At 28.5% G+C, this 101819-nt stretch carries 94 protein-coding genes; 65 read left to right on the forward strand and 29 right to left on the reverse strand.

Annotated elements, in window-relative coordinates; translation table 11 throughout:
- The first annotated feature begins 372 nt into the window (after positions 1-372).
- Complete coding sequence (locus tag ABJG40_RS11760) at positions 373-5517, forward strand: T9SS type A sorting domain-containing protein (RefSeq protein ID WP_348024776.1); 5145 nt, start codon at positions 373-375, stop codon at positions 5515-5517.
- Between the two features lie 78 nt (positions 5518-5595).
- Here ABJG40_RS11760 and ABJG40_RS11765 read toward each other — a convergent pair whose 3' ends face one another.
- Positions 5596-7143 (reverse strand): bifunctional response regulator/alkaline phosphatase family protein, encoded by a 1548-nt coding sequence (locus tag ABJG40_RS11765; RefSeq protein ID WP_348024777.1) that lies wholly within the window; start codon positions 7141-7143, stop codon positions 5596-5598.
- Between the two features lie 224 nt (positions 7144-7367).
- Between ABJG40_RS11765 and ABJG40_RS11770 the strand changes: the two genes are divergently transcribed.
- The 9 genes from ABJG40_RS11770 (at position 7368) to fabG (ending at position 18355) form a co-directional block, all read left to right on the forward strand.
- Complete coding sequence (locus ABJG40_RS11770) at positions 7368-8591, forward strand: HD domain-containing protein (protein WP_348024778.1); 1224 nt, start codon at positions 7368-7370, stop codon at positions 8589-8591.
- Positions 8592-8639: 48 nt separating this feature from the next.
- Complete coding sequence (lpxD, locus tag ABJG40_RS11775) at positions 8640-9683, forward strand: UDP-3-O-(3-hydroxymyristoyl)glucosamine N-acyltransferase (protein WP_348024779.1); 1044 nt, start codon at positions 8640-8642, stop codon at positions 9681-9683.
- Positions 9676-11067, forward strand: a complete 1392-nt coding sequence (locus ABJG40_RS11780) for a bifunctional UDP-3-O-[3-hydroxymyristoyl] N-acetylglucosamine deacetylase/3-hydroxyacyl-ACP dehydratase (RefSeq protein ID WP_348024780.1) — start codon at positions 9676-9678, stop codon at positions 11065-11067. The genes lpxD and ABJG40_RS11780 overlap by 8 nt, the downstream gene beginning before the upstream one ends.
- A gap of 3 nt (positions 11068-11070) precedes the next feature.
- Entirely contained in the window at positions 11071-11856 is a 786-nt protein-coding gene (gene lpxA / locus ABJG40_RS11785; RefSeq protein ID WP_348024781.1) for an acyl-ACP--UDP-N-acetylglucosamine O-acyltransferase, read from the forward strand.
- Between the two features lie 89 nt (positions 11857-11945).
- Positions 11946-12512 (forward strand): elongation factor P, encoded by a 567-nt coding sequence (gene efp, locus ABJG40_RS11790; RefSeq protein WP_348024782.1) that lies wholly within the window; start codon positions 11946-11948, stop codon positions 12510-12512.
- A 71-nt stretch (positions 12513-12583) separates the two neighbouring features.
- Positions 12584-13510 carry a UDP-3-O-(3-hydroxymyristoyl)glucosamine N-acyltransferase gene (locus ABJG40_RS11795; protein WP_348024783.1) on the forward strand — a complete coding sequence of 309 codons (927 nt, stop codon included), beginning with the start codon at positions 12584-12586 and terminating at the stop codon, positions 13508-13510.
- A 63-nt stretch (positions 13511-13573) separates the two neighbouring features.
- On the forward strand, positions 13574-14446 hold the full coding sequence (gene sucD, locus ABJG40_RS11800) for a succinate--CoA ligase subunit alpha (RefSeq protein ID WP_348024784.1): 873 nt from the start codon (positions 13574-13576) through the stop codon (positions 14444-14446).
- A 104-nt stretch (positions 14447-14550) separates the two neighbouring features.
- Entirely contained in the window at positions 14551-17514 is a 2964-nt protein-coding gene (locus tag ABJG40_RS11805) for an insulinase family protein (RefSeq protein WP_348024785.1), read from the forward strand.
- A 97-nt stretch (positions 17515-17611) separates the two neighbouring features.
- Positions 17612-18355, forward strand: coding sequence for a 3-oxoacyl-[acyl-carrier-protein] reductase (gene fabG / locus ABJG40_RS11810; protein WP_348024786.1), 744 nt, complete (start codon positions 17612-17614; stop codon positions 18353-18355).
- An 80-nt stretch (positions 18356-18435) separates the two neighbouring features.
- Here fabG and ABJG40_RS11815 read toward each other — a convergent pair whose 3' ends face one another.
- The 5 genes from ABJG40_RS11815 to ABJG40_RS11835 all read right to left on the reverse strand — a co-directional run bounded on the left by ABJG40_RS11815 (position 18436) and on the right by ABJG40_RS11835 (position 22995).
- Positions 18436-19404, reverse strand: coding sequence for a TIM barrel protein (locus ABJG40_RS11815; RefSeq protein ID WP_348024787.1), 969 nt, complete (start codon positions 19402-19404; stop codon positions 18436-18438).
- Positions 19405-19495: 91 nt separating this feature from the next.
- Positions 19496-20398: an EamA family transporter gene (locus ABJG40_RS11820; RefSeq protein WP_348024788.1), complete on the reverse strand. Its 903-nt coding sequence runs from the start codon at positions 20396-20398 to the stop codon at positions 19496-19498.
- A gap of 181 nt (positions 20399-20579) precedes the next feature.
- Positions 20580-21437 (reverse strand): hypothetical protein, encoded by an 858-nt coding sequence (locus ABJG40_RS11825; RefSeq protein ID WP_348024789.1) that lies wholly within the window; start codon positions 21435-21437, stop codon positions 20580-20582.
- 193 nt (positions 21438-21630) lie between these two features.
- Entirely contained in the window at positions 21631-22365 is a 735-nt protein-coding gene (locus tag ABJG40_RS11830; protein ID WP_348024790.1) for an acyl-CoA desaturase, read from the reverse strand.
- A gap of 60 nt (positions 22366-22425) precedes the next feature.
- A complete protein-coding gene (locus ABJG40_RS11835) occupies positions 22426-22995 on the reverse strand; it encodes a Crp/Fnr family transcriptional regulator (RefSeq protein ID WP_348024791.1) in 570 nt (189 codons plus the stop codon).
- Positions 22996-23149: 154 nt separating this feature from the next.
- Between ABJG40_RS11835 and ABJG40_RS11840 the strand changes: the two genes are divergently transcribed.
- Together ABJG40_RS11840 and ABJG40_RS11845 are read left to right on the forward strand one after the other, a co-directional pair.
- Positions 23150-24475 carry a DEAD/DEAH box helicase gene (locus tag ABJG40_RS11840; RefSeq protein ID WP_348024792.1) on the forward strand — a complete coding sequence of 442 codons (1326 nt, stop codon included), beginning with the start codon at positions 23150-23152 and terminating at the stop codon, positions 24473-24475.
- Positions 24476-24507: 32 nt separating this feature from the next.
- Positions 24508-25821, forward strand: a complete 1314-nt coding sequence (locus ABJG40_RS11845; RefSeq protein WP_348024793.1) for a DEAD/DEAH box helicase — start codon at positions 24508-24510, stop codon at positions 25819-25821.
- 475 nt (positions 25822-26296) lie between these two features.
- Here ABJG40_RS11845 and ABJG40_RS11850 read toward each other — a convergent pair whose 3' ends face one another.
- Positions 26297-26617 (reverse strand): carboxymuconolactone decarboxylase family protein, encoded by a 321-nt coding sequence (locus tag ABJG40_RS11850; protein ID WP_348024794.1) that lies wholly within the window; start codon positions 26615-26617, stop codon positions 26297-26299.
- Between the two features lie 211 nt (positions 26618-26828).
- Complete coding sequence (locus ABJG40_RS11855; protein WP_348024795.1) at positions 26829-29009, reverse strand: hypothetical protein; 2181 nt, start codon at positions 29007-29009, stop codon at positions 26829-26831.
- A gap of 1029 nt (positions 29010-30038) precedes the next feature.
- Here ABJG40_RS11855 and ABJG40_RS11860 point away from each other — a divergent pair.
- The 10 genes from ABJG40_RS11860 (at position 30039) to ABJG40_RS11905 (ending at position 41722) form a co-directional block, all read left to right on the forward strand.
- On the forward strand, positions 30039-30422 hold the full coding sequence (locus ABJG40_RS11860) for an HU family DNA-binding protein (protein ID WP_348024796.1): 384 nt from the start codon (positions 30039-30041) through the stop codon (positions 30420-30422).
- Positions 30423-30946: 524 nt separating this feature from the next.
- Positions 30947-33964 carry a TaqI-like C-terminal specificity domain-containing protein gene (locus ABJG40_RS11865; RefSeq protein ID WP_348024797.1) on the forward strand — a complete coding sequence of 1006 codons (3018 nt, stop codon included), beginning with the start codon at positions 30947-30949 and terminating at the stop codon, positions 33962-33964.
- A gap of 378 nt (positions 33965-34342) precedes the next feature.
- Positions 34343-34645 carry a GIY-YIG nuclease family protein gene (locus ABJG40_RS11870; RefSeq protein WP_348024798.1) on the forward strand — a complete coding sequence of 101 codons (303 nt, stop codon included), beginning with the start codon at positions 34343-34345 and terminating at the stop codon, positions 34643-34645.
- 263 nt (positions 34646-34908) lie between these two features.
- Positions 34909-36240, forward strand: coding sequence for a TolC family protein (locus tag ABJG40_RS11875; protein WP_348024799.1), 1332 nt, complete (start codon positions 34909-34911; stop codon positions 36238-36240).
- An 11-nt stretch (positions 36241-36251) separates the two neighbouring features.
- On the forward strand, positions 36252-37454 hold the full coding sequence (locus ABJG40_RS11880) for an efflux RND transporter periplasmic adaptor subunit (RefSeq protein WP_348024800.1): 1203 nt from the start codon (positions 36252-36254) through the stop codon (positions 37452-37454).
- A gap of 6 nt (positions 37455-37460) precedes the next feature.
- Entirely contained in the window at positions 37461-38204 is a 744-nt protein-coding gene (locus ABJG40_RS11885) for an ABC transporter ATP-binding protein (RefSeq protein WP_348024801.1), read from the forward strand.
- Positions 38205-38206: 2 nt separating this feature from the next.
- Positions 38207-39427: an ABC transporter permease gene (locus ABJG40_RS11890; RefSeq protein WP_348024802.1), complete on the forward strand. Its 1221-nt coding sequence runs from the start codon at positions 38207-38209 to the stop codon at positions 39425-39427.
- 87 nt (positions 39428-39514) lie between these two features.
- On the forward strand, positions 39515-40555 hold the full coding sequence (locus tag ABJG40_RS11895; RefSeq protein WP_348024803.1) for a histidine kinase: 1041 nt from the start codon (positions 39515-39517) through the stop codon (positions 40553-40555).
- A 4-nt stretch (positions 40556-40559) separates the two neighbouring features.
- Complete coding sequence (locus ABJG40_RS11900; RefSeq protein ID WP_348024804.1) at positions 40560-41291, forward strand: LytTR family DNA-binding domain-containing protein; 732 nt, start codon at positions 40560-40562, stop codon at positions 41289-41291.
- 128 nt (positions 41292-41419) lie between these two features.
- Positions 41420-41722 (forward strand): hypothetical protein, encoded by a 303-nt coding sequence (locus ABJG40_RS11905; protein WP_348024805.1) that lies wholly within the window; start codon positions 41420-41422, stop codon positions 41720-41722.
- A 66-nt stretch (positions 41723-41788) separates the two neighbouring features.
- Here ABJG40_RS11905 and ABJG40_RS11910 read toward each other — a convergent pair whose 3' ends face one another.
- On the reverse strand, positions 41789-41953 hold the full coding sequence (locus ABJG40_RS11910; protein ID WP_348024806.1) for a DUF1328 family protein: 165 nt from the start codon (positions 41951-41953) through the stop codon (positions 41789-41791).
- A 408-nt stretch (positions 41954-42361) separates the two neighbouring features.
- Between ABJG40_RS11910 and ABJG40_RS11915 the strand changes: the two genes are divergently transcribed.
- The 3 genes from ABJG40_RS11915 to ABJG40_RS11925 are packed head-to-tail and all read left to right on the forward strand — an operon-like array spanning position 42362 to position 45207.
- Positions 42362-42991: an SOS response-associated peptidase family protein gene (locus ABJG40_RS11915; RefSeq protein WP_348024807.1), complete on the forward strand. Its 630-nt coding sequence runs from the start codon at positions 42362-42364 to the stop codon at positions 42989-42991.
- Position 42992: 1 nt separating this feature from the next.
- A complete protein-coding gene (gene cls / locus ABJG40_RS11920) occupies positions 42993-44417 on the forward strand; it encodes a cardiolipin synthase (protein ID WP_348024808.1) in 1425 nt (474 codons plus the stop codon).
- 13 nt (positions 44418-44430) lie between these two features.
- On the forward strand, positions 44431-45207 hold the full coding sequence (locus tag ABJG40_RS11925; RefSeq protein WP_348024809.1) for a patatin-like phospholipase family protein: 777 nt from the start codon (positions 44431-44433) through the stop codon (positions 45205-45207).
- Positions 45208-45217: 10 nt separating this feature from the next.
- On the opposite strand, the gene ABJG40_RS11930 is transcribed toward ABJG40_RS11925, so the two are convergent.
- A complete protein-coding gene (locus tag ABJG40_RS11930; protein ID WP_348024810.1) occupies positions 45218-46255 on the reverse strand; it encodes a helix-turn-helix transcriptional regulator in 1038 nt (345 codons plus the stop codon).
- Between the two features lie 120 nt (positions 46256-46375).
- On the opposite strand from ABJG40_RS11930, the gene ABJG40_RS11935 reads away from it, so the two are divergent.
- The 14 genes from ABJG40_RS11935 (at position 46376) to ABJG40_RS12000 (ending at position 59281) form a co-directional block, all read left to right on the forward strand.
- Complete coding sequence (locus ABJG40_RS11935; protein WP_348024811.1) at positions 46376-46849, forward strand: hypothetical protein; 474 nt, start codon at positions 46376-46378, stop codon at positions 46847-46849.
- Between the two features lie 17 nt (positions 46850-46866).
- Complete coding sequence (locus ABJG40_RS11940) at positions 46867-47064, forward strand: hypothetical protein (RefSeq protein ID WP_348024812.1); 198 nt, start codon at positions 46867-46869, stop codon at positions 47062-47064.
- Between the two features lie 48 nt (positions 47065-47112).
- Complete coding sequence (locus tag ABJG40_RS11945) at positions 47113-47700, forward strand: porin family protein (protein WP_348024813.1); 588 nt, start codon at positions 47113-47115, stop codon at positions 47698-47700.
- Positions 47701-47931: 231 nt separating this feature from the next.
- Positions 47932-50313: a TonB-dependent receptor gene (locus ABJG40_RS11950; RefSeq protein ID WP_348024814.1), complete on the forward strand. Its 2382-nt coding sequence runs from the start codon at positions 47932-47934 to the stop codon at positions 50311-50313.
- Between the two features lie 383 nt (positions 50314-50696).
- Positions 50697-50888 (forward strand): hypothetical protein, encoded by a 192-nt coding sequence (locus ABJG40_RS11955; RefSeq protein WP_348024815.1) that lies wholly within the window; start codon positions 50697-50699, stop codon positions 50886-50888.
- A 34-nt stretch (positions 50889-50922) separates the two neighbouring features.
- Entirely contained in the window at positions 50923-52590 is a 1668-nt protein-coding gene (locus ABJG40_RS11960) for an alkaline phosphatase PhoX (protein WP_348024816.1), read from the forward strand.
- A 4-nt stretch (positions 52591-52594) separates the two neighbouring features.
- Positions 52595-53551, forward strand: a complete 957-nt coding sequence (locus ABJG40_RS11965; RefSeq protein ID WP_348024817.1) for a prolyl oligopeptidase family serine peptidase — start codon at positions 52595-52597, stop codon at positions 53549-53551.
- Between the two features lie 16 nt (positions 53552-53567).
- Positions 53568-54470 carry a GTP-binding protein gene (locus tag ABJG40_RS11970; RefSeq protein WP_348024818.1) on the forward strand — a complete coding sequence of 301 codons (903 nt, stop codon included), beginning with the start codon at positions 53568-53570 and terminating at the stop codon, positions 54468-54470.
- A 20-nt stretch (positions 54471-54490) separates the two neighbouring features.
- On the forward strand, positions 54491-55690 hold the full coding sequence (locus tag ABJG40_RS11975; protein ID WP_348024819.1) for a GTP-binding protein: 1200 nt from the start codon (positions 54491-54493) through the stop codon (positions 55688-55690).
- Between the two features lie 31 nt (positions 55691-55721).
- Positions 55722-56351, forward strand: a complete 630-nt coding sequence (locus ABJG40_RS11980; RefSeq protein ID WP_348024820.1) for an ATP-binding cassette domain-containing protein — start codon at positions 55722-55724, stop codon at positions 56349-56351.
- Positions 56348-57565 carry an FtsX-like permease family protein gene (locus ABJG40_RS11985; protein WP_348024821.1) on the forward strand — a complete coding sequence of 406 codons (1218 nt, stop codon included), beginning with the start codon at positions 56348-56350 and terminating at the stop codon, positions 57563-57565. Before ABJG40_RS11980 ends, ABJG40_RS11985 begins: the two co-directional genes overlap by 4 nt.
- Complete coding sequence (locus ABJG40_RS11990) at positions 57555-57995, forward strand: hypothetical protein (RefSeq protein ID WP_348024822.1); 441 nt, start codon at positions 57555-57557, stop codon at positions 57993-57995. The genes ABJG40_RS11985 and ABJG40_RS11990 overlap by 11 nt, the downstream gene beginning before the upstream one ends.
- Positions 57996-58107: 112 nt before the next feature.
- Entirely contained in the window at positions 58108-59055 is a 948-nt protein-coding gene (locus tag ABJG40_RS11995; protein ID WP_348024823.1) for a DUF3360 family protein, read from the forward strand.
- A 22-nt stretch (positions 59056-59077) separates the two neighbouring features.
- Positions 59078-59281, forward strand: a complete 204-nt coding sequence (locus tag ABJG40_RS12000) for a DUF3360 family protein (RefSeq protein ID WP_348024868.1) — start codon at positions 59078-59080, stop codon at positions 59279-59281.
- A 96-nt stretch (positions 59282-59377) separates the two neighbouring features.
- Here the strand turns inward: ABJG40_RS12000 and ABJG40_RS12005 are convergent, their stop codons facing one another.
- Positions 59378-60880, reverse strand: a complete 1503-nt coding sequence (locus tag ABJG40_RS12005) for a hypothetical protein (protein WP_348024824.1) — start codon at positions 60878-60880, stop codon at positions 59378-59380.
- 188 nt (positions 60881-61068) lie between these two features.
- Between ABJG40_RS12005 and ABJG40_RS12010 the strand changes: the two genes are divergently transcribed.
- On the forward strand, positions 61069-61584 hold the full coding sequence (locus ABJG40_RS12010; RefSeq protein WP_348024825.1) for a LysM peptidoglycan-binding domain-containing protein: 516 nt from the start codon (positions 61069-61071) through the stop codon (positions 61582-61584).
- An 11-nt stretch (positions 61585-61595) separates the two neighbouring features.
- On the opposite strand, the gene ABJG40_RS12015 is transcribed toward ABJG40_RS12010, so the two are convergent.
- From ABJG40_RS12015 to ABJG40_RS12025, 3 genes are all read right to left on the reverse strand, one after another.
- Positions 61596-62237, reverse strand: coding sequence for a thiamine phosphate synthase (locus ABJG40_RS12015; protein ID WP_348024826.1), 642 nt, complete (start codon positions 62235-62237; stop codon positions 61596-61598).
- 47 nt (positions 62238-62284) lie between these two features.
- The gene (locus tag ABJG40_RS12020; RefSeq protein WP_348024827.1) at positions 62285-62899 is read right to left on the reverse strand and encodes a DEAD/DEAH box helicase; all 615 of its coding nucleotides are present in this window, start codon (positions 62897-62899) and stop codon (positions 62285-62287) included.
- 108 nt (positions 62900-63007) lie between these two features.
- The gene (locus ABJG40_RS12025; RefSeq protein ID WP_348024828.1) at positions 63008-63388 is read right to left on the reverse strand and encodes a transcriptional repressor; all 381 of its coding nucleotides are present in this window, start codon (positions 63386-63388) and stop codon (positions 63008-63010) included.
- An 89-nt stretch (positions 63389-63477) separates the two neighbouring features.
- On the opposite strand from ABJG40_RS12025, the gene ABJG40_RS12030 reads away from it, so the two are divergent.
- The 6 genes from ABJG40_RS12030 (at position 63478) to ABJG40_RS12055 (ending at position 68846) form a co-directional block, all read left to right on the forward strand.
- The gene (locus ABJG40_RS12030; RefSeq protein ID WP_348024829.1) at positions 63478-63885 is read left to right on the forward strand and encodes a MerC domain-containing protein; all 408 of its coding nucleotides are present in this window, start codon (positions 63478-63480) and stop codon (positions 63883-63885) included.
- Positions 63878-64537 carry a GTP cyclohydrolase I FolE gene (gene folE, locus ABJG40_RS12035; RefSeq protein ID WP_348024830.1) on the forward strand — a complete coding sequence of 220 codons (660 nt, stop codon included), beginning with the start codon at positions 63878-63880 and terminating at the stop codon, positions 64535-64537. Before ABJG40_RS12030 ends, folE begins: the two co-directional genes overlap by 8 nt.
- A 126-nt stretch (positions 64538-64663) precedes the next feature.
- Positions 64664-64921 (forward strand): hypothetical protein, encoded by a 258-nt coding sequence (locus ABJG40_RS12040; RefSeq protein WP_348024831.1) that lies wholly within the window; start codon positions 64664-64666, stop codon positions 64919-64921.
- Between the two features lie 190 nt (positions 64922-65111).
- Positions 65112-67481: a TonB-dependent receptor gene (locus ABJG40_RS12045; RefSeq protein ID WP_348024832.1), complete on the forward strand. Its 2370-nt coding sequence runs from the start codon at positions 65112-65114 to the stop codon at positions 67479-67481.
- A gap of 17 nt (positions 67482-67498) precedes the next feature.
- Positions 67499-68311 (forward strand): DUF4625 domain-containing protein, encoded by an 813-nt coding sequence (locus tag ABJG40_RS12050; RefSeq protein WP_348024833.1) that lies wholly within the window; start codon positions 67499-67501, stop codon positions 68309-68311.
- A gap of 55 nt (positions 68312-68366) precedes the next feature.
- The gene (locus ABJG40_RS12055) at positions 68367-68846 is read left to right on the forward strand and encodes a DUF4625 domain-containing protein (RefSeq protein WP_348024834.1); all 480 of its coding nucleotides are present in this window, start codon (positions 68367-68369) and stop codon (positions 68844-68846) included.
- Between the two features lie 378 nt (positions 68847-69224).
- Here the strand turns inward: ABJG40_RS12055 and ABJG40_RS12060 are convergent, their stop codons facing one another.
- Genes ABJG40_RS12060 through ABJG40_RS12070 form a run of 3 tightly spaced genes read right to left on the reverse strand, consistent with a single transcriptional unit; the run spans position 69225 to position 71110 of the window.
- Positions 69225-69857 (reverse strand): nitroreductase family protein, encoded by a 633-nt coding sequence (locus ABJG40_RS12060; protein ID WP_348024835.1) that lies wholly within the window; start codon positions 69855-69857, stop codon positions 69225-69227.
- Positions 69858-69868: 11 nt separating this feature from the next.
- Positions 69869-70528 carry an NAD(P)H-binding protein gene (locus ABJG40_RS12065; protein ID WP_348024836.1) on the reverse strand — a complete coding sequence of 220 codons (660 nt, stop codon included), beginning with the start codon at positions 70526-70528 and terminating at the stop codon, positions 69869-69871.
- A gap of 3 nt (positions 70529-70531) precedes the next feature.
- Positions 70532-71110: a TetR/AcrR family transcriptional regulator gene (locus ABJG40_RS12070; protein WP_348024837.1), complete on the reverse strand. Its 579-nt coding sequence runs from the start codon at positions 71108-71110 to the stop codon at positions 70532-70534.
- A gap of 195 nt (positions 71111-71305) precedes the next feature.
- Between ABJG40_RS12070 and ABJG40_RS12075 the strand changes: the two genes are divergently transcribed.
- On the forward strand, positions 71306-71533 hold the full coding sequence (locus ABJG40_RS12075) for a hypothetical protein (protein ID WP_348024838.1): 228 nt from the start codon (positions 71306-71308) through the stop codon (positions 71531-71533).
- A 401-nt stretch (positions 71534-71934) separates the two neighbouring features.
- On the opposite strand, the gene ABJG40_RS12080 is transcribed toward ABJG40_RS12075, so the two are convergent.
- Complete coding sequence (locus tag ABJG40_RS12080) at positions 71935-72498, reverse strand: acyl-CoA thioesterase (RefSeq protein ID WP_348024839.1); 564 nt, start codon at positions 72496-72498, stop codon at positions 71935-71937.
- A 421-nt stretch (positions 72499-72919) separates the two neighbouring features.
- Between ABJG40_RS12080 and ABJG40_RS12085 the strand changes: the two genes are divergently transcribed.
- Positions 72920-74095 carry a GlmU family protein gene (locus tag ABJG40_RS12085; protein ID WP_348024840.1) on the forward strand — a complete coding sequence of 392 codons (1176 nt, stop codon included), beginning with the start codon at positions 72920-72922 and terminating at the stop codon, positions 74093-74095.
- On the opposite strand, the gene priA is transcribed toward ABJG40_RS12085, so the two are convergent.
- A complete protein-coding gene (gene priA, locus ABJG40_RS12090; RefSeq protein WP_348024841.1) occupies positions 74092-76533 on the reverse strand; it encodes a primosomal protein N' in 2442 nt (813 codons plus the stop codon). The two genes, ABJG40_RS12085 and priA, sit on opposite strands and share 4 nt — an antisense overlap.
- A gap of 175 nt (positions 76534-76708) precedes the next feature.
- Between priA and ABJG40_RS12095 the strand changes: the two genes are divergently transcribed.
- Complete coding sequence (locus tag ABJG40_RS12095) at positions 76709-77008, forward strand: hypothetical protein (RefSeq protein ID WP_348024842.1); 300 nt, start codon at positions 76709-76711, stop codon at positions 77006-77008.
- Positions 77009-77037: 29 nt separating this feature from the next.
- Here the strand turns inward: ABJG40_RS12095 and ABJG40_RS12100 are convergent, their stop codons facing one another.
- Positions 77038-78147 (reverse strand): NAD(P)/FAD-dependent oxidoreductase, encoded by a 1110-nt coding sequence (locus ABJG40_RS12100; protein ID WP_348024843.1) that lies wholly within the window; start codon positions 78145-78147, stop codon positions 77038-77040.
- A 162-nt stretch (positions 78148-78309) separates the two neighbouring features.
- On the opposite strand from ABJG40_RS12100, the gene ABJG40_RS12105 reads away from it, so the two are divergent.
- Together ABJG40_RS12105 and ABJG40_RS12110 are read left to right on the forward strand one after the other, a co-directional pair.
- Positions 78310-79668 carry a hypothetical protein gene (locus ABJG40_RS12105; protein ID WP_348024844.1) on the forward strand — a complete coding sequence of 453 codons (1359 nt, stop codon included), beginning with the start codon at positions 78310-78312 and terminating at the stop codon, positions 79666-79668.
- A gap of 137 nt (positions 79669-79805) precedes the next feature.
- Complete coding sequence (locus ABJG40_RS12110; protein ID WP_348024845.1) at positions 79806-81056, forward strand: GNAT family N-acetyltransferase; 1251 nt, start codon at positions 79806-79808, stop codon at positions 81054-81056.
- A 156-nt stretch (positions 81057-81212) separates the two neighbouring features.
- Here ABJG40_RS12110 and ABJG40_RS12115 read toward each other — a convergent pair whose 3' ends face one another.
- Complete coding sequence (locus ABJG40_RS12115; RefSeq protein WP_348024846.1) at positions 81213-81590, reverse strand: transcriptional repressor; 378 nt, start codon at positions 81588-81590, stop codon at positions 81213-81215.
- A gap of 187 nt (positions 81591-81777) precedes the next feature.
- On the opposite strand from ABJG40_RS12115, the gene ABJG40_RS12120 reads away from it, so the two are divergent.
- From ABJG40_RS12120 to ABJG40_RS12130, 3 genes are read left to right on the forward strand one after another with little or no spacing between them, the layout of a single operon-like run.
- On the forward strand, positions 81778-82683 hold the full coding sequence (locus ABJG40_RS12120; protein WP_348024869.1) for an NAD(P)/FAD-dependent oxidoreductase: 906 nt from the start codon (positions 81778-81780) through the stop codon (positions 82681-82683).
- The gene (locus ABJG40_RS12125) at positions 82658-82930 is read left to right on the forward strand and encodes a hypothetical protein (RefSeq protein ID WP_348024847.1); all 273 of its coding nucleotides are present in this window, start codon (positions 82658-82660) and stop codon (positions 82928-82930) included. The genes ABJG40_RS12120 and ABJG40_RS12125 overlap by 26 nt, the downstream gene beginning before the upstream one ends.
- Position 82931: 1 nt before the next feature.
- Positions 82932-83534: a class I SAM-dependent methyltransferase gene (locus tag ABJG40_RS12130; RefSeq protein WP_348024848.1), complete on the forward strand. Its 603-nt coding sequence runs from the start codon at positions 82932-82934 to the stop codon at positions 83532-83534.
- Positions 83535-83833: 299 nt separating this feature from the next.
- On the opposite strand, the gene lon is transcribed toward ABJG40_RS12130, so the two are convergent.
- Entirely contained in the window at positions 83834-86287 is a 2454-nt protein-coding gene (gene lon / locus ABJG40_RS12135; RefSeq protein ID WP_348024849.1) for an endopeptidase La, read from the reverse strand.
- Positions 86288-86560: 273 nt separating this feature from the next.
- On the reverse strand, positions 86561-87214 hold the full coding sequence (locus ABJG40_RS12140) for a class I SAM-dependent methyltransferase (protein WP_348024850.1): 654 nt from the start codon (positions 87212-87214) through the stop codon (positions 86561-86563).
- Positions 87215-87404: 190 nt separating this feature from the next.
- On the opposite strand from ABJG40_RS12140, the gene ABJG40_RS12145 reads away from it, so the two are divergent.
- The 5 genes from ABJG40_RS12145 to ABJG40_RS12165 all read left to right on the forward strand — a co-directional run bounded on the left by ABJG40_RS12145 (position 87405) and on the right by ABJG40_RS12165 (position 91051).
- Positions 87405-88037, forward strand: coding sequence for a hypothetical protein (locus tag ABJG40_RS12145; protein ID WP_348024851.1), 633 nt, complete (start codon positions 87405-87407; stop codon positions 88035-88037).
- Positions 88038-88149: 112 nt separating this feature from the next.
- Complete coding sequence (locus ABJG40_RS12150) at positions 88150-88716, forward strand: RNA polymerase sigma factor (protein WP_348024852.1); 567 nt, start codon at positions 88150-88152, stop codon at positions 88714-88716.
- Entirely contained in the window at positions 88706-89230 is a 525-nt protein-coding gene (locus tag ABJG40_RS12155; protein WP_348024853.1) for a hypothetical protein, read from the forward strand. The genes ABJG40_RS12150 and ABJG40_RS12155 overlap by 11 nt, the downstream gene beginning before the upstream one ends.
- A complete protein-coding gene (locus ABJG40_RS12160) occupies positions 89214-90293 on the forward strand; it encodes a hypothetical protein (RefSeq protein WP_348024854.1) in 1080 nt (359 codons plus the stop codon). The genes ABJG40_RS12155 and ABJG40_RS12160 overlap by 17 nt, the downstream gene beginning before the upstream one ends.
- Before the next feature lie 26 nt (positions 90294-90319).
- Positions 90320-91051 carry a head GIN domain-containing protein gene (locus ABJG40_RS12165; RefSeq protein WP_348024855.1) on the forward strand — a complete coding sequence of 244 codons (732 nt, stop codon included), beginning with the start codon at positions 90320-90322 and terminating at the stop codon, positions 91049-91051.
- Position 91052: 1 nt separating this feature from the next.
- Here ABJG40_RS12165 and ABJG40_RS12170 read toward each other — a convergent pair whose 3' ends face one another.
- Complete coding sequence (locus ABJG40_RS12170) at positions 91053-91865, reverse strand: DUF1853 family protein (protein ID WP_348024856.1); 813 nt, start codon at positions 91863-91865, stop codon at positions 91053-91055.
- A gap of 80 nt (positions 91866-91945) precedes the next feature.
- Between ABJG40_RS12170 and ABJG40_RS12175 the strand changes: the two genes are divergently transcribed.
- From ABJG40_RS12175 to ABJG40_RS12195, 5 genes are read left to right on the forward strand one after another with little or no spacing between them, the layout of a single operon-like run.
- Entirely contained in the window at positions 91946-92617 is a 672-nt protein-coding gene (locus tag ABJG40_RS12175) for a DUF2461 domain-containing protein (RefSeq protein WP_348024857.1), read from the forward strand.
- Positions 92617-93012, forward strand: coding sequence for an acyl-CoA thioesterase (locus ABJG40_RS12180; RefSeq protein ID WP_348024858.1), 396 nt, complete (start codon positions 92617-92619; stop codon positions 93010-93012). Before ABJG40_RS12175 ends, ABJG40_RS12180 begins: the two co-directional genes overlap by 1 nt.
- A gap of 30 nt (positions 93013-93042) precedes the next feature.
- The gene (locus tag ABJG40_RS12185) at positions 93043-94164 is read left to right on the forward strand and encodes a DEAD/DEAH box helicase (RefSeq protein ID WP_348024859.1); all 1122 of its coding nucleotides are present in this window, start codon (positions 93043-93045) and stop codon (positions 94162-94164) included.
- A 27-nt stretch (positions 94165-94191) separates the two neighbouring features.
- Complete coding sequence (locus ABJG40_RS12190; RefSeq protein WP_348024860.1) at positions 94192-94815, forward strand: trimeric intracellular cation channel family protein; 624 nt, start codon at positions 94192-94194, stop codon at positions 94813-94815.
- Between the two features lie 4 nt (positions 94816-94819).
- Positions 94820-95284 carry a MaoC family dehydratase gene (locus tag ABJG40_RS12195; RefSeq protein ID WP_348024861.1) on the forward strand — a complete coding sequence of 155 codons (465 nt, stop codon included), beginning with the start codon at positions 94820-94822 and terminating at the stop codon, positions 95282-95284.
- Between the two features lie 25 nt (positions 95285-95309).
- Here ABJG40_RS12195 and ABJG40_RS12200 read toward each other — a convergent pair whose 3' ends face one another.
- The 5 genes from ABJG40_RS12200 to ABJG40_RS12220 form a co-directional block, all read right to left on the reverse strand.
- Positions 95310-95741, reverse strand: a complete 432-nt coding sequence (locus ABJG40_RS12200) for a hypothetical protein (protein WP_348024862.1) — start codon at positions 95739-95741, stop codon at positions 95310-95312.
- A gap of 114 nt (positions 95742-95855) precedes the next feature.
- Positions 95856-97256 (reverse strand): TolC family protein, encoded by a 1401-nt coding sequence (locus tag ABJG40_RS12205; RefSeq protein WP_348024863.1) that lies wholly within the window; start codon positions 97254-97256, stop codon positions 95856-95858.
- A gap of 29 nt (positions 97257-97285) precedes the next feature.
- Positions 97286-98638, reverse strand: coding sequence for a biotin/lipoyl-binding protein (locus tag ABJG40_RS12210; protein ID WP_348024864.1), 1353 nt, complete (start codon positions 98636-98638; stop codon positions 97286-97288).
- A gap of 5 nt (positions 98639-98643) precedes the next feature.
- Complete coding sequence (locus tag ABJG40_RS12215) at positions 98644-100308, reverse strand: ATP-binding cassette domain-containing protein (RefSeq protein ID WP_348024865.1); 1665 nt, start codon at positions 100306-100308, stop codon at positions 98644-98646.
- Positions 100309-100310: 2 nt separating this feature from the next.
- Positions 100311-100982 (reverse strand): TetR/AcrR family transcriptional regulator, encoded by a 672-nt coding sequence (locus ABJG40_RS12220; RefSeq protein ID WP_348024866.1) that lies wholly within the window; start codon positions 100980-100982, stop codon positions 100311-100313.
- Positions 100983-101227: 245 nt separating this feature from the next.
- Between ABJG40_RS12220 and ABJG40_RS12225 the strand changes: the two genes are divergently transcribed.
- The gene (locus ABJG40_RS12225) at positions 101228-101680 is read left to right on the forward strand and encodes a cold shock domain-containing protein (protein WP_348024867.1); all 453 of its coding nucleotides are present in this window, start codon (positions 101228-101230) and stop codon (positions 101678-101680) included.
- Positions 101681-101819: the final 139 nt, after the last annotated feature.

Raw genomic sequence — 101819 nt, forward strand, 5'->3', positions numbered from 1 at the left:
TTACCAACGCCCATTTGTCCGTAAAATAATAAGGTTTTATTTTTTACTGATGAAATAAGTTCTTTTGCAACTTCAGATAAACCTTCTAAAGAATAGTTTTTGTTCATAATTACAAAAATAGTGAAGTTTATAATTAAAAATATAGTTTTTATTACTAGTTTATTTTAAAAAAAATGTAAAAATTCTGCTTAATTTAGAATTAGTCTAGTTTTTACTTTTCTAATCATCCTAGTAACTACAAACACATTTTAACGTGTTTTTTTGACTTTATCTAAAAGTATTTTTGGTCTAGCTAATAACACCTATTTGTAGGTATAGTTTTATGCATTTTAATATTACATATTTGAAAATCCAAACCATAAAACAACTATTATGAAAACACGATTACTTTTACTAATGTCCATTTTTTACGGATTAAACTTTTTTGCACAAACAGTGTCTATTACAGATGAAAATTTTGAGCAAGCTTTAATAGATTTAGGCTGGGATTCAACTGGTAATCTTGATGGTTCTATATTAACTACAGATGCTGTTAAAATAGACAAATTAATAATTTACAATCCTACAAACGTTGTTCATGATGATATTCCTTTAAACCCTTTATTAACAAACGTAAAGGGGAAAATTAAAGATATTTCTGCAATTAAATATATGCCAAATTTAAATTATTTATATGCAGGATATAATGAAATTCAAGAAATTGATGTATCTCAAAACCCAATATTAGCATATTTAGATGTTAGAGTAAATGATTTAACAGAAATTGATGTTAGCACAAACTCTTACTTAACTGTATTAAATGTTTCATTTAATAAATTAAATAATTTAGATGTTACAAATAATTTTAGATTGGTAGGTTTGGCCATATATAGTAACTCTATAATAGATGTTGATGTAAGAAGTAATTACCAACTTTTACAATTATCTGTAGGTTTAAATCCTATGCCGTATATTAATATTTTAAATAACACTAAACTTATAGATCTTGATATTTCTTATACCCTAATAAAAGAAATGGATCTTTCTAAAAATTCACTTTTAAAAAGATTAAGGTGTATTCAAACAAATTTAGATGGATTAGATTTAAATTTAAACCCTTTATTAACTCGTTTAGATTTTTTAAATAACTCAAAAATTTCTGAATTAAATTTATTACAACAACAGTATTTAGATACATTGTACGTCTCAAATAATGCTAATTTGGCGGCTTTAAATTTAAAAAATGGGGCCAATACTAAAATAACTGCATTTAATAGTTTATTAAACCCTAAATTAAACTGTATAAATGTAGATGATGTAGATTATGCGTCCACAAATTGGACAGATATAGATGAAACAACAACTTTTGAAACTAATTGTTATAACAATACACCACCAATTGTAAGTAATCTAACCTTTATAAGTTCTGTTGAAACGATAAGTGGTGGGGGATGTGGTTCTGAAGATATCAGAAAAAATACTATTAATTATGATTATTCTGATGTTGATGATAACAAAGAAAAGGGTACAAAAATTACTTGGTTTGTTTCTGACAACAAAGAAGGAACAAATAAAACAGAAATTAGTTCAGCTAAAGATAAAACAAGCATTAATATTAGATATCCAGGTAGAGGAGATTACTATATTAGTTATGAAATAACACCAAGTGATGGTTTAGAATATGGTGAAAAAGTAATAAGTTCTGTATTTGGCCCATATAAAGATCAAATTACTGGTGGTAATTCAGAAGATTGTCCAGAATCCATTACAATGGTTACAATAAAAGATAATAATTTTGAACAAGCTTTGATAGATTTTGGGTATGACAAAAGTTTAAATGGTAAAGTTGTATTAGATAGTATTGTTAATGTTGTAGAATTAAACTTAAATAATAAAAATATATCAAACATATCAGGAATATCTGCATTTAAAAATTTAAAAATATTATCAGTCGATAATAATTCAATTGAAAATATAGATTTATCAGAGAATTCCAAAATAGAAACTTTAAGTATATCAAATAATAAAATAAATTTTTTAGATCTTTCAGAAAATAAAATTCTCAAACATTTTACAGCTATAGATGGTGTTCTTGAAGCACTAAAAATAGATAATGAAAATAATAAAAACTTTATTTTTTTTAATATTCAGAATAACCCTTCATTAAAATGTATACAAGTAGATGATGACGATTATTCTAAAACTAATTGGACTAATATAGATGATAACTCTCTCTTTAGTAACGAATGTAGTAGTACACCACCTACAGTGAGTAATTTAATACTTACGGGAGAACTTTTACAGTATAAAGAATTAACAGCTACTTATGATTATTTAGATGAAAATGATTTTTCAGAGCAAGAAACAGAAATTGAATGGTATATTTCTGACGATGAATTTGGTAGAAATATTACAAGAGTTAATTATCGTGATAACTCTTTTAATCATATTTTTACATATTTTGATATAGGAAAATATGTTAGTTTTAAAATTATTCCAAATAACGGATTTCTTTCTGGTTCTTCAGTAGAAAGCTCATTTTATGGACCAATTCAAAAAAGTACAACAATAAACAATATTCCACCAACTGCATCGAATTTACAAGTTTACGGAAAACTTTATGCAGGGCAAATAATTCATGCTTTATATGATTATAATGATAGTGATGATGATTCTGAAACCGAAACATTATATAGTTGGTATTTGTCTGATGATGAGTTTGGGACTAACAAAACGTTAATTGAAGGTGCTTATGATAGAGAATATACATTAACTTCAGATCATATTGATAAATACTTAAGTTTTAATGTAAAACCATATGACGGAAAAGATTATGGAAAGAGTGTAGAAAGTATTGTAAAAGGACCTATAAAATTAGCAAATAATCCACCCACAGTTAGTAATATTGTGATCTCTGGAGTATTTGAAATCGGTGATATTTTAACAGCTACTTATGAATATTTAGATGAAGAAAACGATATTGAAACAGGCTCTTATTATCAATGGTATATTTCTGATGATACAAGCGGATCTAATCAAGAAGAAATTTCTGGTGCAAACGATTTAACTTTTACATTAACGGAATCTCAAGAAAGTAAGTTTGTAAGTCTTAAAGTTACTCCTTATGATGGTATTGGTTTTGGTAAAACTTTAGAAAGTGAATTTCATGGGCCTGTAGGAAATGCTTTTCCAACTGCAATGAATCTAATCATAACAGGAACTTTAACAGAAGGAGAAAAACTAGTGGCTAGCTATGAATATTCAGATTATGATAATGACCTAGAAAATGGATCAAAGTTTAAATGGTATATATCAGATGACAATTTAGGTACAAATAAAATAGAAATTTCAGGAGAAATTACAAATACTTATATTATAATTCAAGAAGATATTGGTAAGTACATTAGTTTTGAGGTTACTCCAAAAGACGGAGTAGATTTTGGAGTAAGTGTAGAGAGTCAATTAAAGGGGCCTATTCAACCTATAATGCCAGTTATAGAAATTCCAGACACCAATTTTGAACAAGCCTTAATTGATTTAGGATTTGATACAAATGGATTGAATGGTAATATTTTAAAGAGTGAAGCAGAAGCAATTACAACTCTTTGGATTGGTAATGCAGATAATAATGAAAATTTACCAAATGTAACTTCTAAAATTTCAGATTTATCTGGTATTGAAAACTTTACAGAATTAGTGTCTTTAAATTGTAATCTAAATAATATTACTACTTTAGATTTAACCAGTAATAAAAATTTAAAGGTTTTAGATTGTAGAACAAATAATTTAGAAACTTTGAATGTTTCAAATGGAAATAACAAAATTGTAACGTCATTTAATACTGAAGGAAACCAAAATTTAACCTGTATTCAGGTAGATAATCAGGAGTATAGTGTAAATAATTGGATTTTTACAGATGAACAAACAGGTTTTAGTGAAGATTGTTCAAAAAATGATGCTATTTCTAATTACTATACATCTGTTCCTGATGTAGAATTTGAAAAACTTTTAATAGCTAATAAAGTAGATACGATTCAAGATGGAAAATTTAGAACTAAAGATGCATATTACGTTAAAACAATGAATGAACTTTCTGGTTATAATTTTAAAAGCATACAAGGTCTAGAAGCATTTAAAAACCTAACAAGATGGCAAAATCCTAGTAGTTTTTTAGAAAGTGCAGATTTTTCACAAAACCTTAATTTAGAAGAACTTTCAGTTAATGGAACTAAAATAGATAGTTTAGACGTTAGTATGTTAACTAAATTAACGACCTTAAGTTGCATAGGTACTAATTATAATAAACTTAAATATTTAAATGTTACTGGTGTTATAAATTTAGAAAGACTTGAAGCTTATGAAAACGAGCTAACAGCTCTAGATGTTTCTACAAACACAAAGCTAACTTGGTTGTCTCTACATGATAATTTACTTACCAAAATAGATATTACAAAAAACATAAATTTAGAAACTTTTGGTTGTTATAAAAATAACATCAAAATTTTAAATGTTAGTAATTCACCTAATTTAAAGTTATTTTATTGTCATAATAATGATTTAGAATATTTAAATATTGATAAAGGTAATAACTTGTGGCAAGATTTTAATGCTACTTTAAATCCAAATTTAACTTGTATTCAGGTTTTTGAAAAAAGTTGGAGTGATCAATATCTATTTGGTAAAATTGATGATACTGCAAGTTTTAGTGAAGATTGTAATTCAGTTTGGGAAGTGTATACAGAAGACTCAAATTTAGATTCAGCTTTACTTTCTATTACAGGTTTAGATAGTAATAATGATGGTGAAATAACGTATGAAGAAGCACAAAATTTTACAGGTGATTTAGATTTAAGTGAACAAAATATAACTAGTATTGCTGGTTTAGAAGCTTTTACTAATGTAACAAGTATTGATGTTTCTGGAAATAAACTTACAGATATTAGCTACCTTTTTAATACATCTATAACTTTATTTTCTAAGACTACTGGTAAAAAACGTACTGTTTTTAAAACAAATACAACCGGAATTAAAATATTAAATGCATCCGATAATTTGTTAGAAGAAATTGATGTTTCAAACATAGAAACATTAACCAACCTTAATGTTTCAGATAATAAATTAACTTACCTCAATATAAGCAATAACGCTAATGGAATATTAGAAACGTTGGATGTTACAGGTAATACAAACCTTAGTTGTATACAAGTTGATAATATTGATGAAGCAGAAACTAAAACAAAATGGATAAAAGACGCTACAGCAGCATATAATACTTATTGTGAAAAAACGAGTTTATCTACAAACGAGTTTTTAAAGGAAAATGTATTAATTTATCCTAATCCTGTAAATGATTTTATAAATATATCTTTAAGTAATGGGTTGCAATTAAAATCTATTGAAGTATATAATATAGTTGGAAAAAAAATAAAATCTAGCGATAATAAAGAAATCATTTTAAAAGAATTCGTATCAGGGATATATTTTGTTAAAGTAAATACAGATAAAGGAAGTATAAATCAAAAAATAATTAAAAGATAAAAAAAAGAGTTGTTTTTTTTCATGGAAAAAGCGAGTTGATAATTGTCAACTCGCTTTTTTTAAGAAAAAATATTGTTTCTATTTTGGGCTATAAACAGCACAAGGAATAATGACTTCTTCTAAAGAAATACCTCCATGTTGATACGTGTTTTTATAGTATTTTACAAAATGATTAAAGTTGTTAGGATACGCAAAAAATAAATCTTCTTTTGCAAAAATAAACGGACTACTCATAGATATTGTAGGCAAGAAAATATCTTTAGGATTTCTTACAGCATACACGTCTTTATCTTCATAAGAAAGACTTCTACCTGTTTTATAACGTAGGTTTGCACTTATGTTTTTATCTCCAACTACTTTTGTAGGGTGTTTACAGTTAATCGTTCCATGATCTGTAGTAATAATTAATTTTTGACCTAATTTTTGTGCTTTCTGAATAATTTCGAACAGAGGCGAATTTTTAAACCAACTTAAAGTTAAACTTCTATAGGCTTTGTCATCTCCTGCCAATTCTTTTATTACTTCCATTTCTGTTTTAGAATGCGATAACATGTCTACAAAATTATAAACTACAGCAGTTAAATCGTTTTGTTTTGTTCCGTTATAATTATCTGCTAAATCTTTACCATTTTTTAAATTGGTTATTTTGTAATACTCATATTTAATATTTAATCCTAAACGCTTAATTTGAGCTGATAAAAATTCATTTTCATACAAATTCATTCCACCTTCATCTGTATCATTTTTCCAAAAATTTGGATGACGTTTTTCCATTTCAGAAGGCATTAATCCAGAAAATATTGCATTTCTTGCATACTGAGTTGCAGTAGGTAAAATAGAGAAGTAAGAATATTCTTCGTCTTTTTTGTAATGATTGTTAATTAATGGTTCTAGAATTCTATATTGATCGTAACGTAAATTATCAATTACAACCCATAAAACACCTTGGTCTTTACTTAATTCCGGAACTACATAATCTTTAAATAATGTATGTGAAAAAGTAGGTTTATCATTTGCTGTTAAAAAATCTTCATAGTTTTTTTTGATAAACTTAAAAAATTGATTATTAGCTTCTTGTTTCTGGCTTTCAAGTATCCCTAACATACCTGGGTCACTAATATTCTCTAATTCCAATTCCCAGTGAACCAATTTTTTATAGAGATCAATCCATTCTTCATAAGAATTTACCATTCCTAAATCCATAGAGATTTTTCTAAATTCTTGCTGATAACTAGAAGTCGTTTTTTCAGAAATCAATCTTGTGTGATCTAAATTCTTTTTTAAACTTAATAGTATCTGACTCGGATTTACAGGTTTTATCAAATAATCTGCTATTTTAGAGCCAATTGCTTCTTCCATAATATATTCCTCTTCACTTTTTGTAATCATAACAACAGGCAAATTTGCTTGTTGTTGTTTAATTTCTGTAAGTGTATCTAACCCAGTTAAACCAGGCATATTTTCATCTAAAAAAACAATATCAAAATTCTCTTCTCCTACCAAATCTATAGCATCTGCACCATTTGTGCATGTTGTTACTTTGTAATTTTTACGCTCTAAAAAAAGAATGTGAGGTTTTAATAATTCTATCTCATCATCAACCCATAAAATTTGTATACCGCTCATATTTTTATTTATAATTTTAACATTTAACGATAAAAGTAACCAATTGTTATGCGTAATTACTTTTATAAATGATAAAATATTGCCAAAAAACACATCATAATTATAATCAAAAATTAAGTAATGTTGCAACTATTTTTTTTATGGAAACATAAAAATCAACTTTTATAATTTGTAAAATTGTTGCATTAATTTGTACTTTGCCATAGATTGATAAAAACATTCTTTTGATTACAAAAAAACCAAATAAATTAAAGATTTTAAATGATCCTATTTACGGATTTATTCAAATACCAAGCACTTTAGTTTTTGATATTATAGAACACCCATATTTTCAACGCTTAAGAAGAATAACCCAAATGGGATTTTCTAACCTAGTATATCCAGGAGCAAATCACACACGTTTTCATCACGCAATTGGTTGTATGCATTTAATGCAAAAAGCGGTGCGTGTTTTACGTTTTAAACAAGTAGCAATTTCTCAAGAAGAAGAAAATGCATTGTATGTTGCAATTTTACTACACGATATTGGTCATGGAGCATTTTCTCATGCTTTAGAACATAGTATTGTAAATGGTGTTTCTCATGAAGAAATTTCATTAAAATTCATGCAAAAATTAAATATAGAGCTTGATGGTAAATTAAATTTAGCAATCCAAATTTTTGAAGGAAATTACCATCGTAAATTTTTTTATCAACTTATTTCTAGTCAATTAGATATAGACAGATTAGATTATTTAAAAAGAGATAGTTTTTATACTGGGGTTACAGAGGGTAATATTTCATCAGACAGATTAATTGCCATGATGAATGTTAAAAACGACGAGTTGGTTATTGAAGAAAAGGGAATTTATTCTGTAGAAAAATTCTTAATAGCAAGACGTTTAATGTATTGGCAAGTCTATTTGCACAAAACGGGTTTGGTTGCAGAAAACATGCTAGTAAACGTATTAAAAAGAGCAAAAGAATTAGCAGATGAAGGGGTAGAGTTGTACGCAAGTTCTTCTTTTAAATACTTTTTATATAAACCTATTATTAAAGATAATTTTGATGATAAAACTTTAGAAAAATTTGCTACTTTAGATGATTACGATGTTTTATCTGCTATTAAAGAATGGACCAATCATTCAGATAAAATACTTTCATTATTATCTAAAATGATAATGAATAGAAAATTACTTCGAATAGAAATTCAACAAGAAGAATTTAAAAATCAAGAGGTACTAACTAAAGTTAAAGAAGTATCAAAAAAATTAAAACTTACAGAAAAAGAAGCTCATTTTTTTGTTTTTACTAAACGAATTACAAATCAAGCATATCAGCAAGAAAAGCCTATTTTTATTCTTAATAAAGAAGGAAAATTAAAAGATATTGCAAAAGCATCAGACCAACTAAACATACAAGCACTCACAAATCCTGTAGTAAAACACTTTATTTGTTATCCAAAGTAGCCTCTTAAAATTAGCCAAATCACTATAAATTTTATATTTTTGCGTTTAATGAAATTTACCGCACAACAAATTGCCGATATTTTAGAAGGAGATGTAGTAGGAAATCCAAATGAGGAAGTTTCTAGATTATCTAAAATTGAAGAAGGAGAAAAAGGCTCTTTAACTTTTCTTTCAAATCCTAAATACAATCATTTTTTATACACAACAAATTCGTCAATAGCTATTGTTAATAAGACTTTTAAGCCAGATAAAGAAATTCATACAACTTTAATAAAAGTAAATAATGCTTATGAATCTTTTTCTAAATTATTAGAGTTTTATAATGAAGCTAAAAATAATAAAACAGGTAGAGAGGTACCTAACTTTATAGCTAATTCTGCAAAAATTGGTGCAAATGAATATATAGGTGCTTTTGCTTATCTTGGTAAAAATGTAACTATTGGAGATAATGTAAAAATTTATCCAAACTCATATATTGGAGATAATACCGTTATTGGAGATAATTGTGTTATTTTTTCGGGTGTAAAAATATATTCAGAAACAATAATTGGAAACAATTGTAAAATTCATTCTGGAGCTATTATTGGCGCAGACGGATTTGGTTTTGCTCCTAATGAAAACGGAGAATACAAAGCCATTCCTCAAATAGGAAATGTAATTATAGAAGACAATGTAGATATTGGATCTGCAAGTACAATAGATAGAGCAACTTTGGGCTCTACAATCATTAGAAAAGGTGTAAAATTAGATAACCAAATACAAGTAGCTCATAATGTAGAAATTGGTAAAAACACTGTAATTGCATCTCAAACAGGTATAGCAGGTTCTACTAAAATAGGTAAAAATTGTATGATTGGTGGACAAGTAGGTTTTGCAGGACATTTAATAGTGGGTAATAATGTTAAAATACTTGCACAAGCAGGTATTTCAAAAAATATAAAAGATAATGAAATAGTAAATGGTACACCTGCATTTAAAGTGCAAGACTTTAATAAAAGTTATGTGTATTTTAAAAATTTACCTAAAATCATTACTAAAGTTAATAATATAGAAAAAGAGTTGAATGCTCAAAAATCTACTATAAATGAGTAAGAAGCAAAAAACGATTCAGAAAGAAGTTTATTTATCTGGTGTAGGAATACACACAGGTAAAACAGTTAATATGACTATAAAACCTGCAACAGTTAATCATGGTTTTGCTTTTCGCAGAATAGATTTAGAAGGTTCACCAATAATAGAAGCTAAGGCAGAATATGTTGTAAATACTCAAAGAGGTACAAACCTAGAAAAAAATGGTGTCCAAATTCAAACATCAGAACATGTTTTAGCAGCAGCAGTTGGTTTAGATATAGATAACCTATTAATTGAAATTGATTCTCCAGAACCACCTATAATGGATGGTTCTTCTAAATATTTTATAGAGGCTTTAGAAAAAGCAGGTATAGAAGAACAAGATGCAGAAATAGAAGAATATGTTGTTAAAGAAATTATTTCTTATAAAGACGAGGTTACTGGTAGCGAAATAATTTTAATGCCTTCAGACGAGTACCAAGTAACAGCTATGGTAGATTTTGGCACAAAAATATTAGGTACTCAAAATGCAAACCTAGAAAAAATTTCAGATTTTAAAGAAGAAATTGCAGCAGCAAGAACTTTTAGTTTTTTACATGAAATAGAAATGCTTTTAGAAAATGACCTTATAAAAGGTGGTGATTTAAATAATGCAATTGTATATGTTGATAAAGAATTGTCAGATAGCACAATGGCAAAATTAAAAAAAGCATTTAATAAAGAAGATATTACTGTAAAATCTAACGGAATTTTAGATAATCTTACTTTGCACTGGGCAAATGAAGCTGCAAGACACAAATTATTAGATGTTATTGGAGATTTAGCTTTGGTGGGCATTCGTATTAAAGGTAAAGTAATTGCGAATAAACCTGGGCATTTAATTAATACCCAATTTGCTAAAAAATTAGCTAAAATTATTAAACTAGAAAAAAGAAACAATGTTCCGGTTTATGATTTAAACCAACCACCATTATTAGATATCCATCAAATTATGGATATTCTTCCTCATAGACCTCCATTTTTATTAATTGATAGAATCATAGAACTTACAGACAAACATGTTGTTGGTATGAAAAATGTTACAATGAACGAAAACTTTTTTGTTGGGCATTTTCCTGGAGCACCTGTAATGCCAGGAGTATTGCAAGTAGAAGCAATGGCACAATGTGGTGGAGTTTTAGTATTAAATACAGTGCCGGATCCAGAAAACTATTTAACATTATTTATGAAAATGGATAAAGTAAAATTCAAACAAAAAGTTTTACCTGGAGATACATTAATATTTAAAGCAGAGTTAATCTCTCCTATAAGAAGAGGTATTTGTCATATGCAAGCATATGCCTATACAAATGGTAAGTTGGCTACAGAAGCAGAATTAATGGCACAAATTGTAAGAAAAAAATAAACTATGAATCAACCATTAGCATATGTTCATCCGCAAGCAAAAATTGCTAGAAATGTGGTTATAGAACCTTTTACTACCATTCATAATAATGTAACAATCGGTTCTGGTACATGGATTGGATCTAATGTTACCATTATGGAAGGTGCTAAAATTGGTAAAAATTGTAGAATTTTTCCTGGAGCAGTAATTTCTGCAATTCCTCAAGATTTAAAATTTGACGATGAAGAAACTACTGTAGAAATTGGTGATAATGTAACCATAAGAGAATGTGTTACCATTAATAGAGGTACTACTGATAGAATGAAAACCAAAATTGGAAATAATTGTTTAATTATGGCATATTGTCATATTGCTCATGATTCATTTGTTGGTAATAATTGTATTTTTTCAAACAACTCAACATTAGCTGGTCATGTAACTATAGGAGACAATGTAGTTCTTGCTGGTATGGTTGCTGTGCATCAATTTGCCTCTGTTGGTAACCATGCTTTTGTAACTGGTGGGTCTTTAGTTAGAAAAGATGTTCCTCCATTTGTAAAAGCAGCAAGAGAACCATTATCATATGTAGGTATTAACTCTGTAGGCTTAAGAAGAAGAGGTTTTTCAACAGAAAAAATTAGAGAAATTCAAAACATATATAGAATTTTATTTCAAAGAAATTATAATAATTCCCAAGCAATAAATATTATTGAAGCTGAGATGGAAGCAACTCCAGAACGCGATGAAATCGTTCAATTTATTAAAGATTCACACAGAGGAATTATGAAAGGATATTTTAAAGCAAATTAATTTGGTTGTTGGTTTGTAGTTTCTGGTTGCTCGTCAATCAACTTCTATAAGCCATTAACTATAAACCATTAACCATTAACGATAAAAAAATGGCAACAACATCAGACATTAGAAACGGATTATGTATTAAGTACAACAACGATATATACAAAATAGTAGAATTTTTACACGTAAAACCTGGTAAAGGTCCCGCTTTTGTTAGAACAAAATTAAAAAGTGTAACCAATGGTAAAGTGGTTGATAATACGTTTCCTGCAGGAAGAAAAATTGAAGACATTCGTGTAGAAACACACAAATTTCAATACTTATATAATGAAGGAGAAACGTATCACTTTATGAATGAGAAAGACTACTCTCAAATTCAATTAGAAAAAACAGCTTTAGATAGCCCAGATTTAATGAAAGAAGGAGAAATTGTTACCATCATTATCAATTCTGAAGATGACATGCCTTTATCTGTAGATATGCCAGCAAGTGTAATTTTAGAAGTTACACATACAGAACCTGGTGTAAAAGGAAATACAGCAACAAATGCTACAAAACCTGCAACTGTAGAAAGTGGAGCTACAGTAAATGTTCCTTTATTTATTAATGAAGGAGATAAAATTAAAGTAGAAACTACTAAAGGAACTTACCAAGAAAGAATTAAAGAGTAAAAATAGTTATAGAAAGTAATTTGTTATTTTGTTTAACAACAAATTACTTTCTAATTACTAGCTGTTTATATATGAAATTTAAAAAAATACAAACACTACAACAAATAGCTTCACTTTTAGACGTAGATTTTATTGGTGATGAAGAGTTTGAAATTTCAGGAATTAATGAAATTCATGTTGTAGAAAAAGGAGATATCGTTTTTGTAGATCATCCTAAATACTATGACAAAGCATTAAATTCTGCAGCAACTACTATATTAATTAATAAAAAAGTGGATTGCCCAGAAGGAAAATCATTGTTAATTTCTAACGACCCTTTTCGTGATTTTAATAAAATTACAAAACACTTCAATCCTTTTATTTCATCAAAAGTTAGTATTGCAGCAACTGCTGTAATAGGAAATAACACCGTTATTCAACCCAATGTTTTTATTGGAAATAATGTAATTTTAGGAGACAATTGTGTAATACATCCAAATGTAACAATTTATGATAATTGTATCATAGGTAATAATGTTACCATTCATGCAAATACAGTTTTAGGAGCAGATGCTTTTTATTACAAAAATAGACCAGAAGGTTTTGATAAATTAATTTCAGGAGGAAAAGTTGTATTAGAAGACAATGTAGATTTAGGTGCATCTTGTACAATTGATAAAGGTGTTTCAGGTGATACTACAATTGGAAAAGGTACAAAAATTGACAATCAAGTTCATGTTGGTCATGATACAAAAATTGGAAAAAAATGTTTAATAGCTTCACAAACAGGTATTGCAGGTTGTGTAATTATAGAAGATGAAGTTACCATCTGGGGGCAAGTTGGTACCAATAGCGGAATTACAATTGGTAAAGGCGCAGTTATATTAGGACAAACAGGAGTTACAAAGTCTGTAGCAGGAGGAAAAAGTTACTTTGGTACACCTATTTCAGAATCAAGAGAAAAATTAAAAGAATTAGCAGAAATTAAGCGATTTTTAAAAGATAGAAAGAATTCATAAAAATTCTTTTTTTTTAAAGAATCTATAAACTATTTTTGCATAACAATATAAATAAACAAGCCAATGAGTGTTTTAGTAAACAAAAATTCAAAAATTATAGTTCAAGGTTTTACAGGTAGTGAAGGTACATTTCATGCAGGTCAAATGATTGATTATGGAACCAATGTTGTTGGAGGTGTAACTCCAGGTAAAGGAGGTCAAGAACACTTAGGTAAACCAGTTTTTAATACAGTACAAGAATCTGTAGATAAAGTTGGAGCTGATACTTCTATTATTTTTGTACCACCAGCTTTTGCTGCTGATGCAATTATGGAATCTGCAGATGCAGGAATCAAAGTAATTATCTGTATCACAGAAGGTATACCTACTGCAGATATGGTAAAAGTAAAAGCATATATTGACAATAAAGACTGTAGATTAGTTGGTCCTAACTGTCCAGGAGTTATCACTCCAGATGAAGCTAAAGTTGGTATTATGCCAGGTTTTATTTTCAAAAAAGGTAGAGTAGGTATCGTTTCTAAATCAGGAACATTAACTTATGAAGCTGCAGATCAAGTTGTAAAACAAGGTTATGGAATTACAACTGCAATTGGTATTGGTGGTGATCCTATTATTGGAACAACAACCAAAGAAGCTGTTGAGTTATTAATGAATGATGACGAAACTGAAGCAATTGTAATGATTGGTGAAATTGGTGGAAACCTAGAAGCTGAAGCTGCACAATGGATTAAAGCTGATGGAAACAGAAAACCAGTGGTTGGTTTTATTGCAGGTCAAACTGCACCAGCAGGGAGAACAATGGGGCATGCAGGTGCTATTGTAGGTGGAGCAGATGATACTGCACAAGCAAAAATGAAAATTTTAGCAGAAAATGGAGTACATGTAGTAAGCTCTCCTGCTAAAATTGGAGAAATGATTGCAGAAGTATTAAAATAAGCACATTTTTTTAAAAAAAACTGTTAAAGTTTTAAAATTATACAGTAAAAATCCATTGAATTTGTAAATTCAATGGATTTTTTATTTCAACCAAAATTAAAATTATGAAACAAATTAAATTGCTATTCATTAGCTTTATATTAGTTGCAGCAGTAAGTTGTAAAACTGATAAAGAAAAAAGTTACGAAATTATTTCACAAAATGATTCAAATGGATTAACCTATGAATCCGTAGAAAATGATCCAACAGGCTTACGCTTGTATACATTAGAAAATGGTTTAAAAGTTTATTTAAGTCAGAATTCTGATGAACCTAAAATTCAAACCTATATAGCAGTAAGAGCAGGTTCTAATTATGACCCTAAAGAATCTACTGGTTTGGCGCATTATTTAGAACATATGGTTTTTAAAGGAACCCACAAAGTTGGTACTGCAGATTGGGAAAAAGAAAAAACATATTTAGATAAAATATCTTCTTTGTATGAACAACATAGAGCCGAAAAAGATGCTGATAAAAAACTTGCATTGTATAAAGAAATAGACAAGGTTTCTTTAGAAGCATCTAACTATTCTATTGCAAATGAATATGATAAAATGACGGCTTCTCTTGGAGCAACTGGTACCAATGCATATACTTGGTTCGAACAAACTGTGTATACCAATAAAATTCCTGCAAATGAATTTGATAAATGGGTAGATTTAGAGTCAGAGCGTTTTGGTACATTGGTTTTACGTTTGTTTCATACAGAATTAGAAGCAGTTTTCGAAGAATTCAATAGAGGTCAAGATAACGATTTTAGAAAACGTTATGCAGCTATGTTAGATGGTTTATTTCCAAATCATCCTTATGGTCAACAAACTACAATTGGTACAGGAGAGCATTTAAAAAACCCTTCTATGGTAGATATACATAATTATTTTAATAAATATTATGTACCAAATAATATGGCTGTAATTTTAGTGGGAGATTTTGAATTTGAAGCTACAATTAAAAAAGTAAATGAAGCTTTTGGGAAATTTGAAAGAAAAGAATTAACACATCCTATTTTACCGAAAGAAGCTAAAATTACTGCACCTATTATAAATGAAGTTTTCGGGCCAACATCAGAATCTATTTCTATTGCTTATAGATCTGCAGGAGTAAATACTGAAGAAGAAAAGTTTGTAACACTTTGTGATATGATAATGGCAAATGGAAATGCTGGTATCATCGATTTAAATTTAAACCAAAAGCAATTGGTACAGAGAGCTAGTTGTTCTCCAACATTTTTAAATGATTATGGATATCATTCTTTTACAGGTTCACCTAAGTCTGGCCAATCTTTAGATGAAGTTAAAGAATTGTTATTAGAACAAATTGAAAAATTAAAAAAAGGAGAATTTGAAGATTGGATGATTGAAGCTGTTGTAAATGACTTAAAATTAAGCCAAACAAGACAATATGAAAACAATTCAGCATTAGCAGATACGTATGTAAGTGCTTTTATATATCAACAAGATTGGTCAGAAAGAGTTCAGTTTTTAGATGATTTAAAAAAAATATCTAAAGAACAGTTGGTAACTTTTGCTAATAATTTTTATCAAAACAATTATGTGCTTACCTACAAAAGAAAAGGAGAAGATAAGAACATTGTAAAAGTTGCCAATCCAGGAATAACACCAGTAAACTTAAACAGAGATAAAAGCTCAGACTATATTAATGCTTTTAATAAAGTAGAATCTAAACCTTTACAACCTAAATTTGTAGATTATAAAACAGCTATTAAAGAAACAAAAACAGCTAATGGAATTAAGGTTTCCTATGTATTAAATGAAAAAAATGATTTGTTTGATATGAATATCATTTTTGATATGGGAAGTGATAATGACAAAAAATTATCTTTAGCTGCAGGGTATTTAGAATATCTAGGTACAGAAAAATATTCTAATGAAGCTCTTAAAAAAGAGTTTTACAAATTAGGAATTTCTTATTACGTTAGTACAGAAAAAGATAAAACCTATGTAGGTTTAAACGGATTAAAAGAGAATTTACCTAAAGGATTAGAATTATTAGAGCATTTATGGGACAATGCTAAAGCAGATAAAGAAGCTTACAATAAATATGTAGAAAAAATCTACAAAGGGCGTCAAGACGGAAAAACTCAAAAAGGAAATATTCTTTGGAATGGTTTAATGAACTATGGTAAATACGGAGAAAATTCACCTTTAAGAGATATCATGCAAATAGATGAATTAAAAGCCATTAACCCAGAAGATTTAGTAGCTTTAGTAAAAGATATGAAAAACTATAAACAACGTATTTTTTATTATGGTAAAGATGTAAATTCTGCTGTTTCAGCTCTAAACTCACATCATGAAATATTTGGAGAATTAAAAGAATATCCTGTTGCAAAAGAATATAAAGAAACAGAAACAGGCGGAAATGTATTCTTTACAAATTATGATATGGTACAAACTGAATTAATGTTTTTAGCTAAAGGAGCACCTTTTAAGCCAGAAAACATGGCAGCTTCAACATTATTTAACACCTATTTTGGTAGTGGATTGTCTTCTATTGTATTTCAGGAAATTAGAGAGTCTAAATCGTTAGCATATTCTGCTTTTGCAGCTTATAGAGGTGCTTCTAAAAAAGATTCTCCTAATTATGTAATGGCTTACGTGGGTACGCAGGCGAATAAATTAGAGCAAGCTGTAGATGCAATGATGGAGTTAATGAACAATATGCCAGAAGCAGAAAAGCAATTTAATGCTGCTAAGGAAGCTACTTTAAAGAAATTAGCTGCTCAAAGAATTACAAAATCTAATATTTTTTGGTCTTATGAAAGATTACAAAAACTAGGAATTGATAATGATAATAGAGAGTTAATGTACAATAGCATTAAGGGTATGACTATGAAAGATTTAAAAGATTTCTTTAATAAAAATATAAAAGGAGAATCTTATAATGTTATGGTTATTGGTAACAAAAAAGATTTAGATGTAAAATCTTTACAAAAACTAGGAAAAATAAAAGAATTAGAAATTGATTATTTATTTAATTATGTTGATAAAAAAGAAGTGAAGCTATAATAAATAGCACTTTAAATTATTATAAACTCGTAAGACAAATTTGTTTTACGAGTTTTTTAATTTTAGTATCTTTGAAGCCTTAAAACAACTACAAAACATGAAAATATTAGAAAATAAATCAGCAATCATTACAGGTGCTACAAGAGGTATTGGACGTGGAATTGCTATTGAATTTGCTAAACAAGGAGCTAATGTAGCTTTTACATATAGTTCTTCTGTAGATGCTGCAAACGCTTTAGAAGAAGAATTAAAAGCTTTTGGTATTGTTGCAAAAGGATATCAATCTAATGCAGCAGATTTTGATGCGGCACAAGAATTAGCAAAAGACGTTTTAAAAGAATTTGGTGCTATTGATATTTTAGTAAATAATGCGGGTATTACAAAAGATAATTTGTTAATGCGTATTACAGAAGATGATTTTGATAAGGTAATTGAAGTAAACTTAAAATCTGTTTTTAACTTAACCAAAGCTGTAATTCGTCCAATGATGAAACAAAGAGCAGGTTCTATTATTAACATGAGTTCTGTTGTTGGTATTAAAGGAAATGCGGGTCAAACAAACTATGCAGCTTCTAAAGCAGGTATCGTAGGTTTTTCTAAATCGGTTGCCTTAGAGTTAGGTTCTAGAAACATTAGAAGTAACGTAGTAGCTCCTGGTTTTATAGAAACAGAAATGACAGCAAAATTAGATGAAGCAACTGTACAAAGTTGGAGAGATGGAATTCCTTTAAAAAGAGGAGGGCAGCCAATTGATATTGCGAATGCTTGTGTGTTTTTAGCTTCAGATATGAGTGCTTATATAACAGGACAAACCTTATCTGTAGATGGTGGAATGAACTAATTATTGCATTAAATATAAATAAAAAAGAGCTTACAAATTTGTGAGCTCTTTTTTATTTAAAGAATTTAAGTATTAAAATTTTATTCTACTTGTTTCCAAGCATTTCTTAAAAAGGATAAATCATTTTTCATTTTGATAAAAACTTCTCTTTGAGGTATAGTTAATTTCCTTTTTCCTTTTTCAGCACCCCCAAGATCATGCTCAATATGTAAAGAAATAGGTACATTAATTTTATGCTTTTTTAAGAGTTTAAAATAACGATTAAAATCAACCATACCTTCACCTAAAGGCACATTTACGGGTTTCCATTTACCATTTACTTTTCCCCATTTAAAATCTTTAATAACTATAGAGTTGATGTAGGGTTTAATTCTTTGTAAACCTAATTCCCAACTTTCACCACCTTCTACAACAGCATGTCTAATATCATATTGAGCTCCTATAAATTTTCTTTCTGTAGGTTCTAAAATCGGAATTAGATCCCAAACAGGAGCACCAACATGTTTTCCTGCATGGTTTTGATACCCACCAATTAAACTCATTTTTTTATTTAATTTCTCTAAAGCAATTGCTTGTTGTGCAAACTCTTTCTGGCTTTCTACAATGTTTTTATCTTCTGAGTATTTTAACCAATCTGTTCTGTAATGTGTAAAACCTTGTTCACTTGCCGTTTTAAGCACATTATAATTAATGTCATTTTTAGCATCCCAAACATTGGTGCTCATCATTACAGGTGGCAAACCAAACTTTTTCATGGCAGTAACAGCCTTTGGCAAATCTTCTTTTACATTTTCTGGTACTACATGTCCTTTTCTACGTACAGTTAAATCCAAACCATCAAAACCAATATCTGCAGCAGCTTCAGACATATCGTTATAATTTAAAAATTGCAAATGCTTCGAAAAAAGATGCACGCTAATTTCATTATTATTACTTGCTAATGCATTTAATAACGGATTGTTAAAAGACATAAAAGGTATGGCTGCAAGTGCAGAAGCAGATAGTTTTGTAAAACCTCTTCTTGATAAATTTGATTTTTTTTTAGACATAATCGTTTCATTATTTAGTAATGAGAAATGCCTACCAAAGATAACATTCTTTTTTATGGAAACGAGTGGCGAATAGGGGTACTTTATATCATTAATTGGAATACAATATCAAAAAGACTCCCAACAAAATACCAAACAAAGGCACTAATTTTTTTCGTTTGTTTTGTTCTTTAAAGAGCAAGCCACCAATAACAACAGCGATTATAATTTGGCTTCTCTTTATAGCAGATAACAACATAATTAGCGCATCAGGATCTTGCAGAGCTTTAAAATAGAAATAATCTGCTGCTTGTAATAAGACTCCTACAGCAGGTATAGACCACCTAAAGGTAAAGGCTTTTCTTTTTTCTTGATACGGAAACCATGTAATAGATAAGATAATTAGTAATATTAAAATTGTGTAAAAACAAAACCAGAATTGTAATGTTTGCGGATTTAAGGTTAATTGCTGAATTAAAAACTTATCATACAATCCACTAGAAGCTCCTAAAAATGTAGCGCCAATAATGGCAAAAATCCATTTGTTTTTTTTAAAGTTGATACCTTCTTTTTTTCCTATTTTAGAATACAACAACACAGAAAGTATGATTAAAAAAAATCCTATCCATTGCCAAAAATTAGGACTTTCTTTATAGATAACAATGGCACCAATAAACGTAAAAAAAGGACCTGCAGAACGAATAGGTGTTACAATGGTAATAGGTAAATGTTTTAAAGCCTGATAAGCCAACACCCATGAAGAAGCCATGATTATCGATTTTATAATGATAAAACCATGTGTTTTTATAGGAATACTAGTAATGTACAAACCCATTTCTTGCATGATTTCTGGATACCAAAGCGCACCAAAATAGAGTGGAAGTAAGAATAAAAAACCAGCAGAAATTGTACCTAATAAAACAGGAAACACTTCATTGCCTTGTACTGCATGTTTTTTACATAAGTTGTGTAATCCTAAAAATAATGCCGCTAAAAGTCCTAAATACATCCACATAATGCGCGCGAAGATACTCTATTGATAAAAATTGAAACAGAAAAAAATCAACAATATTTATATAAATATTGTTGCCCTAAAATTTTATAGCTCAACAACATTAATTCTTAAAAAAAGAAAAGCCACATTTATAATGTGGCTTTTAAATTCTTTAAAATGTATTTTTAATATTCCAAAAAAATTACTCTTTAGAATTTGTAAATTTATAAGTAATACCAAAATTAATTCCGAAAGAAGAATACGGTACTTTTTGTGATAATTTTTTAGAAACATCTGTATTTGTATTCGATAATTCATCAACATAAGTACTTTTTAATACTATATCGCTAGGTAAATTATCTAAAGAATAAAAACCATTAACAGCAATAGTGCCATCAGGCAACACAATATCAGTATTAAACGCTGTAATTTCAGAATCTTTTCTTTTTAAACTAATACCATAATATTCGGCTTCAACAAAGAGACTAAAATTAGAATTTAAATCATATTTGTATCCTAAAGCTCCTACAAAACCTAAAGGGAAATGTCCATGATAATCTTCAATATAGTTGGTTTCAGAATAAGATCCAGAAGGCAATGCTAGAGCAGCAGCTTCAGCATCCGAAAAAACAGCTTTTTTGTAAACAACAGCTTCTGTTTTACCACCAACTTTAATCAAAGCCCCAAAACGACCGTAAATATTATTTGTAAATCTATAAACTACAGAAGTAGAAGCTCCAAAAGCTCGCGCTCTGGCAATAGCATCTATCTCAGTACCTGGTATAGATACTTTAGAAACCGTTTGATCTGCTCCATTTAAATACCCCAAACCAACATCTAAACCAAAAGTATCGTTAAAAAAATAGGTTCCTCTAAACTGAAAGTTCAAACCTTCTCCATAACTACCATAAGTGTTATTTGTGCTTGTTAGGTTTATTTCTTCTCCAATTTTCATTCCTGCACTTTCTAATGCATAACCAGTACTCAGAGAAACTTGAAACTGTCCGTAAGAAATTGTACTGATAATTATCGTAAAAAATATTGTTATTAATTGCTTCATAATTATTTTATTTTATAAAATGTAATGTGAAAATATATTTTTTAAATTTAACCACAAAGATAGTGCTTTAAAGGGTTTCGTTGTTCGTTAACACTAAATATTAAGCTTAAAACTACTATTTAAAATCATTATAATTTAAAGAAGATATTGCTACTTAGATTATTTTTTTAGCTAATAAATTTCTACCTAAAAATTACTTGGTATCCGTTTTTATTTTAATGATGCCTACTGTATTTAAAAGCAACATAATTACATAGGTAAGATCAATTTCATACCAATTTACACCAAAATTAGCATTGCTAGCATGTTTATGATGGTTGTTATGATAGCCTTCACCCATCATTAAAAAATCGAAACGAAAAAGGTTTTTACTGGTATTTTTCATTTTAAAATTTACATAACCATAAATATGACCAAACCAATTGATAATAACTCCATGAATAGGAGCCATTAAAAAAGCTACAGGTAATAATAACCATTGCCACCAAACTGTAGTAAAGAAAATAAAGAATGTAAGGTAAAAACTCATCCAAAGCAAACGAGAGAATCGAGAACTAGCAAAAGCATCAAATGTTTTCCATTGAGGTACATTTTTTGTAAAACGACTGTCTACATTAATACGTTGTTGATTAATGTCTTGATAAATGGTTTTTGTTTTCCACATCATTGCAAATAAATTAGCATCATAAGATGGAGAATGTGGGTCTTTTTCGGTATCTGTATATGCATGATGCATTCTGTGCATAATACCATAACCATAAGCACTTAAATAACTCGCTCCCTGAAAAAACCAAGTTAAAATAAAAGTAATACGTTCCATCTTTTTAGACATGGTAAATACTTGGTGTGCTGCATAACGATGCAAAAAGAAAGATTGAAAAAACAAACCTCCATACCATAAGACTAAAATGAATATAATTATAACCATACCTTTATTTTTTTGCAAAGATAATGGGCTATAAAAGGTGAAACAATGAACCTAAATCAATTAAATACGTTTTCTAATTCTACTTAAAGCTTGTGCAGTAATACCAATATAAGAGCTAATATATTTAAGGGGTATTACTTTTAAAAGCTCTGGCCTTTCTTTAAACAACTTTATATAACGTTCTTCTGCAGAAAGGTTTAAAAGGTTTTGCTCTCTTTTAGATTTTATTAAAAACAAACGTTCTGCTGTTAATCTACCAATTAAATTACCTATTTGTGTTCTTTTATACACTTCTTGTAGGTCATTATAAGATATACTTAACAATTTAGTTTCTGTTAATGCTTGTAGTTGATATGCAGACGGTTGTTGTGTTAAAAAAGAGTCATAGGCACTAATAAATTGATCTTTAAAACTAAAACCAAAGGTTATTTCTTTTTCTGGATTCTCTTTAGGAATAAACAAACGCACCACACCAGATTCTATAAAAGAAATCTGATTTTCAATTTCGTTTACTTTTAAAAAAATAGTCTTTTTTTTAATTGTATTTGGCTTTAGTTTAGAGGTAAAAAAATGCCAATCTTCTTGAGATATGGTGGCTATTTGATCTAAATACGCTTTTATTTGTTGCAATATGACGAATTCTATTTATTTAACGTTGCAAAGATACATATTTGAGAAGCCTTAAAAGAGGTTCGTAAAGATATCTAATTCTTTTCATTGACAAGTAGTTATTTATTAATGCTACAAGAAGGTTAATGACTACCTTTGCAAAAAATAAGAATTGATGTTAAAAACATTTTCAGACTTAGGTATTCATAAAGAAGCTGTAGCTCGTTTAGAAAAACTTGATATTACCATACCTACCCAAGTACAAGAAAAAACCATTCCTTTTGCTTTATTTAAAAAGAAAGACATGGTGGTATTGGCAAAAACAGGAACTGGTAAAACAGCCGCTTTTGGTTTGCCAATGTTGCAAAAAATAGATACCAACAGTGCAACTGTACAAGTATTAATATTAGCACCAACTAGAGAATTAGCACGTCAAATACACAGTAATTTAGTTGCATTTGCAGCACCTAAACAAAAAGAAAAAATTGCAGCTGTTTATGGAGGTACCTCTATAAAAGAGCAAACAGATATGCTTAAAAATAATCCTAATATTGTAGTAGCTACTCCTGGTCGTTTGGTAGACTTAATTGAAAGACAAGCTATTGATGTTCAGAAAATACAATACTTTATTTTAGATGAAGCAGATGAAATGGTAAGTGCCTTAAAAGAAGAAGTAGAAACCATCATCAAAGAAATTCCAGAAAACCGAAGAACGTTATTATTTACAGCCACCATGCCTGGTACCATTAAGCAATTGGTACAAAACTACATGTCTAAACACGTAGAATATATTGAAACCGATATGGATACCCTAGGGCATAAAGGTATTGATCATCAATATGTAGTAGTGGAGCCTATTGAAAAATTAAATGTGTTAATGCATTTCTTAAATACTAAAAATGGGGAGCGTGGCATCATTTTTTGTAAAACCAAAGCAGCAGTAAACAAATTGGCTAAAAATTTGGCCATTAATAAGTTTTCTTCTGGTGCCATACATGGTAGTTTAAGTCAAGGTATTCGTGATCGTGTGATGGGGCAGTTTAGAGATGGAAATATCAATATATTAGTGGCAACAGATTTGGCTGCCAGAGGTATAGATGTAAAAGAGGTTTCTTATGTTGTAAATTATCATTTACCAGACAGATATGACACGTATATACATAGAAGCGGACGTACCGCTAGGGCAGGAGCTACCGGACTTTCATTAAGTGTGATACAACAAGATGAAGTAGAGGAGATCCCTGAGTTTGAAGAAGATTTAGGCTTAAAATTTACCGAATACCAAAAAGCGAATGCGCAAAGTATTGAAGACAATAATACTCTTTTATGGGCGAAGAAAATCTTTAAAACCAAGCCTAATAGAGACGTTTCTGAAGATGTAAAAGCCAAAATAAAAACGGTATTTCATCATTTAACCAAAGAAGAATTGATAGATAAGGTATTGGCAAATTATTTAGCGCAAACATCTCCATCGAAAGGAAATTCTAAAAAGAAAAAGTAAATCTCGACTACGCTCAACCCAACAAAAATATTATGGCAAATACAATAAAAAATCAAGCGGATATTTTAGCAAAATTGCAAATTAAAGCATTAAACCCAATGCAAGAAGAAGCAATTGAAGTGATTGGTAATAATGAAAATACCATACTGTTATCTCCTACAGGTACAGGTAAAACCTTGGGTTTTGCATTGCCATTGTTACAAACTTTAGATCCAAGTTCTAAAGAAGTGCAAGCTTTAATTTTAGTACCCTCTAGGGAGTTGGCTATCCAAATAGAACAGGTCATTCGCTCAATGGGTTCTGGCTACAAAGTAAATGCAGTGTATGGAGGAAGACCCATGTCTAAAGATAAAATAGAACTGAAACATACGCCTGCAATTCTAATAGGAACTCCGGGTAGAATTGCAGATCATTTTAGCAACGATCGTTTTTCGAAAGACCATATAAAAACCTTAATATTAGATGAATTCGATAAGTCTTTAGAGGTAGGTTTTGAGTATGAAATGCGCGGAATTATTAATCAACTACATTCTTTAAGTAAACGCATATTAACCTCTGCTACACAGGGAGTTGAAATCCCTAATTTTGTAAAATTAGTCAAACCCAAAACGGTTAATTATTTAAAAGAAAAAAGGACGTCGCAGTTGACTTTTAAAACGGTGGTTTCACCAAGTAAAAGCAAACTAAAAACACTCTTACAACTCATCCAACATATTGGCAATGCACCCGGAATTGTCTTTTGTAATTTTAAAGACAGCATATTAGAAGTTAGTGACTTTTTAGAAACTAACAAGATAAGTCATGCTTGTTTTTCTGGTGGAATGGAACAGAGAGATCGAGAACGTGCTTTGATTAAATTTAGAAACGGAACTTGTCAATTATTAATCGCTACGGATTTGGCAGCAAGAGGTATAGACATCCCAGAAATGAAATTTATCATTCATTACGAATTGCCCAAACACGAAGAGGAGTTTATCCACAGAAATGGACGTACAGCCAGGGTCAATGAAAAAGGAACTGCCTATATTTTACGTTGGGAAAAAGAATATTTACCTGCTTTTATCAAAGAGACCAAAGGGGTACTTATTGCTAAAAAAGCCCATTATACGCCACAATATTGGGAAACTTTGTTTATTTCTGGCGGAAGAAAAGACAAAATATCGAAAGGAGACATTGCTGGTTTGTTTTTAAAGCAAGGAGGCCTTAAAAAAGAAGAATTGGGAGTTATTGAGCTAAAACCAGATTGTGCTTTTGTTGCGATTCCTTTGGCCTTAGCAGACGGTTTGGTTGCTAAATTGAATAACAGCCGTTTAAAGAAAAAGAAAGTAAGAGTTACGGTCTTGTAGTTTGCTATTGTCATTGCGAGAAGGAACGACGCGACAATCTCAACTATTTAAACATTTTAAGAGATTTCTCAATCGTTCATACTTCTCTCATCGAAATGACAATAACAGTGTCATTGCGAGGCGCGAAGCAATCTCAAAACAGACTGCTTCGTCATACTTCCTCGCAGTGCGAATACTAATGTCATTGCGAGCGAGCTTGCAACAAGGAATCTCAATAAGTTCTCGAAACAATTTTTCATTCTTCAAAATCACTCGAACTGACATTTGGCGTGTTATTGTCATTACGATTTTATAAAACCACATCTGAGCACATTAAAAAAGCTCATTTCGAAATAACTTTTGACTTAAAAATAGTCTGTTATATTCATTCGAAAGAGCTTTCACGAGGGAATTCATATATAATTTTAATAACAACTTACCTCATAGTGTCACCTAGCAAGAGATTCCCGACCTTGCATCATTGGAAATGAACAACTTATACACACATGGCATCTTTTTCAACAACTTCAAATTGTTTTAAAGCTTCCATGGCTTCAGTACCATATACAACTGAAGGTCCGCCACCCATTAAAATAGCGACACCAATAGTTTCCATAATTTCTTTTTTGGTAGCACCTGCTTGAATTGCGTCATGCACATGATACACAATACAACCTTCGCAACGAATGGTAATAGCTATACCTAATGCAATGAGTTCTTTAACTTTAGAAGACAAAGCGCCTGCTGCCATTGTATTTTGATGTAAATCACCAAAAGGAAGCATGGTATCAGGAATTTCTATCCCCATTTCTTCCATAGCTTTATTTATCGCTTCGAATTGTTTTGGATAATTTTTCATAATGTTGCCTTTTTTAGTTTATGATGTTAAGATACCACCTATAAAAAGAGCAACCAATGATAATTATCAGACTACTAGTTTTATTTAGAAATCTTTTAAGAAGCGCCTATGGTTATAGACACTTTGTCTTTAAAACAAACTACATTCTCAAGTTTCTTAGCTGTGTTTTTTAAAACAAGTATTTCACCACAGAAGGAATCAAATTAAAGCCTAAACTAGCCGTAATATACATCCCATTATTTTTGACTCTTTGTAGTTCTTGATTCACCATTTTATCTGTTTTACCCATACGGTAGCCCGCACCCAAATGTAAGTTTCTAATAGGTTCTACACCAAAACCAAAATAAAAATTGTCGGTTATATTCGCATTTTCATAATCTATAGAAATATCAAAATGCATCGTTGCTGTCAACCAATCTTTGGCATCTACATATACGTCTTGAGGCTTTAAATATGTAGAAAAAGTAAGAGAAGGCCTAACCCCAGAATTATCTACTTCTATCGCAGCATTGTTGGCATCTTGTTCATAGTATTTACTTGCTGTCCAAACTGCTCCTGCTGTTAAAGCAAAACGGTACAAACGATGGGTAGGAGGCAAGTCGTCACTCACCAACAATTTAGAAGCATAAGTAATGTCGTAACTCGGTGCTTTCTCTTTGCCTTCTTCTACTTTCTTTACATAATTTTCAATATTTAATTGATGGGTATATAAATTAATGGTAGGCGCAGAATTTGCTTTAAAAGGTTTCGGGTACTTTAAGATATATTCCGTGTAATTCGGCACATTTGTTTGCTTTAAGCGAATTAGACCTTCTATTATTTTTATTTTTTCCTTTTTCTCCTTTTCGTTTTGAATTAATTTTTGAAGGATTTTTTTCTTATAAAAACCTTCGTGGTCAAAACTTAAAAAAGAGGCAGTGTCTTTCTGAGAGGGTAACTTTGTTTTTTCAGCAGCAAGAAAATCATAGGTTTCTGTTAAATAAACATTTAATTGAGCGTAATAGGCTGCATTTTTGATGCTGGTTTCATTATCATTAGCTTTATCTACAATTTTTGCAACCGAGGCAGCCGTTTCTACATCTATATCTGTGCTATTACTTTCATCAGCTACGTCTTCATTTTCTGTAGCTTTTATGCCCCCAATAATATCACCTAACAAACCGTCACTAATACCATCGATAGCTTCCATTCCTTTAAAATTACTGGCAGCTTCAACAGCTACAGAATCGTTATGACTAGTGAGCATAGAAATTTTAAAAGGAGCGTTTTTTATAAGATCTGGAGTAAAATTAATAATGTGTGCATACAAATGAGAGGCTGTGGTAAGCTGTGGTAAGGTAGGGGTTAATCTTGCCACTTCTAGTTGTTTGTTTTTAGCATTCAGAGTTCCGTTGTTATTAATATCATACACAATTTCGTGGATGTCTTTCGTTTTTGAAAGCAAGATCCCTTGGTGCAATACCGTGTATAAAGGTTTTTTAATAAATGCTTTAGAGGTGTCTTTTTTGATTATTTTGTCTTGCATAGATTCAACCAATTTGGTGTTTCGTTTTGTAAGAGTATTTATAGTGTCATTTATCAATTGAATGCTATCCTTTATCAACCTCGTTTTTAAGAGTATTTTGTCATTTAATTTTACAATTTCATTTCCTAAATTACTAATGTACTTTGGTGTTGTAGATGCATGTGTAATTTTAGTAAGGTGGGTTACAATTTCTTTTTTAGAAGCCAATGTAGTGGCTAATTTTTCCTTTTCTTTATCTCCTAAGCTTTCTTTCTTTTTAAACTTTTCTGCTAACTTTTTATACGCTTTTATATTTTTGTTATTTGTATCGAGTGTCTTTAAATAAGCATCTAAGCCTTGGGCATTGTTGTCTATATAATTTTTAACAATGCTATGCAAAGTATCTTCATATTGCTGTAAAAACACATTTAATTGTAATGTTTTGGTTTTATCATTGCTGATTTTTGATAAATACTTTTTCCCTTCTTTATTAGTTTCTACCAACCAATAATTAAAATATCGAGCATTGTTTTTTATCTCATCAAAAATATAGTTAACTCCTTCTTTATCATGTTTTAAAACTCTTAAAGTGTTATTAGATCCAATCAAATTGGCTTCAAAGTTATAGTGGTTACGCCATTGGTAAAGTATAAAATAATTCGATTTTTCTGCATCTGGTATTTCATCTATAATCATTCTAAACGCTAGTCCTTCAGTGGTAGGGGCATCAAAACCGTAATTTTTAATAATCTTCCCTTTTTTATCAAATACCAGGGTTCTTTCTTGTGCGCTGCTTTGTGTAATGATAAAGAACACAAAGAACGTTTGTAGTAGTTTTTTTCTCATGGGGTTGTTTTTTAGTAGGTTACCTTGTAAAAATAACAAAAAGAAACCTTTAAAAACTACCTACTTATAAGTAATCGGTACCTTAATTTGTGTTGCGTCTTATGCTTCTAAATTTTTTACTTTTGGTTTGGTCTTACTTCTTTGTAGTCACATTATGCTTTTATGTACTCCTTGTTCAAATCGACATATTTTTATTCATATACCCATTGCCATTGCAAGGAGGAATGACGTGGCAATCTCAACTATTGATACACTTTAAGAGATTTCTCTGTCGTTCATACTTCTCTCATCGAAATGACAATAACAGTGTCATTACGAAGCACGAAGCAATCTCAAAACAGACCGCTTCGTCATACTTCCTTGCAGTGACGAATACTAATGTCATTGCGAGAAGGGACGAAGCAAACACAATCTCAAGAACCTAAAGATAATAAGAGGTTTCTCAAACATTCATGTTTTGAAGTAACAAATTTAAATGAACTCGTATTTTAGTTGATAACTTCAAGGGAATTGTGAATACATATCACTTGTATACTTCAATAAAACCCTTTAATTTTACAAAAGTAAAGTAAGAAAAGAATCTTATTAAAACAGTATTGTAAATTTTTAATAAGTTGCTAATTAGTGGTTTGATAAAAACCTGTTGATAACTTCATTTTTATTGACAATACTAATCCTTTTCTTTACGCCAACAAAAAAGCCTTAGATCTGTTGAACTAAGACTTTTAGTAAAACGGTAACACTTTAAAAGTATTGTAGTTTCTTATTCGGACCATAAAATTACAACTCTTTTTTAGCTTACCAAAATTTATTTTGTTAAAATAAAGCAGGTTCAACAGACTGCATTTTGGTAAAAATATGACCTAACATTTCTTATGAAACTCCTGTAAGTAATAGCATTACTTATGGTTCTACTACACAAAAATCGTGTGTGGTTGGGCAATGCATTGCAGAGTTTTTAAAGCGTGCTAAAAAAGGTATCCGTATTGCTACCTTTCTAAAGCAATACAACCAAATACCCATATAAAAATGGCTATTAAATTTAAAACTATTCAGAGGAAAAATCCTCAAGATAGAACATTAGACGCAAAATATTATGCAGCAGTTGTTGCTAATGGAAGCGTAGATTTTGAAACCTTAGCAGAAATGATTTCTGAGCAGTCGGCACTTTCGGCGAGTGACTGTTTGGCTTTATTAAATATTTTAGAAGTAAATATTATAAGAGAGTTAAATCAAGGGCGTATTGTACGTCTGGGAAAACTTGGAAATTTTCAAGTAGGGTTAAGTTCTAAAGGTTTTGTTTCTGAAGATGAAGTTTCTGCAGATGCAATTACCAATACACGTGTATTATTTAGACCCGCTGTAAAATTAAAAGCTATGTTAAAAAACTTAAAGTTTAGCAGAACAACATAGAATTTTATAAGCAGTTGTAACAATGTTTATCATTGTAAAACCTCAATAACCTAGTGTTTTTTTTGCCTTATTACGTACGTAGGCAACTTTTATCGGGTACGCATGCAGTATGCAATGCACACTGATGGAGTACACAGCGCACCTTGAGGCATTTTATTACCTTCATTATGAGGGTTTTTACAAGGTAAAAAGCAAAAAAGACGTGGGCATCTCATAAAAAGAAGCACGATTAACAGATTGCCGCGTCCTACGTCCTCGCAATGACAGTTAAAAACCATCCATTTATCAACAAAACGAACTTGTTATCAACCAAAAACACCTTAAAATAAGAGCATTAAGGGGATGTAGCACGAAGTAAACGCTCTATACGTTACTGCGAGTAACGAAGCAGTTTGTTAATGTATAGAAGAGTCAACATACAGATGGCTTTACTGTGTTTGTAATAACTTTTAAATTTCACTCTTTTTTTCTTCTATAAAAGGCAAAATATTGGTATTTTTAACCATAAAATTGCTAATTAAAATATGTCATTATATCAAACTTCAGTATTAAAAAGTTATATCAACTTACAAGAAGATGCTGTTATAGAAAAAGCCTATAAGAAGTATGTCAAGTATTTTTTTAATCCTACTATACAAGAAAACATTAGAAGTTCTAAAGAAGAAGAATATCAGGGTATATTTTTAACAGAACTATTTGTAAATATATTAGGCTATACACTAAAGCCAAAAGCCAATTTTAATTTAGTTGCAGAATATAAGAATCAAACAAATTCTAGAAAAGCAGATGGTGCCATCTTACATAACAATATAGCAATAGGTGTTATAGAATTAAAAGGCACAAAAACCAAAGATTTAGAAAGCATAAGAAAACAAGCCTTTGATTACAAAGCAAATCAAAAAGGGTGTGTATATGTAATTACTTCTAATTTTGAGAAGTTACGTTTCTATATAAATGATGCTACTGAGTTTGAAGAATTCAATTTATTTGAATTGACTAAAGAACGTTTTCAGCTCTTTTATTTATGCTTACAGAAAGACAATATTATCAATAATGTGCCTTTAAAAATTAAAGAAGCCTCTATAGTACAAGAAGAAAAAATAACCAAAGATTTCTATAAAGATTACTCACTCTTTAAAAGAGAATTGTATAGAGATTTAGTAAAACAAAATGCAAAAAGATTAAAAAGTACCAATGTCATTTCGAGCGCAGTCGAGAAATCTCAAGAACAACTACAACTAGAAAAAAACGTAAAACTCACTTTATTTAAAAAGTCACAAAAATTAATAGATCGTTTCTTATTTATATTCTTTGCAGAAGACCGTAGTTTATTACCCGCAAATAGTACAGAACTCATATTAGAAAAATGGAAAGCAGATATTGATTTTGGTGATGAAAGACCACTATACAACCTATTTAAACAATACTTTCATTTTTTAGACCAAGGAAGACAAGGCACAAAAAGTAGAGGCGAAATATACGCTTATAATGGTGGTTTATTTAAAGAAGACACTTTATTAGATGGCTTAATTATAGACAATGAGCTACTCTACAAACACACCCATAAATTAGCAGGTTACGATTTTGAAAGTCAAGTTGATGTAAATATTTTAGGACACATTTTCGAAAACTCTTTAAACGAAATAGAAAGTGTAAATGCAGAAATTGAAGGTGCAGATTTTGATAAACAAACCAGCAAACGTAAAAAAGACGGAGTATTCTACACCCCAAAATACATTACCAAATACATTGTAGAAAATACAGTTGGTAAATTATGCACAGAAAAGAAAACCGAATTAGGGATTAAAGAAGAAGAATACTTTAAAGGACGTAAGAATAGAAATAAGACAACCATAACAAAGTTAGTAGACTTATTAGATACCTATAGAGATTGGTTGCTACAACTTACCATTTGCGACCCTGCTTGTGGTTCTGGTGCATTTTTAAACCAAGCGTTAAACTTTCTAATTGCAGAACACACCTATATAGACGAACTAAAAACAAAAGTATTAGGTGGAGGTTTTCAGTTTTCTGACATTGAAAACACCATTTTAGAAAACAATATTTTTGGTGTAGATTTAAATGAAGAATCTGTAGAAATAGCAAAATTATCTTTATGGTTACGTACTGCACAACCTCGTAGAAAATTAAACGATTTAAGCAGCAATATTAAATGTGGTAATTCTTTAATTGATGCTAAAACAGTTGCAGGTGATAAAGCGTTTCATTGGGAAACTCAATTTCCACAAGTGTTTAATCCGTCATTGCGAGAAGGAACGACGAAGCAATCTCTTGATGCTAAAAAAGGTTTTGATGTGATTATTGGGAATCCGCCTTATGTTCAAATTACAGAGTATAAAGAATTTTATAATAAAAAATTTGAAACTAGTAAATGTGGGGATTTATATGCTTTGTTTTACGAACAAGGAATTAAAATTCTTAAAGAAAAAGGTTGTTTTTCTTTTATAACTCCTTCTTTATTTATCAAAGGGATTAGATATGCAGAATTAAGAAATTTCTTGCTAAATAATACAGAAATAATTGAGATTTTAGATAAAGGTGATGGCGTATTTCAAGATGTTCAAATGCCTACAGCAATTGTAGTTGCCAATAAGTTTAAAGTTAATAATCAAGATTGGAATAGATTTATTCCAAATGGGATTTTAATAAATAAAATTAAAAAAGATTCTATTGAACTTGAAAAAATAACAAAAATTAAAAGGGGTTTAGAAATAGGAAAAGATAAAGTAAATGAATTTAATTCATCTGATATAAAAATCATTACAGGTGAAGATGTTGCTAGATATAATATTAGAAAATATCAATCTATTTTATCTGAAACATATAATAATTATAAGAAAGACGAAATATTCTTTAATTCTGAAAGAATTATTATTAGAGAAACTGGGAACCGAATTACGAGTTTGTTTGTGAATGAAAATGTTCAGCAAAATAGGAGCTTATATTCTATATTAATTCATAATGATGAATTTAAATATCAGTATTTATTGAGTATTATAAATTCAAGTCTGATTCAATTCTTTTATAAGTCTAAGTTTGCAGCTAATACAGATGTATTCCCTAAAATTAGAATAGCTCAAGTAAAAGAATTACCAATTAAGAAAATAGAAAAAGAAAAACAAGAAGTTTTTGTTTCTAAAGCAATATTGATGTTGAATTTAAATAAAAAGATAAGCATATTATCTAATAAATTCCAAAACTACTTAAAACAAAAATTCCAATTAGAAAAACTACCAAAAAAACTACAAAATTGGCAAGATTTAGAATTTGGAGACTTTGTAAAAGAGCTAAATAAAGCCATTAAATTAAGCAATAAGCAACGTTTAAAAGATAATCTACAAGAAATACCAGCGCTAACAAAAAAAGATGAGTTTGAGTGGTTAGACCTCTTTGAAGAAAACAAACAAAAAGCACAAGCATTACAAACTCAAATAAACCAAACAGACAAAGAAATAGATGCTATGGTCTATGAGTTGTATGGTTTAACAGATGATGAAATCTCAATAGTTGAAAACTCTTGAGATTCATGAACACCAAAATAAAAAAGTGGTAAGCTAAACCACGTAATGGCGTTAGTATAGAGTAATAAGAATAACATTCGTCACTGCGAAGTATGAAGCAGTCTATTGGATGAAATAGAGGAGAATAGGTTATGAGATTGCTTTGTCCTACGTCCTCGCAATGACGTAGGAGAATTTACGCAATGACTTTAGGATGGAATAATAAGAATAACATTCGTCACTGCGAAGCATGAAGCAGTCTATTGGATGAAATAGAGGAGTGTAAATTATGAGATTGTGTTTGCTTCATTCCTCGCAACAGGCTATACCTCGCAATGGATGGTGATAATAGGCAGATTGCTTCGTCGCTCCTCCTCGCAATGACGGTAAATAGACAAAATGAAACCAGGTTTTATATACATACTAACCAATAAGAATACTACTACTTTGTATGTGGGGGTTACCAATAATATCATTACACGTATACAACAGCACAAAGATAAGATCAATCCTAAATCTTTTACTGCACGTTACAATTTACACAAATTGGTGTATTATGAAGCTTTTCAAGAAATTGGCGACGCTATTGCTAGAGAAAAGCAATTAAAAGGTGGTAATAGAGCTAAAAAAATTGCATTGATTGAAAGTATCAATCCGAATTGGAAAGATTTGTTTGGAGTGGTGCAAGAGGAGTTTGAGTAATTCGTTACTGCGAAGTATAAAGCAGTCTATTGGATGAAATAGAGGAGAATAGGTTATGAGATTGCTTTGTCCTACGTCCTCGCAATGACATTGGGGGTGTCCTCGCAATGACGTAGGAGAATTGGCGCAATGACCATAAACCCTAAAAATCCCATCGATAAAAACAGCTTTTTGGTATAGGAAACAACCCCAAACGTATATTATACTTTAATAAGTATCGTAATTCTCAGACATTTGAAGTGTTAAATTAAAACCGCTTTAAAATGAGAAACTTAATATTCTTAGCAAGTTTGTTTTTTGCACTGTTTGTAAACGCACAAACACCTCAAAATACAACAACTGTATATACTTGGTCTTTTCAAGACTGTGTAGACCATGCCATAAAAAATAACATTAGCATTAAAAATGCTGTATTAGATAAAAATATAGCTCAAATAGCTTATGACCGCGCCAAAGACGCCAAATTACCTAATTTATTTGGGAGTGCATCGCAAAGTTTTTCTAGTGGTAACACTATAGACCCTATTACAAGCGATTTTGTAACAGAACAAGTAAATAGTACCAATGTTGGTATTAATAGTTCTGTTACCTTGTTTCAGGGAAACCAACTAAACAACCAGCAAAAACAAAACAAAATATTTGTAGAACAAAGCAGTTTGTTGGCAGAAGAAGTACAAAATAATATTGTTTTAACAATCTTAGAAAACTACTTACAAGCTTTATATAGCAAAGAAGATATTGCTATTGCAGAAAACAATTTAAAAGCCACTCAAAAAGAATTGGCAAGAGCCAAAGCACGTTTGGATGCTGGCGAAATTACGTTGATAGCTTATAGCGAAATACAAAGTCAGGCAGCTACAAACAAATACACTATTATAGCTGCAAAAAACAACTACCAACAATACATTATTACTCTAAAACAATTGTTAGAGTTGGCACCTGCTACAACTTTAGATATTAAACCTTTAGATGAAGATAAAGAAGTTATAAATTTAGAATTGAACAAGTTAGAAGTTTATTCAAAAGCATTAAGCTTTTTACCAGAGTATGCCTCAAGCAATTTAAATATAGATGCCAATAAAAAAGAATTAGACATTGCCAAAGGAGGTTTTTTACCAACACTTTCTTTATCTGGTAGTTTAGGATCTGGGTATACAAGTATTAATAGCAATACGTTTACAGATCAATTAGATTTGAATTTCAATCAAAAAATAGGACTCTCATTAAACATTCCTATTTTTAATAGAAACCAAACAAAAGCCGCAGTTAAAACAGCCGAAATACAAATTGAAAAGGCAGAAATAGAAAAGGAAAGCACCACAAAAGCAATCTATAAAAAAGTAGAAACTGCCTATCAAAATGTGTTGTCTGCTCAAGAACAATTAATTGCAGCAGCAGCAGCCAAAGAAGCAGCACAACAATCGTATAATTTGGCGTTAAAAAAATATGAACTGGGAGCATTAGATGCAACTAACTTGGTAATCAGTCAAAATACCAATACCAATGCACAACAAAATTACATACAGGCAAAATACTTGACACTTTTATACCATCAATTATTACAATTTTACCAAGGGAATCCAATTACACTTTAAGAAGAAACATCATGAAAAACAAGAAAAAAAGCATCATCGTCATCATTAGTATAGCAATACTAGCTGCTGTTGCCTATGGAATATTTAAACCAGCAGACAAAGTACTAATCATACCCAAAACAATTACCGCTAAAAAGGCAGACGTAACCACCATGGTAACTGCTACAGGTACTATAGAACCTATTACACAGGTAGAGGTAGGGACACAAGTATCTGGTGTGGTAGAAAAAATATATGTAGATTATAACAGTGTGGTAAAAGAAGGACAGCTTATTGCAGAATTGGATAAAACCAATTTAAAAGCAACCTATACAGATGCCAAAGCAGCTTATGACAATGCCGTGAATCAGAAAAATTATATGAAAGTAATTTACGATCGCCAAAAATCGTTGTTTGACAGTCAGGTAATTAGTCAATCTGATTTTGATGAAGCACAATACAATTATCAAATAGCCAAAGGAACTGTAATTCAACGTTTGTCTGACTTACAAAGAGCCAAAACAAATTTAGGCTATGCCAATATTTACTCGCCAATAGATGGTGTGGTTTTATCTAGAGCTATTGACGAAGGACAAACAGTAGCCGCAAGTTATAGCACACCAACCTTATTTACCATTGCACAAGATTTAAAAGAAATGCAAGTAGAGGCAGATGTAGATGAAGCAGATATAGGGCAAGTAAAAGAAGGACAACGTGTTACTTTTACGGTAGATGCTTATTTAGGCGATACGTTTAATGGTGTGGTAACCCAAGTGCGTTTAGACCCAACGGTAACCTCTAATGTAGTTACCTATACTGTGGTGATAAAAGCAGAAAACGAAGACTTAAAATTAAAACCAGGGTTAACTGCCACTGTTTCTATTTTTACTTTAGAATTAAAAGACATACTAACCGCAGAAGCAAAAGCTGTTAATTTTAAACCAACAACCAGTGTTTTAGAAGCATACAATTTACAAAACCAAATCTCTACCAACAGTGTTAGTACAGCAACAAATGCAAAAACACTTTGGGTATTGCAAAAAGACCAAAGTATTGTACCAAAAACAGTTGTTTTAGGAGCTAGCAATGGGGTGCATGTTCAGATTTTAGAAGGAATTGAAGCAGGAGAAAAATTAGTGTATAGTTTAAAAGAAACCAGTGTAACAAAAAGAGAAAACGGAAAAAGTGAGAGTCCGTTTATGCCACAAAGACCAGGAGGAAACAAGAAAAAATAGAACGCTATGGCTAAAGAAATTATTAAAATAGACAATTTAAAACGCGATTTTAAAATGGGGAGTGAAACGGTACATGCCCTAAAAGGGATATCGTTTGCCATAGAACAAGGAGAATTTGTAACCATTATGGGATCTAGTGGTTCTGGTAAAAGTACCATGCTAAATATTGTGGGATGCTTAGATCAGCCTACCGCTGGTACCTACGAAATAGATGGTGTGTTGGTTAAAGATTTAAGTAGAAATGAATTGGCAACCATACGAAATGAAAAAATAGGCTTCATTTTTCAATCGTATAATTTATTGGCAAGAACTTCTGCCATAGAAAACGTAGAATTGCCTTTATTATACAACAGTAAGGTATCTACAGAAGAACGAAGAGCACGTGCTATAAAAGCCTTAGAAATGGTGGGTTTAGGAGACAGAATGGATCATACCCCTGCACAATTGTCTGGAGGACAACAGCAAAGGGTAGCCATTGCCAGATCTTTGGTAAACAACCCTGTAATGATTTTGGCAGATGAGGCCACAGGAAACCTAGACACCCGAACTTCTTATGAAATTATGTCGTTATTTCAAGAGTTAAACAAAAAGGGAATTACCATCACTTTTGTAACACATGAACCTGATATTGCAACGTTTAGCAAACGAACCATTGTTTTAAAAGACGGTTATATTATTGAAGATAAAAAGAATGAAAACGTAGCATCTGCCGCAGCACAATTGGCAAAACTGCCACAAGAAAATCACTAATTATGAGACTACTAAATTTATTTAAAATTGCTTTTAAAGCTATTGTTTTAAACAAAGTAAGAACTTTACTAACCATGCTCGGTATTATTATTGGGGTAGGTTCTGTAATTGCCATGTTAGCTATAGGAGAAGGTTCTAAAGAAAGCATACGTGCTACCATTTCTAGTATGGGATCTAATATGATAACGATTAAACCAGGAACCGATACAAGAGGCCCTGCAAGAGGAAGTGGAGGAAATGTACAAACCTTAACTTTAGATGATTTTAATACGATTAAAGAAGAGGCTCAATTGGTAACTTATATTACACCTTTTGTTAGTGGAGGAGGACAAATCATTAACGGATCTAACAACTGGCCTTCTTCGATGTATGGGGTCAATCCAGATTATTTAAAAATTAAAGATACTGAGATTGAAAACGGAAGTATGTTTACAGATGCCGAAGTACGTTCTGCAGCCAAAGTAGCTTTGATTGGGCAAACTGTAGTAGAAAATATTTTTACAGATGGAGAAGATCCTGTTGGTAAAATGATTCGTTTTAACAACATACCCTTTACAATAATTGGGGTTTTAGAAGAAAAAGGAGAAAACACGTTTGGTCAAGACCAAGATGATGTAATTATTGCGCCGTATACTACCGTACAAAAAAGAATTTTAGCCATTGATTATATAAGTCAAATAATGGCTTCTGCAATTAGTGAAGATGAAGCCCCTAATGCAGTAATACAAGTATCTGAAATTTTAAGAAGACAACACAAAATAAGTGCTACAGAAGAAGACGATTTTCATGTGCGTTCTATGGAAGAATTGATTTCTACTTTTAGTTCTACCAGCGAAATGTTGACCATTTTATTGGTAGCAGTAGCCAGTATTTCTTTACTAATTGGTGGAATTGGCATTATGAATATTATGTATGTTTCTGTAAAAGAACGCACCAAAGAAATTGGGTTAAGAATGGCAGTAGGCGGCAAAGGATCTGATATTTTAATGCAGTTTTTAATTGAAGCTATTTTAATAAGCATTACAGGAGGAGTTTTAGGGGTGATTTTAGGTTTAGGAGCCACCGTTTTTATAGAGAAATTCTTACATTGGCCAACCAGTGTTGCTGTGTATTCCATTGTTATTTCGTTTGCAGTTTGTGCCATTACAGGTATTTTCTTTGGATGGTACCCTGCAAGAAAAGCGGCTGCTTTAGACCCTATTACAGCTTTACGATACGAATAACAACTTAAAAGTACAATTAATTAATTGAAGTGTATTATTTTTGGGAGTAACAATTTAATTAGCATAGAATTTTTAAATTAAAGATGAATGATTCAAAATAAAAACATAACACTCATATCACACTTTTTAGTGTGGTTTGTGTTGTTTAGTATGCCTTATTTACTTTCGTATGGGCAAGAACAAGATTTAAATAGAGTATTTATTCATTTTTGGATTCCTTTATTACTATCGGCAATCTTATTTTATTTAAATTATTTTATACTCATTGATAAGTTCTTATTTACAAAAAAAACTTTTTGGTTTGTTGCTATTAATTTGTTTTTAATTGCCCTTTTCATTTATTGTAAAGAAAGCATAGAAAGCATTTACTTTCAAGATTTAATTAAAAAAAGACCGATTGGTGAAAAAGGAAATACAGGTCCTCCATTTAAAATGTTTATTTACGTACAAATGGTATCTTATATGGCGCCTTTACTATTTTCTATAGCTCTAAAAACCACCAAACGTTGGAACAAAACAGAAGCAGCGCGTAAAGAAGCTGCCAATTTTAAATTACAATCAGAATTACAGCATTTGCATTACCAATTACAGCCTCATTTCTTTTTTAATTCGTTAAATAATATTTATGCTTTGGTAGATCTATCACCAGAACAAGCAAAAACATCTATTCATAGTTTAGGGAAATTGATGCGTTATATGTTGTATGATACCAACGTAGAATTTATTGCATTGAGTAAAGAAATAGATTTTATAAAAAAGTATATTGAATTGATGAAATTGCGTGTATCTAACAAAACTACAGTCAATTATAAATTTCCTACAGAAGAAACAGGTATAAAAATTGCCCCTTTATTATTTATATCTCTCATAGAAAATGCGTTTAAACATGGTGTTTCTGCATCAAAAGAAAGTGAGATAAACATCAATTTGTTTTGCGAAAACAAAAAGGTTTGCTTTCAAATAGAAAACGATAATTATCCTAAAAAAACCAATGATAAAAGTGGTTCGGGTATTGGTTTACAGAACTTAGAGAAGAGATTAAAATTATTATATCCAAGTCAATATCATTTTACCACTTCTTTACAGAATAATAAATTTTTAGTTACCTTTCATATAGAAACAAAGTAAAAGTATGCCTACACAAAATATTACCTGTATTATTGTTGATGACGAACCAATGGCTTTAAATTTGGTAGAAAGTTATGTTGTAAAAACTCCTTTTTTAGAGTTGCAAAAAAAATGCAACAGTGCCATAGAAGCATTGGATTTTGTAAAAACAAATCCGGTTGATTTGTTGTTTTTAGACATACAAATGCCAGATTTAACAGGTTTAGAACTCTCTAAATTATTGCCCAAAGAAACGCGCGTAATTTTTACAACGGCTTTTAATGAATATGCTTTAGAAGGTTTTAAGGTAGAAGCTTTAGATTATTTATTAAAGCCTTTTGATTATGCAGAATTTTTAGCGGCTGCCAATAAAGCACATACTTGGTTTGGTTTGGTAAAAGGAAATATTGAAAAACAGATTACTGAAGAAAAGGAGTTTTTGTTTGTAAAATCTGAATACAAACAATTACGCATTAAGTTAGCGGATGTTTTGTATTTTGAAGGTTTAAAAGACTATATAAAAATATGGATAAAAGACAATCCAAAACCTATTTTAACCTTAATGAGTTTAAAATCTTTACAAGAAGAATTGTCTGAAAATCAGTTTTTAAGAGTACACCGTTCTTTTATAGTTTCTTTAAAAAACATAGAAGTGGTAGAACGCAGTCAGATCATCATCAACCAACAACGCATTACGGTTTCTGACCAATACAAACCAAAATTTTTAGCGTATATTACTAATAATTCATTAACATAATTATTCGCAAAAATTTCGTCTATAATATCCTATTTTAGAACGGTAAAAACCGAGTGTTTGTCTATTCTATTTTCTTACAAACATGGGTTGTAATACATTTGACTCATATTAATTTAAAACAATTATTTATGAAGAAAATAGCTGCAATCATATTGCTTTCATTAAGCCTTTTTAGCTGTAATGTATACAATAACATGACATCATCAAATTTTAAACAAGCACAAACTTTATTAAGCTCTTTAAGTGCAGACAGTTCTGTAAAACAAATTTCTACTTTATTAACTTTATTAGATACCAATAAAAACAATACTTTAGAATCTACAGAAACAGTTGGGGCAGTAGAAGAAAATTTTAATCTTTTAGATACAGATCATAATTTAAGTTTAAGTCTAGAAGAGTTAAAAGGTTTATTACCTTTATTAAAAAAATAGATTATTTTTCTGACACAAAAAAAACACTCTTTTTAGAGTGTTTTTTTGTTTTTAAAAACTATTCGGTTATATTTTTTTAGTATTACCTCTAATTAATGATACTATAAATAATATTAAAAAGATAAAGAATAATATTTTAGCAAACCCAGCTGCAGCTCCTGCTATTCCTGTGAATCCTAATATTGCTGCAATAAATGCAATGATAATAAATGTAATGGTCCAACGTAACATAATGTAAAGTTTTAAAAGGTTAATAATTCTTTTTTTGTGATACCACAAAGTTAGAAACCAATTAGATTTTTGTTTTGTTCATATAGAATTGATGTTGACTCAAATGAAAAAGAAATTCAATTTTGATATGAGCAAAAATTACAATGATATGGATTAAAGATAAAAAGAGGGTTATTATAATTTTGCTGTTCAAGATTAAAACAAACAGCATTATGAAACAAGGACCAGAAAATTTTAAAATTAGTAAAGACAATCCAAAAAAGAAAAATTATATTTTTAAAACAATAATAGTATATGCATTGGTTTTTATAGAATTACAACAGTACTTATAATTGGTGTACTGATGGTTGTTGCCATAGGAACTTTTCTTTTATAAATGTATAAAGAAATAAACATAATCTATAAATTATGAAATATAGCTTATCAAATACAGCAAGTAAAACTCTAATAGAGCAAGAGCTCAAATTAAATTTTAAATACCCAAATATTTATAAACCTAAATTAAAAATAGATGGATATAGGGAGCAACCTATATCAATTATTACTACTGAAGAACCAACAATAATTACACAAGCTATTTGGGGGCTTTTACCTCAAAATTTTCAAGGAAGTTGGAAAAAATTTCAGCGTTTAAAAACAACATTACATGTAAATAAAGATGAAGTTTTAGAGAATTTTTTGTACAAAGAGGCTCTAGAAAAAAGAAGGTGTTTAATTATTGTAACAGGTTTTTATACTTATAATTTAAAAGGTAAAAATGTAATTAGCTGCTTATTAGAAAAAGACCCCATTAAACCCTTTTATTTAGCAGGCATTTATAATGTTTTGCAAGATGGATTTATTACCTGTACTGTAATAAATACAAATGTAAATTCATCAATAGATTCCATTAATAACTTGTATAAAGTGATGCCAATACAAATACCAGATATTCTTAAAAATATTTGGTTAGATAAAAAAACACCCATAAAAGATATTAAATATTTAATTTCTAAACCATATTTTACTAAATTTAAAGTTCAAAAAATTGCAATTTAATATGGCAACCCTATTTTATATTATGTACGCAGTTAGTACACTTTGGGCTATTTTTAGTATTATTTTATACGGAAGTCGCCCTGCAAGATCAATAGGTTGGCTTTTAATTGTAATTATTTTTCCTATTATAGGAGTTGTTTTTTATGTGCTTTTTGGAATAAACAGAAAGAAATTTAAATTTTTTACACTTAATTTTAATGCCAAAAGAAAACTATATGATTTAAGGCATAAAAGTGATAATAGAGAAAAATTCACCTATAAATACGATGTTGAAAAATTTAAAAGAATAGGAAAATTATTACAAAAAAGTTCAGGTTTCCCTAGTGTTCAAGGAAATAAATTAGAATTATTAAAAGACGGAAAAACCACATTTAATGAAATCTTTGAAGCTTTTTCTAAAGCTAAAAAATTTATCCATATTCAATATTATATTTTAGAAGAAGGAGAGTTGTTAGATAAATTAATTAGTTTGTTTACAGAAAAAATTAAAAACGGAATAGAAATTAGAATTTTATATGATGCTATTGGTAGTAGTGGATGGAAAAATAAAGCGGTAAAAAAACTAGAAAATTTAGGCGCAAAAACATATCCTATTCTTCCTCTTAAATTAGGATCTATTTTATCTACGCTAAACTATAGAAACCATAGAAAAATAGCTATTATAGATGGTGTAATGGCTTTTGCAGGTGGAGTTAATGTTTCTGATAAATACATAAAATCAAAATCAGATTTAGGTGTTTGGGATGATTTGCATGTAAAAATAGAAGGACCTGCAGTAGATCATTTACATAGAATTTTTATCAAAGATTATTATTTTGCCAGTAACGAAGTTTTATTAACAAATCAATTTTATCTTCCTTTTCAAAAAGAAAAAGGAAATTCTATCGTTCAAATTGTAGCAGGAGGCCCAGATCTTAAATATTTATCTATTTTACATCAATATCTTACTATGATTAATTCTGCGGAGGACTCTATTTATATAGAAAACCCCTATTTTATTCCAAATAAAGCATTGTTAGAAGCTCTAAAAATGGCAGTTCTAAGTGGAATAGATGTAAAAATAATGGTACCAAAAAATAACGATAGTAAAATAGCCAAACATAGTATGTTTGCTAATTTTGAAGATTTGTTACAAGCAGGAGTTAAAATTTGTGTTTTAAAAGATACTTTCTCTCACAGTAAATTAATAATTATAGATGAAGAAATTGCCTCTATTGGATCTGGAAACTTTGATTATAGAAGTTTTGAGTATAATTATGAAGTTAACATACTTATTAATGATACAATTATTGCTAAAAACTTGAGTAATGATTTTAAAAACAGCTTAGAAAATTGTGAAATTTTAGATTATGAATCTTTTAAAAATCGCCCTTTGTCAACAAAATTATTAGAAGGATGTGCAAAAATATTCAGTCCATTATTATAAAAAACAGACTACAATGAGTAAAAAAAATATTACAAAACTAGAAGAATTAGATAAAAATATTCCTATCAATTTAGTTTTATCTGGCGGTGGTGTTAAATCTACTGGACATTTAGCACTTCTTGAAAGAATTGAAGAATTAGGTTTAAAAATTAATGCTATTTCAGGGAGTAGTGGAGGAGCTCTAGTAGCCTCTTTATATGCTTCTGGTTTAACAACAAAAGAAATTTTAAAAATATTTAAGGAAACTAGTATTTTTAAAATCTCTTTTTTTAGTATTACAAAAGCAGGTCTTTTTGACACGTTTTTATTTAAAACTGCAATTGAAAATAAAATTAAGTCCAATTTTAGCGAATTAGATATTCCTTTACATATAACTGCAACTAATATACAAGATGGTACCATACGTTATTTTAATAAAGGCAAATTGTTAAAACCTGTTTTAGCATCTTGTGCAATACCAGGTATATTTAGCCCAATTAATATCAATAACATTTTATATTCAGATGGTGGAGTTTTAGACAATTTTCCTATTAAACCATTTGAACAATCAGATTTACCATTAATTGGGAGTTATGTGAGTGACCCTCCAAAAAGAACCAAAGAAGAATTAAACTCTACATTAAAAGTTTTAGAACAGGCAATTTTTTTAATGACACATTCCGCAGAAAGTTTTAAGTTTTTTAATACAAATCTTACCATACGATTTCCGCTTTATAATTATTCTGGTTTAGATAATAAAGAAGCAGAAAAAATTTATAAAAAATGTAAATTGTTCTTAAAGAATAAATAACAGTTAGATTTTAAGCCACCTTAATATTTGCTTCTTGTTTGTTTTTTAAAAACTGACTTGGTGAAATGTTATATTTCTTTTTAAAAATCTTTGAAAAATAACTTCTGCTACTAAAACCTATAGTGTACACAATTTGAGAGATATTCAAATCTGTAGAATTTATTAAATCTCTAGCTTCTTCTAATCGAACGTGCCTAATATATTCTGTTACAGTTCTTGTATACAACAACTTAAATCCTTCTTGTAATTTAGCTTGTGTTAAAGTACTAGAAATTGCTAACTCTTCTACAGTATAATCTATAGATACATCTTTTAAAATTTTTTCAGCAACTTTTCTAACCCTATTTAATTCTTTTTTTGAGAGTGAAGTATTAGGTTGTTTTTTTAATTTAACATCTTTATCATGTTGAAGCATGTGTTCTGATAAAATTTGATACACAATACCTTCCTTAATCAAGATTCTGATCATTCCTTTTTGTTTTACATTATCATATTGTTTGATAAGATTCGCCAATTTTAAATTATAAGTACCAAAATAAGCAAACACCTTTTCATGTTGCTGATCATGAAAAACATTATATAAATGTTGATTTAAAATAGAAGCATCATTTAAGCGTTTTTTTATAAATTTCATTCTGCTAATTTGAATGATATGAATACGAATAGGTACATTTTTTTCAAAATAACCATAATTATAACCATCATCTTTACTCGTTATAATTACAGATTGAAATTGTTCTAGCTTTCTTTTTTTATCTTCTAACTCAAATCGATGATAACAATGTCCTAAAGAAGTATAGGTAAAATGAATAGGATTAAATTCTGAAGCATCCATAATTAAAGTAATATCATCAAAAAAAGTAATATTATACTCTAAAGTACTACCTCCCCATTCAAAAGTAATAAAAGTAATAGTTCCCTTAGCATTTTCATTGTCAACTTCTAAAATATACTCTCCCCAACGTTCTCTTATGCTACCTCCAATAACATCTCTAATTTGTCTAACGGTTCCTTCTGTACTCTGAGCAGTAATATTAATAGTTTTCACAGTTATATTTTTTGGGTGCAATAAATGTAAGCTAATTAAATGAGTCAACATCAAAATTATATGAGCAAAACCAAAAAGTAGTTTGATAATATCTTTGTTTTGAACTTAAAAACAAGAATTATGAAATATTTAAAAACAATTTTATTTGGTACAATTTTATTATTTACTGCAACAATTTCCGCTCAAGAAATCTCAAAAAATGCTTTGGGGATTAGAGTAGGAGATAATGATGGATTTGGAGGAGAAATATCTTATCAAAAATACGTGTCAGATAACAATCGTTTAGAGTTTGATTTAGGTTTTAGAAATTCTAATAATATAGAGGCTTTTAAATTAGTAGGATTATACCAATGGGTAAATGCCTTAGATAATAACTTTAATTGGTTTGTTGGTGCTGGTGCTGGTGTAGGATCATTCGATTCACCTAATGATGATGGGGCATTTGCTTTAGTAGCTGCAAATTTAGGTATAGAATATAATTTTAACATACCACTTTTAATGTCTTTAGATATTAGACCAGAATTAGGCTTTAATGATACTTACAGTAACGATTTAGACCTAGACATTGCTTTAGGTATTAGATACCAATTTTAATATAAAAACTTATAACCATGAATAAAACGATTAAAACAATTTTAATAGTAGCCGGATTTGCCCTATTAATTTACGGAGGGTATGAACTTGTTACTCCTGAAGCATCTGTAGATATTGGTATTGCAGAGTTCGAAACTCAGAGTAACAACAATGCTTATATAAGTATTGGTATTGGGCTAATTACATTAATAGCCAGTTTTCTAATGAAGAAATAAAAAATAGAAGTAAAACAATTATTATAAATAACCATAAATTATATAAAAATGAAAACAATATATTTAATAATAACTTTAATGATGGTAAGTGTTATATCATTAAATGCTCAAGACATAAAAAAGAAATCAACAGCAGGTATAAAAGGTGGATATAATCTTTCTTTTGTAAGTTTTGATGGTACCTCAGAAACAGAAAAATTACAAGGGTTTCATATTGGTTTTTATGGTGAATCTTTTTTAGGTAAATACTTTTCAATTCAACCAGAAATATTATACTCACAACAAGGATACAAAATTGTAGATAATGGTGGTACCTATAAACAAAAATTAGATTACATAAACATACCAATAATGTTTAAATTATATCCTGTAAATAGTTTCTTTTTAGAAGCTGGACCTCAAATAGGAGTTTCTATTTCACACAAAGAAACTTTTGATGCTGGTTTTGTTCTATATGATACATCAGAAGAATTTGAACCAGAAAATTTTGATTGGGGTATAAACTTAGGTGCTGGTTTTAAAAGCGAATCAGGTATCAGTTTAGGAGTAAGACACCATTTAGGTCAAAATGATATTTATGATGAAGACAAACCCAAAAATAGAGTTTGGCAAGTATATGTAGGATTTGATTTTTAGATTCAATCAATAAAGATAGAAAACTAAGTTTTCTATCTTATTTTTTTAATAAATCTACCTAAGAATTGAATACATTTAAAATATAACATAAAATATTTGAGTTCAATATGAATTGTTCTGATATAATGAACGATTTATATTGAACTTTAGTTTTATTAAAACTTCTTTATGAAATTGTTTTATATTGCTCCTGAAAAAAACTACACCTAATTACTTCTATATTACTATCAAATGAAATTTTATTTAAAAAGCATTTTATCACTTGTATTCATACTATGTATAAGTAATTATACGATTGCCCAAAACTCAATTATTAAAATTACTGGTAAATTAATTGAAGATACAACTTTACAACCTGTTCCTTTTGCAACTGTTGTAATTAAAGATAGGGCAACTAATAAACTAATCTTTGGTACTACCTCAGATGATGAGGGGTTGTTTAGTATTACAACTTCTAAAACAAATTTCTATGTAGAAGTAAGCTTTATAGGATTTGAAACAAAAACAATAAAGACATTTAAAATTGTAAAAGGAAAGTTAGATTTTGGTAAAATTATACTTGTAACAGACAGTCAATCTTTAGATGAGGTTGTAGTAACAAGTGAAATTTCTAAAACAACTTTTAAATTAGATAAACGTGTTTTTAATGTAGGTAAAGATATTAGTAGTTCTGGTGCAAGTGCCTTAGAAGTATTAAATAATGTACCCTCTGTAAATGTAAATATTGAAGGAGAAGTAAGTCTTAGAGGAAGTTCTGGTGTACAAATCTTAATCAACGGTAAACCCTCTGTGTTAGCAGATGAATCTAGCAATGCCTTAGGTACTATTACTGCAGATATGATAGAAAGTATTGAGGTAATTACAAATCCTTCTGCTAAATATGAAGCATCTGGTACAGCAGGTATTTTAAACATCATTTTAAAAAAAGAAGAAAAAAAGGGGTGGAATGGAGCTGTTTCTGTTAATACAGGAATTCCAGATAATCATAGTGTAGGTTTAAGTTTAAATCGTAGAACAGAAAATTTTAATTTATTTGCACAATTAGGTGCAGGATATAGATCGTTACCAAAAGATTCTGAAGCCAACAACCAAAATTTAACCAATAACGAAGTTATTTATAGCAAAGGAACAGAATATAGAAATGAAACCTTTTACAATCTTACTTTAGGTACAGATTATCATATTAATGATTTAAACGTTTTAACATTATCTGGTAATTTTGCTTACGAGATAGAAGAGCAACCTTCTAATATTAATTTTAGCTATTTAGATGCTGCAAATAACCTTATTTCAAGTTGGGAGAGAACTGAAACTACAGATGCTACAAATCCTAAATATAGTTACGAATTAAACTATAAGAAAGAATTTAAGAATAATGAAAAGCATACTTTATTGTTTAGTGCTTTAGGGCGTTTTTTCGGCAAAGATTTATCATCTCAATTTACAAATACCACTTTATCAGGATTAGATACCGATAGTAATCAACAAGCAGATACAGATTTTAAACAAGCAGATTATACTTTTAAAGCAGATTACACAAATCCTATTTCAAAAAATTACACACTAGAAACTGGTGCTCAATATGTAATAAATGACGTTGGTAATGATTATGAAGTTAGAGATTTAATAAATAATGCTTATGTTGTAAATGAAGATTTAACAAATAATTTTGAGTATACTCAAAAAGTATTTGGACTTTATGGAACTGCTGCTTATGAAAAAGAAAAATGGGGTTTAAAAGTAGGTATTCGATTAGAACAAACAAATTTAAAAACCCTTCTAACCAATACCAACCAATCTAACGAGCAAAATTTCTCTAATTTTTTTCCAACTTTTCATACCTCTTATAAAGTAGGTGCAAATTTTTCGTTACAAGCGGGATATTCTAAACGAATTTTTAGACCCAGATTACGAGATTTAAATCCATTTTTTAATATTCGAAATAATTTTAATATTAGTGCAGGAAATCCGAATCTTCAACCAGAATTTACAGATTCTTATGAGATAACGAGTATTTATAAAATAGGTAAAGCCTCTTTAAGTTCTAGTCTTTACCACAGATATACAACAGATGTTATTGAACGAGTTTCTACTTATGAAAATAATATTACCTACTCTAAACCAAATAATATTGGTACAAATTCTTCTATAGGTTTTGAAACCAATGGAAAATTAACACCTAATAATTGGCTTACGTTAACAGGAGATTTTAATTACAATTATTTTGATAGAAAAGGTACTTTCGAAACCCAAAACTTCGATTTTTTTGGAAGTCAATGGTCTACTAGATTAGGTGCCAAAATAGGCTTACCAACAGATATAGATGTTGAGTTTACTGGTAATTATCGTTCTGGATATGAAACCCTTCAAGGAAACATTACAGGATATGCTTTTTTAAATATGGGTGTACGTAAAAAAATATTTAAAGGAAAAGCAATTGTTAATTTAGGGGTTAGAGATCTGTTTTCTTCTAGTGTTTCTGAACAATTTGTAGTACAACCAACTTTTAAAAACTACAGTTTTAGTCAACGTGGTCGTTTTATTACTTTAGGTATTAGTTATGGTTTTGGTAAAGGAGAAGCAATGACGTATTCTGGAGGTAGAAGGAGGTAAATTAAAAAAAAAATAGAATTTGATAGCAATAGAATTCATAGAACCTACAAATTCACATTTTCAGCTTTTTTTTGACTTACTAATTGAGAAGATTCCTTTTTTTAGTTCACAATTTCTGGCAAATAAAGCTTAATATTCAACTATCTTTTTTACCAAAAAATCAACATTTAACTACAGATGAATATTATGATTTCGCTCTAAAAATAATTTACTTTTTTACCTAACAGTTTTATTCTTTCTTGCATTAATTTATAAATAAGTATATTTTAATATTAACATTATAAGCTAAATAACTCATACAATCTATTAACGCAACATAGTTGCATTATTCTATATTAGTACTATATTTGCAACTCAGTTGTATTAAAATGTGATTAAATAAAATGAAAGCAGAAAGCTTAAGACCTATGGCAAGTACTTTATACATTATTTATGGTGTAACTACTCCTTTTATTTTTATTGTAAAATCTCGAATAACAACTTATTATAGAAATGCTTTGTTAATAAAGAAAAAGAACATATTAATATTGTTGGAGAGAATCATTTTTCTTCAAATATTAAAACGTATTACTTAACGATGATTTAAAATTTATAAAATAATTGCTGAATATGAGTTATAATAGAAGAAAGTTTATATCCTTTATGGGTAAAGCTGGTATAGGAGCTGTTGTGATGCCTCAATTTTTAATCAATTGTGGTCAAGTAACAACACCAACTAATAATTTTACTAAAACTTCTAGTAAAAGACTAAATGAATTAAAAAAACTTACTTTAAAAGGGTTAGAAGCTTCTGATAAAGATAATTTATTACTAGCAAAAGGGTTGGATTATCATTGTGTTGTAAAATGGGGTGATAAGATTAATGAAATAGATACTTTTGGGTTTAATAATGACTTTACTTGTTTTATTCCTTTTGATGATAATACTCCTAAAGACCGATTATTATGGGTAAATCATGAATACGTAAATCCGCTTTTTGTTTCTGATTTTAATGCGAATTCAAATGCAAAAAAAACAAAAGAACAGGTAGATAAAGAAATGTACAATGTTGGAGGTAGCATTGTAAGAATTAAAGAAGAAAATGGCATTTGGAGTGTTGTACAAAATGATCCACACAATAGACGTATAACAGCCAAAACACCTATAGAATTAAACTGGGATACTGCCATTAAAGGAAAAACAACCGTAATTGGAACCCATAGCAATTGTTCTGGAGGAATTACATCTTGGAAAACATTTATTACTTGCGAAGAAAATTATCAAGATTGTTTTGGAGAAACACGCTATAACAATAATAATATTGCAACACATATTCCAAGTTATTTTGGTTGGGAAAAAATTTATAAATATCCGCCAGAACATTATGGTTGGGTAGTAGAAGTAAACCCTAAAGACGGTACTATACAAAAACACATTGCTTTAGGTAGGTTTGCACATGAATGTTGCACACTTTATGAATTAGAAGATAAACGTGTTGTAGCTTATTCTGGAGATGACAAAAAAAGTGAACATTTGTATAAATTTATTTCTTCTAAACCAAGCTCATTAAAAGAAGGAACCTTATATGTTGCAGATACAATTAATGGAAAATGGTTGGCGTTAGATTGGGATAATCACCCCATTTTAAAAGATAAATTTAAAGACCAAACAGAATTATTAATTAGAGCTAGAGAAGCAGCAAAATTACTAGGGGCAACCGAATTAAACAGACCAGAAGATATAGAAATAGATCCCATTACTGGGCATGTATTAGTTTCTTTAACGAATAATAGTGATAAAAACGATTTTCATGGATCTATTCTTAAAATTGAAGAAACCAATGGTAAGTTTGACGCTTTAACCTTTAAAGCATCTACATATAAAGCAGGAGGAGAAGAACATGGTTTTTCTTGTCCAGATAATTTAGCATTTGATTTAGCAGGAAACCTTTGGTTAACTTCAGACATGTCTGGTTCGTCTATGAACAAAGAAGACAAACCTTATATAGAATTTAAAAACAATAGTCTTTTTGTGATACCAAGATATGGTAAAGAAGTAGGTAAAGTAATCAGAGTGGCTTCAGCTCCAAGAGATGCAGAACTAACAGGTCCTTGGTTTTCTCCAGATGGAAAAACATTATTTTTAAGCGTACAGCATCCAGGAGAACAAACTACAGATTTAAATAACCCAACTAGCAAATGGCCTTTTGATAATGATCAAATTCCAAAACCAACTGTAGTAGCAATAACAGGAGATTTGATAGAAAAAATGAACAAATTAAATATAATTGAATCTTAAATTTATGAACAAAAAATTAACTCTTTTATTGTTTTTTACATTTTTTATAATCCATTTTACTTTTGCTCAAAATGGAAAAATTATAGAAAAAGAAAAGCTTATTTTAAGTGATGCTACATTAGCTAAGATTTACAAAGGAGATGCTAAAATGATGGCAACTTTAAAAAAAGTAGAATTTTATAAGATAACCTATTTATCAGATTCACTAAAAGTAAAAGGTTTTATAGCTAAACCCATTGCAAAAGGTAAATTTCCATGTATTATTTCTAATAGAGGAGGAACAGGAGAATTTGGTAAATGGAGTGAAGTTGGAGTGAGTTTCTTTTTAGGAAAATTAGCAAGTTGGGGGTATGTTGTTGTTGCAAGTCAATACAGAGGTAATGGTGGTAGCGAAGGTAAAGAAGAAGCAGGAGGTAAAGATATTAATGATGTTTTAAACCTTATACCTACATTAAATGAAATTGAAAATGCAGACACATCTAGAATCGGTTTAGAAGGAGCAAGTAGAGGAGGTATGATGACGTATCAATCTTTAAAAAAAACATGTCAATTTAAAGCAGCAGTAGTTCTTGCAGGTGCAGCAAATGCTTTTGAACAACTAAAAAATAGGCCTGAGTTTGAAGAACATGTATATGCTAAATATATTCCAAATTACATAAAAAATAAAGAAAGAGAACTAAAAAAAAGATCTGCTGTATTTTGGGCAGATAAAATGTGCAAAACAACACCTCTTTTAATAATGCATGGTAGTGCTGATTGGCGTGTACAAGCGTCTGAATCTCTAGAGTTAATAACTAAATTATACGAATACAAACATCCAGTTCGTTTTATTTTATTTGAAGGTGCAGATCATGGTATTAGAGAATACCGTAACCAATATTTTACTCATACAAAAGGTTTTTTTGATTACTATTTAAAAGATGAAAATAAATTACCAAATATGGAATTACATGGAAGATAAATTGAAATAAAACAAAATGGAAGCAATAATAACCATTGTTGGATTTTTAGGTGCTGGAAAAACTACTTTATTAAAATATTTAATAGAAAAGTTTTCTGACAAAGGTTGGAGTCCTTTTGTGATTCTTAATGATTACGAATACGCATATATAGATGCTCAGCAACTTACAACACAAATAGACTTAAAAAACATTAAAGCTTTAAGTGGCAGCTGTATTTGTTGCAATGGTATAGAAGAACTAAGAAACGCAGTAAACAGAATCCCTAAAAGAGAAAATGGAATTACATTTATAGAAGCTAATGGTACAACAGATGCTTGTAGACTCGTCGAATTTTTAGGAGTAGGAATAAATGATCGTTTTTTACCTCCCATTCAAATTTCTGTTATAGATGTAAAAAATTGGCAGAAAAGAGAAGCGCATAATGAATTGGAAGCAAATCAGATTCAAGTCTCTTCATTATTAATTTTATCACACATAGAAACAATAAGTAAAAAAAGAAAAACAGCAGTTATACAAGATTTAAAACAAAAAAATCCTACTGCAAAAATAGTAACTCTAAAAGATTTAGATATTTTATTATTACCAGAGTTATTGCCCTCTAAAAATTTATCAAAAATATTAGAGCATCAAAAAGCACATTGGTCTTCTTGCTCTATTGATTTACCTCTTATATCTGATAAAAAATACATTAATGAAATTTGTAAATCTATTCCTAAAAGTATTCTAAGAATAAAAGGTTGTGCTAAAATTAAAGGTGATGATAATTATACTTTTTTTGAACGTAAACCAGATGGAGAAGTTTTTATTCGCCCATTTAATGGCATACCAATAACCGGAACTAAATTATTAAGCATAGGCCCTGGAAGTGATCCTTTAATTCTAGATAAAATAATACAATCTATTCTTATTAAAGAATAACTAATAATATTAAAACAAAAATGAAAAAACTACCTGTTACTGTTTTAAGTGGCTTTTTAGGAGCTGGAAAAACAACATTGTTAAACCATGTATTACATAATAAAGAAGGCTTAAAAGTAGCAGTTATTGTAAATGATATGAGCGAAGTAAATATAGATGCTCAGTTTATTGCCAATGAAAATACACTTTCTAGAACCGAAGAAAAGTTAGTAGAAATGTCTAATGGTTGTATTTGTTGTACACTTCGTGAAGATTTAATGATTGAGGTAGAAAAACTAACAAAACAAAATAAATTCGATTATTTATTAATAGAAAGTACAGGAATTAGTGAACCTATACCCGTAGCGCAAACGTTTACTTTTGAAAGTGAAGATGGTAAAATTGATTTGAGTAGGTTTAGTTATATAGACAATATGATAACAGTTGTGGATGCTTTTAATTTCTTAAAAGATTTTTCTAGTGCAGATTATTTAACTACTAGAGAATTAACCAATATAGAAGGTGATGATAGAACGATTGTAAACCTATTAACAGATCAAATTGAATTTGCTAATGTTATTCTTTTAAATAAAATAGATTTAGTTTCTGAAGACAATGTAGAGGAATTAAAAACCATCATTCAAAAATTGAATCCTGAAGCAAAAATTATTACAACAAAACAATCTAAAGTAGCATTAGAAAATGTAATAAATACAGGTTTATTTAATTATGAAAAAGCAGAAGCTTCTGCAGGATGGTTAAAAGAATTAGAAAATGAACATATACCAGAAACCGAAGAATATGGTATTAGTTCATTTGTTTTTAGAAGTAAAAAACCTTTTCATCCAGAACGATTTTTAAACTATTTAAACCAAGATTTTCCGCAAAACATCATCAGAAGCAAAGGGTTATTTTGGTTAGCATCAAGATCTAAACAAGCTTTATTATGGAGTTCTGCTGGTGGTTCTTGTAAAGCAGATAACGCTGGTGTTTGGTGGGCTTCTATGCCTTTTTCTGAACGAATTAATTTTGCCTCTTTTGTAGAGCATAAAGATGATATTGAATTAGAATGGGATGTTTTATTTGGTGATAGAAAAATAGAACTCGTTTTTATAGGGCAACATCTAAGTAAAGATAAAATGATAGCTCAATTAAACAATTGTTTACTTACAGATTTAGAATTAGAATTATGGAAGAATGAATCCTTTCCACAAGAAGATCAATGGCCAATTACAAGTTGATAATGTTTATAAAAAGATATGAATACAAAAAATGATACAAACAGATAAACTTACATTTCAATATAATAAAAACGAACCTCTATTTCGTTTTCCAGATATTCATTTAAAAGACCAAGAAAACCTACTCATTTTGGGTAAATCTGGTGTAGGTAAAACAACATTTCTACATCTTTTAGCTGGTTTGTTAAAACCTTTAAAGGGGCATATATTGATTGATGAAATTAAAATTAACAATCTAAATAACAATAAATTAGATAAATATAGAGGCCAAAATATTGGATTGGTTTTTCAGAAAAAACATGCCATTCAATCATTAAATGTTTTTGAAAATTTAAAAACACGGTTGTTGTTTAGTAAAAAACCAATGAATAATACTGACATAGAAAATTTATTAGCGCAATTAGAACTTACAGAGTTTAAAAAAAGTAAAATCAATAACCTTAGTGAAGGTCAGTTGCAGCGTTTAGGAATTGCTTTGGGAGTCATTCATAATCCTCAAGTTATTTTAGCAGATGAACCAACTTCTAGTTTAGATGATGAAAACTGTAAAAATGTTATAGAGTTATTAATTAAGCAAGCAAAACAAACTAATGCTAACTTAATTGTAATTACGCATGATCAAAGAATAAAAAAGTATTTCCAAAATTCAATTACGTTATGAGCATAGGAAATATTACAATAAAAAATATCAAATCGAAACCCTTATATAGTATTTTAAGCATTATTACTTTATCATTAAGTATTATACTTTTATTAGGTATTAAACAAATAGAAAATTCGTTTAAAAATCAAATTGAGAACAATGTGGGGAACATAGATTTGATTATTGGAGCAAAAGGAAGTCCACTACAATTAGTTCTAGCTTCAGTTTTACATTTAGACAATCCTACTGGAAACATTTCTTTTAAAGAAGCTCAAAAAATTGGAGCGCATCCAATGGTAAAATCTACAATCCCTATTTCTTATGGAGATAATTATAAAGGTTTTAGAATTGTAGGAACAATAAAAGATTATATATCCTTATATGAAGCTTCAATAGATAAAGGTAAGTTTGTAGCACATTCTATGGAAGTTGTTTTAGGTTTTTCTGTAGCTCATCAATTGAATCTTAAAATAGGAGATACTTTTTTAAGCTCTCATGGTTTAGTAGAAAATGAGATTGATGTTCATTCAGATAAATTTACGGTTGTAGGTATTTTAAAGCCTACAAAAAAAGTTATTGATAGACTAATAATCACCAATTTAGAAAGTATTTGGGATGTACACCATCATGAGGAAGAAGAAAAAGAAAATCATACAAATCATCATCATGAAGAGGAGGAGGATCAAAAAGAAATAACATCATTATTATTAAGTTTTAAAAGCCCTAGAGCTTTATTAAACTTTCCAAAAAGAGTTAATGAAAACACTAATTTACAAGCAGTTTTACCGAAATACGAATTGCATAAATTAGATGAATACACAAGTATAGGGTTTACAACGATTTCTTTAATAGCATATTTAATTCTTTTAATATCATCGTTAACTATTTTTATAAGTCTATATAAAATGGTGAAAGAACGTGCTTTTGACTTGGCAATTTTAAGAACTTATGGCGCAAATAATTTACAATTGATAAAAATGCTATTATATGAGGGATTATTAATTGCTCTTGCATCATTTTTAGTAGGTTTTATGCTTTTAAAAATTGGCTTAACAGTTTTATTAAATTCTAAACCTGCTAATATTAAACTAAACATGTTACAAGACTTACCTTTTATAGACATTTTTCAATTAGCTCTTTTAATAATATTAATGGTAATTACCGCTGTTTCAATAGCAATAATACCTATCATAAAAATGAACATATCAACAATTCTAAGTAATGAAAAATAAAATTATAACATTTTTATTATTAATATATAGCATTACCTGTTTTAGTCAGAAAGAAATTAATTGGCAAGATTTATCAAAAGTTACATTTACAGATAAATATTTTAAAGAATATAAAGGTTACTTTAAATACCCAACTTTTTCAGCATCAATAAAAGCTTTAGAAGGAAAAAGAATAACTTTAAAAGGGTATTTTTTAGATATTATTCAAGCAGAAAATGTGTTTATTTTATCTAAAGGACCTATGGCTTCTTGTTTTTTTTGTGGAGCAGGTGGCCCAGAAACTGCTGTAGAAATACAATATATAAATACCAAAAATTTTAAAACAGACGATATAGTATCAATCACTGGAACTCTAAAATTAAATAGTAGCGATGTAATGCATTTTAATTATATTCTTAAAAATTGTGTAGTTACATTATTAGAAAAATAAAGTGCAAAGATATCCTAATACTTCACTTGCATTTATTAAATATAAATATGAAAACTGACATATCTCATATTTAAGAACAAACAAATTAGCAGAAAATGTTCGTTTTGAATTATTGATTGCTGGTGGAATTTTTGTAATTCTTTTCTCTGCAATCTTAAATCCTAAGGCAAATTTAGCGGGTACACATGGTCCTATGATACCTTTAATTCCTATTATAGCATTAGCAGGAGGGCATCCATTAGCACTTGGAATTCTTATTGGAGTTTTTGGTTTAATTTTAAGTATTACTAAAGGTGGCTCTAAACTAATGTCTTTAACAGGAGTGGGGGTTAGAGGTGGTTTATTAATATATTTAGGTGCTGTAGGTTTAATTTCTCAAATTTCTAAATTCGAATCTTGGGCAGCAGCAGAAAATGTAAGTACAGTTTCTTTTGTAGTAATTGGAGTAACACTTATTATTTACGCTGTTTTAGCAAGATTAAAAAAACGATGGTTAGCAATACCATTATGTTCTGCTATTGCAGGAGGAATTGCATATGTAATGGGCGTAAATTTTGAGTTTACAACAGCACCTGGTTTGCCACATATGAATCCTTTTTGGTGGTGGGGTGAAAATACAGGTTGGCAATTAGGTTGGCCAGATTTTGGTCATTATATAGCCGTAATTCCATTTGCAATTTTAGCAGTAGCTATGTGGTCTCCAGATTTTTTAGGTCATCGTGTTTTTCAAGAATTAAACTATCCTAAAAAAGCAAAAGATGTTTTAATGGATGTAGATGATACAATGGCTGTTTCTTCAATTAGACAAGTAGTAGGCGCTTTCTTAGGTGGTGGTAATATTGCCTCTTCTTGGGGAACTTATATGATACCTGCTGCTATTGCTAAAAGACCAATTCCTGGTGGAGCAATTCTAACAGCATTATTATGTGTTTTAGCGGCTGTTTTTGGATATCCAATGGATTTAGCCATGTGGGAACCTGTATTAAGAATTGCCTTAATTGTAGGTGTGTTTTTACCATTATTAGAAGCAGGAATGCAAATGGTTAAAAAAAGAAAATGACTCTTTAAGTGCAGGAACTTGTATTTTTGCTTGTGCTTTTGTAAACCCTGTTTTTGGTTGGGCATTAACGATGTTATTAGACAATATGGGTTTAATTGGTGATAGAGAAAGAGCTAAAAAATTAAGTTTAAAAGAAAGGTTAATAATTCCTGGCGTAATGTTTATTATCTGTGCAGTATCATTAGCATTGGCTGGTCAATTACCAGGTATTCCAGAAGTATTATAAAATAGTTGACAAAAATTTTTAGTTTCAAAAAACTCAATGGCACTTTTATTTATTAAATTATTACAAGTAATCATTGAGTTTTTTTATCATTTCTTATTATTTTATACACTCTAAAATCATTAATTGTTTTTTGTTATTTGAGTGATTGTATAAGACAAATTTACCATCTGCATAACTACCTTTGTAAGGAATGTACTTTGTTTTTCCTTTGTTATCTTGTATTTTTTCATGTATTACTTTGCCTTCTTTATCGTAAACAAAAACATACAAAGCACTAGACTCAAACCATCCTTTAGATACTTTTAAACGACCGTCTTTTTTTGCTGTTAAATTTTTACCTGAATTTAATAATACATATAATTTACCTTTATTTATAAATGCATTGTAAGAAGGTGAGGTGTCTCTTTTAAAAATACTACGTCCCCAATTTAAAGTGCCAGAAGCATCTAATTTTGTAATTAATATATCATCATAATGATAGGTTGTAACATACATACCACCGTTCATTCCGTTTGAAACATATACTTGTGTAACATAAAATTCTTCTGCAACTAAATATGTATTTCCTTCATCATCTTCTAATAAGTAATCTAAAGTAAAACTAGTTAATTCTGAGTTTTTTTTACTTTTCGTATTTCTGTATCCATATAAATCTTCAAAAACAGTAGCAGGTAATTTTTGTTTCTTTTTTGTAATAATTTCTAGACTACTTTTATCAACCATAAATGTGCTAACACCTTTAATTCCAAACACTTTGTCTTCCGAGTAATATCCTAAAAGTCTTAATTTGTTTTTAACAAAAGACAAATTTAAATTTTGAATATATTCATCTTTTTTTAAGATAATAGCTCCCATCTTAACAGCGTCTTTATTAATTTTACAGATTACATAAGAGTAGTTTGCTTTTGCATTTTTACGCTCTCTTTTACCTTTAAAATATTCTTTTCCTACATTGTATACAACACCAAAATCATCTACAATCATATCTGAAGAACTGTAATGTTTTTCTGTATTATTATAGTAACTTTTAGAGTAATTAAGAGTTAAGGTTTCTGCATTATAAACATGTACATTATAAGAGTTAGAACTCTTTTTTTCTATGTCTGTAGCAATAGCAATAAATTCTTTATTAGGTGAAATAGAAAAGTTGGTTTGTCTTTTATTTTGCCCAGAAAAAATAGCACTTTTCTTTTTAACAATTGTTTCTAAGAGTGTTGCTTTTTCAATTGAATTATCACTAACATTATACGTGTAACAGTTTAGCTTACGCTCTGATTTAGTAGGACTTTCAACCATAAAAACACGTAACTTATTATTATGAAAAAGCTCTCCTACAAAGGTTTCTTTTTTGTTTAATTTTACAGTCTTTATATTTTTGCCTTTTGCAGTATCATCAAATGTTTCAAAAACTAAATACAATTTACTTTTTCTAGCAATTACATTTAGTTGACTATCTGTTGTGTAAATATTTAAAATATTGGTCGACTTAAATTGATCTATATATTTTTGACTTTCATGAACATTAAAATGATTGTTTTGTGCAATCATTGTTGATGAAAAAACAAATAATAAAAGAAATGAAATAGCGTATTGTTTCATATAAAAATTTTAAAGCTAAAATACAATTTAAATAGTATTATATTTTCGTTTTTAATGAAATTATTTAACCGTATTTTTTAGATTTTACAACTTATCAAGTGAATAAATCCATTCATCGAAAAAAAGATACATTTTTATATTTTTACACTAATTTTGTTGTAATAATTCATTACTCAATTAATAAAATAATGATAAAAACATATCTTACAATTATTACAATATTATGTTACTTTACTAGTTTTACTCAAAATAATGAGGCAACCTCTAAATTTGATAAAATAATTTTAGATGGTAAAACCGCATATATGAATATTATTACAGGAGAAGTAGTAAAAGATATTCATCTGATAGAAAATGATACCACTAAAAACATCTCTTCTTTTCAGAACAATTCATTAATTCATATTGTAGAAAGAGGTGAAACATTATATGCTATTTCGAGAATTTATGGTATTTCTGTTTCTAAATTAAAAAAGTTAAATGGTGGTATTCAATTTAATACACTAAAAATAAATCAAAAAATTTTGATAGGTACTAAAGATAAAAATATTAATCTAGAAGATTCTAATGAGCATGTGGTAGAAAAAGAAGACACATTATATTCTCTTTCTAAATTATATAATGTTTCTATAACTGATTTAAAAAAAATGAACAATTTAGATGCTAATTTAATTTTTATAGGACAACGATTAAGAATTAAATAATATTATTTTTTTTAAAATGAATGACGTTGTTCTTCTGTAGAAGATGCTTTTAATAATTTATTAAATGTACGAATCAAATTAAAATCATTTGTAATTTCTGTAGAAACACCAATTCCTGATATTCCAGTATTTAAAATAGCATTTACATCTTTAGTAGTTATACCTCCAAAACCAATTATTGGCGTTTCGGTTTTTAAAGCATCTATAATTGCGATAAACTCGTTTAAACCCAAAGGTATAATTTCTTTTGGTTGATTTTCTAAATTTATAAAAGGTTGTAAACTAATATAATCTACCCGATTTGTTAATAAAGTTTTACATTCTTGTAATGTATTTGCTGCTGCACCAATTATTTGCCAAGTAAATAGATTTGCTCTTACAGAAGAAGGGCAGAAGTCTGTTTTATTAAAATAAACACCATCTGCTTTTATAACTTTCGCAATTTTAAAAAACTCGTTTACAATTAATCTAGTTTGAAAATGTTCAGTAATTTCTTTGGCTTGTTTAGCAAATTTTAGATACTCTTCTTTAGAAACATTTTTTAAATTTAATTGCACTAATTCTGACCCAGAAGAACAGGCTTTTTGAATATTTTCTATATGCTCTTTAGCAGATTTTCCTTGAGAAATATAGTGTAATTTAGGTATAACCATATCTGTTTTTTTAATTTCTAAAATTTAAACCAATAACAATTCTCTAATTATTTAATTGCAATTTTTCTAGCAAATTGCATAAAATAAGACTCTAAACGTTGTAAAGCTGGGTTCATTTTTTCAGAATAAATAACAAACTGGCATTTATGTATACTTTGGGTAATAGCTAACACATCTGCATTTACAGTTTTATTAGATAAAAACGTAGCATCATCAATATTAAATATTTTTAATTGTGTGGTATTTACACCTTCTAATAGTAATAATTTATTCATTGTTTTTGGGGTAGATATTAAAATGTCTACACCTTCAAATATTTCAGATTTTAATAAATCTATATGTTGTTTTTCATCACAAACATACACTCGTAAAGAAGTATGTCTTGTAAATTTAATAAAAGCTTCATACAATTCTAAAGCTTTTTCATTGTTTTCTACTAAAACTGTTGCTCTAGCAGCAACGCCTACTTCCTCACATTTTAATTTTTGCATGGTAGTAAGAATTAAGGTAGTCGTTTTGCCACTGTCTTTTGGGGCTATACAAAATAAATTTGCACCACTTTTAATTGCAGGTATGCTCTTTGTTTGAAAAAGAGTAGGTATAGTTATCTCAAATTCTGATAATTTTTCTTTTATATCGAAATGTAATTTTTTAAAAGGCATACTTAATTAGGCAATTATAAATTTTAATAATAGCCACAAATATACAATTTAATTGATGCGTTTTTTTAAGATAATTATATTATACAGCTATAAAATGTTCTCATTTTCTTAACCAATACAAGCTTTACATTTACCTTGAAGAAGTACATGAGATGCTTCTACTTTATAATTAGGAATTTCAGGAATGGTAATACTTACAGTTAAACAATCTACCTTTCCACAACTTACACATTGAAAATGTGGATGAACATCATGATGAGTTTTAGAAGAACACCCTTTACATTTAGCATACCATTTAAGTCCATTCTTACCAAGAAAAGAATGTAAAATACCATCATCTTCAAGTTTGTCTAAAATACGATAAACAGTAGTCTTATTCATTTCAACTTTAAGACGATCAACCAAGGTTATCACTGAAATTGCACTTGACTTTTTATCAAACTCAGTAAGTAACAATTTAACAGACTTTGTTTTTCTTAATACACCCATAATACAAATGTAAATAAAATTAATACAACTTAGTTGCATTAATGTTTTGTAATGTATTATATTTGCAACTCAGTTGTAATAATGTAAAAATGATATTCGTAAAACAAAGAACAGACACTTTAGGAGCATTAGCAAGCGCAATTTGTCTTATACACTGCATAGCAACACCTTTTATTTTTATAGCACAAAGTTGTACTGTAACTTGTTGTCATGAAGAAACACCAACTTGGTGGAAATTTATAGACTATTTTTTCTTAATAATTTCTTTTTTTGCAATTAAACGTTCTACACAAACTACATCTAGCAAATGGATAAAACCAGCATTATGGATTAGCTGGTGTATACTGTTTTTTATAATTATAAACGAAAAATTTCAATGGCTTTCTTTAAGTGAAAGCAGCATATATTTTCCTGCATTATCTTTAATAATATTACACTTATATAATAAAAAATATTGCCAGTGTAATACAAATAAATGTTGTACTACAAATGGATAAGAAACAAATACAAATTATAGGTGATAATCATTTTTCTACAAGTATAAAAACACCTTTAAGGGCAGATGCTTTTGAAAAAAATGATGCAGAGAAAATAAAAAACATTGCATTTCATTTTAAAAAAATTATGGAAGAAATGGGACTAGACTTAACAGATGATAGTTTGTCTGGAACTCCTTACAGAGTAGCAAAAATGTACGTAAAAGAATTATTTTATGGTCTAAACCCAGACAATAAACCAAAACTTTCGGTTTTTGAGAACAAGTACGGATATAAAAAAATGCTTATAGAACAGCATATTAACATAGATTCTGCTTGTGAACATCATTTTCTACCAATAGTTGGTTTTGCAAATGTGGCATATATACCAAAAAACAAAGTAATTGGATTATCTAAAATTAATCGTTTGGTAGATTATTATGCACGTCGTCCGCAAGTACAAGAAAGATTAGTACTACAAATCTTAAACGATTTACAAGAGGTTTTAGGTACACAAGATGTAATTGTTTCTGTAACAGCAAAACATCTTTGTGTTTCTTCTAGAGGCATAAAAGATCAAAGTAGTTATACTACCACTTTAGAATATGGTGGTTGTTTTTCTATAGCCGAAAATAGAAATGAGTTTTTAAAAATTACAACACAAAAATTATAAATTATATATTTAAAATTAGTTCTAAAACAAGTATAAAAGAGTAACCTTTTCATGAAATTGGGTATCATAAAACATAGTATCACTTATTTTTTATTAATACTATTTCTTTCCACAAAAATAGTAGGTTTGCATTCATTTTCTCATGAAGATGATGATTGTAATGAAAAAACACCATGTGAGGTATGTAATTATGCTATTACTCATAATTTTACACCAGAAATCACTACAGAATTACAAGATTTTTCTATAGAAAATACAACCTTATTAATTAACAATATTGTTATTAATTACTACAATTTTAAAGTACTTAATTCCATTGCTTCTAACCAATTATTTTCTAGACCTCCTCCTGTTAATAAATTTCTTTTTAGTGAAAATTTGTAATTAAAAAGTTCTTTTTTTAATAGAATATTTTTTTAGGTTGTTCTTTATCGAATAATTAGATAAGATATTTATTATTAAAAGCTTCATTCTGTTAAAATAATTAGCTCTTTTTATCTAACAAATACTTCTAAGTTACTAGTGATTTTTCGTTCTAATTAAGAACAATTTTCAAATCTTTTTTAATATAATTATGTTTCATAAAGTACTGATTTTATGGCTATTTTTTAGTCTAAGCTCTATTATTTATGCACAAAAAACCTATAAAATTAAAGGTGTTGTGTTAAATAGTAAATCCCTTCAACCTTTAGAAGGTGTAAACATTATTGGTAAAAAAATATTTTCTATAACCTTAAAAACAGGTGAGTTTACTATACATAAAGCAACTAAAGGAATACACATTTTTAAAGTTTCTCACTTAGGCTTTACTTCTAAAGAAATTACGATTGATGTAAATAAAAAAACAGAATTTATTAAAGTTTTTTTAGAAGAATCTAACACAACACTAGAAGAAATAAAAGTTATAGGAAAAACAAAAAAAAGGACCATTAAAGAAACACCTACTGTAACTGAGTTCGTTTCTAAAGATTTTCTATTAAAAAATAGAGAAAATAGTCTAATGCAGACCTTAAGTAAAATACCAGGAGTTAGTACAATTAAAATTGGTTCTGGCCAATCTAAACCAGTAATTAGAGGTTTAGGTTTTAATAGGGTTGTTGTTGTACAAAATGGTGTAAAGCATGAGGCACAACAATGGGGAAATGATCATGGTTTAGAAATAGATCAATATGGTATTGAAAATATAAATATAATAAAAGGTGCTGCATCATTAGTTTATGGTTCAGATGCTATTGCTGGTGTGGTAGATATAGAACCTAATAAAGTTCCGTTAGAAAACTCTTTTAATGGAGAAGTAAATCTATTAGCAGAAAGTAATAATGATTTGATAGGTATTTCTTTTGGATTGCAAAAACGAAAAGAAAAATGGTTTTATCGTTCGAGATTAACATTAAGAGATTATGGAGATTATAAAGTACCTACAGAACAAATTAATTACGAAAACTACATTTTTACGTTAGAAGATCATAATCTAAGAAATACAGCTGGTAGAGAGGCAAATGCAAACTTTAGTATTGGTTATATTTCTAATAAAATTATATCAGAAACTTTTATTAGTAATGTATATGCTAAAAATGGTTTTTTTGCAAATGCACATGGTTTAGAAGTAAGAACTTCTTCTATAGATTATGACGCCTCTAATAGAGATATTGATTTACCATATCATAAAGTAAATCATTTTAAAGTCATAAATAATACATCCTTAGAATTTGAAAACCATACATTACTTTTCGATATTGGTTTTCAAAATAATAAGAGAGAAGAACATACAGAACCTACCTCTCATGGTTATATGCCAAAACCTTCTAATACCAAAGAACGAGATTTTCATAAAAAAACATTCTCATTAAACATTAAAGATACCTTTAAACCTAATGAAAAACATCATATTGTTGCAGGTATAAATACTGAATACCAAGACAATGATATTGATGGATGGGGATTTTTAATTCCAGAATACAACCGTTTTACAATTGGTTTTTTCGCTTTCGATAAATTCGAAATTAATACAGATTTTCATCTGCTTGCAGGTTTACGCTACGATTATGGAAGTTTACAAAATAAATCTTACAATGATTGGTTTCAATCTACTGTTGATAATGTAAATGGTTCAACTTCGTTAATTTATTTACAAAGAGCTCAGAATAAGACATTTAATTTTGGAAACCTTAGTGCATCTTTAGGAGTAAGTTATTTGCACAACAATACAACTTATAAAGCAAATATTGGTAAAAGTTTTAGAATGCCTTTAGCTAATGAATTAGCTTCAAACGGAGTTAATTATCATATGTATCGTTATGAAAAAGGGAATATTAATTTAGATCCAGAACAATCATATCAATTAGATATCAATATTCATCAAAAGTTTAAAAATAGTAGTATAGAATTGAGTCCTTTTGTTAATTTTTTTGAAAACTACATCTATTTAAATCCAACATCTAACTATTACGAAACCCAACAAATTTATGAATATACACAAGCTAAAGTAATAAGATATGGTGGAGAACTAAAAGTTACAGCAAAAATTTTAAAAAACTTACACTTAAATGCCTCTACAGAATATGTTTATTCTAGACAAACAAGTGGGCCTAAAAAAAATTTTACATTACCTTTTTCACCTCCCTTTTCAACTTTATTATCTGCAAATTATCAATTTAAAGATGTTGGTTTTTTAAAAAAACCACAAATTTATACTGATTTTAGAATTACTGCAAACCAAAATGAAATTGTACCACCAGAAGAAATTACAAAAGGTTATCAGGTATTAAACATGTCTTTTTTAGCAACAATTTCTGTTATAAACAAAAACCAACCCTTACAGTTAAAATTAAAACTCAATAATCTATTCAATACAAAATATTTCGATCATACTAGTTTTTATCGCCTAATAGATGTACCAGAAGCAGGTAGAAACCTATCAATTTCATTAACTCAAACCTTTTAATCTATAAACAATAATAAATGAAAACAATTACATTAAACTTTAAATTAAACATTATTAAAATGAAATCAAATTTTAAATTCTTAGCAATTATAGCTCTTGCTACAATCTTTTTTAGCTCTTGTAGTAATGACAATGAAATTACTTTTAATGCTCCAGAAATAACTAATTTTGAATACGGAGAAGGAAGTACACACTCAACAGAACAAGAAGCTTATAAAGGTTCTGATATCCATTTAGAAGCATCTATTACAGCAGAAGCTACCGTAAGTAGTATTACTTTAAGTATTCATTCTCACGATTTAACACCAGATAAAGATGAAGTAGAATGGAATTTTGAACAAGTATATACAGACGCAAAATATTTAGTTATTAACCCTACATTTCATGAACATATAGATGTACCTACCAATATTCCTTCTGGAGAATATCATATTGAGTTAGTTGTTACTGATGAAGAAGGTAACAGTACAGAGATTGAAGGTCATATTCAAATATTAGACTCTATTTTATTAAGTGAAATATCTATAGATACTACTGTTGCTAGAGGATCAGATTTTCATACAGAATTTATGATTGATGCTGTTAACGGTATTCATAGTATTACTGTAGATATTCATGCACATGGTTTAACTGTTGGTACTGGAGAAGTGGAATGGGATTATGAAGAAGAATTTTTAGGAAATTATCACGAACAAACATCTATAGAATTCCATGAACATATAGATGTACCTGCCACTGCACCTACAGGAGAATATCATATGATTTTTACTGTAGAAGATGAAGATGGTAATACCAAAGCGTATGAAACACATATAGATATTACTGCTTAATTAAAAATAATACCGCATAATATTTAGAAATGTTATGCGGTTTAAACTTTTTCAAATGAATTTAAAAATTAAACTTATTTACATATTATCAATTATACTATTTTTATCAGCTTGTTCTAATGAAAGAGGTATAGAAAAAGATTTAGAAAAACCAACAATTTCAATAAATTATAATGGTGGTTTTCCCAAAGCTTGTGAAGTTCTTACAAAAGGAGAAACTTATAATTTTAAAGCATTAGTAACAGATAATCTAGAACTTGCTTCTTATAGTATAGATATACATAACAATTTTGATCATCATACGCATGATGACCAAGCAGCAACCTGTGATTTAGCTGCTATAAAAAACCCTACTAATCCGTTAATATATATAGAAAATTTTACTGTACAAGCAGGAAAAAAATCTTATGAATTTAATGTAAGTGTAACCATACCAAAAGAGATTGATGCTGGTGATTACCATTGTTCTTATTCTGTAACAGATATAACAGGTTGGCAAAGTATAACTTCTATAGATATTAAAATTGCAGAATAATAATTTCTAAGATAGATGTTTTAAGGTTTTTTTTGGCTGTCAATCATTTTTTCAAACAAAATTCCACCTCTAAACCTTCCTTTTAAATACGGATGAATATCTCTTATTAAATCAGTAAGACAATAATAGATTACTTTTGGTGGAACTTAAGGAAAAACTTCGCGATGAATTAAATTGTCAGAATCTAATTCTTTAAGTTGTTTTACCTTTTTTTTCCTATACCTAACCATCCTCTTTCTGTAAAACGTTTTGAAATTTCTTGGGAGTTATACTCTTTCTCCTTCATTAATTTCATTAGAGTTTTTTTCTATTTCACCTTTTCCAAAAATAATTTTAGTCAGATTTTAAAAATCAAAATTATTCATAATCTTTGTCTTTTTATGCTATTACAGTTACTAAATCTTCAGTAGATTTTCTAACTTTTTTTAGGTTCACTAACCAATCATTTTCAGTATCTCTGTACCCAATAGGTAATAATACACAACTACGCAAACCTTTTTCTTCTAAACCAAGAATTTTATCTACAGCTTGTGGTTCAAAACCTTCTATTGGTGTTGTATCTACGCTTTCGTAAGCAGCTGCAATAATTGATGCTGAAAAAGCAATGTAAGCTTGTTTTGCAGCATGATTAAAGTTTACTTCTGCAGCTTGTTTTGGGTAAATGTTTAATAATTGTTGGCGATAGGCTTCCCAACCTTCATTTTTAAATCCACGAACTTCGTTTACCAAATCAAAAGCAGTATTAATTCTATCTTCTGTATATGTATCCCAAGCAGCAAAAACCAATAAATGAGAACAATCTGTAATCATAGATTGATTCCAAGCAACAGGTCTAATCTGTTCTTTAATTTTTTGATTTGTTACAACTATAATTTCAAAAGGTTGTAAACCACTTGAGGTAGGAGATAAACGTGCAGCTTCAATAATATTGTCTATTTTGTCTTGAGATACTTTTTCTTTATTCATTGCTTTTGCAGCATATCTCCAATTTAATTTATCTAATAATTCCATTTTATTATGTTTTAATTTAGTGTTAATTCTTTAATTTTTTCTGATTTTATAATTTGTTCTGTTGTAGTTGAATTTGCCAAATTTAGCATAGCCTGTGCAATATCTTTAGCTTCTGTAATTTTATATTTTTTTAATTTCCCAAAGAATAAAGGTTGAAGTAATTTAAATACGAACAATCCTATTTTTTCTAAAATTCTTTGTTCTTTTCTATTACCTCCAATTAATGAAGGCTGTATAATGTGCGTTTTTTCAATTTTTGTTGTAAGTACATTTTTTTCCATTTCACCTTTAATTTTATTGTAAAAAATACGACTATTGGCGTTTGCTCCCAAAGTAGAAACCACTAAAAATGTAGTAATACCATTTTCTTTTGCAAGTTTAGCAGCTGCAACCGGAATTCCTAAATCTATTTTTTTATAAAGTGTTTTGTCTGGGGTTTTCTTTGTTGTAGTTCCTATACAACAGAATATTTCATCTGCTTTAAAATCGCTTTTAAATTTTTCTAATTCAAGTAGGTTTCCAGTAAACTGAACAACTTTACCTGGTAAACCTTTAATTCTTTTTCTAGAAAACAGTTTTATGGTTTTATACCTACTATCACTTAATAGTTTTTCTAATATAATAGAACCTGTTAAACCAGTTGCTCCTAAAATAATAGCTGTTTTTTTCATAATTTATAGTTTAATACTATCCCAAGCTGCAAGAAAAGCTGCATCAATATGTTCTTGAGTTAGATTAAATTCATCTTGTTTTTGAGCCATCATTAAAAATGATATAGGATTAATAGAAAAGGCATACAACAAATAATCTGTATATGGTTTTATAACACCTTCATTTTTACCTCTAGTCCAAAGATCGAGTAGAGGTTGTAGATGTTTAATACCTTCTTTTCTACTTGGTTCATCAATCATGGGCGTATTGTTGCATTGGTTTAAAAAAAAAGAATATTCACACTCATTGCGATTAAAAGTAGCAATTCGTCTCCAAATGATTTCAAAACCTCTTTTAATAGATGAATTTTCTTGATATGTTTCAAAAACAAAATTTGTGTATTTAGATTTTACTTCTAAATAAGTTTGGTTTATTAAATCTTGTTTATTTTCAAAATACAAATAAATAGTTGCAGGAGATACATTTGCCATTTTTGCAATTTTACTCATGGCTGTGGCATGAAAACCATTATTATTTACTAAGTCTATTGTTGCTTTTATTAGGGCATTACGTTTATCTATGCTTTTTTGAAGTTTAACCATACAATTTTTTATTAAAATACAAAGATATAATAAAAATGAATGTTCATTCATTTTTGTGAAGATTTTAATATTTAAGTCTTTAAAAATGTTAAAATAAGCCAAATCAATCTTAAAATAATTAGAATCAATTGCAAACTTTATAAAACTACATTTTGTTTAGTTATTTTAACAGTAATATAAACACAATAAAAAAATATGGAATTAATAAAAGAAGCATTGGAGTTTGAGAATGCAAAAATGAGAAATATGTCTACAAGTGATAGAGTAGTAGCATCTAGAGAAGCAAAGCGTCTTATACTTGCATTAAACGAGATTTATAAAAAATCTAAAGACAATAGCTTAATGGATATTATGAAACGTCTAACAGCTAAAAAAAGAAAAATTGAAAAACGTTTAAAAGGAAGACCAGATCCATCTTTTTAAAAATGATAAACTTAAAAACATTTAACAATATAAATATACGATGTAGAATTATGAAACAATATTTATTGTCCTCAAAAAAAGTTAAAATTTTGCACTTTAGTGCATCTCACTTTAGCTTCTAAAATCTTTATTTTTATGTAGATACAAAGGTCAAATAGTCTTAGTGTAAGTAAATTGTAAGTATATCTAGTTTGGAGTACAAAATATAGATATTCAGTTCTCAATGGAGAGGTTCTCTCATTGTTTGTCTATAACTTGATCAAAAACTTGATCTGTTGTATTAGCATTATGCTCTTCTTTAAAATAGCTTCGACAAGATTATTCATTATCCAATTCGGCTGTAATAACCAAAAATATTCATGCCTTAAATTTACTTAAAGATAAGCATAATTTTATGATTTTTAACCTTTAGGAATATACAATAATTCAATTTTTGAATTACTATTTTTAAGTAAATCTAAATACTCTTCTGTTTTAAAAATTTTACTACTAAAACGAGAAACTCTATTTCTTCCTTCATTTTGTCTTGTTATACTTCTTGCAAAACGTCTTACTTGATCTTTACAAGTTAAAATAATACCTGGTACAGGAGCACCAACACCATTTTCATCTTTAGCAACCATAGTAAAATACGAAGAGTTACAATGTTTAATTTCACCAGATCTTATGTTTTCAGAAGTTACTCTTAAACCTACAACCATAGACGTTCTACCTGTAAAATTAATAGATGCTTTCATAGTTACTAATTCACCAACTTCAATCGGATTTAAAAAATTTACTTTATTAACAGAGGCTGTTACACAATAATGACCAGAATGTTTAGAAGCACAAGCAAAAGCAATTTGATCCATTAAATTTAAAATATAACCTCCATGAATTTTACCACTAAAGTTAGAATTAACAGGTTTCATTAATTCTGTAATTGTTATTTGAGATTCTTCTATATGTTTAAATTTTTTTGACATAAATTAACTTTTCACTATTTATTCTTATATGGTTTTATGAATTTTAAATTTTCTTTTAAACTTAATTTCTTCTCAAACCTTATTTTACTTCTAAAACACAAAATTATAGTTTTATTTACTTAGGTTAGGTAAAAAACATTATTTTTTATAATTTATTAATGATTTAACAATATAAGTGCTTCATTGTTGTGTAATTAATTTTATTTAAGTGATTAATTTATGATTTCATTTAATTTTAAGTTTTTATAAATTTATTAAAGTTAAAGAATATATAGAAGTAATTCGAAGTTGAGTATATAAAAAAAATACAACAATAAAAGTTTTATCTAATGTAAAATAAGAACTCAAAAATTTATCAAGTGAATGTGGTTTTTTTATGCGCATTTTAAAGTAAATTTGTAAGACTTCAAAAAAAGAAAAAATGAATTATATTTTATTTGATGGTGATGTTAGAAATGCTCTATTACCTTTTACATATACAAGACCTGTTGCAGATATTAGAATCGGAATTTTAACAATTAGGGAAAAATGGGAAAAACACCTTGGTTTAACAACTACAACAATTACTGAAGAATATTTAGAAGAAAAATATCCGATGGTAGAAATGAAAGAAAATATTCTAATCAATGCTTCTTTTTGTCCTACAAATAGTTTGGTTGACAAAGTAAAAAGTTTATCAAAAAATGAGGCCATTTTTAAAGGTGATGATGTTATTGCTTTTTATACTTCAGAATCTCAAGAAGAAGTAAATTTTGATGATTATAAACAGATTGAGTTTGATGAAGAAGTAATTCAAGTAAAAAATACGTGGGATATTTTTTCATTAAATTTTGAAGCTATCAAACAAGATTTCGATTTTTTAACAGAAGGACGAAAATCGCAACCAATTCCTGAAGGAACAAGATATATCAATAAAGAAAATATTTTTATAGAAGAAGGTGTCGAAATTACTTTTGCTACTTTAAATGCTTCATCAGGACCAATATATATTGGTAAAGATGCTGTAATTTTAGAAAATTCTGCTGTTAAAGGTCCATTTGCAATGTGTGAACATGCAGTACTTAAAATGGGAGCTAAAATTTATGGAGGAACAACACTAGGCCCTTATTGTAAAGTAGGAGGTGAGGTGAGTAATTCTGTTTTATTTGGATATTCAAGTAAAGGACATGATGGTTATTTAGGAAATTCTGTTTTAGGAGAATGGTGTAATTTAGGTGCAGACACCAATAATTCAAACCTTAAAAATAATTATGCTGAAGTTAAATTATGGAATTACGAAATAGGTAGGTTTGCAAAAACTGGTTTACAATTTTGTGGTTTAATGATGGGAGATCATTCTAAAAGCGGAATTAACACGATGTTTAATACAGGAACAGTAGTAGGTGTTAGCGCTAATATTTTTGGAAGCGGATTTACAAGAAATTTTGTACCTTCTTTTAGTTGGGGAGGAGCATCTGGTTTTACAGAATATAAAACAAATAAAGTTTTTGAGGTAGCAGAAGTGGTTATGAAACGTAGAGATATTATTTTTGATGATAAAGAAAAGAATATACTAGAAAATGTTTTTGAAGAAACTAAAAAGTATAGAAATTACTAATAAGCATCTACATCTATTATAAAACGGATAGGTCTAAAATCTTTAACAGCTTCAAAAGTATTTTTAATTTTTTGAAGTTGTTTTTTTGTATTTATTAAACTTTGTTTTGGAGGAATTTTAATAACAATATTTTTTATATATTGATTTCTAATTCTAGAAACTGATGGCGCAGTAGGACCTAAAACATGCTCTCCAAAAGAGTTTTGTAATGCTTTTGCCAACCAATTTACTCCATTTTCAACCTTATTATAATCTCTGTGTTTTAGTGTAATTTTAATCAACCTGTAATAAGGAGGATATTTATATTGCCAACGTTCTTGCAATTGTTCTTTATACATTTCTGTATAATTTGTAGTAGAAACTTGTTGTAATATTTGATGATAAGGATTAAATGTTTGTATGGCAACATTTCCTTGTTTTTTACTTCTACCAGCTCTACCAGAAACTTGTACCATCATATCATAAGCACGTTCATGTGCTCTAAAATCAGGAAAGTTTAACATGGTATCAGCATTTAAAATTCCAACTAAAGAAACATTGGCAAAATCTAAACCTTTAGATAACATTTGTGTACCCACTAAAATATCTATTTCTTTAGCTTCAAAAGCCCCTATTATTTTTTGATAACCATGTTTGCCACGAGTAGTATCTAAATCCATCCTTCCGATTTTATAATCGAGAAATAATTCTTTTAATTCTAACTCAATCTGTTCAGTTCCAAAGCCTTTTGTATCTAAAGTATTGCTTCCACAAGCACCACAACTATTAGGCATAGCACGTTGGTAATTGCAATAATGACAACGCAATTCGTTTCTAAATTTATGATAGGTTAAAGTAATATCGCAATTAGGACATTCAGGAGAAACTCCACACGTTTTGCATTCTACAACTGGGGAATATCCACGTCTGTTTTGAAACAAAATAACTTGTTCTTTTTCTTCTAGAGCAGCTGTAATTAACTTTATCATTCTATCAGAAAAATGACCTGTCATTTCTTTTTTACGCTGCTTTTCTTTAACGTCGATCAATTCAATTTTAGGTAACTGTACATTTCCATGACGTCTGTTTAATGCTACAAAACCATATTTGTTTTGTTGGGCATTAAAATAACTTTCTAAGGATGGAGTAGCAGATCCTAATAAAATTTTTGCATTATGAATTTTAGCCAAAACAATAGCTGCATCTCTAGCATTGTATCTTGGAGAAGGTTCAAATTGCTTATAAGAAGTTTCATGTTCTTCATCAACCACAATCAATCCTAAGTTAGAAAAAGGTAAGAAAATAGAAGAACGAGCACCTAAAATAATTTGTGCTTTGGTTTTATTTTCTAACACATTATTCCAAACTTCTACACGCTCATTCATAGAATACTTAGAGTGAAAAACAGAAATCTGATCTCCAAAATAAAATTGTAAACGTGTTATTATTTGTGTAGTTAAAGCAATTTCTGGTAATAAGAATAACACTTGTTTACCTTGGTTTAATACTTCTTGAATTAACTTGGTATAAACTTCTGTTTTACCAGAACTTGTAATTCCGTGTAAAAGTGTAACGTCTTTTTCTTTGAATGATTCTTTAATTTCAGAAAGGGCTTTTTCTTGAAATTCATTCAATTTTTTTAACGAATTTGTATCACCTTTAAACTGAATTCTATCAGTTTGAATATGATAAAATTCAAAGATATTTTTTTCTACTAAGGATTTTATGATAGATAAAGAAACCTTTGCTTTTGTTTCTAAATCTTTTGCTTTAATTGGTTTTTTTGATGCAGATAACTGAAAAAAAGTTAAAACTGCATCTCGTTGTTTTTTTGCTCTCGATAATTCTGTTAATAAATTCTCTAAAGAATCATCAGAAGAATATGTAGCATTTAAACGAATATATTTTACCAATTTTGGTTTGTATTGTTCGTAAATTTCTTCTTTAATTGTAATTGCCGTTTTTTTTATCAAAGAATTTACAATAGGCATTACTTTTTTCTTGCCTAAAATGGCTACAACCTGGTGTATTGTTAATTGAGATTGATGTTGTAATGCTTCAAAAATTAAAAACTCATCATTAGTAAGTATGTCTTCATCTGTAAAAGTTTCATTTTTATTGATAATAGTTTCACTTTCTAATAAAAAAGCAGAAGGTAAAGAAGCTCTATAAACATCACCCAAAGAACACATATAATAACTAGCAATCCATTGCCAATGTTTTAATTGCTTCTCATTTACCAAAGGTGTATCATCTAAAATTTGATGTATTTCTTTAGCTTCATACAACACAGGTTTTGTTTGATGAATGTTAAAAACCAAAGCAGAATACATTTTAGATTTTCCAAAAGAAACAGCAACACGCATACCTTTTTGCAAGAAATTTGCTTCGTCTTCAGTTACAGAATACGTAAAGGTTTTTTGAATAGGAATAGGTAATATAACGTCTATAAAATGCATTTTAACTTTAAGTACTTTTATGTTTTAAAAAAGTAAAAATATACTTAAAAGTTATTTTTACAAGTTTTAAATAATTTCGATCTAAAAGAAATGATTAGAACTAACATTCTTGCTAATTACTAAAAAATCAAAACTACAAAAAAACAGTATATTGTTCTCTGATAATTAAATATAAATGGAAGAAATAGAAAAACTTGTTGCCTATTATTTAACAACAAGAAATGTTTATGGTATTGAAGAAGTTTTAGATATACTTGTAGCTAAAACCACAAAAGTTAATTATAAAGATATTATAAAATGTATAGACAATCATTTAGAAAGAAAGGTAGAGTCTGATTTAACAATGTATTTAGCAGAAATTGCTGCTAAACAATTACCAGATTTAGAGACTATTATTTTAGAGAAATTAAGTTTATATTCTAGTAAAAGTGCTATTGAAGATTTAAAAGAAGCTTTAGATAAAATTAAGAATTAATCAAAATTATTTCTAGACAAATTAGTGTCTTATTTAGTTTCAAGCCCATATTCTCCAGAAACAGATCTTATAATTCTATCATTAGATCGCATTCTCATGGCTAATAAAGCAAAATCCATTACCAAATCATTATTGGTGTATTTAAATATTTTTTCTTGAGCGTTTTTAGAACGTTTATAATTAGCAGAAAATCTTTTTTTCCATACAGTTTCGTATGTTTTTAATAGCTCAATATTATCTTTTTCTAAAGCTTTATGAATAGCTTTGCTCGCCATAATTGCAGCTTCAAAAATAAATTTATAACCCTCACCAACAATTGGGTTTACTTGAGAAACACTATCTCCAACACAAACTAAATTATTAATAACAAATTTTTCTAAAACTGGTGTTATTGGTAAACTACCACCTTCTACAAGTTCATTATCTTTTCTAACCAATTTTTTTATTAAAGGTAATTCTAATATTTTACTTAATTGAGGTTTTAAGTGTTTAACTACTTCATCGTTAAAAGTTCCAAAACCAATAATTGCTCTTTTATTCTTTAGAGGAAAAATCCAACCATAGCCACCTTGATAATCTTTACCGCTTAAAAGGTACATTTTAGAAGGGTCTCCTAAATACTCTACATTGTATTCAACCCCAGTTGCAAGTATACTTTTGGTTTCTCTTAAACCAACTTTTTTACTAATAACTCCATTTGTACCAGAAGCATCAACTATAATTTTTCCAAAATATTCAATATTATTTTTGTCTTTAATTGATGAAAAATTTCCAGACGCCTCTTTTACAATATTTTTAATATGCACATTCGTTTTTAAAGTAACATAATCTGTATCTATAGCATCAATAAGTTCTTCGTGTACTTTTTTCTTATCTAATACAAATAGATTATCAGTTTCAATTTCTCTTTTAACTCTTTTAGATTGAAAAACTAAACTATTTATTTTTTGAGCAATTACGTTTTTAGAAAGATTAAAATCCTCCACATTCATAAAACTTCCAAGAGTATTAAAAGAGAATTCTACGAGATTATTTTTTCTATCTAAAACAAGAGTTTTTCTTTTAAGAATAGCCAATTCTCTAGCCAATATTAAACCAGAAGTTCCTCCTCCAATAATTACTACATCAAAATTATTCATAGATTATAAATATTGAGTGAAATTAAATATAATCTAAATAGAAAACAATTAATTAGGTTTTATTATATTTAATTTTATGCGAATGTTTTTTCAATAAAAATTTGTAACATAGCTGTTTGCTAATATTATTCACTTAATTTTGCTAAAAATAATTGATAACTTATGAAAAAGATTATACTAATTTTTATTATTACCATTTCTGCTATTCAATTTTCGAAAGCTCAAGATGATTTGTTAAATAGTGCTTTTGAAAGTGCTTTTGGAGATACTAATATTTTTAATGCAAATTTAGGTTTGACTAATATTGATGGTCAAAATTACTTTGGAATGAGAATTCAACCAGAATTTACCATTGGTAAATTAGGAGTTGGATTAGATGTGCCACTACTTTTTGATATGGAAAGTGGACAAATTAGAACAGAAGAATTTAAGCATGGTGCTGGTATTTTAAGAATGATACGTTTTTTAAGATATGGAAATAAAAAAACAGATCCTGTATTTATAAAATTAGGAGATTTAACAGGAGAAAAATTAGGTTATGGATCTTTAATAGGTAATTACACCAATGCAACTTCTTTTGAAAGAAGAAAAATAGGAGTGAGTGCTTCTATTTTAGTAAAAAAAATGTTTGGTGTAGAAGTTATTTATAGCGATTTAAATTTTAATGGGTCTACAAAGTTATTTGGTTTAAGACCCTTTGTAAAACCTTTTGGACAAACTGAAATTCCTATTATAAAAACAATGGAAATTGGTGCAAGTTCTGTTTCTGATTATGATGATTACCAAGAAGAAGGAGCAACAGAAATAACAACCAAGTATAGTAGTAATGGAGTAAGAGCTAATGGTTATGATATAGGGGTAAGTCTGATTAAAACCCAAATACTTCAATTAGGTTTAGATGCACAATTTAGCAAATTATCTAAAAATGATTTATTAGCTTTAGATACCCCTACTGCAAATTACGGAGCAGGAACTGGTTTTGCTGTTGGTGTTGAAGCCGATTTTAAATTTATTGCAAACTCTGTTTATATGAATGCAAGAATAGAAAGACAATGGTATGGAGACAATTACATTCCTCAGTTTTTTAATTTTGCTTATGAAATAAATAAAGACGCTAGGTTAAAAGAATTATTAACGGCAACAAAATCTCAAGGTATTTTTGGTACGTTAACTGCAGAAATTTTAAAAACAATTAAAATTGGTGGTTCTTTATTAATACCAGATGATTTAGATGGAAATGATCCAAGTAGTAGAAAAGCTATTGTAGGTATAGATTTAGAAACCAAACAAATAGGCAAATTTAAAGCAAAGGGAACTTATGTAAAAGCAGGATTAAATGATTTAGGAGATGCTTTTTCTTTAGATGAAAGATCTTTAGCAAACTTAATTGTAACTTATAAAGTAAATAAGTTTATGGAAGCTGGTGTAGATTATCAATGGACATTTGCAGAAAATGAAAACGGAGTTTTTAAAGCAATTAACCAAGTAAGACCTTATGTTGGCGTTAGTATCGATTTTTAAAAAGCATTTTTAATAAACTTGTTTATATATTACTATCTTGTTTTGTTTAACATGCTTATTTTATTTAATTATTAGTTATTAAAGAATGTTATAATTGTATTTAGTTTTAGGTATTTAAAATAAACTGCCTCCAAGAAATGAAAATTTGTATTGCACAAACAAAATCTGAAAAAAGAAAAGTTCAAAAGAACATTCAGAATCACTTGCAAATAATTGAACTTGGTATCAAATCAAATGCAGACTTAGTTATCTTTCCAGAATTATCTATTACAAATTACGAACCTAATTTTGCTAAAGAATTTGCAACAGAAATAGAAAGCAGTATTTTTAATCCATTTCAAGAACTATCTAATAACAATGAAGTAACCATTGGAATAGGAGTGCCTACAAAAGCAAGTGATGGTATAAATATTAGTATGTTGATTTTTCAACCGAATAAAAAGAGAGTTGTTTATTCTAAACAAAAGTTACATTCAGACGAATTACCATATTTTGTTTGTGGTAAAGACCCAATAGTTCTAAACATTAAAGGAAAGAATATTGCAATTGGTATTTGTTATGAAACGCTACAACGTGAACATTTTCTGAATGCCAATAAAAAAGGTGCTGACATTTACATTGCAAGTGTTGCAAAACCAAAAGGCGGAATTGAAAAAGCCTATAAACACTTTCCAAAAATTTCCAGAGAATTTCGAACACCAATTTTAATGTCTAATTGTGTTGGTTATTGCGACAACTTTATGAGTGTTGGTAAAAGTGCAGTGTGGAATAAAAATGGAGAGTTAATTAAACTACTTGACAGCGAAAACCAAGGAATTCTAATTTATGACACAGAAACTGAATTGGTAAAAATTAACCAAACTAAAATAGAAAAAGGACAACTTTTTGATTTAAAAAAGTTATTTCAAGTTTATCTAGATGGTAAAAATGATTTAGAAAATAAAGGAATTTATCAATGGACAGATAATTACCCAACAATTTCAATTATAGAAAATGATTTAAGAAAAGGTGTTCTCTACATACTAAAAAGCAACGAAAAAATTATTGGAGCAATAAATATAAGTGAAGAACAAGAGAAAGAATATGAATTGGTTAAATGGAAATTTAAAAATTCAAAAGTATTAGTAATTCACAGACTTGTAATCGACCCAAAATATCAGAAAAAAGGATACGCACAAAAATTGATGGACTTTGCAGAAAGTTTTGCAAAAAATAATGATTACTCTTCAATAAGATTAGATGCATATAGCCAAAATGAGAGAGTAATTGAATTTTATATGAAACGAAACTATTTTATTCGCGGAAATGTGAATTTTCCGGAAAGAAAATATGAATTTCATTGTATGGAAAAGGAAATAATAATTACTAACAACAACTTGTATTGTTAATATTATAAAAAAACAAATAAACAAGTTTAACTTTATTAACTCCTTATCTTTTATTGAATAATAAAAACATAAATAAAATGTATGTAACATACAATTTACAAGAAATATAGAATTAAACAGGTTATATAATTGTCTTAAGTTGTGTCTAATGTAAAACTAGGAACATTCATTACAAACCCCAGTTAGAACACAATTCGCGTTTTGGACTATATATCCATTAGGAATGTTATACTCAACAGGTACTTGTAGACACTCTATTGAGTCACACGTCAAACAACGAAAATGAAAATGATGCTGAATAATTTCTGGTTGATTCTCACATTTTTTACAAATGGCAAAATACTGTTTCCCATCTTCTGCAACTATTTTATGCACTAAATCATCCTCACAAAACCTATTCAATACTCTGTATATAGTAGCCCTGTTTATTTTAATATCCAATTGTTTTTCAATAGCATCTTGACTCAATGCTTTTTTTGAATTTGATAGTAAATTTAAAACAGCTTCTTTTGTTGGTGTATTTCTTCTATTCATTTGTTAACGCGAATATATTGCAATAATACAAAAAGATTGTATATTTGCCAAAAATACTATTGCGACAATTTCGCGTTAAATTGTTTTTATAATGAATAGAAGAGAAATCATAAAACTAATAGGAGTATCTGGTTTGGTACTTACAATACCACAACCGTTGACTCTCTTTGCTCAATACAATAACAAAATGGAGAAAAAAAAATTTGAAGTAATCATAATAGGTGGAAGTTATGCAGGACTTTCATCAGCAATGGCATTAGGACGTTCATTGAGAAATACATTAATAATAGATGCAGGTAAACCTTGTAATAGGCAAACACCGCATTCTCATAATTTTCTAACTCAAGATGGAAGTACACCAAAAGAAATTTCTGAAATTGCCAAAAATCAAGTAACAAAATACAACAGTGTCAAGTTTTATAATGGACTTGCAGTTAGTGGAAAAAGAGGTAAAAGCGGATTTGAAATCACGACTTCAAAAGGTGATGTTTTTGCAGCAAAAAAACTAGTTTTTGCCACAGGAATAAAAGATCTAATGCCCAATGTAAAAGGTTTTGCTGAATGTTGGGGAATATCTGTCGTGCATTGCCCATATTGTCACGGTTACGAAATACGAAACAAAAAAACCGCTATCATTGCGAATGGAGAGCGCGCTTTTCATCTTGCTTCTTTAGTAAATAATTTAACAAAAGAAATAACCATCATCACTTCCGGAACAAATAACTTTGAAGAAATTCAACTCGAAAAATTAAAACGGTACAATATAAAAATTGTGGAAAAAGAAATTACTGCGATAGAACATCAAAATGGACAATTGGAAACAATAGTATTTAAAGATGGAAGTACAGAGAATTTTGAATGTGCCTACGCTTCTATTCCTTTTGAACAAAACTCAAACATTCCCAAAGAGTTAGGTTGTGAACTTACAGAAAACGGACATATTAAAGTGAATTTTATGCAAAAAACTACAGAAGAAAACATTTTTGCTTGTGGAGACAACAGTACAATGATGCGTTCTGTTGCACTAGCAGTTTCCAGTGGTAACATTTCAGGTGCAGTTGTTAATAATGAACTTACACAAGAAAGCTTTTAATATGGTTGAAGTATTTATAACAAACGTAAAATCAGCATGTCTCTCACAAGAAGTTCTACAGCTCTTAGAGAAAAACTTTCCAACTCTAAAAATCAATTTCGACTTGGAAGATTTTAACAAACCATATCCTTGTGGTCATTCCATTTTAAGAATTGAAGGAAAAGTTATTGACGTAGCGTCAATAACCCAACATCTTAAAAGTAAAGGAGTAGCATGTGAGTTATTAATAGATAAAATTTGTGGGTAATATGACAGAATTTTGGGAAACAGCTTTTAATAATAAGCAAGAAATGTGGGGAATGCAACCTGCAAAATCTGCGGAACTGGCAACGAATTTCTTTTTAGAAAACGCTATAAATAAACTTCTAATTCCAGGAATTGGATATGGACGAAATGCCAAACCATTTGTGGATCATGGAATTGTAGTTACAGGAATTGAAATTTCAAAAACAGCCATTGAACTTGCTAAAAAAAATTACGGAAGTGATTTGAAAATTTTTCATGGTTCTGTTACAGAGATGCCTTTTAACCAAGAAAAATATGATGGAATCTTTTGCCATGGACTTATCCATTTATTAGATAGCAATGAAAGAAAAAAAATATTACAAGATTGTTACAGTCAATTAACAGAAAAAGGATGTATGGTTTTTACTGCTATAACCAAAAGTGCACCTCAATATGGACAAGGTGAATTAATTAGTAAAAACCGTTACGAAATTCATAAAGGGGCAAAAATATTTTACTACGACAAAGAATCAGTTAAAACAGAATTTGAAAAATACGGGCTTCTTGAAATTTTGGAAGTAGAAGAAAATCAACCAATGTATTTGATTAAGTGTAAGAAAAAATAAAAAACAAACTTAAGATGTGTTTAAGTAATAGGGCTAAATTTTAAATCGAAAATTACCGTATATTTATTCCAAAGCTAATCATATCGTTAGCCAAAAATATGAATTATTAATTACATTGAATAAAGTCTACAAACAAGTTTAGCCCTGATTGAAGCGTTTGTTTGAGCTCTTTTTGAAGAATGAAAAAAAGCGAGTGCGGAAAGCAGGAAATAGCTTCAAAAAAAAAAAGAATAAGATTGCTTTGTAAACTTACTATAATAAATATAAAAAAGCCTCTCAATATTGAGAGGCTTTTTTAGTTATACTAATTTCTTAGCGTTTTTAACTTTTTGCTTTGTAAGTGCGATGTCTATTACTTCTTTCATTTCTGTAACATAATGAAAAGTCAACCCTTTTAGGTAGTTTTCTTTTATTTCTAAAATGTCTTTTTCATTGTCTTTACACAAAATAATTTCTTTAATATTTGCTCTTTTAGCAGCTAATATTTTTTCTTTAATTCCGCCAACAGGCAATACTTTTCCACGTAAGGTAATTTCGCCTGTCATTGCTAACTTGTTTTTAATTTTACGCTGTGTATACGAAGAAACTAAAGAAGTTAACATGGTAATACCTGCACTTGGTCCATCTTTTGGTGTAGCACCTTCTGGTACGTGAATATGAACATCGTATTTTTCTAAAAGTTCTGGTTTTATACCAAAATCTTCTGCATTCGATTTTATGTATTTCATGGCAATTGTTGCAGATTCTTTCATTACAGTTCCTAAATTACCTGTAATAGAAAGTGTACCTTTACCTTTAGATAAAATAGATTCTATAAATAAAATATCTCCACCAACACTTGTCCAAGCTAAACCAGTAACAACACCAGCAACATCATTGTTTTCAAACTTATCTCTAAATCTTGGTGTTCCTAAAATATCTTCTACTTTTTCTGATGATAAAGAAACATCATATTCTTCTTCTAAAGCAATAGATTTTGCAGCAAAACGAACTACTTTTGCAATTTGTTTTTCTAAACCTCTCACACCAGATTCACGAGTATAACCTTCAACAATTACTTCGATTTGTTTTTTACCTAACTTTAAATTCTTGTTCGTTAAACCATGTTCTTTTAATTGTTTTGGTAATAAATGTTTTTTGGCTATTTCTATTTTTTCTTCTATAGTATAACCAGTTACATTTATAATTTCCATTCTATCACGTAACGCCCAAGGAATTTGACCTAAGTTGTTAGCGGTTGCAATAAAAAGGACTTTAGATAAATCGTAACCAACTTCTAAATAATTGTCGTAAAACGCTTCATTTTGCTCAGGATCTAACACTTCTAACATTGCAGAAGAAGGATCTCCTTGATGACTTTGCCCTAATTTGTCTATTTCATCTAACACAAAAACAGGGTTTGAAGTTCCTGCTTTTTTCAAATTCTGAATTAAACGCCCAGGCATTGCACCAATATATGTTTTTCTGTGACCTCTAATTTCTGCTTCATCACGCAAACCACCTAAAGACATACGTACATATTTACGTCCTAATGATTCTGCAACAGATTTTCCTAAAGAGGTTTTACCAACTCCTGGAGGTCCGTATAAACAGATAATTGGAGATTTCATATCTCCTTTTAACTTTAAAACTGCTAAATGTTCTATGATTCTTTCTTTTACTTTTTCTAAACCAAAGTGATCTCTGTCTAAAACTTTTGTAGCATATTTTAAGTCGAATTTATCTTCAGAATAAATACCCCAAGGTAATTCTAGTAATAATTCTAAATAGCTTCTTTGAACTCCATATTCAGCAGCTTGTGGGTTCATTCGTTTTAAACGATTGATTTCTTTTTCAAACGTTTCTCCTACTTCTTTTGCCCACTTTTTAGTTTTAGCTTGCTTACGCATTTCTTCTAATTCTTGGTCATTAGAAGCACCACCCAATTCTTCTTGTATGGTTTTTAATTGCTGATGTAAATAATATTCACGTTGTTGTTGGTCTAAATCTTCGCGAGTTTTAGACTGAATGTCATTACGTAATTTTAATTTTTGAAGTTCTTTGTTTAAGTTTGTTAATGCTAATAATGCACGTTCTTTTAGATTATCTTTTTCTAGAATAACTTGTTTGTTAGCTACAGATAAATCCATATTAGATGAAATAAAATTCACCAAAAACGAATTCGATTTTATATTTTTAATGGCAAAAGAAGCTTCACTAGGTAACATAGGGTTTTCCTTAATTACTTCTAAAGCTTGTTCTTTAATAGAATCTATAATAGCATTAAACTCTTTTTCGTTTTCTGCACTTCTATCATCTACAGCTTCTTTTACTGTTGCTTTTAAATACGGTTTGTCTTGAATAATGGTGTCTATTTCAAAACGTTTTTTACCTTGAATAATAACAGTTGTGTTACCATCAGGCATTTTTAAAACACGTAAAATTTGTGCAACTACACCAGTTGTATGAATGTCTTTTAAACCAGGTTCTTCTACATCTTCATTTTTCTGTGCAACAACACCAATAACTTTATCACCTTTGTTTGCATCTTTAATTAATTGAATAGATTTGTCTCTACCAGCAGTAATTGGTATTACAACTCCAGGAAATAAAACGGTATTTCTTAACGGTAAAATTGGTAATACTTTTGGTACACTTTCATTATTGATGATTTCTTCATCTTCTGGTGTCATTAACGGAATTAATTCCGAATCTTCATTCAACATATTTTGAAGCGACAAATTGTCTAAATGCATTATTTTTGGTTTGCTCATGTGCTATATCTCTGTCATACTGACATTAATTTTTATTAAGTAAAAAATCAACTACAGTGTTTTGTTTTTAATTAATTGATAATCATTGCTTTATGGATTAATCTGTAATTTATCAATATTATAAAAACAATTGTTATGCCAATGTTAGTATTGATGGATTAGTTTTATTTTTTAAATTTGATTAAAATCTTAAACTATATTTATGAAAAGTACTACACATCATGTTGAATGAATTGGCAAAAGGTTGAAAATGGAAAAAAATTAAGAACTTAACTAAAACATTGTATATAAAGTTGTAACAATAATTCCTTTATTGCTTTCTAAAGTATATGTTAATAACAGTTTTTCTTCTTTAATTTTTAAATTAAAAGGCACTTTTAAAAGATCAATGCCACTTTGTTTTTTTAAACGAATTCCTTGACCAGAAATAATGTCTTTATTAGGTTTAAAGTTTTCTAAAGGTAAATGTTCAGTAAGAATTACGTATTTATAGTTTCCTAATTTTTTAACCACATTTTGTACTTCATTATTAGATAAATGTTGTAAAACTTGTCTTATAACTACACAATCTCCAGAAGGTAATTCATTAACAGCTATGTCTAAACAATGAAACTCTAAATTGTCTGCTTTATACGTTTTTTTATTATGATTGATTAAGTTTTCTACAATATCTACCCCAATATATTTTTTAGTAAATTTAACAAAGTTTTGACCAATATTAAAATCTCCACAACCTAAATCTAAAACTGTAATTGGTGTTTTAAATGATTTTAAAAAGTGAATAACACTTTCTAAATAAGGTGCTATAATTTCTTTTTTATGAGAACCATCCCCAGAATAGAATGGAGTATTATTAGTTCCCCAAAGATTCATTTCATACACCTGATTCATTGCATCTTTTGTTGGCCATGGTTTTTTTTTAATCATTATAATGTAACTAATTTATTTATTTTTTTGCGATAGAAAATATTAAAGGTTGTTATATTTTAATTTATTTTTTAATTAAAATTTAGACACTTAGTTAGTATTTTTTTATTATTTTGCGAGTGATTTCGGGGGATTTCATTCATTGTAAAAAAGTTAAACAATATAATATAACTTTTAAAAATCTCTTGTAATGATAAAAAACATAGTATATAACTTTGCTAATAAATTCCTCTCTAAAAATAATGATACTTATTTTGTAAATAGTATTCTCAGAAAATATAAGAGTAAAAGCTATTATTTAACTTTATATCTTAACAGTGATGAGAATAAAAAAGAATATACAAATATAAATATTTATGATACAAATAATTTAAAATTTGGCATTACCTATAGAGAAGCAAAAAAAAAGATTGCTTACAAAGATTCAGTTGTAAAAAAAGACTTAGTTAACTCTTTAGTTCTAATAAAAAAAACAACAGTTGGAGATTATCCAACAAAATTAGTACTTCACTTTTATAAAAATAGTTTATTTCTATTTAATTACACATTTTCTAATTTAGATAAAAACGACAAGAATAGTATAAAGAAAATTTTAAAAGAAAAGTATTTAAATAAAAATACTCAATTTGATTTTTCCTCTCAGACTATTTTAGACCATGCAGGTAATTATATTGTTATTGAAGATGATGTTTATTTTACAATTAATTATTTGTCATCAAAACATCAATTTTTTAAACTTTTAAATGAAGAGGAAATAGAATTGAATAAAAAAGTAAAACAAAACTCCGAATTAAAAAAAATAGAATTGCGTAATAAATTATAATAACAGCCTACTCATTAGAATTAAAACGTTCCTCATAAAAAAAATGTATTTTTATTTCTACAAAACTGTCACAAATTAAAAACAGTTTTGTCTATAGAATAGAAACGTTTTATTGGAAACTAATCAACCACATATAACCAACCTTATAGAACGCTGCAAAAAGTCGGATAAAAACGCGCAGTTAGATTTATACAAAGCATATTACAAAGCTATGTATAACACTGCATATCGTATTTTAAAAGATAATTTTGAAGCAGAAGATATTATGCAAGAAGCGTTTTTAACGGTTTTTACAAAAATGCATATATATAAAGGTGAAGTAGCATTTGGTGCCTGGTTAAAAAGAATAGTTATCAATAAAAGTTTAACACAATTAAAAAAGAACAATCGCTATAATGAAGTGAAAATGGAAGTGATTCCTAATGATGAAGTAGAAGATGAAGTTATAGATTATGCTGGTTTAAAAGCAACTAAGGTATTAGATTGTTTGCAAAGTTTAAAAGAAAATTACAGATTGGTTTTAAACTTACATTTAATTGAAGGATTTGATTATGAAGAAATTGCTCAAATATTAAATTATACCAATGAAAATGTTAGAACAACAGTTTCTAGAGCAAAAAAGAAATTAAAGCAAGTTTTACTTGCAGAAAATATACAAGCACAAGCGTATGGAAGATAAATTACATCAATTTTTTTCTGAAAATGAATTCGATATTCAAGAACCACATTCTGGGCATTTAGAGCGTTTTGAACGCAAATTAAACCACTCAAATACAATAAATAGAACTTCTTGGAAATGGTTATCTGCAGCAGTATCTGTAGTTTTAATAGTTGGTTTTTGGTTGGGTAGCAATCATCAAAAAAGTCAATTAGATTTGGCAGATATTTCTCCTAAAATGGAAGAAGTACAAACCTATTTTGTTTCTACAATTAATCAAGAATTAAAAACAATAGAAAAAAGTAGAAACTTAGATACAGAGAGTATTATAGAAAATGCCTTAGAAGAATTAGAAGAGTTAGAAGATGAATACAAGCTTTTTGTATTAGAATTAACTCAAAATGGGCAACAAAGAAAAATTATTAGCGCAATGATTAAAAATTATCAACAACGTTTAGATATTTTAGAAAATACGTTAAAACAAATAGAACAAATAAAGAATCCTAATATTTTAAACAATGAAGTCTATATATAAAATTACATTCCTTTTTATTTTATTACCACTCATAACATTAGCTACAGATAGTCCTAAAAAACATGAAAAAAGCAGAGTTATAAAGAAAAAATATACTGTAAATGCAGATGCTAAGGTATCTTTAGATAATAGATATGGAAATTTAAACATTACAACTTGGAATAAGAATAGTGTAGAAATTGAAGTTACAATAACTGTAAAAGGAGATGATTTAGATGATGTAGAAAACAAACTTTCTATTATAGATGTTGTGTTTAATGCAAGTTCATTTTTAGTAGAAGCAGAAACTATTTTCGAAAAAAATAAGAGCAGTTGGTCTTGGTTTAAAAAGAGCAATAACGTGAATTATAAAATTAATTACGAAGTAAAAATGCCAAGGTCTAATTCTGTAGATTTAGACAATGATTATGGTAATATCTATTTAGATGCATTAGATGGTAAAGCAAGTATAAATTGCGATTATGGTAAGATTTCGATAGGAGAACTTAATGCATCTAACAACAATATTAACTTAGATTATTCTTCTGGTTCAAGTATTTATTTTATGAAAAAAGGAGATGTTAATATTGATTATTCTAAATTAACCATCGAAAATTCTGAAGAAATAAATGCCAATACAGATTACTCTACATTAAAATTAGAAAAAACAGAAAGCATTAATTTTAATAGTGATTATGGTTCAATTTCGATTGATGAAGCAGTAAATATTAAAGGAAATTCAGATTATTTATCAATGCGTTTTGGAACTGTACATAAAAACTTAATGATAGATACAGATTATGGATCTCTAAAAGTTCAAAATTTAGTCAAAGGTTTTAATACTGTAGAAATTGACGGAGAATATGCAGGTATAAGAATAGGGGTAGATTCTAATGCTGTTTTTGAATTTGAATTAGATTTACAATATGCAGGTTTTAGTAGAGATGATGATAAAATGGAGTTTTACAAAAGTATATCTAAATCAACTAAAAAATATTATCAAGGTAAATTCGGAAAAGGAAAAACCAACTCTAAAATTAAAATTACATCACAATATGGAGGTGTAAGTATTAAAGAAAATTAAAAAATAATCAACCAAAAATAAATACCATGAATAAAAAATTACTATTATCTAGTTTCATTTTAATGTTAGCTTTTACTATAAATGCGCAGAATTGGTACAACAATAAAAAAATTAAAGGAAATGGAAATGTTGTTACTGTAAATAGAACAACATCAGATTACGACGCTATTTCTGTAGGAGGTTCTTTTGATGTAAATCTTGTAAAAGGAAAAGAAGGAAAAATTACTATAGAAGGAGAAGAAAACATTATACCATATATAGAAACAGAAGTTTCTAGCGATGTTTTAAAAATTAAATTTAAAAAAAATATAAATATTAAAACCACTAGAAGATTAACAATAACAGTAACTTATAAAGATATTGAAAGTGTTGCATTAGCAGGATCAGGAAAAATTACATGTAATTCAATTATTAAAGCAAATGACTTTAAAGCAAGTTTAGGAGGTTCTGGAGATATTACTTTAAAAGTAGAAGCAGATGAAATTAAAGTATCTATTGGAGGTTCTGGTAATATTAATTTAGAAGGTAATTCTAACGAGTTAACGTGTTCTATTGCAGGTTCTGGTAGCGTTAGAGCTTATGGATTAAAAACTGATGAAGTGTATGCAAATGTTGCAGGATCTGGTAATGTAAGAACAACTGTTACTTCCAAAATTAAAGCAAAATTAGTAGGTTCTGGAAGTGTGTATTACAAAGGAAACCCTAAACATGTAGATAGCAAATCTGTGGGTTCAGGAGATATTGTAGACAGAAATTAAACTACCACCAAACTAAAAATATTTTTACAAGTGTACCATTTTGCTTTTTTATCCAGCAAAGTGGTGCGCTTTTTCTATAGATATAATCTTGTGCTTGATAATGAAATTTTTCGAATGTTAACCAATTTACATTTTTGTGCGGAATTACAATCCAATCTTTTTTATTTGGAATAAAAAATTTACAATTTTTAAATTCTAACAATTCTTTTTGGTTGATGTAAAAGCCAACAATACAATCTTGATTTAAACTAGATAATTGTAAGTTTTTATCAGCAAAAGGAACAAATAATTGTCCTTTAAAATAAACCTGTTGCTCAATGTTCTTAGAATTTAAATTAATAGTTTTTAAAAACGCTTTACATTCTTTAGAGTAGAGAAGTGGCAGTTGTTTCTCTTTTAATTTAACTAATTTTTCAATTAAAGAATCTTTTCTGTTTGGACCAATAAAATGGTCAATTTCACTGTTACCAACAGAATTGTCGTACAAATAGAATTTGTAAATAACTTCTAAATGAATCGTTTTTTCTTCTTTTTTGATAATACAATCTAACTCGCCTAAAGTAAGTTTTTCTTTCTGAATTTGAATATTCTCACAAAGAATAGAAATCTTTTTTTCTTGTTCTAATTGAAAAGAAACTAAACGTTCTACATACTTCCCTAAACGTAATTTTTTATTAATTTCAATATTAATTTTGGTTGATTTTGTTTCAATATCAAATTGTTGTAATTTATAAACAGCATCATGCTTCCACAAACAATTGGTTTGCAGAAATCCATCAAAATGCTTTTGAATGTTTTTGTTTTGTTGATGCATAATTACATTTCAAATTTACGTATTTATAATTTTCATATCATAGATTAATTTGTACATTGAAAATCTAAAAAATCATTACAATGCAATTTCAAAAAAACTGTTTTCAATTTTTAAAAGCTTTACAAAAAAACAACAATAGAGATTGGTTTACAGAACATAAACCAAAATTTATAGAAATTCAAAAAGAAGTAAAAGAAGTTTTTTTAGAAATGCAAAATCAGTTAGCAATGCATGATGAAATAGAAAAAATGAAAATCTATAGAATTTATAGAGACGTTCGTTTTTCTAAAGATAAAACCCCTTATAATCCTAGGTTTGCAGTTTCTTTTTCTAGATTAGGTAAAGAATTAAGAGGTGGTTATTTTTTACAAATCAAACCAGGTGAAACGTTATTGGGTGGTGGTTTTTGGCAACCAGAAAAACATGATTTGCAAAGAATTAGAAAAGAAATAGAGCAAGATGCAACCGAGTTTCGTGAAATTTTAGAAGATAAAGACTATGTAAAATATTTTGGCGGAAAATTTGGTGGAGAAGAACTAAAATCTGCACCAAGAGGTTTTGATAAAGAGCATAAAGACATCGATTTATTACGTAAAAAAGGGTTTATAGCTATTAGAAACTTTACAGATGCAGAAGTGCTTGCACCTAATTTTTTAGAAGAATTAGATAAGAGTTTTAAAGCTTTACGTCCGTTTTTTAATCTCTTTAGCGATGTTTTAACCACAAACTTAAATGGTGAATCTATAATTTAATGAGCAATATTTTTTCTCTTACAATAAAAGTATCTAAAGAAGATATAGATACTTTACATCATGTAAACAATTTGGTTTATGTAAAATGGATGGATGACATTGCTACCAAACATTATGCATTCTTAACCAAAGACAATCCTTTACCTCAATATGTTTGGGTAGTAACAAAACATGAAATTGATTATAAAAATCAAGCGATTTTAGGTGATGAAATTACTGTAAAAACTTGGGTTGGTGAAACCAAAGGAATTACTTCTGTGCGTTTTATGGAATTTTATAAAAAAGAAATTTTGTTAGTAAAAGCAAAAACAACTTGGGCAATGTTAGCTTCTAAAACGTTGAAGCCTGCAAGAATAAGAGAAAATGTTTTAAAAGTATTACAACCTCCTAAATAAAAGTATCTTTGCACAAAATTAAGATACAAAATGGCCACTTTTTCTAACTTAGGGATTCATAAGAATTATATTAAATCTATTAAAGAATTAGGAATTTCTACACCAACAGAAATTCAAGAAAAAACAATTCCTGTTTTATTAAAATCTTCTACAGATTTTATTGGATTAGCACAAACTGGTACTGGTAAAACAGCTGCTTTTGGTTTGCCTATTTTACATAAAATAGATGCAAGTTCTAATCATATTCAGGCTTTAATTTTATCGCCAACAAGAGAATTAGTACAACAAATAAAAAAGCAATTATTTAAGTTTACTAAATATAATGAAGAAAGAATTTTTGTAGAGGCTGTTTTTGGAGGTGAAAAAATAGACAGACAAATGAATAATCTAAAGAGAACAACACATATTGTTGTTGCAACTCCAGGTAGATTAATTGATTTAATAGAAAGAGGAAGTGTAGATATTAGCCATGTAAAAACTGTAGTTTTAGATGAAGCAGATGAAATGTTAAGCATGGGTTTTAAACAAGATTTAAATAGAATCTTAAAATTTACGACTAAAACCGATAGAAAAACATGGTTGTTTTCTGCAACCATGCCAGAAGAAATTAAAAGAATTGTAAAGACGTATATGGATGCGAATGCTCCTAGAATAGAGGTAAACAAAAACACATTAGTAAATGCAAATATTCGTCATCATTTTGCAAAAACTACTTTAAAAGAAAAAGCAGATGATATAATTTCTTTTTTAGAAAAAAGACAAGATCAAAGAGGAATTATCTTTTGTAGAACAAAAGCTGGTGCTCAAAATTTAGCAAATTTTTTAATTGAAGAAGGTTTTTCTGCAGCAGCTTTAGAAGGAGATATGCAACAAAAAGAACGAGATAAAGTAATGCGTGCTTTTAAAAAAGAAAACTTACAATATTTGGTTTCTACAGATGTTTCTGCACGTGGTATAGATGTAAATGGTTTAGAATTTGTAATTCATCATCAATTACCAGAACAATTAGAATACTATGCTCATAGAAGTGGTAGAACTGCAAGAGCAGGAAAAACAGGTGTTTCACTTGCTTTTATTTTGCCTTCAGAATTAGAGAAAATTCATCAAATTCAGAAAGAATTGAATATTAAATTTTCTCAGGTTACAGTTTAAGAATAATGTAATTTTAAATAAATATAAATGGAACTCATTTATGTTTTAGACATTTTAGGAACTTTTGCATTTGCAATTAGTGGAGCTTTAGTGGCTTCTGATAAAAAACTTGACTTATTTGGAGTTATAATTATTGCATTTGTTACCGCTGTTGGAGGTGGAATGTTGCGTGATGTTTTGATTGATGCACATCCAATAAATTGGATTGGAGATCTTAATTATTTATACACAATTTTAGCAGCCGTAGTTTTAACTTTTTTATTTAAAAGTAAGATTGCTCCTTTAAGTAAAACCCTATTTTTGTTTGATACTATTGGTTTAGGAGTTTTTACTTTATTAGGTTTACAAAAAGGATTGTCGTTTAATTTACAACCTATTATAGCATTAATCATGGGCATGATTTCTGCAGTTTTTGGTGGTGTTTTACGTGATGTTTTAACAAATAAAATTCCATTAATTTTTGAAAAAGAAATTTATGCTTCAGCATGTTTAGCTGGAGGAATAACCTATTTAATGTTGAATTATTTTAAAGTTCCAGAAAATATTATTTTTATTATTTCTGCTACTGTTATAGTTATTATAAGAATTATAGCTGTTAGATTTCATTTACAATTACCTAAAATAAAAGAGGATTTATTTACAAAAAAATAAAAAGATGAAACCATTAGAATTTGTAAATTTTGAAGCGTTTAAGTTGATGAAAGGAAAACCATTACCTGTTGGAAATTGGTACACAATTACGCAAGAAATGATTAATGATTTTGCAAATGCTACTTTAGACAAACAATGGATTCATGTTGATGAAAAGAGAGCAGAGAAGGAGAGTCCTTTTAAAACGACAGTTGCACATGGCTTTATGTCTGTTTCTATGATTTCTAGGCTTTTAGAAGAATTATTTTATATTAAAAGCGTAAAAATGGGGTTGAATTATGGCTTAAATAAAGTTCGTTTTCCTAATCCTGTACCTGTAAATAGTCTATTAAGAATGTCATCAACAATAAAAGAAATAGAGGAAATTAATAATAATGGAATTAAAGTCACTTTTAGTTGTTCAATTGAAATAAAAGGAGTGGAAAAACCCGCTTGTGTAGCAGAATTTATTGCTGCTTTATTTGAATAAAAAAAAGCTGCTTAAATATTATATATTAAGATAATATTCCATCATCTGCACACTTTTTAGAATACCAAACTAAGAAAACACCAAAAACTATTACCAATAGTGGCATAATCATTTTTCCAGGACCATAAACATCTATTGCATTACTTATAAAGAAATTATAAATCATTTGTACAATTATTCCTATTAATGAAAGAATAAAAATATTTTTTGCCAAAGCTTTTTTCATTAATAATAAAATACAAGCTAATAATCCTCCCCAAACTGCAATAGCAAAAGCTGTTGTTACCCAAATAGGTGTATTTTCGTATAAAGCTTGTTGATCTTCTGGTAAAGCCGCTTTCATTTCATCTGTCATAAAAGCTTGTTCTAAATATGCCATAACTCCTAAAGCATTCCAAATTAGTGCTATACTACCAATTACCCAAAACGATTTTACTGGTTTATTATTATCTGTCATTTTATTTAGTTTTTTGGTTAGAATATTAAAAGTACGAAAATTCTTTGTAGGTTTTAAAAATGTAAATTGAATTAACTACTTTATTTAATCATTTTATGGTCATAAATTATCTTGTTATTCTGCTAATAAAATTACAGCTGTTTTAAATAAGTTTGCTTTTGTTTTATAATAAGAGTTTTCTAAATCAATGGCTTTTAATTTTGCACCAATGAGTTTTACTTCTCTATAGTTTACTAAAAAAAGAGAGCTTTCTCCTAAGAAAAGTTTTCTGTTTTCTGCTTTTAAAAGGGTATCATAATCTTTAACAATTGTTGTTGTTAATTCATTTTGATAAACAAAAGATCTTAACTCTTGTTGTATTGCTTTTACCTTGTTTTTAATGGTAATTTTAACTATTTCATTTTCAAACTCTTTATCTTGTAATTTAATTTTAGCTAGTTTTAAATCTCCTCTTTGTTTTCTTAAAAATAAAGGCAATTTAAAATTAATACCTGCTTTATAGTTTTGTATATTTAGTGTATTTATTTTATTTATATTTTGTGTTAAAAAATTATATTGTACATCTAGTTTAGGTAATAAGTTGTTCTTTATTAAATTTTTATCAATATTTAAACTTTGTATTTTAAAACCTAAAGATTTTATTTTTGGGTGCTTATTAATATCAAAATTAGCATTATTAAATAAAGCAATATTAAAAGTTGTATCAATACTATTTAAAGTATTAACATCTGGAATTATATGTTCTTTTAATTCTACAGGTGTATTGTTATTTAACCATAAAAAAGTAGATAATTCTAAAGAAGATTTTATCAATTTAATTCTAGCTTTTTCTAAACTGAGTTTTCTGTTGTTTAATGTAATTATTGCTTCGGTTGTATCTATAGCTGGTTTTTCTCCTTCTATAAAAGCTCTTTTAGTCGCATTAAATCTAATTTTTGCATTGTTTAAAAAGTCTGAATATACTTTTTTTTCGTTATAATTTTTTAACCAATTAAAATAAGATAGAGAAGCGTTGTATAAAATTTGATTTACTAAAATTTGTTGATCTTCTTTAGCTTGATTTAAAAAAAGTTTAGCCTTTTTTAAGGCAGCCATTCTTTTATTAATTAATAATCCGTTTAGTAAAGATGCAGAAATACCAGCACTATATAAACCATCTGTTGGTACTGTAGATTCTGGGTTTAAATAAATACCATCATTGTTTTCAAAATTTGCTTTAAATACTAAACCATAATAAGTAGGAATTTTAAAAGCAGCATTTAATTTATTATAATATTCTTTATTTTTAAATTGCTTTTTATTAAAATCTACTTCAATTTTAGGGTCAAAAGCACCTCTTGCTTTTAATAATTTAGCTTCACTTTTATTGATAATTAAATTTGCTTGTTTTACAATAGGATGATAGTTTTTTACATATCCTAAATATTCAGATAAAGTCATAATAGAGTTAACTTTTTCTTGAGCGTGTAAATTTGAAATAATTAATAAGAATACTAATAAAATATATTTTTTCATTATAATAATTCTTTTTATTAAAATAAATACTATTTGTTTTTTGATGTGTTTTTTACTTTTTTTGGTTGATAATAGTTAGGAGGGAAGCTGTTTAATTGTCTCCAAAGTTCAAACCAAATAGGTACATCTTCTAATAAAGCAATTGTTTTAGCACCAGAACCAACTCTAATAGCTTTTGGCCAAGTATGATCTGTGTTATCTGGAGCTAATAGAACTCTATATTTACCATTATCACTTATAAAATTTTCTATGGCAACTACTTTTGCTCCATAAGTTCCGTAAGAAACATTAGGCCAACCGCTAAATACAATTGCTGGCCAACCATCAAACTGAACTCTTACTTTTTCATTAATATGTAATAGTGGTAAATCAATTGGTTTTACATAGGTTTCTACTGCTAAATCATACTTTTCTGGCATAATTCCTACAATATCTTCACCTGCTTTAAAAGTACCTCCAATTCCTCCTTTAATAGCTTTATTTATAAAACCATTTTGTGGAGCAGTAATAAATAATAAGTTATTTCTAACGCTATAATTACTTCTACTATTTTCTAATTTAGAAACCTGTGCTTTTACATCAAAACCATTTGATTGTGCTGTAAACATATCACTTTGTGCTTTCGAAATTTTATCTGTGTAAGTTGCAGAGATTCTAGACAACTCTAACTTTGCATTTAAAATATTATTTTTACTTGCTAATAATTTGTTTTCTTGCGAAATTAATTTTGCCTGAGTAGCTTGCAGTTTTATTCTTTTTTCTTCAACATCTTTAACTGCTTTTAAACCTTCTTTTTGTAAAGTTTGTGTACGGTTGTATTGTCTTTTTGCAATTAAAATATTTGTTTTTGCAGCTTCAAAATCTATACTATCGCTTTTTACTTTTAATTTAGATTGTAAAAGTTTATTTTTTGTTTGCTTAATCTTAAGGTTTTGTTCTTTTTTTAAAGCATTAATTTGTCTTTTTAAAGCTGCTACTTTACGCTCATAAGCAGCTACAGAAAATGATTTTGCGTTTATTTGATTACTTGTTCTTTCTATTAAACGGCTGTCAAAATATTCACTTTTAATTTCAGAAATTCTCAGAATTGTATCCCCTTTTTTCACAAAATTTCCTTCTGTTACAAACCATTCTTCTATTCTACCCGGAATTTGAGATTGAATTGTTTGTGGTCTTTGATTTGGAGTTAATGTTGTTACAGAACCTTGACTTGTAATATTTTGAGTCCAAGGTAAAAATAGCGTTATAAAGCCAATTATTGCTGCAGCTAATAAAAATTTATTAAACGCTTTATAATACTTTTTTGTAAATATTTTTTGCCCTGATTTAAACGTAGTTAAATCAATTTTTTTATTTATTTGATTGTTAGATATGTTTAACATTTAAATTATTTTATTGATTTAATACTTCCTTTTTCTAATGTAATAGTTTGGTTACACTGTGTTCGCCAACTTTTTTTACTACTAACTACAATTAAAGCCCAAGGTCTTTTAGAATCTGTTAAATAACTAATAATTTTTTTGGTTTCAGATAAATTAAATTGATCTAAAGGATCTTCTAAAATCATTACTTTGGGTTGCTTAATAATAGCTCTTGCTAAAATTATCTTTTTGGCAATGGTATAAGACATTTGTTTTCCTTCTGGATAAATAACTGTTTCTAGACCATTAATTTGTTCTTTTAAAAATTGCGATAATCCAACAACATCTAAGGCTTTATAAATAATATCATCTTTTACAGCATTGCTACCAAAAACTAAATTTTCTCTAATACTTCCTTCAAAAGGAGTTTCGTTAGAAAGAGATAAACCTAATTGCGAACGATAATGATTTAAATGAAGACTTTTTAAAGATAAATTATTAACATAAATATTACCAGAAGTAGGTTGGTTTACACCAGATATTAATCTTAATAATGTAGATTTACCTGCACCGCTTTCTCCCATCACTAAAATTCTACTTTTAGAGTGTAGGTTTAATGAAATATTTTTAATTATATGTTTTTCTCTATTTTCTACTCCATAAGAAACATCATCTAATTCTACGGTTAAACCTTCTTTAAACATAGGTTTTTCACCATTTTGAGATTCTAGTTCTTTATCAACAACTTGTCCTATTTTTTCGATTGAAGTTAAAACATCATAAAAAGATTCTAACCCGATTATTAGTTTTTCTACAGATTGAATTACTAATAAAATGATAATTTCTGCAGCTACAAATTGTCCAATATTCATTTCTTGTTTTAAAACCAATGCACCACCAATTAATAATAAACTTGCTGTTACAATTACTTTAAAACTTACCATTTGAATAAATTGAATAATCAAAATTTTAAAATGACTTTCTCTTGCTTTTAAATATTTGTTTACCAAATCATCATTTTTTTGAATTGCCAAATTGGTGTTTCCAGACAATTTAAAACTAACCACAGTTCTAGCAACTTCTTGAATCCAATGAGCAACTTTATATTTTATTTTAGATTCTATTAAACTGGTTTCTAGTCCTTTTTGTGCTGTAAATTTAAATACAATATAAATTAATAGTATTAATAAAATTCCGAAAATGATAAAGAATGGATGATAGAATGAAAGTAGTATTAGTGCAAAAATAATTTGTAATAATGCAGTAGGTACATCAATTAAAATTTTAGACAATCCTTTTTGAATTGTAATGGTATCAAAAAAACGATTCGCTAATTCTGGTGGATAATAATTACGTAATTCATTCATTTTTATTTTTGGAAATCGATAACTCAACTCAAAAGACGCTCTTGTAAAAATTCTTTGCTGAATTGTTTCTATAATTCTTAATTGCATCAATTGCAAAGCACCAGAAAAAATAACTCCAATGGTTACCACAATAACTAATACAATCCAAGAAGTAGATATTTGTGCACCTTGAATTAAATTGATAATAGCTTGTATTCCTAAGGGAAGAGATAGGGCTACAACTCCTCCAAAAATTGCGTAATAGAATATTTGAAAAATATCTCTCTTTTCTAATTTTAATAAGCCAACAAGTCTTTGCCAGGGAGTTAACTGATTGTTTTTCATACTTATTTAATTGTGTTTTTTACTAATTGAATAAAAAAACCTGTTGTAATATCGGTAGTTTTACTATTTGTAATTAATGGAAAATGTTCTCTTAAATAATGTTGATGTAAAGCTCCTTCAATAATTGTACTTGCTAAACTTAATGAAAAAGGATATGTACTATTTGTAGCTAAAATCATATCACTAATTCTTGTAATTATTCTTTTGTATACTTCAAAATAGCCTTCTTTGTTTTCTGTATCTACTTCTTTAGTTAAAAAAGATTTTGAGTTTTCATTTACAATAATTTTATAAAGTATAGTTTCATTAATATGTGAAAAATTACTGTCTTCTTTAACAGTTTTTGTAACCACTGTTATTGCTTTTTCTAATTTTTCATTAACATTTGTTAAACTAAAAGTTTCTATAACTAATTGATATTCTAGCCATGCCCAATACCAAGAAGAAAGGTACAAAAGTAATTTGTGTTTACTTTCAAAATATCTATAAATAGAACTCTCATTAGAACCTATTCTTATACCTAGTTTTTTAAAAGTAAAACATTCAAAACCTATCTCATTTATTAAATAAATACTATGTTCAATAATTTTTTTACCCAAAGTAGAACTTTCTGGATTTTTTATATAAATTTTTTCAGGAACAGATATTTTAAGAACAGATAATAAACTCTTCATGTTAATTGATTTTATCACAAATATAATAGCAATACTATTATTTATTAATAGCTTTACTTATAATTAATAATTTTTTAACATCTAAAGGTTAAAATTTGAAAAAATTCGTTTATAAATACTATATTTGCAGCATTAAGAAAGAATACACTCCACTCAATACACTAGTTAGCTTTAGTAAGATTTTGAATTTCCAGTTAGGTATTTTATCTTAAGAGAAACATTAATCTAAAACTCTTATATTTTTAATGGCAAAATCGCAACAAACATTTAGTAAAAGTGAAAAAGAAAAAAAGCGTTTAAAAAAACGCCTAGACAAGCAAAAGAAAATGGAAGCTAGAAAAGCAGCCAAAGAAGAAAATGGTTCTGCAGGAATTCAGTTTGCATATGTAGATCATAATGGTAATTTAACAGATACACCACCAGATCCAGAATTAAAAGTAGAATATGAACTAGAAGATATTCAGATTTCTACAACTAAAAAAGAAGACTTGCCAGAAGAAGATCCTGTAAGAAAAGGAAAAGTTTCTTTCTTTGATACTTCTAAAGGTTTTGGATTTATTATTGATACAGAAAACAACGAGAAATATTTTACACACGTAAGTGGTTTAATTGATCAAATTGCAGAAAACGACAAAGTTTCTTTTGAATTAGAAAAAGGAATGCGTGGTATGAACGCAGTTAAGGTTACAAAAATATAAGTTCTCAATAAATTTTTAAAAAAAGCCTACTATTTTGATAGTAGGCTTTTTTTATTCTTTTAATAATTCATTTATCATTAAATTAATAGCTTTAAACATCTCTTTATTACAGCTTGGTTTTAATATCTATTAATTTCCT

Source organism: Polaribacter sp. (assembly GCF_039939415.1).
In the GTDB taxonomy this organism is placed as follows: Bacteria; Bacteroidota; Bacteroidia; order Flavobacteriales; family Flavobacteriaceae; genus Polaribacter.

What these genes read in the sequence shown, in the direction of transcription:
- priA (WP_348024841.1), bottom strand. Translation starts at nt 76,533, where the DNA reads ATGCATTTTATAGACGTTATATTACCTATTCCTATTCAAAAAACCTTT.
- ABJG40_RS12110 (WP_348024845.1), top strand. Translation starts at nt 79,806, where the DNA reads ATGAAAATTTGTATTGCACAAACAAAATCTGAAAAAAGAAAAGTTCAA.
- ABJG40_RS11935 (WP_348024811.1), top strand. Translation starts at nt 46,376, where the DNA reads ATGAAATATTTAAAAACAATTTTATTTGGTACAATTTTATTATTTACT.
- ABJG40_RS11820 (WP_348024788.1), bottom strand. Translation starts at nt 20,398, where the DNA reads ATGTGGATGTATTTAGGACTTTTAGCGGCATTATTTTTAGGATTACAC.
- folE (WP_348024830.1), top strand. Translation starts at nt 63,878, where the DNA reads ATGGATAAGAAACAAATACAAATTATAGGTGATAATCATTTTTCTACA.
- ABJG40_RS12195 (WP_348024861.1), top strand. Translation starts at nt 94,820, where the DNA reads ATGAAACCATTAGAATTTGTAAATTTTGAAGCGTTTAAGTTGATGAAA.
- ABJG40_RS12095 (WP_348024842.1), top strand. Translation starts at nt 76,709, where the DNA reads ATGGAAGAAATAGAAAAACTTGTTGCCTATTATTTAACAACAAGAAAT.
- ABJG40_RS12065 (WP_348024836.1), bottom strand. Translation starts at nt 70,528, where the DNA reads ATGAAAAAAACAGCTATTATTTTAGGAGCAACTGGTTTAACAGGTTCT.
- ABJG40_RS12190 (WP_348024860.1), top strand. Translation starts at nt 94,192, where the DNA reads ATGGAACTCATTTATGTTTTAGACATTTTAGGAACTTTTGCATTTGCA.
- ABJG40_RS12165 (WP_348024855.1), top strand. Translation starts at nt 90,320, where the DNA reads ATGAATAAAAAATTACTATTATCTAGTTTCATTTTAATGTTAGCTTTT.
- ABJG40_RS11885 (WP_348024801.1), top strand. Translation starts at nt 37,461, where the DNA reads ATGGCTAAAGAAATTATTAAAATAGACAATTTAAAACGCGATTTTAAA.
- ABJG40_RS12120 (WP_348024869.1), top strand. Translation starts at nt 81,778, where the DNA reads ATGGAGAAAAAAAAATTTGAAGTAATCATAATAGGTGGAAGTTATGCA.
- ABJG40_RS11980 (WP_348024820.1), top strand. Translation starts at nt 55,722, where the DNA reads ATGATACAAACAGATAAACTTACATTTCAATATAATAAAAACGAACCT.
- ABJG40_RS11925 (WP_348024809.1), top strand. Translation starts at nt 44,431, where the DNA reads ATGAGTAAAAAAAATATTACAAAACTAGAAGAATTAGATAAAAATATT.
- ABJG40_RS11855 (WP_348024795.1), bottom strand. Translation starts at nt 29,009, where the DNA reads ATGAGAAAAAAACTACTACAAACGTTCTTTGTGTTCTTTATCATTACA.
- ABJG40_RS12060 (WP_348024835.1), bottom strand. Translation starts at nt 69,857, where the DNA reads ATGGAATTATTAGATAAATTAAATTGGAGATATGCTGCAAAAGCAATG.
- ABJG40_RS11795 (WP_348024783.1), top strand. Translation starts at nt 12,584, where the DNA reads ATGAAATTTAAAAAAATACAAACACTACAACAAATAGCTTCACTTTTA.
- lon (WP_348024849.1), bottom strand. Translation starts at nt 86,287, where the DNA reads ATGAGCAAACCAAAAATAATGCATTTAGACAATTTGTCGCTTCAAAAT.
- ABJG40_RS12025 (WP_348024828.1), bottom strand. Translation starts at nt 63,388, where the DNA reads ATGGGTGTATTAAGAAAAACAAAGTCTGTTAAATTGTTACTTACTGAG.
- ABJG40_RS12070 (WP_348024837.1), bottom strand. Translation starts at nt 71,110, where the DNA reads ATGGTTAAACTTCAAAAAAGCATAGATAAACGTAATGCCCTAATAAAA.
- ABJG40_RS11830 (WP_348024790.1), bottom strand. Translation starts at nt 22,365, where the DNA reads ATGGTTATAATTATATTCATTTTAGTCTTATGGTATGGAGGTTTGTTT.
- ABJG40_RS12005 (WP_348024824.1), bottom strand. Translation starts at nt 60,880, where the DNA reads ATGAAACAATACGCTATTTCATTTCTTTTATTATTTGTTTTTTCATCA.
- ABJG40_RS12020 (WP_348024827.1), bottom strand. Translation starts at nt 62,899, where the DNA reads ATGCCTTTTAAAAAATTACATTTCGATATAAAAGAAAAATTATCAGAA.
- ABJG40_RS11910 (WP_348024806.1), bottom strand. Translation starts at nt 41,953, where the DNA reads ATGTTACGTTGGACCATTACATTTATTATCATTGCATTTATTGCAGCA.
- ABJG40_RS12170 (WP_348024856.1), bottom strand. Translation starts at nt 91,865, where the DNA reads ATGCATCAACAAAACAAAAACATTCAAAAGCATTTTGATGGATTTCTG.
- ABJG40_RS11975 (WP_348024819.1), top strand. Translation starts at nt 54,491, where the DNA reads ATGAAAAAACTACCTGTTACTGTTTTAAGTGGCTTTTTAGGAGCTGGA.
- ABJG40_RS11990 (WP_348024822.1), top strand. Translation starts at nt 57,555, where the DNA reads ATGAAAAATAAAATTATAACATTTTTATTATTAATATATAGCATTACC.
- ABJG40_RS11840 (WP_348024792.1), top strand. Translation starts at nt 23,150, where the DNA reads ATGTTAAAAACATTTTCAGACTTAGGTATTCATAAAGAAGCTGTAGCT.
- ABJG40_RS12185 (WP_348024859.1), top strand. Translation starts at nt 93,043, where the DNA reads ATGGCCACTTTTTCTAACTTAGGGATTCATAAGAATTATATTAAATCT.
- cls (WP_348024808.1), top strand. Translation starts at nt 42,993, where the DNA reads ATGGCAACCCTATTTTATATTATGTACGCAGTTAGTACACTTTGGGCT.
- ABJG40_RS11845 (WP_348024793.1), top strand. Translation starts at nt 24,508, where the DNA reads ATGGCAAATACAATAAAAAATCAAGCGGATATTTTAGCAAAATTGCAA.
- ABJG40_RS12010 (WP_348024825.1), top strand. Translation starts at nt 61,069, where the DNA reads ATGATAAAAACATATCTTACAATTATTACAATATTATGTTACTTTACT.
- ABJG40_RS11760 (WP_348024776.1), top strand. Translation starts at nt 373, where the DNA reads ATGAAAACACGATTACTTTTACTAATGTCCATTTTTTACGGATTAAAC.
- efp (WP_348024782.1), top strand. Translation starts at nt 11,946, where the DNA reads ATGGCAACAACATCAGACATTAGAAACGGATTATGTATTAAGTACAAC.
- ABJG40_RS11945 (WP_348024813.1), top strand. Translation starts at nt 47,113, where the DNA reads ATGAAAACAATATATTTAATAATAACTTTAATGATGGTAAGTGTTATA.
- ABJG40_RS12225 (WP_348024867.1), top strand. Translation starts at nt 101,228, where the DNA reads ATGGCAAAATCGCAACAAACATTTAGTAAAAGTGAAAAAGAAAAAAAG.
- ABJG40_RS11815 (WP_348024787.1), bottom strand. Translation starts at nt 19,404, where the DNA reads ATGTCTAAAAAAAAATCAAATTTATCAAGAAGAGGTTTTACAAAACTA.
- ABJG40_RS12085 (WP_348024840.1), top strand. Translation starts at nt 72,920, where the DNA reads ATGAATTATATTTTATTTGATGGTGATGTTAGAAATGCTCTATTACCT.
- ABJG40_RS12080 (WP_348024839.1), bottom strand. Translation starts at nt 72,498, where the DNA reads ATGTCAAAAAAATTTAAACATATAGAAGAATCTCAAATAACAATTACA.
- ABJG40_RS12200 (WP_348024862.1), bottom strand. Translation starts at nt 95,741, where the DNA reads ATGACAGATAATAATAAACCAGTAAAATCGTTTTGGGTAATTGGTAGT.
- ABJG40_RS11780 (WP_348024780.1), top strand. Translation starts at nt 9,676, where the DNA reads ATGAGTAAGAAGCAAAAAACGATTCAGAAAGAAGTTTATTTATCTGGT.
- ABJG40_RS12125 (WP_348024847.1), top strand. Translation starts at nt 82,658, where the DNA reads ATGAACTTACACAAGAAAGCTTTTAATATGGTTGAAGTATTTATAACA.
- ABJG40_RS11805 (WP_348024785.1), top strand. Translation starts at nt 14,551, where the DNA reads ATGAAACAAATTAAATTGCTATTCATTAGCTTTATATTAGTTGCAGCA.
- ABJG40_RS12145 (WP_348024851.1), top strand. Translation starts at nt 87,405, where the DNA reads ATGATAAAAAACATAGTATATAACTTTGCTAATAAATTCCTCTCTAAA.
- ABJG40_RS12050 (WP_348024833.1), top strand. Translation starts at nt 67,499, where the DNA reads ATGAAAACAATTACATTAAACTTTAAATTAAACATTATTAAAATGAAA.
- ABJG40_RS11825 (WP_348024789.1), bottom strand. Translation starts at nt 21,437, where the DNA reads ATGAAGCAATTAATAACAATATTTTTTACGATAATTATCAGTACAATT.
- ABJG40_RS12100 (WP_348024843.1), bottom strand. Translation starts at nt 78,147, where the DNA reads ATGAATAATTTTGATGTAGTAATTATTGGAGGAGGAACTTCTGGTTTA.
- ABJG40_RS12175 (WP_348024857.1), top strand. Translation starts at nt 91,946, where the DNA reads ATGCAATTTCAAAAAAACTGTTTTCAATTTTTAAAAGCTTTACAAAAA.
- ABJG40_RS11950 (WP_348024814.1), top strand. Translation starts at nt 47,932, where the DNA reads ATGAAATTTTATTTAAAAAGCATTTTATCACTTGTATTCATACTATGT.
- ABJG40_RS12215 (WP_348024865.1), bottom strand. Translation starts at nt 100,308, where the DNA reads ATGAAAAACAATCAGTTAACTCCCTGGCAAAGACTTGTTGGCTTATTA.
- ABJG40_RS12055 (WP_348024834.1), top strand. Translation starts at nt 68,367, where the DNA reads ATGAATTTAAAAATTAAACTTATTTACATATTATCAATTATACTATTT.
- fabG (WP_348024786.1), top strand. Translation starts at nt 17,612, where the DNA reads ATGAAAATATTAGAAAATAAATCAGCAATCATTACAGGTGCTACAAGA.
- ABJG40_RS11900 (WP_348024804.1), top strand. Translation starts at nt 40,560, where the DNA reads ATGCCTACACAAAATATTACCTGTATTATTGTTGATGACGAACCAATG.
- ABJG40_RS11765 (WP_348024777.1), bottom strand. Translation starts at nt 7,143, where the DNA reads ATGAGCGGTATACAAATTTTATGGGTTGATGATGAGATAGAATTATTA.
- ABJG40_RS12155 (WP_348024853.1), top strand. Translation starts at nt 88,706, where the DNA reads ATGGAAGATAAATTACATCAATTTTTTTCTGAAAATGAATTCGATATT.
- ABJG40_RS12045 (WP_348024832.1), top strand. Translation starts at nt 65,112, where the DNA reads ATGTTTCATAAAGTACTGATTTTATGGCTATTTTTTAGTCTAAGCTCT.
- ABJG40_RS12075 (WP_348024838.1), top strand. Translation starts at nt 71,306, where the DNA reads ATGGAATTAATAAAAGAAGCATTGGAGTTTGAGAATGCAAAAATGAGA.
- ABJG40_RS12210 (WP_348024864.1), bottom strand. Translation starts at nt 98,638, where the DNA reads ATGTTAAACATATCTAACAATCAAATAAATAAAAAAATTGATTTAACT.
- ABJG40_RS11905 (WP_348024805.1), top strand. Translation starts at nt 41,420, where the DNA reads ATGAAGAAAATAGCTGCAATCATATTGCTTTCATTAAGCCTTTTTAGC.
- ABJG40_RS11870 (WP_348024798.1), top strand. Translation starts at nt 34,343, where the DNA reads ATGAAACCAGGTTTTATATACATACTAACCAATAAGAATACTACTACT.
- ABJG40_RS11875 (WP_348024799.1), top strand. Translation starts at nt 34,909, where the DNA reads ATGAGAAACTTAATATTCTTAGCAAGTTTGTTTTTTGCACTGTTTGTA.
- ABJG40_RS12140 (WP_348024850.1), bottom strand. Translation starts at nt 87,214, where the DNA reads ATGATTAAAAAAAAACCATGGCCAACAAAAGATGCAATGAATCAGGTG.
- ABJG40_RS11865 (WP_348024797.1), top strand. Translation starts at nt 30,947, where the DNA reads ATGTCATTATATCAAACTTCAGTATTAAAAAGTTATATCAACTTACAA.
- ABJG40_RS12115 (WP_348024846.1), bottom strand. Translation starts at nt 81,590, where the DNA reads ATGAATAGAAGAAATACACCAACAAAAGAAGCTGTTTTAAATTTACTA.
- ABJG40_RS11890 (WP_348024802.1), top strand. Translation starts at nt 38,207, where the DNA reads ATGAGACTACTAAATTTATTTAAAATTGCTTTTAAAGCTATTGTTTTA.
- ABJG40_RS12130 (WP_348024848.1), top strand. Translation starts at nt 82,932, where the DNA reads ATGACAGAATTTTGGGAAACAGCTTTTAATAATAAGCAAGAAATGTGG.
- lpxD (WP_348024779.1), top strand. Translation starts at nt 8,640, where the DNA reads ATGAAATTTACCGCACAACAAATTGCCGATATTTTAGAAGGAGATGTA.
- lpxA (WP_348024781.1), top strand. Translation starts at nt 11,071, where the DNA reads ATGAATCAACCATTAGCATATGTTCATCCGCAAGCAAAAATTGCTAGA.
- ABJG40_RS11985 (WP_348024821.1), top strand. Translation starts at nt 56,348, where the DNA reads ATGAGCATAGGAAATATTACAATAAAAAATATCAAATCGAAACCCTTA.
- ABJG40_RS11960 (WP_348024816.1), top strand. Translation starts at nt 50,923, where the DNA reads ATGAGTTATAATAGAAGAAAGTTTATATCCTTTATGGGTAAAGCTGGT.
- ABJG40_RS11915 (WP_348024807.1), top strand. Translation starts at nt 42,362, where the DNA reads ATGAAATATAGCTTATCAAATACAGCAAGTAAAACTCTAATAGAGCAA.
- ABJG40_RS12105 (WP_348024844.1), top strand. Translation starts at nt 78,310, where the DNA reads ATGAAAAAGATTATACTAATTTTTATTATTACCATTTCTGCTATTCAA.
- ABJG40_RS11965 (WP_348024817.1), top strand. Translation starts at nt 52,595, where the DNA reads ATGAACAAAAAATTAACTCTTTTATTGTTTTTTACATTTTTTATAATC.
- sucD (WP_348024784.1), top strand. Translation starts at nt 13,574, where the DNA reads ATGAGTGTTTTAGTAAACAAAAATTCAAAAATTATAGTTCAAGGTTTT.
- ABJG40_RS12160 (WP_348024854.1), top strand. Translation starts at nt 89,214, where the DNA reads ATGAAGTCTATATATAAAATTACATTCCTTTTTATTTTATTACCACTC.
- ABJG40_RS12015 (WP_348024826.1), bottom strand. Translation starts at nt 62,237, where the DNA reads ATGGTTATACCTAAATTACACTATATTTCTCAAGGAAAATCTGCTAAA.
- ABJG40_RS11850 (WP_348024794.1), bottom strand. Translation starts at nt 26,617, where the DNA reads ATGGAAGAAATGGGGATAGAAATTCCTGATACCATGCTTCCTTTTGGT.
- ABJG40_RS11940 (WP_348024812.1), top strand. Translation starts at nt 46,867, where the DNA reads ATGAATAAAACGATTAAAACAATTTTAATAGTAGCCGGATTTGCCCTA.
- ABJG40_RS12030 (WP_348024829.1), top strand. Translation starts at nt 63,478, where the DNA reads ATGATATTCGTAAAACAAAGAACAGACACTTTAGGAGCATTAGCAAGC.
- ABJG40_RS12180 (WP_348024858.1), top strand. Translation starts at nt 92,617, where the DNA reads ATGAGCAATATTTTTTCTCTTACAATAAAAGTATCTAAAGAAGATATA.
- ABJG40_RS11970 (WP_348024818.1), top strand. Translation starts at nt 53,568, where the DNA reads ATGGAAGCAATAATAACCATTGTTGGATTTTTAGGTGCTGGAAAAACT.
- ABJG40_RS11880 (WP_348024800.1), top strand. Translation starts at nt 36,252, where the DNA reads ATGAAAAACAAGAAAAAAAGCATCATCGTCATCATTAGTATAGCAATA.
- ABJG40_RS12205 (WP_348024863.1), bottom strand. Translation starts at nt 97,256, where the DNA reads ATGAAAAAATATATTTTATTAGTATTCTTATTAATTATTTCAAATTTA.
- ABJG40_RS11895 (WP_348024803.1), top strand. Translation starts at nt 39,515, where the DNA reads ATGATTCAAAATAAAAACATAACACTCATATCACACTTTTTAGTGTGG.
- ABJG40_RS12220 (WP_348024866.1), bottom strand. Translation starts at nt 100,982, where the DNA reads ATGAAGAGTTTATTATCTGTTCTTAAAATATCTGTTCCTGAAAAAATT.
- ABJG40_RS11955 (WP_348024815.1), top strand. Translation starts at nt 50,697, where the DNA reads ATGAAAGCAGAAAGCTTAAGACCTATGGCAAGTACTTTATACATTATT.
- ABJG40_RS11860 (WP_348024796.1), top strand. Translation starts at nt 30,039, where the DNA reads ATGGCTATTAAATTTAAAACTATTCAGAGGAAAAATCCTCAAGATAGA.